Origin of the sequence: Flavobacterium sp. Arc3 (assembly GCF_041431375.1) — a bacterium.
Classification (GTDB): domain Bacteria; phylum Bacteroidota; class Bacteroidia; order Flavobacteriales; family Flavobacteriaceae; genus Flavobacterium.
Genome location: NZ_JASMRI010000011.1, coordinates 1 through 115343, shown reverse-complemented (window position 1 = coordinate 115343; position 115343 = coordinate 1). Strand labels below are relative to the sequence as shown.

Here is a 115343-nt window from a genome sequence, read left to right as displayed (position 1 = left end):
TTAAAATAGAAGTCCCAAGTCTGAAAGAAACGTTTGAAATATAAAACTACAACCGAGAGAATGGCTCCAAGTTGAATTACAATTGTAAAAAGTTTTGTGAAATCATCACTTGCAATCCCAAAAAAGGAAGAAGCAATAATCATATGTCCAGTGGACGAAACAGGTAAAAACTCAGTAATTCCTTCAATAATAGCAAGGATGATCGCTTGTAATGTATTCATTTATGCTTTCTTTGGATTTTTTAATATGGCGTAAACTGTAATTCCAAAACCAATTAAAACAGTTGTTGGAGCGAGACGGATTCTTCTAAAATTAAAAATAGCATCGCTATATACATTAGGGTCATCACTTCCTCCGCCAGACATTAATATAAATCCGAGAGCAATTACTCCAATACCAATAAGTAAAATGGTGTAATTTATTTTTCCAAAAAGAAAATCTTGTTTTGTGTCGTTATCTTTCATTGATACTTTTTTGTTTTTTTAATTCTGAAATTCTGTGGTGCTTTTGCACTTTCGGGCTCGAGTCAAGAGTAGGTAATTAATACAAATCGTCTGTTCTCAAATTCAAGAATTTTTGGGTTGCAAAATGAGTACTTAACCAAGTAATCAAAACACCAATTCCAAAGACAGCCAATAATACGCCTGCGATAGGAGCTTTGTTGTCAAGAATTCCTAGGTCAGGAAAACTAGTTTCAACGTAAATTAATACACCAATCAAAGCAATAATGGCTAGAGCAGCGCCTAGCATACCTAGTTTGATACTACGCATGACAAATGGTTTTCTAATAAATGATTTTGTTGCGCCTACCATTTGCATGGTTTTAATGATAAATCGGTTGGAGTGAATCGAAAGGCGTAAAGAGCTGTTAATCAGTAAAACGGCAATAAAAGTCAGGAATCCGCTGATTATTAAAATCCACATACTCACTTTTTTAATATTGTCATTGACTAAATTGACTAACTGTTTGTCGTAAACAATATCAGAAATCATAGGGTTTAGTCGCAGTTTTTTCTCCACTTTAGCTATAGAATCCTTTTCGACGTAATCTGCTTTTAAGTGAATGTCAAATGAGTTTTGCAATGGATTTTCGCCTAGAAACGTCATAAAATCTTCGCCTATTATATCTGTATGTTGTTTTGCAGCTTGCTCTTTAGTTACATAAACGGTAGATTTTGCGTAGGGTGCAACTTTTGATTCTTTTCCAAAAGCTTTTAAAATACTGTCGTTAGCTTCGTTTTTGAAAAATACTGTCATGGCGATTTTTTCCTTAAAGTCGTCAGCCAGTTTTTTAGAATTTATAATAAAAAGGCCTAATATTCCCAATAGGAATAGTACTAAGAATACACTTAGCACAACCGAAAAATAAGAGGAAATTAACCTGCGTTTTTGAAACCTATCAAATGAAGAACTCATAGTTTACTTTAATTATGGGGTAAAAATAATAAAGAATTTCTTTATTTGAAGTTAATAACGTCCAAAGTTTCAACTTTCGTACAATAAACGTAAATTTGCCACCTTAAAATACACATCGTGATAAACTTTGTCACATTGCAACTTTGCAAGCTGTATATAATGAATTGAGCGCACGAAAGCACGGTTCCATTAAAACATAAAATAGGAACAAGGAATGACTCGAGCTTTTGCGACAGCATGACTCTATTAAAATAAAAATATAAAAAGGGAATGACTTGAGTTTTAGCGACAGCATGACTCCGTTAAAATAAAAATATAAAAAGGGAATGACTTGAGCTTTAGCGACAGCATGACTCCGTTAAAATAAAAATATAAAAAGGGAATGAAATATAATCCGAACGAGATAGAAGCCAAATGGCAAAAATATTGGGCAGAGAATCAAACTTTTGCCGCTGTAAACAATTCTGAAAAACCAAAACATTATGTGTTAGATATGTTTCCTTACCCATCAGGGGCAGGGCTTCATGTTGGGCATCCTCTGGGTTACATTGCTTCAGATGTGTATGCAAGATATAAAAGGCATCAAGGGTTTAATGTTTTGCACCCTATGGGCTATGACAGTTTTGGATTACCGGCTGAACAATATGCCATTCAAACTGGGCAACGTCCGGAAGATACCACTTCAGTAAATATTGATGGTGGTTATGATAAAGAAGGAAATAAAATTGCTGGATATAGAAAGCAATTGGATAAAATTGGGTTTTCATTCGATTGGAGTAGGGAAGTACGTACTTCTAATCCAGATTATTACAAGCATACCCAATGGATTTTTATCCAGTTATTTAATTCTTGGTACAACAAAGACAACGATAAAGCCGAAGATATTTCAACTTTGCTTGCTATTTTTGAAAAAGAAGGAAATGCAAATGTTAATGCCGTTTGTGATGACAAGATTACTCCTTTTACTGCGGTAGAATGGAATGCTTTTGCAAAAGAGCAACGAGAGAGAATTTTGTTGCAATACAGATTGACCTATTTAGCAGAGACGGAAGTCAACTGGTGTCCAGGTTTAGGAACGGTTTTGGCAAATGATGAAATTGTAAATGGAGTTTCGGAACGTGGTGGGTTTACTGTAGTTCGTAAAAAAATGACGCAATGGAGCATGCGTATTTCTGCTTATGCAGAGCGCTTGTTGCAAGGTTTGAATGGTATTGACTGGAGCGAAAGCATTAAAGAAAGTCAGCGAAACTGGATAGGGAAGAGTGTTGGAGCGATGGTTAGTTTTCCAGTTATGTCAGTAGGTATTGAAAGCGAAAATAACAATAGTTTCTCGCTCGAAAAAGCACTAGAACTTAGAGGGGATTCAACGGTGACTGAACAAAAATTATGGCAAAGTTTAAAGTCAAAAGCATTAGATTATAAGTTCAAACACCAATATTTAATAGGTAATTATATCGTTGATTTTGTTTGTCTTTCAAAAAAACTGGTTGTTGTAATTAACGAAGAGACTTTAGATTTTCAAGAAGTTGCAAATGTAGAAAGAGCGAAAGTTATTATTGAAAAAGGGTTTAAAATAATTCGTTTCAATAAAGAAGAAATTCTAAGAAATATTGATGGAGTTTTAGATGCGATCACGCAAGAATTAGATGAAAGTGAAGGTGTAGCTTCTGTTATTAAGAAGATTGAAGTTTTTACCACTCGTCCTGACACCATATTCGGGGTTACATTTATGACTTTAGCTCCAGAGCATCCTTTGGTTCAGGAAATCACAACGCCAGAATACCAAGCTAAAATAAACGAGTATATTTTAGCATCGTCAAAACGTTCTGAAAGAGAACGTATGGCTGATGTAAAAACTATTTCAGGGGTCTTTACTGGAGCTTATGCTGAACATCCTTTTACAAGAGAACCTATTCCAGTTTGGATTGGTGATTATGTATTGGCTGGTTACGGTACAGGGGCTGTTATGGCGGTTCCTTGTGGTGATGAACGTGATTATGCTTTTGCTAATTTCTTTAAAGGACAAAGCGGAATGCCGGCAATCAAAAATATTTTTGATAAAGACATTTCTGAATCGGCTTTTGGAGCCAAAGACGGTTTCAAATTAGTAGATTCTGATTTCTTAAACGGATTAGGATATAAAGAGGGGACGTATAAGGCAATTGAAGCTTTAGAAAAAATAAATCAAGGAAAAGGAAAAACAAATTACCGTTTGCGTGATGCTGTTTTCTCCCGCCAAAGATATTGGGGAGAACCGTTTCCGGTGTATTATGTAAATGGCTTGCCGCAAATGATTGATGTAAAATATTTACCAATTGTACTTCCTGAAGTAGAAAAATATTTACCAACGGAAGATGGACTACCACCTTTAGGAAATGCAGAAGTTTGGGCTTGGGACACAACTAAAAATGAAGTAGTTAATACTGACTTAGTAGATCACAAAACGATTTTTCCTTTAGAATTGAATACGATGCCAGGTTGGGCAGGAAGTTCGTTTTATTGGATGCGTTATATGGATCCAAAGAATGAAAACGAATTTGCTAGCAAAGAAGCTTTGGCATATTGGGAAAGTGTGGATTTATATATTGGTGGAAACGAACATGCAACGGGACATTTATTATATTCTCGTTTTTGGAATAAATTTTTAAAAGACAAAGGTTTTGCACCTACCGAAGAGCCATTCAAAAAACTGATCAATCAGGGAATGATTTTGGGGACTAGTGCTTTTGTTTATAGGTTAGAAGGAACAAATACTTTTGTTTCTAAAAATAAAATTGACGGACAAAATGTTCAACCAATTCATGCAGATGTTTCAATGGTAAATTCATCCGATGAATTGGATATTGAAGCTTTCAAAAAATGGAGAGAAGATTATAAAGATGCTGAATTCATTTGTGATGAAAATGGTAAGTACATTGTGGGTCGTGAAGTAGAAAAAATGTCTAAATCGAAATACAATGTAGTTACTCCAGATGATATTTGTAATGAATACGGAGCAGATACTTTACGTTTGTACGAAATGTTCTTAGGGCCACTAGAGCAAGCAAAACCTTGGAATACGGCAGGGATTTCGGGAGTGTTTGGTTTCTTGAAAAAACTATGTCGTTTGTATTTTGACGAACATAACTTGATTGTTACTGATGAGGTACCAACAAAAGACAACTTGAAGACATTACATAAAACCATTAAAAAAGTGGCAGATGATATTGAGAATTTCTCTTTCAACACTTCGGTTTCACAATTTATGATTTGTGTGAATGAATTGTCAACTCAAGGCTGTCATTCTCGTGCTATTTTAGAACCATTGGCAATTGTGATTTCGCCTTATGCGCCACACATTGCCGAAGAGTTATGGTCGTTATTAGGAAATAAAGGTTCTATTGCGACGGTTCCTTTTCCTGTTTTCGAACCAAAACATTTAATAGAAAGTAGTAAAGAATATCCAGTTTCTTTTAATGGAAAAATGCGTTTCACTATCGAATTGCCTTTGGATTTAACCAAAGATCAAATCGAAGAAATCATTATGAAAGATGAAAGAACGATAAAACAATTAGAAGGAAGAACACCAAATAAAGTGATTATCGTACCTGGTAAGATCATTAATTTGGTTGGCTAAATTTCTTAAAAAATGCAATAGTAAAAAATCCAAATTCCAATTGCTGGGGTTTGGATTTTTTTTGGATAAATAGTGCGGGCTGTAATGTTGAAATTTGGGATTTCTCTATTTTTGGGTTTGATTTCTATAGTGTCAAATTGACATTATTAAAATTTGGTGCAGAATTTGCATTATAATTGGTAAGTGTAAAAAAGAAATAAACAAAAAAACAAATATATGGGAATGAGTTATTTAATTCTTGCTGGTGCAATTATGCTGGCGAGCTGGGCAGTAAGTTCAAGACTGAAGAGTAAATTTGAACATTATTCTAAAATGCAATTGCAAAACGGAATGAGCGGTGCTGAAATTGCCGAGAAGATGCTTGCTGATAATGGGATTCGCGATGTGCGTGTGATTTCGGTAGCGGGGCAATTGACAGATCATTACAATCCGGTTAATAAGACAGTGAATCTAAGTGAGGCAGTGTACAATCAACACAATGCAGCTGCGGCTGCAGTAGCGGCGCACGAGTGTGGGCACGCAGTGCAACATGCCGTGGGTTATCAATGGTTAACTATGCGTTCTAAGCTGGTTCCATTTGTAAACGTGGCATCTTCGTACATGCAATGGATTTTGATAGGTGGAATTTTATTAATGAATAGTTTTCCGCAATTGTTACTTGTCGGAATCGTGCTGTTTGCAGCAACCACTATTTTTTCAATAGTAACTTTGCCGGTGGAATACGATGCCAGCCATCGTGCATTGGCTTGGTTAGAGAATAAAAGAATGCTTACACCGCAAGAACATGATGGAGCTAAGGATGCTTTAAAATGGGCTGCCAGAACTTATGTAGTTGCTGCGTTAGGTTCTATTGCTACTTTGTTGTATTACGTTTCCATTTATATGGGTGGCGGTAGTCGAAGAGATTAAGGTATGTAGCTAATTTGCTTTTATGTATACAAGCCGTCTCATTTTTAGGAATGAGACGGCTTTTTAATTGTCGTGTTTTTTTATAGCTGTATCTGTCTGTCTATTTGTTGGTCTAAAGAGATGAAAGTCTCTGTTCTGGATACGCCTTCAATTGTTTGAATTTTGGTATTCAGTAGATTCATTAAATGTTGATTGTCTCTACAGATGATTTTAATCAAAATAGACCAATTTCCAGTGGTGTAGTGGCACTCTAGTACTTCGGGGATTTTTTTCAGTTCTTTAACCGCTTCGAGGTTTCGAGCTGCTTTGTCAAGATATACTCCAACAAAAGCCATAGTGTTGTAGCCGAGAACTTTATGATTTACTACAAATTTTGACCCTGAGATTACGCCAGATTGTTCTAGCTTTCTCAATCGTTGATGAATTGCAGCTCCTGAAATTCCAATTTTGTTGGCGATTTGAAGGATTGGTTTTCGGGCGTCTTCCATAAGGAATCTTAAAATTTCTTTATCGATTCCGTCTATTTCCACTACCATGGAGTTTATTTTCATAACTTTTATTTGAGAACTAAAATGGATGTATCTAGTTGTAATTGAAAACCAAAATTAAACAAAAACAACTAATAATACAGTGTTTTACCTTATTTAGAAATGTGCTTAAGTTTTTACTGTAACTCTTAAGGAAAACACGACACATCAAAAGGTAGGTTTTAAATGTTTGACAGGATTCTACTTTAGGAGGGAATTGGGCATAAAAAAACCATCTGTTGTCCAGATGGTTTTTTGTAATTTTTATTTGAATTTAAATCGAGAATTATTTTCCTTTATTAGCTTCAATAATATATTTTTCTAAGGCCATTGTCATCGAAGGTGCATTTGGAGAAGGTGCCAAAATATCAATTCGTAAGCCATTGTCTAAAGCTTCTTTTTGAGTAGTACTTCCAAAAACGGCTATTCTAGTATCGTTCTGTTTAAAGTCCGGAAAGTTTTTTAATAATGATTTAATTCCAGTTGGACTAAAGAAAGCTAATACATCGTAATATACATCTGCTAAATCAGATAAATCGCTCATCACTGTTTTGTAAAAAATACCAGGAGTCCAGTCTACTTTTAATCCATTAAGCGTGATTGTTGCGTCAGCATTTAATTGATCTGAGGCTGGTAAGAGAAACTTCTCGTCTTTGTATTTTTTTATTAATGGAGATAAATCTACAAAATCCTTAGGACCTACATAAATTTTACGTTTTCTGTAAACAACGTATTTTTGTAAATAAAAGGCAACTGCTTCTGATTGGCAGAAGTATTTTAAACCTTCGGGAACTTTGAATCGCATTTCATCAGCCACTCTGAAAAAATGATCTACAGCATTTCTACTAGTCAAAATAATTGCAGTATACTGATTGAGGTCGATTTTTTGAAGTCTAATCTCTTTGGCATTAACTCCTTCTATATGAATAAAAGGTCTGAAATCAATTTTAACTTTATGCTTCTGTTGGAGTTCAAAGTAAGGAGAATTCTCTACTTTAGGCTCGGGCTGTGACACCAAAATTGTTTTCACTTTCATATTTTAACGTTTTCTAAGCGCCCCCTTTTTTAAACATAAAAAACATAAAAAAATAGGGGGCTATTTCGAGAGCGCAAAGATATAAAATAAAATAAAACATCTTACTGAATATTAGATTTTGATATCTTTTTATTGAAATAAAATATACTAATATGTTAACTATCAATACAATAGATATTATTATTAGTGGAATATTTCTTGATATTGTATCGTAATAAAACAATATAATGTTGATAGGTAGGATAAATAGGCCTATATAAGTTCTGTAAGTAACCTTTTGAAGGTTAAATTGCTCCATAAACTCCTCAATATTAAATGCTGTAGCAATGATTTTTTCTATTAAATATTTCGATAAAACGAAAAATATCAAAACAGTAATAATCTGAATGTAAAGTATCAGGTCTGTCTTTGAGCCGTACCCAAAAAAGCTTAAGGAAAGCTGAATGAAAAAGGCAAAGGAAATTACTTGCACAAAAAATAGTGAAATGGTAAAAGTGCCTTTCAGATGACTCCCGTCACGATATACTTTTGAGTATTTATCTGAAAATATCAAATTCATAAAATCGGCAAATCGATTTTCATAAATGGATTTAGTAAATGCGATAATAGCAAATGCCAGAACAAATAAAATAGTTGCCCAATCTTTGCTTTCTGTTATTCTTGGATGAAGTAGGTGTTCGATCATAGCGCGACAAAATTACTAATTTTTTAGATCAATCTTTTTATTATAATTTTATTATGAATGAAATGCCATAAAAACGTTACTTTTGCCGTGAAATTACAAGAAATATGAACGACTGTATTGTTATAATTCCTACCTATAACGAAATTGAAAATATCGAAAGCATAATCAGGTCGGTGCTTTCTCAACACAAACCATTTCATATTCTTATTGTTGACGACAATTCTCCGGATCATACCGCAGATAGAGTTAGATTGCTTCAAACGGAATTTGGTGGTCGTTTATTTTTAGAAAATAGAGAAAAGAAGTCTGGATTGGGAACAGCCTATGTTCATGGTTTTAAATGGGCACTAGAGAATAAATATGATTTTATTTTCGAAATGGATGCTGATTTTTCTCACAATCCGAATGACTTGGAGAAATTATACAATGCCTGTCATTTTGGGAATGCTGATTTAGCGATTGGTTCACGATATGTTACAGGGGTTAATGTGGTCAATTGGCCATTAAATAGAGTACTCATGTCTTATTTTGCATCGGTATATGTTCGAATTATTACGGGGATGAAAATTCATGATGCTACAGCAGGTTTCATATGTTATAAAAGAGAAGTGCTTGAAAGTGTCAACCTCAATAAAATAAAATTTGTTGGTTATGCGTTTCAGATTGAAATGAAATACAGAACCTTTTGTAAAAAATTTAGTATTGTTGAAGTGCCAATAATTTTTACAGACAGGACAAAAGGACAATCAAAAATGAGTAATTCAATAATTGTTGAAGCCGTTTTTGGAGTAATTGCTCTACGATTAAAAAAATTAGTTAATAGTTTATAAGAAAAAGTACAATGAATAGTGTTTTAATTAAGAATGCCAAAATAGTAAATGAAGGGGTGATTTTTGAAGGCGATGTTTTAATTGAAAATGACTTAATTGTTGAGGTTTCAGAAAGCATCAGTGCCAAATCATCAAATTGTGTCATCATTGACGCAGAGGGAAATTATTTAATGCCGGGTGCGATTGATGACCAAGTGCATTTTAGAGAGCCGGGTCTTACTTATAAAGGAGATATTGAGTCGGAGTCCAGAGCGGCAGTTGCTGGAGGAATCACCTCGTTTATCGAGCAGCCGAACACGATTCCTAATGCGGTTACCCAAGAAATTTTAGAAGAAAAATACCAGCTTGCTGCTGAGAAATCATTTGCCAATTATTCGTTTATGATGGGGGCAACTAATGATAATTTGGAGGAAGTTCTAAAAACAAATCCGAAAAATGTTGCGGGTATAAAAATATTTTTAGGTTCTTCAACGGGTAATATGCTTGTTGATAATGAAGCTACTTTAGAAAAAATATTTTCTAGTACACCTATGCTTATTGCGGTTCATTGTGAAGATGAAACTACCATAAAAAACAATTTAGAAAAATACAAGGCAGAATATGGCGAGGATGTGCCTGTAACGGTTCATCACCTAATTCGTAGTGAAGAGGCTTGTTACATTTCCTCTTCAAAAGCAGTTGCGCTGGCTAAAAAAACAGGTGCTCGTTTACATATTTTTCACCTTTCGACCGCTAAAGAAATGGATTTGTTTACTAACAAAATTCCATTGGAACAAAAGAAAATTACCGCTGAGGTTTGTATACATCATTTATGGTTTACCAATGAGGATTATGCTACCAAAGGAAATCTTATAAAATGGAATCCAGCAGTAAAAACAGCAAATGACCGAAAGGTGCTTTGGGAAGCCTTATTAGATGGTAGAATAGATGTAATTGCAACAGACCACGCACCACATACATTAGAAGAGAAAAAACTACCTTACTTACAAGCTCCTTCTGGTGGACCTTTAGTTCAACATGCCGTTGTAGCAATGTTTGAAGCTTTTCATCAAGGAAAAATTAGCGTGGAGAAAATTGTTGAAAAAATGTGTCATAATCCAGCCAAAATTTTTAAAATTGAAAAACGTGGTTTTATTAAAGAAGGGTATTATGCTGATTTAGTGATTGTAAATTCAGGTTTGCCGTGGAGTGTAAAGAAAGAGAATATCTTCGCTAAATGCGGATGGTCACCGTTTGAAGGGTTTACATTTAAATCCAGAATTACGCATACTTTTGTAAATGGGCAATTAGTTTATAATGCCTTTAAAGTAAAAAATGTTCGTGCAGGAAAAAGACTCTTGTTTGATCGTTAATTGACAAAATAGATGAAAAAGATACTATTACTTTTGACCGTTTTAGTCGGGTTTATTAGCTGCAAAGAAAAAGTGGTGAGTAAGCCTGACAATCTTATAGCTAGAGATAAGATGATTGATGTAATGTATGATTTGTCGATTTTGGACGCTTTGAAATATCAAAATTTGGCTTCTGTAGATAGTTTTAAAATAAATCCTCCTGATTACATTTATAAAAAGTATAAGATTGATAGTGCACAATTTGCACAAAGCAATATTTATTACGCCTCTACTTATACCGATTACAAAGAGATGTATGACGAGATTATAAAACGAATTGAAGCAAAAAAAACTGTCTTGGATTCAGTGGTAAAAAAGCAAGAGAAAAAGGAAGCAAAGATAAAAGCAGATTCTATAAAAAGAATCAAAGTCGCCCCTATCGCAAATGATTCTTTAGAATTGAAGAAATTTGATATTGCCCGAAGAAAGAAAAAAGATATGTCGCGAATTAAATAGTTTCATATTTTATAAGCTTGAAATTTCCTTGATATACTGATGTACGTCTGTAAAATCAGTTTTTAATGTCATTTTGATTTTTTCATTAGAATAGTCATGTTCAGAATAAGAAGCTTTAGCAGTAGCTCGAGTTAATTTTCTCTTTCTATTGAGAATCTTAGCTAAAATCCAATCTATTCTCCAACCTATTTCCATTAAGTATGGTTTCATGTGACGAGAAGGTCTTTTTACCTTTAATGCGTCAGCAATAGTGTTTAGGATGTCTCTAAAGGATAAGTTCTGTCCAATTAAAACAAAACGTTCGTTTCTAATTTCGCTTTTCATCAATTGAACCGCCATTGTTACTACATCACTAACGGCCACGAATCCAGTTTTTCCAAGCCAATAATACCGTAATCCCTTTGCGACTGCATTAAAAAGCAAACCACTTCCCTGCTCTTGAAAGCCTGGACCAATAATAACTCCCGGATTTACAATTATAACATCTAAGCCTTCTTGCTGGCCTCGCCAAATTTCCATTTCGGCACCATATTTAGAAATAGCATAATCACTATGTGGCTTTTCTGGATTCCATTCTGTTTCTTCTGTAATAATTGTTGCCGTAGTTGTTAAATCGCCTAATGCTGCAGTCGAACTAATGTAGCATAGTTTTTTCACTCCTTTGGCAAGGCAAAAATTCACAATGTTTGCAGTTCCTTCAATATTAGTTTTGCGCAATACGTCTTCGTCTTTTGGATCAAAAGAAATTAAGGCTGCGCTATGGTATACGTAATCAACTCCTATAAAGGCATGTTCTAATGTTGGGACGTCAATAATGTCCCCCTTAACCCATTCTATAGCTTGAAATAAAGCCGATTTGTTGTAAAGCTGAAATAGAGATTCTGTTTTTTTTATTTTTTCTGAATTTCGATAAATTGCCCGTATTTTTCCAGCTCCGATACTTTCGGATTCTATTAAATGCAGCAATAAATGCGCTCCTACTAAACCAGTTCCTCCTGTTACTAAAATCATTTTGTAAAGATAATTAGATTGTTTGATTTTTAGACCGTTTGATTTTCAAATTATCCAATTAAAACTATCTTTGTGAAAATTGATTTTTAGAAAATGAAAAATATTATTTCCGAATTACAGTGGCGCGGATTGGTTCACGACATTATGCCAGGAACCGAAGAACAACTTTTAAAAGAAATGACAACTACTTATATAGGGTTTGATCCTACATCTGATTCTTTACATATTGGGAGTTTAGTTCCTATCGTTCTTTTAGTACACTTAAAAAACTTTGGACATAAGCCTATTGCTTTAGTAGGCGGTGCGACAGGAATGATTGGTGATCCTTCTGGGAAGTCAGATGAAAGAGATCTTCTTGATGAAGAGACTTTAAATCATAACGTAGAAGGAATTAAAGGAGTGTTATCTCGTTTTTTAGATTTTAATTCAAACGAAGTTAATTCACCAGTTTTAGTAAATAATTACGACTGGATGAAAGAGTTATCCTTCATCAACTTTGCACGTGACGTGGGTAAACGTATCACTGTAAATTATATGATGGCTAAGGATTCTGTAAAGAAAAGATTAGCAGGTGAAGGAGAAGGAATGTCTTTTACTGAGTTTACTTACCAATTAATTCAAGGATACGATTTTTACCATTTACATAAAGAATATAACTGTTTGTTACAAATGGGAGGTTCTGATCAGTGGGGAAATATCACTACTGGAACTGAGTTAGTACGCCGCATGAATGTAGGGGAAGAGGCAAAAGCATACGCGATGACTTGTCCGTTGATTACAAAGGCGGATGGTTCTAAATTTGGTAAATCCGAAGGTGGAAATGTTTGGTTAACAGCCGATAAAACTTCAGTATATAAATTTTACCAATTTTGGTTGAATACTACCGATGTTGATGCCGAAAAATATATAAAAATATTTACTTTTTTAGATAAGGATACTATTGAAGCCTTAATTGAAGAACATAAAGTAGCGCCACATTTAAGAGTGTTACAACGTAAATTGGCCGAAGAATTAACGGTTTTTGTTCATTCGAAAGAAGAATTAGAAAAAGCAATCAAAGCGTCTAATATTCTTTTTGGAAATGCTACAGCCGATGATTTGAAAGAACTAGATGAAGCTACTTTCTTAGAAGTTTTTGATGGTGTTCCTCAAGCAGAGATTGCTAGAGCAGAAATGGAGTCTGGAATTGATGTTATTGCTCTTTTGAATGAAAAAACAGCGTTTTTTAAATCGAATGGAGAAGCACGACGTGCTTTGACAGCAAATTCAATTTCGGTTAATAAAGAGAAAGTAAACGAAGATTTTGTTCTTTCAGCTAAAGACTTAATCAACGATCAGTTTGTATTGCTGCAAAGCGGAAAGAAAAACTATTTTGTTGTGAGGATTGTTTAACTGTTTATTCGGTTAACGGATTAAACAAATAACCGAATCAACTTTTACAAAACCATCAAATTACAACCTCGAATATCAGAATTATCAAAACGTCCCAATACCTCGAAAGAGTTGTTGGGATTTTTTTTGCTTTTATTATTCTTAATTGTTAAAATTAATCGGTACTTTATTGGATTGCAACCAGCCTTTTATAATGGTTTTGTCTTCTAAAATTATATTTAAATCTTCGGGCTGTAGTTTTTGGTATATTTCTTCTTTGAATAAATCAATATGTAAGTCAATATAGTGGGTGGTTTTTTCATCAATATAATATTCGTTATCATCATATTGTATGTATCTATTTTTATCCCATTCTAAGTTGATTGTATAACTTTTAATTTCTTGTGGATTTAATTTGATAATATTTTTAATGATATTTTTACTCGTTTGTGTCTTTATTCTTTTTTGTTCAGCATCTAAGTTTTCTTTGAATTTGCTTCTGTTTGACACTACTTCAAGCATCATTTTTTGGTGTAACTTTTCCTTTTTTTTGGTATCAAATATGTTGTCAGTGATAATAGCAACATTTTCTTGGTATAATCTGTAAGAAGGTATTGAAGCTAAAGAATTTGTAGTATTTGATCGTATCGAATTTGGATTTAAAATAAAAGAAATAATATGATTTGTTCTGTTTTCGATTTGATAATGAATGACGAAATTTCTTTGATTTGCATCGGCGTCAATTGAGGATATCGAATCTATTTTTATTTCTAATTCCGTACTTTGTGCTAATAACCCAATTGAAAAAAATAAAAAAAATAAAGTACTGATTCGCATAATTAAAATGGTTTGATTGTTTAATTCGGTTAAACAAATTAATGATTAACTTTTACAAAACCATCAAATTACAACCTCGAATATCAGAATTATCAAAACGTCCCAATACCTCGAAAGAGTTGTTGGGATTTTTTTTACCCAAATCCTGAGTGGCAATAAACGAACAGGAGTTAATGTTGGCCAAATCGATTACGTTAATTCCGCCTGTTTTTCCTTGCGGAATATAGGTCAGTGCATCTTCAGTATCGCGAACGAGAATTTGTATCCAAGAAGGACACTCAAACACTCCTTCACCTAAAGAATAGGCTTGAGAGAGTAATTCAGTCATTCCGTATTCTGAATGAATCGCTGTCACGCCAAAGCCTTCGCAAAGTTGTTGATGCAATTCTTCTCGAATCATTTCTTTTCTTCTGCCTTTCATACCACCCGTTTCCATGATGATAGTGTTTTGCAATTGAAACTGATGCTTTTCGATTAGATCCAATAAGGCAAAAGTAACTCCGATTAGAATTACATTTTGACCGGACTGGTCTAATTCGGTTAATTTTTTTATAAGTTCGTCGTGATTATGCAAATAAAAGCCACTTTCAGAATGATTGGATAGCTGAATCAGATCTTCGACCATATAGATCAGCGATGATCCATCTCTTTCTAAGTAAGAAGGCAGTAAAGCTAAGACTACATAATCTTCTATGTTTCCATAAAACTGAGAAAACCCTTTGCGGTAACTTTCTTCATAAATAGAAATATCTGTTACGAGGTGTTTACTTGTGCTCATTCCTGTCGTTCCGCTACTGGTAAATGTATTTTGAATCGCATTGGTGTTAGAAACCACTGCATGGCTTTTAAAAAACTGAATAGGTAAAAACGGAATCTGTTGAATAGCTTTCACTTTTTGAGGCTCCACTTTCATGAGGTCACAAAATTCCCTGTAGACCAAGTTGTTTTCGTGTTGGTAACGAAATACTTTTAAGGCTATTTTTTCAAATTGCTTTTGGCTCGAAATGGCAAATATATCAGTAGCTGTAATCAAGAATTTTTTTTGCAAAGGTATAAATTTTAATAGCTCTTTTTGATATTAAAAGACATTCCAATTTGAATGAAAGAAAGCCCCAATTAAATTTGGGGCTTTCTAAGTTATTTTTACCTCACTATGAGTTTTCTGGTCGCGGTTGCGTTATCTTCATTAATCTTAATAATGTAAACACCAGGGTTGAGACTTGAGACATTTACTTCTTTTGAGCTAATTGATGTTTGAAGCACTTTTTTACCCAAAAGATCAAAAATCATTATTTCTTTATTGGAATCATTTTTTGTGGAAATATTAACCTTCCCGTTAGTCACTGGGTTAGGATACAAGTTCAAACCTTCAATTACGGAGGATTCTTGTAGTTTTGTTTGTTGCTTTGTCTCTTGAGCACTAAGACTCATAGAAAAGAAAAAAACCAGTAAGATTGTAATATAAAAGTAATTTTTTGCCATTAGCTTGATTTTGTAAAGTAAATATACAAAAAACAAATACTATACCAAAATAAAAAAAACACCCTTCTTTAAAAGGGTGTTTTAATTATTATAAGTGTATTTTAATTATTTAGTCCAATCTGCCCAAGAAGGTAAAGTTGCTCCAGCACCAGCACCAGTTTGAGTTGTAACATAAGCAGCAGTAGTATTGTTTGCAGTCACAAAGTTTAAACCGTTTACTTTAAATTCGCCTAAAGTGATTCTAGCTGTAGCTCCTGTACCTGAATCTAATTTTGCAAAAGTAGCAATACCATCAACAAATAGGTTTGTATAAGTTTGTTTTCCACCACCTTCTTTGAAGTTGATTGCTTTCTCAGAAGCTGTAAATTTTGTAGCTGTTCCTTTTACAATTGATATGTTAGAAATTTTTGCATCTGTCATCGGTAAAGCGATATCGTTTTGTCCGTTGTTTGATCCTTCAACACCACCAAATGAAATACCGTTGATGTAAACGTTTGTGATTGTTCCGATGTATCCATCTGCGAAATCTAATGAATCATCATAAGAGTTGATCAATACAAGGTTAGTTGCATTTACTGCACCTCCAAAAAATTCAACAGCATCATCACCACTTTCAAAAGTATAGATATTTGATACTTCAGTACCACTACCTACTCCAAAGAATGAAACTCCATTATATTCTTTACTATCACTAAATTTAGATCCAGTGTAAGAAATTTTCAGGTAGTTGATTTTTCCAGATGAATCCGCATTGTTGTTACCTCCGTATAATAATCCACCTACTTCAGAAGTTCCATTGTCTCCTGTGTTTACTTTTGCATCACCACAGATAATCAATCCACCCCAGTTTCCTTCAGTAGGAGCCGCTTTACCTGATGTCATAACTACTGGTTTAGCAGCAGTACCGTTCACATAGATTTTAGCACCTCTTTCTACGGCGATGAAAATTGTTTTAGCTATTTCTGTATCAGCTGTTGGATCAGATTTAATTGTTGTTCCAGCAGGAATAATTAAAGAAGCACCAGATCTTACGATTAACCCTCCAGTTAATGTATATGTTTGTGTTGCGTCTAGAGTTACTGTTTCGTTATTTGTAATCTCACCTTTTAAGTCGTTTACTTTTAAATCAAAAGTAATTGAAGGAGTTGTTTCTGGGCTATCGCTAGTACAGCTTGTAAATGCAATAGTCACTACGGTTAAAATTGCTAAAATTGATTTTTTCATTTGTCTTTAATTTTGTTTATGTTTTTTAACACTACAAAGAAACATATTTACTATTTTTTTCACGTTAAGCCACTATTACTTTGATGTTAAGAATTCTTCTAAGGTTTTCAATATAATTAACATTAAATTTACATGTTTTATACATCATCAAAAGAGGTAGCCGTTCATGAACGACTACCTCTTTTGATGATGTATAAAGTTGATACTAGAACTTATAATTCAAAGACAAACTTAAGTTAGATCCTATTTTGTAGGAGCTCGCCAGTACATCAGCAGTTTTAATTACTGGTGCGTTGCTTTGATCAGTGAATCTTTCATAAACTGGATTTAAGATGTTCTTATATGATAATCCTATGTTTAGTTTTTTAGTTAAACTAGATTTTAGAATAAAGTCTAATCTACCAATTGATTTGTCTATTAAGTTTCCTCTTTCTGAAGTTCCTATTACAGCTAATTTATCAGAAACATAGGCATAAGTTACTGTTGCGGTAATGTCTTTGTCGTTTTTAAATTCTTTTGTAAAAGACATATCTGCATTTGCTAAAAAGTCGGCAGCTCCTGATAATTTTGAGTTTTTATAAGTAAAATTAGCGCCGAACCCATTTTCATTTAAAACTTTAGCATTACTTAAATCCATATCTTGATACATGTATGATCCGTTAAACCCGAAAGTTAATTTCTCTTTTAAATTATTCTCATCGCTGATTTCATAAATGTTTTTTCTAAATTCTAACTCAATTCCAGCTACTACTGCGTTATCACCTGTGTTTGCCCAAGTAATGTTTCCAGAAGAGGAATTGGTGTACATTTCATTGATTGGGTTTTGGATTAATTTACCAAAAGCAGTTACCGAAAGAATTTCGTCGTTACTAGGATATAATTCCCAACTTAAATCAGCATTGTAGTTTGTTGAAGCGTAAAGTTTATCGTTACCTTCATAACTTTGTCCTACTTCTTGAAAAAGGATTTTTACTTTCTCTTTAAATTGTGGTAAAGTATAGGTGTTACTCGCTGCAAATTTTAAATTTTGCTTATCATTTAATTTGTATTTAGCGATTATGCTAGGTAAAAACTTCACTGGTGCGTAAGTATTACCAGTTCCGTCTGGTGCATCTAAACTCATGTAGTAAACATATTGCTCTATTTGTTCAAATCTACCTCCTAAAATCACTGATAATCTATCAGTAAAATTGTATTGTGCATTTCCGTAAACGGCATGGATATTTAAATGACCATTATATAGCTGAGAAAGTTTACTAGAACTGTCGCCATTTGCTAAATCAAAGTTGGTGTCATTTAAGTACAAATCAGTATTGTTAAATCCATCTTTTAGAAAAAGCGTTTTATTAGTTTCTGGAAAAAAGGAGTATTGTTGTGAATTGAAATCAACAGTTTTCATTTTACCTGAGTAACCAAGAGTAGCTTTACCTTTAAATTCGTCTTCATTTGTTTTAGCAAAGTTATACGAACCTGAAATATTTGCTGACCATTCTTTTTCAGTTAAACCTTGGTAATAACGGTGATTGTTGATACTTGAGTTTTTGAAAAAAGTATAATCTGTAGATCCATCACTTGAAGGAACAAAAGTATTTTGCATACGATCTGGAATAGTGTTGTCCAATATGCTGTATCCAAGACTCCAATTTGCTGTAATTCTTTCATTGTATTTATGCTTACCTAACAATTGGTTTACAATTAACTGTGTTTTATCGAAAGTTCCGCGTTTTATAAAACCAATTTGGTCTAATCCTGAGAACTCAATATTAAACCCTTCATACTCACTGTAATCTTGTGAAGTAGAGTTTAAAAATAAAGTAGTAAATAAAATAGAGTTGTTTCTATTGATTTTGTAATCTGCGGTACCCATTACGGTAGAATTAGTATTGAATTGATACGATTTTCTAAAGAGATCAGTATTGGCAGCACCTTGAGCAGTAATGGTTGTTCTATAGATTCCTTCGTTGTATTTGTTTTCAGCATCAAATCCAGCAGTTATGAAAGTACTAATACTACTATTTGCACCTACATTGAATTTTTTTCCAGCAGATAAAGAAATATTATTATTTAAAGTGTTTTTTCTTTCTTGTCTGTCCCAGCTATTGCTATAGTTGTATGGTAGTAAAGGATTGCTTGGAGCATTTATTTTATTGAAACCAAAGTAAGAAGGGCCATCTTGCAAGTAGAAATTATCAAGTTTAGCTACGTTTGTGTTCGTACCTACACCTACACCAATTTGAATGAATGGAGAACCCGTCATTTTCTTTGATACAATATCCACGTTTGCTCCTCCAAAATCCGCATAATTTTGTGATTCAAATGTTTTGCTGATCCCTACAGATTCAACAATATCGGTAGAGAAAATATCCAAAAGTATGTTCTTGTTTTTTGGGTTATTTGATGGTAAAGGCAATCCGTTTAAAGTGGTCACATTATAACGGTCTCCTAAGCCTCTTACAAAAACACTTCCTGAACCTTCTTGTTTAGAAACACCACTTACTTTCGTCACTGCAGAAGCAACATCGCTTACGCCTTTTCTTGCTAGCTCCTGTGCACCAATACTTTGTTTTATTTCAACTGCATTCTTTTGTTCTAATAATAAAGCAGTTTCTTTTTGCTTGTTTACATTAGTGGTAATAACTACATCATCTAGTTTATAGCTTGATGACCCTAATGCTTTGCTTAGTGTTATTGTTTCTCCACTTTTTATTGTGACAGGAACCTCTATTGATTCGTAACCAATAAAACTATACTGTACTGTATAGTTTCCTGCTGGAGCACTAAGTGAATACTTACCGTCAATATCTGTTGTGCCATTTATTTGTGTTCCTTTTAATAATACGTTTGCAAAAGGTAGCGTTTCGTTGTTTGAATCCTTATCAGTTAGTACTCCAGAAATAGTACCTTTAGTTTGAGAAAAAGCAAGGGTACTGATAAAAAGCGTTAAAATGAATAATTTAAGTTTCATAGTTTGTTTAATTTTTTGCAAAGTAATGGTGTCTTTGTAAAGTTTGCGTTATTGCGAGGTTACCATTAGGTTTGTTGAATATTACTAAATAGTTACCAAATTAATTTACGGTTAATACTACTTTTTTGCTGTTCATTTATTCTTATATTTACAAAAGCAAACGTAAATTTGCCAAATATGAAAAAGAAACATACCAAGATTTTGTTAGTCGATGACGAACCGGATATTTTAGAAATTGTAGGTTATAATCTCACACAAGAGGGATATCAAATTTTTACGGCGGCTAATGGAAAAGAAGCAGTTGCTAAAGCTAAAAAGGAATTGCCAGATTTGATAATCATGGATGTGATGATGCCTGAAATGGATGGAATGGAAGCGTGTGAAAACATTAGGAAAATTCCGGAGTTGAGTAATGTGATTATTACTTTCTTAACTGCAAGAAGCGAAGATTATTCGCAAGTTGCAGGATTTGACGCCGGAGCTGATGACTATATCACAAAACCAATAAAACCAAAATTATTGGTAAGTAAAGTAAAAGCATTGTTGCGCCGCTTAAAAGAAAGTGAGAAAGATAGTGAAACCTTGAACGTAGGTGGGATAGAAATAAATCGTGAAGAATATAAAATCGTTAAGGATAATATCGAAATTTCATTACCTAGAAAAGAGTTCGAGTTATTTTATTTATTAGCTTCTAAACCAGGAAAAGTATTCAAACGTGATGAAATTCTTGACAAAGTTTGGGGAAATGAGGTAGTTGTAGGTGGGAGAACAATCGATGTTCATATTAGAAAGCTAAGAGAAAAAATAGGAGAAGATCTTTTTAAAACCATTAAAGGGGTTGGTTATAAATTTGAGGTTTAAATAAAATATAATAAAGGTTGTTTATGGGATGTAATGCCATCTTCAAAAGGCTGGATTGCATAAATAACGTACGTACTTAAAAATGAAAATAAGTTTTAAAAAAACCTATAAGTTTGCTGTAAAATCAGCATTATATATCAGTCTTTTTTCAGCGGGATTTGTGATGGTACTGGCATCAAAGATGTTCAAGATGCCTTTCCGGAGTCTGTTCTTATTTGGTTTAATTTTCATGTTAATAATCTATCTTTTTTCATTTATTGTTTTACAATATCGAGTGGAACGTTTTATATACAGACGAGTAAAAAAAATCTATGATGATGTTTCATTATTAGAATCCAGTACATTCATAAATAAACCGATTACTACAGACATGGAAACGCTGACCAGGGAGGTAAAGAAATTTGCAACCGATAAAAAACTGGAAATCGAAATGCTGCAAGTGCGAGAAGAATACCGAAGAGAATTTCTTGGAAATGTTTCGCACGAATTAAAAACACCTTTGTTTACGGTGCAAGGGTACATATCTACTTTGCTAGATGGAGCGATGGAAGATAAAGTGATTCGAAAGAAATATTTAAAACGTGCCGAAAAGGGAGTGGAACGATTGATCTACATTGTTGAAGATTTAGACATGATTACTAAACTTGAAGTAGGGGATTTGAATTTAGATTATTCAGAGTTTGATATTGTGGAATTGATTCAGAATGTCTTTGACCTATTGGAAATGAAGGCGGAAAAAAAGAATATTACCCTTGCATTTGAAAACTACCACATCTTACCTAATTATGTGAGAGCCGATAGGGATAGAATTCAACAAATTATTGAAAATTTAATAGTCAATTCAATTAAATATGGCAAAACTGGCGGGACAACCGAAGTCGCGGTAGTGAATTTAACTAAGAGAAAAGTACTGATTCGCATTAGTGATAATGGCGAAGGAATAGAGAAACAAAATATTTCAAGACTTTTTGAACGTTTTTATCGTGTCAATAAAAGTGGCTCTCGCTCAGAAGGAGGTTCTGGATTAGGATTGGCAATCGTCAAACATATTATAGAAGCACATAAAGAGAAAATATACGTGGAAAGTGAATTTGGTATTGGCTCAGAATTTTCATTCACACTCGAAAAGCAAACAGGAAATAAGCAACAAAAGACTGTTTCTAGTGTTATAGAAACAGCCTTTGAACTTTAGTTGATGTGTAGTTTTTTTAGATGTTCATAGTTACTAAGTACATAAGACTACAGAAAGATAAATTGGCATTCCGAATGTTATATTAAAAGGAAATGTAATGGCTAATGCCATAGGCAGGAAAATTCCAGGATTTGCCTTCGGAACTGCGATTTTCATGGCGGCTGGTACTGCGATATATGACGCGCTTGAAGCTAGGACTGCAAAAATAAATCGGTTACCAATGTCATCTGTTATAAAATGACTAAGGTATGCGACGAGCATTCCGTTTATCAATGGGATTATGATTGCAAAGAAGAAGCTGAACCATCCACTTTTAAAAAAGTCATTTAATTTCCTACCACTTACAATTCCCATATCAAGTAAAAATATGGCTAAAAATCCTTTAAACATATCTGTGGTAAAAGGCTTGATGCCTAAGGCTTGTTGATCACTAGCTAGGAAACCTATAATTAAACTTCCCGTGATTAATAGCACGCTGCCATTGGTAAAAGAGTGTTTGATAAGAGAGCTGATCTTAGTACTGTGTACGGTATTTTTACTAAATAATCGAATTAAAATCACACCAACGATAATGGCAGGAGCTTCCATTAGCGCCATAACAGCAACCATATGACCACTAAAAGTATAGTTTTGCATTTCTAAGAAAGTAATGGCAGTTACAAATGTAACGGCACTAACAGAGCCATAAGCTGCGGCAATAGCACCTGAGTTCTCGATACTAAAATGTTTTTTAAGAATGAAAAAACTATAAAGAGGTATAATGAGTGCGATTAAAACGCCGAAGGCAACTGACCAAATGATTTCAAGTGTAAAATGACTGTGAGCTAATTCTTGTCCGCCCTTAAAACCAATTGAAAAAAGAAGATACAGTGAAATGAATTTAGAGGAGTTTTCGGGGATTTCTAAGTCACTTTTTAGACGAACAGCGATAATACCGAGTAAGAAAAATAGTAAGGCTGGATTTGTGATGTTTTCAAGTAGTAGATCGAAGTTCATAGTTGGATAGTTTGTTTTTTAAGACGGATTTATTTTTTTGTTGCTCGTTCCAATCGGTCATTAATAGTTTGTCCTAATCCATGATCAGGAAATCTTTCGGCGATAATTACATCAAGTTTTAATTGATCTAATTTGTGCAAGGCATTGTATAAACGAGATGCAGCTTCAGCTAAATCTCCTGTTACTGATAAAACTTCATTTGTCACTATGTTTCTATGCTCAAATTTTTTTTGATAGGTTAACAATCCTATTCTTTTTTTGTCAAATAGTTCTAGTTCTTCGGTAACGGTTTCTGTTAGTATGGTTTTGGTTTTTGGCGCATAATGTTTTGAAAGCATACCTGGTGCTGAAGGTGTTTCTTCATTGTGTGTTTTTATTTTTAGAGGGCCAATAACAACTTCAATTTCTTCCATGGTTATGGAACCTAATCGATATAAAACAGCAGACGCTTCCTCAAAACCAATTATCGTAGATTCTATTCCGCTCCTGCATTCGCCGCCTTCTAAAATGGTGAGGGAAGAGGCTGCAAAATAGTTCGCTACATGTTCTGCTTTAGTAGGACTGATGGATCCAAATGGATTTGCACTTGGCGCAGCCAATGGAAAGTCTAGTTGTTCCAAAAGAGCTAATGCTATCGGATGATTAGGAACTCGAACTGCGACAGTACTTTTCCCCCCAGTGACTAAATCTGGAATGGTGTTTTGTCTTTTTAGTACTAAGGTCAAAGGACCGGGCCAAAAAGCATCCGCTAATAACATCGCTTTTTTGGGAATTTCAGTCGCGATCTGATTCAAATCAGCAACCGATTTGATATGAACGATAAGTGGATTGTAAAAGGGTCTTTTTTTTAATTCGAAAATCTTTTTGATCGCTTTTTCACTGAAAGCATTTCCCGCTAGTCCGTAAACCGTTTCTGTGGGAATGGCCACAATTTCACTCTGATTTAAAAGTGCTACGGCATCGCGGGATGAAGTGCTGATTTGAGCCATTTTTTTTAAATTTTAAGCTATGGATTCTAATTTTTTCGCAGGAACTAGGGATATCTGGATAGTCCCTTCTATTTTAAACTCCATGTCGTTGGGAATCGAGTCAGCGATTAAGTCTGTTATGTTTTCTGAAGCATTGGTAAGCAACTCAATTCTGATTTTGGAATGAGCGGTACTCTCGCTAAATCGGATCTCGTTACTGAAATTTTCTAACTGATGAAAGTTGATTTTACTGTTTATTAAACCTAATAGAATTTTTTTTGCCTCTAGTGGTTTGTATTGTCCTTCTACTAATTTGAACTGGTAGTCTTTTTCTTTTTTCATTGTTTTATTTTTTTGCAAATGTAGAACTGCTAATTCATATGTTTTTATTTATATTTGTAATGGAATGCATAAAAATAATTTATGAACTATACTTTGCATCAATTGTATTTTTTTCTTAAAGTAGCTCAAAATAAGAGTATTACTAAAGCTGCTGTATAGTTGCACCTTAGGCAACCTGCAGTTTCTATACAGCTAAAGAATTTTTAAGATCAATTTGAGTTTCCGTTGACGGAGGTTATCGGTAGAAAACTGTAAGTGACTGATTTTGTAGAGGAAATTGCAATCGCTGCCGAAAAAGTTTTAAATGAGGTTGAGGCGATTAACCATAAGACCTTAGCTTACAAAGGAGAATTAAGTGGGCGCTTAAAGATTTCCATTGTGTCTACAGGTAAATACTTGATGCCTTATTTTCTGGCTGATTTTTTAAAACAGAATCCCGGAGTAGATTTGATTTTGGACGTGACCAATAAGAAACAAGTTTTAGAAAGTTCAGAGCATAACGAGGTTGACTTTTTTTTGGTTTTTGTCTTGCCTGATTCCATATAAATTGATGAGAAAGCGGTATTGATATTTTAATAGCAGCTACGGAAAGAATGCATGATGTGAGCGAATTTAGTTCTGGCTCTAATTTTTTATTTATACTCGAAAAAGAATAGGCTTTTTATAAACTTTTCATAAAAAATATAGTGTCCAAAATAGTATCTTGGCTTTATGAAAAATCGTGTGCGATTCTAACAGACTATTTTATACGATATGAAAACATTAAATAAGGAAATGCAGGATGCTATTACACCATCAATGGCAATTACAATTTTAAAAGAGGGAAATAAACGTTTTACAAACAACCTTAAGGCAAATCGTAATCTTTTACAACAGGCTAATGAAACAGTGGAGGGACAACATCCCTTTGCGGTAATTTTAAGTTGCATAGATTCTCGTACTTCGGCAGAATTAATATTTGATCAAGGATTAGGAGATATTTTTAGTGTCCGTATCGCTGGGAATATTATCAATGAAGATATTTTAGGAAGTATGGAGTTTGGTTGTAAGGTAGCTGGGGCCAAAGTTATCGTAGTTCTAGGGCACACTAAATGTGGTGCTGTAAAAGGGGCTTGCGATCATGTTGAAATGGGGAATTTAACCGCATTATTAAGTAAAATACAGCCAGCAGTTTATGATGAAAAAACGGAAAAGGTAAACCGCACTTCTGCTAATGTGGAATTTGTTGAAAAAGTCTCTGTGATTAATGTAAAAAGGTCTGTGAATGCAATTCTAGAGCGTAGTCCTATTTTGAAGGAAATGATTGAAAAAGGTGAAATTGATATAGTAGGTGCTAGTCACGATATTGCTACGGGATTAGTTACTTTTTATGAAGAAGCTATTATCTAGCAATTAATGGGTTGAGAAATAATTAGTAACATAAGAAATGTTTTATAAAGTGAAGCGTACAGTTGATAAGACTGTACGCTTTTTTTGTTTAAAATTGATTTTAACATCAAAAATTGATCAAATTTTTAGTTAAAAAATAAAGCTAAATTAGCAATGTTAATTTATTGTTAACCAATTTTTAAGAGCTTAAGGCCTGTATTTACTGGGGTTGTAAAATTTTTGAGTCTATTTTAATTGTTAGGTGACTTTATTTGTATCTTTAATGTTAAGCTGAGTTCTTATAATGTAACCTTGTGTTAATATTGAAGCGTTTATTTAATGTTAGGTTTGCAAAAAAATAATATAATGTTAATTTATACTTAAAATGAAAAGAATTTTATTTAGTACGGTATTGTTGTTTTCTCTGATGGCATCAGCGCAAGACGATAAAACGGAAACGAAAACAGCCGATAAAAAATTAGATTTAAAGTCTTATTATAATTCAGATAAGAAATTAGGATTTACTGAGCGAGATAGTTTGTTTCAGGTTAACATTGGTTTTAGAGTTCAGAGTAGAGCCGGTTTTCAAAAAACAGAAGGAGAAACTGGAGTTGTTGAGGGAGAAATTAGAAGAATGAGATTGAAGCTGGATGGATTTATTTACAATCCAAAATTTGGTTATAAAGTAGAGTTGGGTTTTTCTGCAGGTGATCTAGGGGTGATTAAAGTAGGGAACAATGAAAATGTAATCCTTGACGGGGTGCTTTTTTATAAGCCTTCAAAAAATTGGACAATTGCTTTTGGGCAAACTAAATTACCAGGAAATAATCAAAGAGTTGTTTCTTCAGGATCCTTGGAATTTACAGATCGAACAATAAATAACTCTGCGTTTAATATTGATCGTGATTTTGGTGTCTTTCTAGATTATTCAGAAGAGAAGGTAAATAGTTTTTCCTATGCTTTAAAAGGTGCTTTAACTAAAGGAGAAGGAAGAAACTGGGTAAAAACAGAGGACAATGGAGTTGCTTTAACGGGTAAAGTGGAGTTATTTCCTTTAGGATCGTTTACTAAACATGGGTCTATTTCTGAGGGTGATTTAGTAAGAGAAAAAACACCAAAGTGGATGATCTCTGGAGCTTTTAGTCAAAATAATAATGCGCGTAGAGCGCAAGGGCAATTGGGTAGTGAATTGTTTGAGAAAAGAACAATGCAATCCTTGTTTTTTGACACTATGTTAAAGTACAACGGATGGTCAGCATCTGCAAGTTATATGTCTAGAATGTCTGATGACCCCATTACGGTTAATCCTTTAGATATTACTAAAACGCAAGCAGTTTTAGTAGGTGAAGGTATTGATACACAATTAAGTTATGTTTTTCCTTCTAATTATCAAATTGCTGGTAGGTTTTCTACGCAGACAGTTGGCAGCGAAATCCATTCTTTTGTGCCAGATAAAGATGAATTCGCGGTGAGTCTTTCTAAATATATATTGGGTCACAAGTTAAAGGTGCAAACAGAATGTTCTTATGAGAACAAAAAGTATTTTTCAGGAGATACTATTGGTAGTTGGTACGTTCGCTTTCAGGTAGAAATTGGAATATAAGAAATGTAATCTTTAAGAGTGATTTGTAGCTTTTAAAAAAGGAATAGTAAATATTGGATAATGTTGTCTTAACACAGAGTTAACATTGGGGCATTACTTTTGTAAAGAATTTAAAGAAAACTAATAAAAATAATAAAATGAATAAAACTAAATTGTTTTTAATGTTACCATTAATTGGTATGTTAAGCTGTGGTAAAGCAAAAACGGATGAAAAAGGAACAGAAGCGAAATCAAATGCTGTATCTGTAACGATAAAAGGTAGCGATACTGTTTTGCCATTGGCACAAAAAGAAGCTGAAGAGTTGATGAAAACAAATTCTGATGTAAGTGTTACTGTTGTAGGGGGTGGATCAGGTGTAGGTATTACTGCAATGATTGACGGTACTACTGATATCGCAATGGCTTCAAGAGATTTGAAGACTGAAGAAAAAATGAAATTTGCTGATAAAAAAGTTGATATCGAAGAAGTTATAATTGCATATGATGCGTTAACAGTAATTGTTAATCCAGCAAACACTGTTTCTAAATTAACACGTGAGCAATTAGAAGGTATCTTTACAGGAGCGATCAAAAACTGGAAAGAAGTAGGTGGTGCTGATGAAAAAATAGTTGCTTATTCAAGAGAATCTTCATCTGGAACTTATGAGTTTTTTAAAGATGAGGTGATGGACAAGAAAAACTATGCGACAGATATTTTAAACTTACCTGCAACTGGTGCAATTGTACAGGCAGTAGGACAAACTAAAGGAGCGATCGGTTACATCGGATTGGCATACGAAACTAAAGAAGTAAAACAATTGGCAGTGTCTTATGACCAAGGAAAAACTTTTGTTGAGCCATCTGTAGCTAGCGCTAAAGATAAATCATACCCTATCTCTAGACCATTGTTTTATATGTTCAACAAGGTAAATGCTGCAAAAGTTAAAACAATTGTTGATTACGCACTTTCTGCTGAAGGACAAAAAATTGTTTCTGAAGTGGGTTACATTCCATTAAATTAATAAAGGTTAATTTTTATAGAAACTGAGAAAGGTTGCCTGATTATGGGCAACCTTTTTTATTTAAAAATTTGTTGTAATTTTAGATTTCTAATATTGTCTTAACATTAAGTTAACCTAAGGTTAACGGTGTGAACACATTCAACACCCTGAGCTGACGTAATTTTGCTAAAAATAAAAAACACTCTTTTGAAAACAAATTTTAAACAGATTAAAGAGAAGGTAATTGAATTTATATTAATGCTAAGTAGTGCTGCTACTAGTATTACAGTAATTTTGATTGTCTTTTTTCTATTTATTGAAGGTGCTGGGGTTTTTACCAAAAAACCAATAGATAAGGGGTTTTTATTGGCGGTAAACGAGTCAAATCCAGTAGGTAAATTAGAACCGTCGCAAATCAAGGACATTTTTGATCAAAAAATCACCAACTGGAGTGAGCTTGGGGGGAAAGATCAAGCAATCGTTTTGTTTAGAACCGGGGACATAACCGATTACTATACGGAAGAAGAGCTTGGAGAGAATTTTGTTAATTTTCCTGATAAAATAAATGACCTTATTGCTAAAACGCCTGGTATTATCGCGTTTTTTTCTGATAAGTATGTAAATAAAGAATTTAAAGGAAAAGAAGTAGACATAAATAAAATTACTGTTTATAGTTTCTTATCTGGTGAAGAATGGTTTCCTACTGCAGAACCTGTTGCCCAAATGGGTGTTAAACCGTTAATATATGGTACGTTATGGGTTAGTTTTGGGGCTATCCTGTTGGCTTTGCCTATTGCTTTGGCAGCAGCTATCTATTTGAGTGAAATCGCAAAGAAAAGAACTCGTAATTTATTAAAACCGCTTATTGAACTTTTGGCGGGGATTCCTTCTGTTGTTTATGGTTTTTTTGGCCTGGTAGTTATTGTTCCTTTAATTCAAAGTGTTTTTAACTTGCCTGTAGGTGAAACTGCTTTAGCGGGAAGTGTTGTGCTAGCAATTATGGCTTTGCCTACGATCATCACCATTTCAGAAGATGCAATGCGAAATACACCACGTGCTATGAAAGAAGCTAGTTTGGCTTTAGGGGCATCCCATTGGCAAACGATTTACAAAGTGGTTATTCCGTATTCTGCATCTGGGATTACAGCTGGTGCTATTTTAGGTATAGGTCGTGCTATTGGTGAAACCATGGCCGTGTTAATGGTAACTGGAAATGCTGCGGTGATACCTCATTCTTTTTTAGCGCCTATTCGAACAATACCGGCTACTATTGCGGCAGAGTTAGGTGAAGCTCCAAACGGAGGTTTGCATTATGAAGCCTTATTCGCATTGGGTTGTATTCTATTCATAATTACTTTTGGAATTAATATGTTAGTAGAATTAGTGACCAATAGAAACTCCCATAAAAAACACTAAGATGAGTACTGAAAATAATTTAGCAAAGAAAAAAAGAAGAAGTCAAAAAATTGCCTTTGGGATTTTTACAGGGACAAGCTATGCTATTGTAGCGCTGCTGTTTGTAATATTAGCTTTTATCGTAATAAAAGGGATTGGAGTTATTAGCTGGGAATTTATCAGCGCTATGCCAAAGAACGGAATGACTGAAGGTGGGATTTTTCCAGCTATTGTTGGAACACTGTGTTTGGTTTTAGCTAGTATGATATTTGCGTTTCCTGTAGGTGTGCTAGCAGCAATTTACATGAATGAATATGTGAAAGATGGCTGGCCTAAAAAAATAATTAAGCAAATGACAAATAACCTTGCAGGAGTTCCATCCATCGTATTTGGACTTTTTGGGATGTCATTATTTGTAAATAAGTTGGAATTTGGAGATTCTATTTTAGCAGGTGGATTAACATTAGGTTTATTAGTGCTTCCAGTTATCATTAGAACAACAGAGGAATCATTGAAAGCGGTAGACGACACCTTTAGGCAAGCAAGTTTTGGGTTAGGAGCAAGTAAGTGGGAAACGACAAGTAAAATTGTGTTTCCAATTGCATTTCCTAATATCATTACAGGATTAATATTATCTATAGGAAGGGTTTCTGGAGAAACGGCACCTATTTTATTTACCGTTGCTGCTTATTTTTTACCTAAATTGCCTACATCTATTTTTGATCAGGCGATGGCATTGCCTTATCATTTATATGTAATCGCAACCAGCGGTACAGATATTGAAAAATCAAGAGCAATGGCTTATGGTACGGCACTTATATTAATTATTATTGTATTGATTTCTAATTTATTGGCGAATGCGCTTCGTAAATATTATGGAAAAAAAGTAAAAATGAATTAATACCGTTAGCTAATTCATTATAGTCCAATTTAAAAGTTGACGAAATGAATTATACTGCGGCATTACACCAGAATAATGGTTTAAAAATAAAAAAACAAAGGGTATAACATGCATAAAATACAATCAAACAACGTAAATTTTTACTACGGAGAAAATCATGCTTTGCGTGACATTTCTTTATCAATGAAAGAAAATACGGTTACGGCATTAATTGGACCATCAGGATGTGGTAAATCAACTTATTTGCGTTTGTTGAATAGAATGAATGACCTTATAGATGGTACTAAAATGACCGGAAGTATTGTTATTGATGGAGCTGATATTTACGAAAAAAACACGAATGTGGATAATTTGCGTAAAAATGTAGGAATGGTTTTTCAAAAGCCAAATCCTTTTCCAAAGACTATTTTCGAAAATGTAGCTTATGGATTGCGAGTGAATGGAATTACTGATAAAAATGAAATTGAAGAGCGTGTTGTAACTACTATCGAACAAGTAGCGCTTTGGGATGAGGTAAAAGACAAACTAAAGAAATCAGCTTTTGAGCTTTCTGGGGGGCAACAACAAAGATTGTGCATCGCTCGTGCTCTAGCCATAAAGCCTTCTATATTATTGATGGATGAGCCAACATCAGCTTTGGATCCAATTTCAACTTCAAAAATTGAAGAGCTTATTTATGAGTTAAAAAACAAGTATACCATTGTTATTGTTACGCATAATATGCAGCAAGCGGGTCGTGTGAGCGATACTACTGCTTTTTTCTATATGGGCGAGTTGATCGAATACGATAAAACAAAAACAATTTTCACAAAACCCGCAATCAAACAAACAGAAGATTATATAACAGGAAGATTTGGATAAGAATACAGAATCTACTAACTTTAAATCTTCAAATCTTTAGAAAAAAATGGCATCACACTTAGAAACAGAACTTGGTAAGCTTAGGGGTATAATTATAAAAATAGGAGGTCTGGCTGAAAGTCAGGTTGCTGAAGCTGTTAAGGCAGTGCTATCAGAACCCGCTTTAGAAAGTAAAGAAGTAAAGAAAACAGAAAATAAAATTGATAAACTTGATGTAAAAATTGACGATATCTGTCAAAGTGTTTTTGCTTTGCAACAACCAGTGGCTTCTGATTTACGTTTTATCATATCGGCAATGCAAATTAGCAGGGAGATAGAAAGAATTGGTGACTTGTCAATGAGCATCATCAAACTGACTAAAAGCATTAAGGAAAAGCATGAGTTAATATCAAAATTTAGTATTGCTGATATTGTGCGAGGTGCAGAAGATATTACAGCAAAAACAAATGAGTGCTTCCTAAATATGGATGAATCCACTATTGAAGAAATTTTTACGTTAAACAATGATATAAAAGGTAAAAGCAGCGATGCAATTGATAATATCATTGGAGAAATGAAAAATAATTCTAAGACGGTTGTTTCTGGTACCAATTTAATTATTGCGTTGAAACACTTTGAAAGAATTGCAGATCACAGTACAAACGTTGCAGAATCTGTTTATTTTATGATTAATGCAAAGACTCTCAAGCACGAGAAATTTTCAGATAAGAAATAATTTAATTCACCATTGAATTAAATTTTAAAGCTGATTTTTATATCAAACAAGGATATAAAAATGAGCTTTTTTAATGAGATACTGTTTTTAAATTTCGAAGATACTAAATAACTTTTTCCAATCAGGAGTGTTGTCAAAGCACTGTAAGCCACTATATTTTTTTACCTCTGGTAGGTTATCTATTTTAAAACTATCTTGTTCTGCATAAGGAACAATACCATCTTCTTTTAATTTTTTAGCTAAGTACAACTGCTCGTATTGACCAGGAGTAGGGATGAAGAAAGCTTTTTTACCTAGTTTTACCAGGTCCATAATTGTAGTATAACCAGAACGTGCCAGAATAAGATCACTTTCATTAAAAGTTTGCTCTAGTTGACGACTTGTCATAAAGTTAAAGTAGGTGATGTTTTTTAGTTGTTCTTTCTTTTGTTCCTTTTCTACAATTCCTTTTATGAATACTACATTGCCTCGATAGCGTTTTAGCTCGATTTTAAGTATAGATTCTAATAATCCTCGTTGAGGTTCAGGGCCAGAGAGAATAACCATCAGGTCGTATTGTTTAGGGGTTTCTTTTTTATGCATGCGGCTTAATGGGCCGATGTATTTAGGAATAAAAGGCAAATTGTTTGAATGACTCAGTTCTCCTGCCAGATTCGGTTGGCCTTCAACATCAGGAACCCAACATTCTGTATATTTTTTAATAATATTTTGATGTAGTTTACTCGATAACCAAGTTGTATTTCCAGTCATCACATTGAGTTGATGTGTTATAAATACACACGGAACATTTTTATTAAAAACACCTAGTCTATTGTCTGAAATGATTCCGTCGATGTCGTGTTTTTTAATCCATGAAGCAACCAGTTTTTTTTCATTCCAAATGGCTTTTAGCATTTTTGGAGCATTTTGTAACAACTTCCATTTGAAATTCGTGCCGTTTTTAGCATACTCTATTTGGTAGGAAGGCAGTTCGAGTGTTTGTAAATAAGGGAACTCTTTGCGTAACATGGCAAGGGCTATTCCGTCTGAAGCGATTATAGGGATGTGATTGTTTTCTTGCAATGCCTTTATTACAGGAATGCAGCGCGTAGCATGTCCCAAGCCCCAGTTTAATGGTGCAACCAAAATAGTTTTCGGGACATTATTGATTTCCTCTTGTGTTGACATTTCTGCTTTTTTAGGGAAAGGTACACAAACAAAGGTTTAAGAAAGAGACACTTTGTATTACCAAACCTTTAAATTATTAATTTGTATTTGAATTAAAAATAAGCCCTTAATTGAACATTACCTGTGTGGATGGCTTGGCTTGATTCACTTTTTCTTCCCTGATAATTGAAATTAATATCAAGGAATTGGGTGATGTTCTTTTGCAATAGCAATCTCCAAGTAATGTTTTGACCCGTTTGTAAACCTTCGAGCATTTGAAAGCCGACAGAAGAAAATTCATTACCGTTAAACTTATTCTGATAAAAGGAAACCTCACCATTCATTGTGATTTTTTTATCATTGGCATAAGAGAAAGAGGTTCCAAAACGGTTTTGTACCAAAGACTCAAAATTGCCAATCTGGTTTTCTTTGTTTTGTAACTCGTAAAAAACATCTAAACTAGTATTTTTTGAAAATAGGTAACTGATTTTTGGAGCTAATTGATAGCCCTTTATGGTATAATTTTTTTCAGTATAATTTTCCGAAACTATATCGGTTTGTATCGTTTTGAAAAAGGTTCCAAATAACCAACTTTTTCTATATAAATGAGAATATTGTAATTGATGGGAACTGTTGTTAGACTCCTGTGATCCTGTAGAAAGTAAATTTTTGGTTTGATTTTCTATGTAAGAGTAGGTGACGGAGTGTTTCTGTTTTCCTCTATTGTAAAATAAGCTGTTTCTAAAACTGGAACTGAGGCCTAATACATTTTCTTGTGAGGAATTAAAGGGGTTAAGTTCAAAATTGCCTCCTTCGTTTTTTGTTTTTCGATCAATAATGAAAGAAGTCTGATTGTAAAAAAAAGAGCTGAATTTTTTAAATCCAGTTTCATTTTGCCATTGAGTAGGATTTAAAATAATAGATTGCGAGAATTTAGTCTGATGCGTTTTTATATACACACGATTGGGTAAATAGACTCTAATGTATTTTGCCTGATCGATATATGGAGCCACTTCAAATTCTTGTAATTCCTGAATTCCGTTTGCATTATAATCATTCCAAGCATAAACACCTTGTCCCGTGGCGACTTCAAGATAGGTGAATTCCTGTTGGGGTAATGTACCCGAATTCGTTTCATAAGCACTTGTTCCCTGAATCAATTGATTGAAAAAAAGATCATTGTATAGGATTCTAGAATTTAGCGAAGGCTCTTTTCTCTTAGAAGGATCCACAAAATCTAATACCCGATAATTAACATTAACAGATAAGTCACTTTTTGCTGTTTGAATTAATTTTGACTTCAAATAGTATGTTTGTGAATTATTTACCCTTTGTAATATGCCATTTTCTATACTGTCATTGGTTCTTTTTAATAACCCCAATTCGACAAATACCTTTGTACTGTCCCCTCGACCCGCAAATACTCCATATTCAGAAAAGCGCTGACTTAAGTTCGAAAATTGATTGGTTGATTTGGTTTTCTCCTCATTGTCCTCAAAACGTTGGCTAGAGCCAATCCAGTTTTTGTCAAAGTGATACCGAATTTGAGATTGGTTTCTAATGAAAGTCGAAGTGGTGAGTGCTGCGTCACTTTTTAAATAACTTCCGTGATTTTGAAAGCTCCAGTTTTTCAGATTGAAATATCCGTTTAGACTATGTCTGTTCCCAGAAAAACTTTCAGAGAAATCTAGCTTTTCAAATTGGTATTTTACCACCCCATTAGAATGTAATTTGGAGGAAGGCTTTAAGTTAAACTCCAAACCAGATACTAGTAAACTTTGATTCCCAACTGCTGTCGTACCCAAATTCCAATCCCTATCAAATTCTATAGTGTATAGTCTTTCGATGGTTCTAAATTCCTTTTGGGTAAATTGATAATTGGCGTACCCATCGACAATCCACTTCTTTGAAAATAACCGTTGCCTGGCATTTATTTTTCCGCTTATTCCTTGATTGTTAGAATCATCGCTATTTGAGAAAAGATTAGCGTCATTGTTGCTGACTCCTATTTCTAAATCAACAGCTGTTTTCTGGGATGGAGAGTACTTCCCTAAAAAAGTAGCCACTTGAATTTTTGTAGGGGCCACCAGCTGGATAGTTGGGGCATAATTCCCTTGCGGAATTGCGTTTATTGGTACAATATATTCGTAAATACTACTGATGCTGGCGGCATTTTTCAATACGTAATTTCCTTTATTAGATCCCACTAAAGTAAATCGTACATTAAATAACTCTTCTTGAGGGTCATTTGAATATTCGAATACTTCTGCCGTATTTATCATCGTTTTTCTGTACAGTACTTTGTTGTCAGAATAAGAGTCTGGATAGGCAGAGGGTGCAATCATTGATTCTTGATTGTCGCCAGCGTTAACTAAAATTTGGGCTTGTTCTTTGGTGAGGTTTTGCTGTAAGGGTTGGTTTTTAATGTCATTTTCAGAATAGAGGTAACTTCCAAAACTCCATATTTTATTTTGATGTGTGACCCCGGCATAAGTCACAAATCGAGTGTAATTCCTATCTGAGAATTGATATTCAATCGCAATACGCATTTCAGAGGTTATGGTAAACAACGGAGTAAATGTTATTTCACCTGCGTTGTAATCAATAGTATAATCCTTATTCTCTCCTCTTTCTAAAAGTAAACCATTTACGTAGACTCGCTCTGATCCTGATATTACGAGTACATATAATTCTCCGTTTTGACCTTTTAATTTATAGGGTCCTTGGCTGCCTTCGACACCTGTGAAATTACTTTTGGCATATTGACCTTTTACCAAGGCTACAGATGCGAAAACATTCGTTTTGTTTTTAGGGGTGCCAAAATCAAAATTGGCTGAAAGACCTTGAACCTTTTTATTAAAGTTTAAAAATTGCGATGCGTGATTTTCAAGAAAGAGATCACCTGCCCGTATGTTCCATTTATCGCTAAATAGCTCCATGAAAATGTTGTCGAACTGGTCTAGCTTTTGCGAATAGCCGCCATCTTGTAACGGAATATTACTGTCTTGCAACGAGGCTCGTAAACTAACTTTTTCAGATAGCTTTCCCATGATTTGCAAATCCAGATTAGAATTTAGAACCGTGTTTTGGTTGTTTCCTATTGTTACCCCACGGGTAATGCTTCCCGAAGTTGTCAAGCCGTCAAAAGGGATGTTTTTTTCAGCAGCTTTGGTGTTTATTTGATATAATTTATCTTCATTAATATCATTACTCACCACTCGACTGGGGTCGTAAATACGGTACTCCCTAGTTAGAAAGTCAGGGAATTTTAGGTACTGCACCGTGATAGAATCGGATTTAGTGAGAAGGTTATTTTTCAATAATAGAGTTCCTTTTAGAAAATCAATTTTATAAAAAGTACTGTCAATAGGAATGCTATTGGCGTCAAGCAATTTAAAAAAAGACGCATTTAGGCTTTCGTTTTCAAGATGTATGGTATCACGGGAAAATGGAACTTTTTTGGTTTTATATAATGAATTGTTTTCCTGGGCATGTAGTCCAGAAAAACATATAATCATTACCAAAAGCACTATTTTTTTTACCATAAAGAGAATAACGTCTATTAGCCAAAAGTAGTGTATTCTGTATAATTATGATTACAACTAAGGAAACAATGGTGCCGCTTGTCTTGCATCTATTGGAAACGATTATAAGTCTAATCTGTTTTTAGTTGGCATTCGCCAATATGCAAATTTCTCTATTCAAATGCTTATTTATAACGAGAGTTCCTTTTTTAAGAGAGGTTGGTTATGGTAAATGAATGCCAATAGACCCGGCCTTTCTTACGAAAAACCGGGTCTATTGTCGTTCATGTTATAGTGAAAAAAATGTGATCCGATTAATTTATAGTCAAACCTTCTTCAGCGGTAGAAGAAATACAACCATTAAAATTAGTTTACTCGCTAGTTACAATTTGCATTGTTTCAGTACTAATCTGTTTTAAAACAACTTTTTTACCTTGTTCTACTGTTTCTGCAGCAGAATCGTTAAAGTGTCTAATGGTATATAAAGTCACATTTTGGCTAAAGTCCACTTTGAATTTTTTTGATAAAATAGCATTTAATTCGTTGAAGTTGTCAAATTTATCTTCTACGCATACGGAGAAGCTAATCGCGGTATTTTGAATTAGATTTACTTTCAATTTAAACTCATGGAATAAAGAAAATATCTCACTGATATTCTCTTCCATAATAAAGGAAAAATCTATAGAGGATAGCGAAATCAACAATTGGTTTCTTTTAACGATAAAGCACGGTAAGTACGGCTCTAAATTCACACCTTTTGAAACACTTGTCCCTTTTAATAATGGATTGATAAAGGATTTTACATACAAAGGGATTTCCTTTTTTTGTAAAGGTTGTAATGTTTTTGGGTGGATTACTGTTGCGCCATAAAAAGCTAATTCAATAGCTTCACGATACGAAATCTGATTTAGCAAACTTGCATTTTCAAAATAACGTGGATCTGCATTCATAACTCCAGGGACATCTTTCCAGATAGTTACGCTTTCGGCATTTAAACAATAGGCAAAAATCGCTGCTGTATAATCAGAACCTTCACGTCCTAATGTTGTTGTGAAATTGTTTTCATCAGAACCCAGGAATCCTTGGGTAATGTTCAACATTTTTCTTTTTACATTTTTTGAAATATTCTTTTGCGTAAGATCCCAGTCTACTGTGGCATCTCTATAGTTAGAGTCAGTCTTGATGAAGTTTCTAACATCAATCCACTCTGTTTTTATACCCATATGATTCATGAAGTGGGTAAGAATAGTAGTCGATATCAACTCACCATAACTTACTACTTGATCGTAAACGAAATTATAGTTTGGAGATTTGTTGTGTGCTAAAAAATATTCCAAATCAGAAAATTGCGCTTTTACAGCAGTAAAAACTGCATTCTTATCATCTTCAAACAAATCTAATAAGATTTGATTGTGGTATTTTTTTACTTCTTGTACGGATGATTGAAGAGCTGATGACTTATCAAAATAGTCTTTTATAACTACTTCAAGAGCATTAGTGGTTTTTCCCATTGCAGAAACTACCAATAAAACATCTTCATACCCTACTTTTTGTAAAACGTCATAAACATTTTTAATTCCCTCGGCATCTTTCACGGACGCACCTCCAAATTTGAATACTCTCATAATAATAAAAATTCCAATATTTTAAACTCTAAATTCCAATGTCTAAATGGAACTTTATTTTTTTAATTTATTCTCTACGAATTGGTTGACTCCTTCTTCGTCCATTTGCACTACATACCAATCTTTAAGTACCTTGGCACCTGATTTTTCATAAAAATCAATTGCAGGAGTATTCCAGTCTAAAACATTCCATTCGACTCTGCGTACTTGATCTTTTTTGCCTTGTTTTATAATTTCTGAATACAAAGCATAGCCAGCTCCAGTGCCGCGCATTTTTTCTTTAACTACTAGATCTTCTAAATGTATAGTTTTACCTTTCCAAGTAGAGTAGCGATAATAATACAAAGCAATTCCCACAATCTCCGATTCAACTTCAGCTACAAAAACATGGAATAGAGGAGTAGGACCAAATCCATCGCGGATTAAATCGTCAACATTGATCAAAACGGCATCTGGCTCCTTTTCAAAATCAGCTAATTCTTGAATTAATGCGAGAACAGCGGTCATATCTTCGGGTTTTCCTTTTCTGATAATCATAAATTCTTGTTTTAGAGGGTAAAAAATTAAAATATAGTTTTTTCAACCCGTAAATTAGGTGTTATATCAGCAAATATACAATAGTGATAAACTAAGTAAATTTTATTCAATTCATTTTCACAAAAAAGTCGATATTTGTGACTTCAATTTAACTACAACGATGTCGTAATGGAAGAACGCAATAAAACCTTAGGGGAATTTATCATTGAGAACCAAAATGCCTTTCAATATTCGTCTGGCGAATTATCTCGTATTATCAACTCTATTCGATTGGCCGCTAAGGTGGTCAACTATAAAGTGAATAAAGCGGGGCTTGTGGACATAACAGGGGCTGCCGGAGCACAAAACATTCAGGGCGAAGATCAACAGAAACTTGATGTTTATGCTAATGAAGTTTTTATTCAAACATTAATTAATCGTGAAATTGTTTGCGGAATTGCTTCTGAAGAAAATGACGATTTTATTACTGTTGAAGGAAGTGATAATAGCCATAACAATAAATATGTCGTATTAATGGACCCACTAGATGGATCTTCAAATATAGATGTAAACGTTTCTGTGGGGACTATTTTTTCTGTTTATAGAAGAGTAACTCCAATAGGATCTCCAGTAACCTTAGAAGATTTTTTACAACCTGGAACGAGTCAAGTTGCTGCAGGATATGTGATTTATGGAACGTCAACTATGATTGTTTACACAACAGGACATGGTGTGAATGGATTTACATTAAATCCAGCTATTGGAACATTTTACTTGTCACATCCTAATATGCAGTTTTCTGAAGACGGACATATTTATTCTATCAATGAAGGTAATTATGTGCATTTTCCACAAGGGGTTAAAGATTATATTAAATATTGCCAATCAGAAGAAGAGGATAGACCATACACTTCTCGTTATATAGGAAGTTTGGTATCTGATATTCACAGAAACATGATTAAAGGCGGGATTTACATTTATCCAACTAGTTCTAAAGCTCCAAAAGGAAAATTACGTTTGCTGTATGAATGTAACCCAATGGCTTTTATTGTAGAGCAGGCAGGAGGAAAAGCATCAGATGGTTGTGGTAGAATAATGGAAATTCAACCAACTGAATTACACGAAAGAGTACCGTTTTTCTGCGGTAGTTATAATATGGTTGAAAAGGCAGAAGAGTTTATGCATAAAGCCAAACTAAGTAAATACTAAAATAATAAAAAAGGGCCCTAAAATTTTTAGGGCCCTTTATATTTTATAAATGTTTTTCCATTTCTAAAAGGAAATCATCGATATCGGTTTTTTTGTCTACTAATATAAGTGCATTAGCTACAACCAGGTTTACGTTTTCTGGCGTAAAACCAATTCCCAAGCAAAGTTTTTTCAACATAATTTCTTGCTGATCTCCCAAAACATGGTCAACATGGACTATTCTGGCTAAATCGTATAAACGCTCCAATCTCATTGAATTTAAGTATGGAGGGTTGATTGGATACTTTGAAGGGTTTTCTAAAATCTCTACATATTCTGCAGGAGAAATCTCTAGCCTAGTGGCTAATTTGTCTAAAAACTCTTTTTCTTCAGGGGCAAAAACCCCGTCTGCTAGTGCTAATCTCACAATAGAAGAAAAGTGACCTTTATTTCTTTGTTTGAATTCGCTATCAAATAAATCTGAAAATGACATAATTAAGTGTATTTTTTTATGGTGCAAATATAAATCAATTTTTAAACTATTAATTTATTTTAATTTTTATTTTATAATAATAGGTGATCTTTATTAAAATATAAATGGAGGATTTAAGTTTTCAATTCTAGCATTTTCAAAATAAATCGTAAGTTTACAATCCCTTTATCAACAATAATTATATTACCTATGTCAGAATTTTTGATTTATTTTCAAATAGGATTGAAACACGTTTTAGATATTCACGCCTACGATCACGTTTTGTTTTTAATAGCACTGGCTGTACCGTTTTCTTTTAAAGATTGGAAACGAATTGTACTTTTAATAACGCTCTTTACGATAGGTCATACCATGGCTTTATTGCTTTCTGTTTTCGGTATTATTGCTATTAAAGTAAATGTGGTGGAATTGTTAATCCCAATTACCATATTAATTACTGCTTTCTTCAATCTGTTTACCGCCGGTAAATCAAATAAAAAAGAAAGTATAAACCTAATATTTTTCGTCACTCTTTTCTTTGGTATTATACATGGATTAGGATTTTCTAATTATTTTAAGGCTATTCTTGGCGGAAACGCCACCTCAAAATTACTGCCTTTGGCTGAATTTGCGTTAGGAATTGAAGCAGCGCAAATTGTTGTGGTTTTTGTAGTATTGATTCTGTCTTATATTGTACAAACGGTCTTTAGGTTCTCAAAAAGGGATTGGACCTTGGTGATGTCGGCTTTTATAATAGGGGTGGTTTTACCAATGATAATTGAAAATGAAATATGGACGAGATAAAAATGGAAGCAAAAAAATTAAATAAATACGATAAGGCTTATCTAAGAATTGCTACTGAATGGGGTAGTTTGTCTTATTGTAAGCGCAAACAAGTGGGAGCAATCATCGTTCGCGACCGAATGATAATTTCAGACGGTTATAATGGAACGCCCACTGGATTTGAAAATTGCTGTGAGGACAATGAAGGGTTAACCCGATGGGATGTCCTACATGCGGAAGCAAATGCTATTCTAAAAGTAGCGAGATCGACACAGTCCTGTGAAGGGTCTACTTTATACATTACACTGTCGCCCTGCAAAGAGTGCAGTAAGCTAATACATCAATCCGGAATAAAACGAGTGGTATATCATAAAGGATACCGTGATGATTCCGGAATTCAGTTTTTAATAAAAGCTGGTGTGATTGTTGAGCATATATCGATATTAGAAGAATAGATGAAAACTGAAGTTAAATACCTGCCAATACTTATAGGCGCAACTCTTGCGCTCGGAATTGTTATTGGTGGATGCTTAAATAGTTTTGGTGTAGATCATTTTTTGGTCGAAAACAGTTCTAAAACTAAAATCAATAAACTGATTGATTTTATCGACAATGAATACGTAGATAATGTAAATACAGATTCTATCGTCAATATTACGGTCGACAATATTCTAAGTCAACTAGACCCGCATTCTGTTTATATTTCCCCAAGTGAGCAAACCCTTGTTGCTGAAAACATGAAAGGTGATTTTGTGGGGATTGGGGTTAATTTCTATATGTATAAAGATTCTGTGGCAATAATCAGACCTATCGAGAATGGTCCTTCGGCTAAAGCAGGGCTAAAGGCGGGAGATAGAATTTTATACGCAGATAAAACAAAATTATTTGGACGTAAATTGCCTAGTGATAGTCTTTTCTCTAAACTAAAAGGAGAACAAGGTTCAGTGGTGGAACTTACTATTTACAGAAAATCCATCGATAAGAAAATAAAAATTAAAATAGAACGTGGTGTTATTCCTTTAAAAAGTGTCGATGCGGCAATACTTTTAAACGGGACGACTGGATATATAAAAATCAATCGTTTTGCAGAAACGACCTTTGAAGAATTTAAAAAAGGTTTAGCCAAATTAAAAAAAGAAGGAGCAACAGAACTTGTAATAGATCTTCGCGATAATGGAGGTGGTTATATGGAAGAGGCGATTGATATTGCAGATGAATTATTAAAGGACAAGCAATTAATCGTTTTTACTAAAAATAAAAAAGGCAGAATACAAAAAACATACGCGACTAAAAAAGGTGATTTTGAAACGGGGAAGGTGTTTGTATTGCAAAATGAAAATAGTGCTTCGGCGAGTGAAATTCTGGCGGGAGCGATTCAGGATAATGACAGAGGAACTATCGTAGGGCGTCGTTCTTTTGGGAAAGGATTGGTGCAACGTGAAATGGATTTTGCTGATGGTTCGGCGGTTCGATTGACAGTGGCGAGATATTACACGCCTACAGGAAGGTCGATACAAAGACCATACAGTAAAGGGAATGATGAATATTTTAAAGAGTCAGAATCTCGTTTTGAGAATGGCGAATTATATGAAAAAGACAGTATAAAAGTAGCTGACAGCTTGAAGTTTAAAACACCGAAAGGTAAAATTGTTTATGGCGGTGGCGGAATTGTTCCGGATATTTTTGTTCCTCTCGAGGTAGAACATGGTAATGAAAACACAGTGTATTTAATGAAATCCGGAATCGTAGGAAACTTTGTTTTTGAGCAATTGGATAAAAGTAGAATGGCCTTTAAAGGGCTTTCTTTTGATGAGTTTAAGGGTAAAATGGATAAGACTGATTTATATTTTATTGCTTTTCAAAAATACCTTTTAAAAAGTGGGTTAGATATTGATTTGTTGAAAAGTAAAGCTATTGTAAAGCGCTATCTCGCGGCTGAATTTGCCCGACAATTGTATGGAGAAAGTAGTTACTACGAGATTATATTAAAAGAAGACGCCATGGTTAAGGCGGTTTTAAAATAGGGTTTTTAATCAATCGCAAAAATCAATCGCAATTTGAAATAAATATGCGGTCTTATGTTTAATGTAAGCTTACTTCAAACCTCTGTCTTATTTTTTGTTATTCCAATCTTTTCTATATCGAATAAGTTCCTTATCTATTATCTCTTTAGAAGTTTTTAATAAATATTCTGGGTCTTCAGAATATAGTGGCGGGAAATAAGTGATTTTTATTTCGGTGGTGAGTTTTCCAAAACATTTTAAAAAGTGAGGAATAAAGGTGTCGTCATTTACGAAAGCATCTGACTTTACTTTATAATCGATCGCAACAGGTAATATTGCTGCTTTTATTTGGGCGGCAGTTTTAAACGATCCGTAATTAAAGTCTACCGTTGTAGGTAAAACATGAGTTGTGCCTTCTGGAAAATTAATGACTGAATTGCCATTGTTGATGACTTCTTTTATGTTTTCGCATGTTTTTTGTCGGCTGTCCTGACATTCTCTTTCAACAAAAATCACTCCCGATATTTTACAGATATAACCAATGAGCGGCCAAGATTCTACTTCTTTTTTGCCAACGGGGTATGCGTGAATATGTCCTACAATAACTATTGGATCAAAATAAGAACGATGATTAGCTACGATTAATCCTGGAATTGTTGGTAATTCACCGTACACGGTTGTGCGGATTCCTAAAATAAAATTGGTTATTTTAATTATAAAATCACGTAAAAAAAGTGCGTTTCGTTTTGTAGTTTTTTCACTCCAAAAGAAACTTAGTAAATAAAAGCACAAAGAAAAAAATGAAACGTAAATAATGAAGACCAGAAGTCTCGCAAGGCTTAGAAGAAATGAAAGCATAGATTAGATTTGTAGAAAAGGTAAATCTAACATTAATTTTTTAATATACTAATTTGTGCTTATCTAATACTGTCGTGAACATGCGTTTGAATGCCGTTGTTCCAAAGCGTAAGGATATCTGTGGCTACTGAGGCTCCGCTTCCGGCCGCAATGGCAAGTTGGCTTCTCCATCCTGAAAGGGTTCCTGACACATAAATACCTTCGGCGACTTTATGATCAGTGTTGCGCAATTGTATTCGTTGTTTTTCGGCTACTGATTTTTGATGTGGCTCGATAAATTGCATCAGCCCCTCAATTGAAAAAGTATTTGCTGCGCCAATAGCAACTACAATCGCTTTTGTTTTATAAGTATTTTTGTTTGTTGTGACAGTAAAGTTAGGGGATTGTCCTTCAATTTTTAAAACCTTTTCGTTTGGTAATTGAGTAATATGAGTATAAAGTTTTGATAACTGTTGTGTACTTTGCCCTAGCAAATCCGAGCCTAGTGTTCCTTCAGGAATTCCATAGGCATTATTAAAAACAGCTTCTTGGAGTGATGATGTTCTTTGATGGGTAAAAATTGCAATCTTTTTTTCGGCTGCAAACTTTTTATTCTTTGCAGAGCCTAATACAAGAGCACAAGACATACCAGAAACACCGCCGCCAATAATTAAAACGTCAAACATGATTAAAGGTTGTCGTTCATTTTTTCTTCAATTTTTTTAGACATTCTAAAAATTAAAAGAATTAACACCGCACAGAATGAAGCTCCTATTCCAACGGACGCAACCATACTGTCTCCTTGAAACGGGTGGTTAAAATCTAACAATGTAATATTGAAGATTATAAGCGCCAATGCTAGAAACACTAATATGTTAGTAAAAATTTTCATAAGATGGTTTTTTGCCTGAATTGTAAAACAAAGATTAAAAGAGTATTTTAAGTTAAAAACATATCCTCAAAAAATCAGATTATATTTACAGGCTACATTAGGGGGTAAATTTATAAAAAAAAATATTAGACAAACAAACCTTTAACATTAGCAGCGAATAATTTAACAGCAATTGCGAGTAATATCACCCCAAAAATCTTGCGAATCACTCCTAAACCAGATTTTCCAAGCATTCCTTCTATTTTTGAAGATGCTTTCAAAACAAGATATACTAAAATCATATTTAGTAAGATGGCGATAATTATGTTGATAGTATGGTATTGAGATTTTAACGACAATAAAGTAGTCATCGTTCCTGCTCCTGCAATTAACGGGAAGGCAATTGGGACGATAGAAGCGGTTTTAGATTCTTCTTCATCTTTGTATAAGCGGATACCTAAAATCATTTCTAAGGCAAGGAAAAACAGAACAAAAGCACCTGCTACTGCAAAAGAATTTACATCAATTCCAATTATGTTTAACAATTCTTCTCCGACAAAAAGAAACATAATCATTATGATCATGGCTACAACAGTGGCTTTTTCAGACTGAATGTGTCCTACTTTAGTACGTAGGTCAACAATAATAGGAATGCTTCCTAAAATATCAATTACGGCAAAAAGTACCATTCCAACTGTAGCAATCTCTCTTAAGTCAACGTCCATTATCATTTTTTAATTTTTTGCAAAGGTATTAGATTTGATGGTTTTTTGAGGTGATCAGCCCTTTATTAAGCATTCCAATTGAAGGTTTTGCCACATTCTTTTTTTTAAACCGACTCAGTTGCGTTTTGTATTGGTGTTGTGTTAAAAGCATTATTTAATCAAGAAGCTATGTCTTAGTTTAGCTATCTTTGCACTTTATAATCTCAGTACCCCATAATAATGTTTCAACTAGGAAAAACCATCGTCTCAGAAGATATTTTAAGTAAAGATTTTGTTTGTAATCTAACAGCCTGTAAAGGCGCTTGTTGTGTTAACGGCGATGCCGGAGCGCCACTAAGTCAGGAGGAAACAAAAATTTTAGAAGAAATATATCCAAAGGTAAAACCATTTCTTCGTAAGGAAGGAATTGCAGCTATTGAGGCTCAGGGGACTTCGACGGTAGGTACAGATGGTGATCTGGAAACACCGCTGATTGACGACAAAGATTGCGCTTATGTAATTTATGATGGTAAAACAGCACTATGTGGGATTGAGCAAGCGTATAATCAAGGGATGGTAGACTGGAAAAAACCTGTTTCCTGTCATTTATATCCTATTCGTGTAAAAGATTTCACTGAATTTGCTGCTGTCAATTATGATAGATGGGATATTTGTGACCCAGCCTGTTCTTTAGGTCAGGAACTTGAGGTTCCAATCTATAAATTCGTCAAAGAAGCCTTGGTAAGAAGGTTTGGCGAAGACTGGTACTCGGAGCTTGAAAAAGTGGCTGAAGAGCTGAAAAAATAATTCTAAAAAAACGCCATTTTTTTATCGCAGTCTGTTTTTAAATTACTATATTTTACAGTGCTTTAGCGGATATCTTAAAATTTAAATCACTTATTATTAGGTATTTATGGTTTACGGAAAAACGGTGTGTTTTTTCGTCTTTGTTAAAAACTATGACCGATTGTGGATAAGTTTGGCTTTTAATTATCGCAATATTTTACAACCTTTGTAAACGGCGAAAGACTTAAAAATAAGTTAAAATCTCAAAAAAAACAACTACAACAATGTCACAAATTGAACCAATTTTACAAGAAAATAAAAATCGTTTCGTAATTTTTCCAATCAAACATCATGATATATGGGAGTTTTATAAGTCAATGGAAGCTAGCTTTTGGACTGCTGAAGAAATTGATTTATCTCAAGATTTGAATGACTGGAATAATAAATTGAATGACGACGAAAGGTATTTTGTGAAACATATTCTTGCTTTTTTTGCTGCTTCAGACGGAATTGTAAATGAAAATCTTGCTGAAAATTTTGTGAATGAAGTGCAATATGCAGAAGCAAAGTTCTTTTATGGTTTTCAAATTATGATGGAGAATATTCATAGTGAAACGTATTCGCTATTGATTGATACTTACGTAAAGGACGAAGATGAAAAGGATGACTTGTTTAATGCTTTAGAAGTTTTTCCGGCTATTAAGAAAAAAGCAGACTGGGCTTTACAGTGGATTGAATCAGATTCATTTGCTGAAAGATTGATTGCTTTTGCAGCTGTTGAAGGGATTTTCTTCTCAGGAGCATTTTGTTCTATTTATTGGTTGAAAAAACGTGGGTTAATGCCAGGATTGACTTTTTCAAATGAGTTGATTTCTCGTGACGAAGGAGTTCATTGTGACTTTGCAGTGCATTTACACAATCATCACTTAGTGAATAAAGTGCCAAAAGAAAGAATTAGAGGTATTATTGTAGATGCTTTAAACATAGAAAGAGAATTTATTACGGAATCACTTCCGGTAAGTTTAATAGGAATGAATGCTGTCTTGATGACTCAATATTTAGAATTTGTTGCTGATAGATTATTAGTGGAATTAGGTTGTGAAAGAGAATACAATACTACAAACCCTTTTGACTTTATGGATATGATTTCATTGCAAGGAAAAACAAATTTCTTTGAAAAGAAAGTGGCTGAATACCAAAAATCAGGTGTTATGAACTCTGATGGTGATTCGCAAAAAATCTCATTTGACGCTGACTTTTAATTAGTAGAAGCAAAAAAATCTAAGCTGCAAAGTAAATTGAAAGCTTAGTTTTAGCAGAGAAATTTTAATAAAGAGAACTTCGAATCTCCGTGTCTTTAAGGCTGGCTGAGATAAATTACTAAAGCATAAATACATTGTGCCTTAGTGCCCTAGTGGCAAAAATTAAATTACAAATAACAAGAAACAGCGAAGGGATTTTCTGTTTTAAAAACAAAAAAAAGTATGTACGTAGTAAAAAGGGATGGCCACAAAGAACCAGTAATGTTCGACAAAATCACAGATAGAATTAAAAAGCTGTGTTATGGTTTGAATGATTTAGTGGATGCTGTGAAAGTGGCAATGAGAGTAATTGAAGGACTTTATGATGGAGTTTCTACGTCAGAATTAGATAATTTAGCGGCAGAAACTGCGGCTTCGATGACTATTGCGCATCCAGATTATGCACAATTGGCAGCGAGAATTGCGATTTCAAATTTGCATTCGAATACAACAAAATCATTTTCGGAAACAATGACCGAAATGTTTGAATATGTGAATCCAAGAAATGGACAATATGCTCCATTAATTGCTGATGATGTATACAAAGTGATTCAAGAAAATGCTGAGTTTTTAGACTCACATATCATTTATAATAGAGATTTTAACTACGATTATTTCGGATTCAAAACATTAGAACGTTCTTATTTGCTTAAGATAAACGGGAAAATTGTTGAGAGACCACAACATATGTTAATGCGTGTTTCTGTAGGGATTCACTTAGATGATTTAGAGTCGGTTTTAGAAACCTATGACTTGATGTCTAAAAAATTCTTTACGCATGCAACGCCTACATTATTCAACTCTGGAACTCCAAAACCTCAAATGTCTTCTTGTTTCCTTTTGGCAATGCAAGATGATAGTATTGACGGAATTTACGATACGCTGAAACAAACGGCAAAAATTTCCCAATCAGCAGGTGGAGTAGGACTTTCTATTCACAATGTTCGTGCGACAGGTTCTTACATTCGTGGAACTAATGGAACTTCAAATGGGATTGTTCCTATGTTGAGAGTATTTAACGATACAGCTCGTTATGTAGATCAAGGTGGTGGAAAGCGTAAAGGAAGTTTTGCTATTTATATCGAAACTTGGCATGCAGATATCTTTGATTTCTTAGACTTGAAGAAAAATACAGGAAAAGAAGAAATGCGTGCGAGAGATTTATTCTTTGCGATGTGGACATCAGATTTATTCATGAAACGCGTTCAAGAAGACGGAAATTGGACTTTGATGTGTCCTAATGAATGTCCTGGATTGTATGACGTTTACGGTGAAGAATTTGAAAAAATGTACACCGATTATGAGAAAGCAGGAAAAGGAAGGAAAACAATTAAAGCACATGAATTGTGGGAGAAAATTCTAGAATCTCAAATTGAGACTGGAACGCCTTACATGCTTTACAAAGATGCTGCTAATCGCAAATCAAATCAAAAGAATTTAGGAACGATACGTTCTTCAAACTTGTGTACTGAAATCATGGAGTACACTTCTCCTGATGAAGTAGCGGTTTGTAATCTAGCGTCACTTTCATTACCAATGTTTGTGGAGAACGGTAAATTTGACCACGAGGCATTTTATAATGTAACAAAACGTGTAACGAAAAACTTGAATAAAGTTATCGATAGAAATTACTATCCTGTAAAAGAAGCTGAAAATTCAAATATGCGCCACAGACCAATTGGTCTTGGAGTGCAAGGATTAGCAGATGCATTTATTATGTTGCGTTTGCCTTTTACAAGTGACGAGGCTAAAAAGCTAAATCAAGAAATTTTTGAAACCTTATACTTTGCTGCTGTAACCTCTTCGATGGAAATGGCAAAAATAGAAGGACCTTATTCAACATTCGAAGGTTCGCCAATCTCTCAGGGAGAATTCCAACACAATCTTTGGAATATTAAAGATGAGGAATTATCAGGACGTTGGGACTGGGGTCCATTGAGAAAAGAAGTAATGGAGCATGGAGTACGTAACTCGTTATTAGTTGCGCCAATGCCTACTGCTTCAACTTCTCAGATTCTTGGAAACAACGAAGCATTCGAACCTTATACTTCTAACATTTACACGCGTCGTGTATTGTCTGGAGAGTTCATTGTGGTAAACAAACATTTATTGCATGATTTAGTAGATCGTGGTTTGTGGAATGAAACCTTGAAACAAGAATTGATGCGTAATAACGGATCAGTTCAAGATTTAAATATCCCGCAAGATTTGAAAGAATTGTATAAAACAGTTTGGGAAATGTCTATGAAAGATATCATCGATATGTCACGTCAACGTGGTTATTTTGTAGATCAATCTCAATCATTGAACTTGTTCATGCAAAATGCCAACTATTCTAAATTGACTTCGATGCACTTTTATGCGTGGCAGTCTGGATTGAAAACGGGAATGTATTACTTGAGAACAAAAGCGGCTGTTGATGCGATTAAATTCACGTTGAACAACGATAAAAAAGCAGAGCCAATCGAAGTGATGTCTAAACCTGCTCCGGCAGCAGCTCCAGTAGCAGTTGAAACGGCAGTAGAAATGACGGCTGATGAATACAGAGCAATGATTGAACTGGCTAAAAATGCTGGTCCAGATGATTGTGAAATGTGTGGTTCTTAATAAGAAAATAGAATAAAGAGAAACAGCTATCAATTTTGGTAGCTGTTTTTTTTAGGAGCTGTTTACTTCGTCAGTTCGCTTCGCTCGTGTCCCGCTTTCCATTGCGATCTTTTTATTTTTAAAGAAAAAATAAAAAGTATTTCCACTACAATCGGAGCTAGAAAATGAGCATACCATTTACTATAAAGTCATCGAAGAAACTGTTACTGACACTTGTATGTGTTTTCCAACAATCTCATAACACTATCTCAAAATACTATAAAACTCAACTGTCTCATGCAGAGTATATTTGTAATATCAAATGACACTGTTATGAAAGCAATTCAACATACTAAGAAAATAATCAAAAATAGTATACATTTATTTTACTCCATTTGTACAAATGACTTAATTGTATATTCAAAACAAGCGAGTAATATTGAGATATTTGTACTTGCATTTTTTATAGAGTGCAACCGTCTTTTTATTGCCGACAGTGTTTTTATGAATGCAGTACAAAAACACCTTTTGGTAAAAATCAGAACATTTTTAGCGAGCAATAACAACATTCAAAGCTCGATTTTGGTCGAAATAAAGAATGCTACATTTGAGATGTTTAATGGAAGCAAACTAATTGATAGCTTTCATATAAAAGAAAACATTGCAAATCAGCAATAAAGTATCGTTTACTTATAAAAATTATTTTAAAAGCAGCTACCTATTTTGGTGGCTCTTTTTTTGGAGAAATTAGAGATTTTAGCGCTTGTTACAATCTAAGTGTCTAAAAGGACTCTGAACATGATAGTTGCTTGTTAGCAATCAAAAAAAAGATTTATTGTTTTCTAAATCAATCCTTAATTGTGAATATTCTGATTAATATTTTAAGAATAATTGCTTATATTTGAGTAGGTTAATGTGGAGTTTATTCTTTTTTGGTATCTAAAAAAAAACTGATAATATGAAAAATATAACGTTTACAATTACGGATGATTTACTTGCTACTCGTGGACAGCGATTTCTTAATTTTTGTATTGATTTAGTATTCCTGTATATTATCATTCTCAGTATTGGGACTAGTATTATCCTAATTGCTGAAGCAACAAGTAAGTTTGCAGTTTCTACTTGGGTCGAAACTATGTCAAAAGGAGAAATTGTGCTTTATAGCATACTAATTATGCTACTCTATTATAGCCTTACGGAGATCTATTTCTCTAGAACCATCGCGCAATTAATTACTAAAACTGTTGTGGTTAAAAAGGACGGTACAAAGCCAGATATTAAAACTTTTGTGATACGCACGTTATGCCGATTTATTCCATTTGAACCTTTTTCTTTTCTGGGAGCATCTCCTCGAGGTTGGCACGATACTTTTTCAGATACTTACGTGGTCAAAAAAAAGAGGTTGGCAAAAGGTATTCAGCTTTTTAATACCCCAGAATAATTTGAAAAACGGAATAATATAGAACCGTATACTATTACCTGTGTTTATGATTTTATTCTAAAAATAGTAATAATTGATATGATAGGCTATCAGGATTCTTTAAGAAATAAGTAGTCTACGATTAAAAATATCGGGAATGCGCAAGTTATTTAGTTATGGGCAAAATTAAACACAGTACCGCATTGAATTTCTAGATTGAATTTATCTAACGCATAAAAAAAGGAAACAATATAGGCTTCCTTTTTAAACTAGTACTATTTTACAAAACTTATAAATCAGTAAAAGGATCAACTCCGTTATTGATTTCTTCAATTGATTGTGCGATTTTGACGTTTTCTAATTTTAGATCGAGTAAGCCTTTATGGTTTGTTGCTATTTTTAGATCGTTTGGAAACGTTTTCCAATCTTCCCAACTCGTTTCGAGACCGCCCACGGGAATAATACTTACCCACATCCTCCATGCTTTTGGCATATAATTTTCATCGACTAACCAGACATAAGAATCACCTGGTGTGCTTCCGCCAGATGCGTAGGTAATCATAAGTGCTTCTTGACTATCTTGCATCACAATACTTCTGGTAGTTCCAGCATCACGTAATTTGAACGGTGCAATAAGCCAGAAAGAATCATTATTAAAGTAATCATTCGCTGTTTTTATAGCCGCTGATTTTTGGGAATCGGTTAGTTTTTTATTGTTTTTATAAGCTACACCTTCTAAAGTTTGATTGTTATAAAGTACTTTTTTATCATCCCATTGCACTTGAACCAAATTGTGTTTTTTGTCCCAGAGATAATGATGATCTCCTCTAAAGCTGAAAGAAACTGCAACGGTAGAATCCCAAGCTTTTTGATTGATTGCTTCCTGGATTTTATCCGTAAGTGCTTCGGCTTTTATTCCTTGTTGTCCTGCCGGCAATGGCTCGCTGGAAAAATAGAGGACCCCCAAGATCGTGCTGGCAAGGATCAGGAGAACAAAAGCTGTTATTTTGAGAATTTTTTTCATGATTTTAAAAATTGATTTGTTTTAAAAAAGTGTTTTCAAATGTAACAAAATAAGGTGATGTTATAGTAGGGTGAATGTAGTTTTGTTTGGATACGACAAAGGGTTTCGCTGTTGAAAGCGAAACCCTTTGTGGCCAAATTTGCGGTGGTGTTAAACCAAAACTTCTTCAGTAAGTGTGTAATTGCCACCGCATTTTTAATATTCCACTCACCTTGAATCATGCTGTGAACGGAGCAGGAGTATACTTATTTTCGTAATTCGCTTTTTTTCTCATCGCTTAAGTCACTCAAAATTGTACGTGTGCTGTTTGTAATTATGGATTGACAGCCCGTAGGTAAGTTTTTAGCATTTATATTCTTTGCCGTTTTTATCATTTTTTGAATTTATCAATTTCATTTACAATCTCTTTTGTGGTAAATACATGACTCGCAATCATTTGAAAGTTGACTAAAGCTGCTTCGTAACCATTTAATCCTGGCAAAATAGCGGCAGCTGTTGCATCTTTTACTACTGCGACCTTAAAACCGGATTCCACTAAGTCCCTCATATGAGATTCTGTACATAAATTGGCAGACATACCTGCTAATATTACGTTATCGAAACCATGTTTCCTTAGCTGTAAAGCCAGATCGTTTGATTCTGGGCCATATATTTTATGAGGACTAGTCACGATTACGTTTGATTCTCCAATGTATTTTTTGTACTGTTCTAGCCAATCGGCACCAGAGTTTTCAAACCCCACGGTTGTTAGTACACCTGTTCTATCAAACATATTGACTTTATGCATTAAGGCTTCCAGGGAACCTTCAATTTGCCAATTGTGATCGTGTTTAAAGTAGTAGTGAGGCGATACAAAAACAGTGATGTTTTTTTCTTTAGCAGTTTTAAAAAGTTGTGCTAAGTTTTCTACTGTGTTGTTCCTCATTACACTCTCTCCTACGATGCCCCAGGTTGCTCCTTCTGGGCTAAGGAAATCATTTTGAGGGTCAGTAATAACAATTGCGGTTCTTGCATCTACTTCGAAACCAGGGTCTGGTAACTGTGCAAATATTTGATTAGCGAATAATAATACTATCGATGCTAATTTTAATTTTTTCATAATTTTAATTTTTTATAATACTTGTTAAATGAGTAGTCATCTCTGATTTACTTTCTACTCCGTTTTGAGTACTTATAATTTCTCCGTTATTAAAATAGAATAAGGCAGGAATACTTCTCTCTTTAAACTGTGCCGCCAGCTCTGGGTTTTAATTAATTCAAAGGATTTTAGTTTCAATCCGTCACACTGTTATTAATTACAATTCAACAGCTAAAGGGAAATCAATAGGAACTTCGGTCACATTGTGAAGAAGATTGGTAACTGTAATAATTCCAATCGCTATAATTAAATCAACAAGATTTTCTTTAGTGTAACCCGCAGCATGAAAAGCGCTCAAAGAATCGGCTCCTATTTGTCCGTTGGTGGCAGCAATGCGTTGTGCAGTTTGTGCTAAAACATTGGTTTTGTTATCCCAGCTTGCTTCTCCTTTTCTAAGTTCAATAATCTGATCGTCCGTAAAACCGTTCATTTTACCCGTCGCAGTATGTGCTGCTTGGCAATATCTACATCCGTTTATCTGACTAACGGCTAAGTTAACCACTTCTTTTTCTTTGTTATTTAAAGAGGTTGCAGCTCCTAAAAATTTCATATAGCTGCCCAAAGCATTTTTAGAATGTCCCATTGCGGCATAAATGTTAGGAACAAATCCAATACTTTTTTCCAGGTTATCAAAAATAGCTTGATCGTTTTTAGAAACTTCGTCTCTTGTTGGTACGTTGAAATTTGACATGATTTTATTTTTTTGTGTGTATTAATAATTATATAAATAAGTTGCTCTAGTCACAATAATAATTTGTAGTTGACACTGCCGTTAAAAAACTTTGTCGCGTTACTGCAATTAATTTGGGTAATCCTTTTGGAGTATTACGACCTGATAAATCTTTCGATAATCATATATTTAATTCTATTAAATATCTTATTATCAATGAATTGAATCAAAGGTACAAAAAACACTTTTGAGTTAGGTCACATTTTCCGGATAGTTGTCCGTTCTTCCTTTGACGCATTTTTTAGGATAAAGAAGGTTTGTTTTTCTATTTTTTTAAAGTAGGTAGTTTTTGATGCTTTCAACGATATTGGTCTCGCTGCTCACTCTGTCTCTTGTGTTAGCTTTCGCTAGCAGAAGAGATACTGGTGAGAATCAAATTCGCGGATATTAACTTTTTATAATACTTTCTAAATGACTTGTCATTACTGATTTACTTTGTACTCCGTTTTGAGTGCCTACAACTTCTCCATTCTTAAAATAGAACAAGGCAGGAATGCTTCTTACTTTAAATTGAGCGGCTAGCTCTGGGTTTTTGTCTACGTTTATTTTTGAAATCACCGCTACGCCATCAAAGTCTGTAGCTAATTCTTCCAGTGCAGGATGTAAAGCTTTGCAAGGGCCACACCAGTCAGCAAAGAAATCTACTAGTACTACGTCGTTCGTATTTATGGTCGCGTCAAAATTGGATTTGTCTAAATGTTGTATCATTTTTTCTAGATTTTAATGAATGCCAAGGATTTTAAATTAAACCCTCGGCTGAGATTATTAATTACAATTCAACGGCTATTGGGAAATCAATAGGTACTTCGGTTACATTGTGAAAAAGATTGGTAATAGTAATTATTCCGATCGTCATAATTAAATCAACTAGATTTTCTTTGGTATAGCCTGCGGTATAAAAAGAATCCAGAGCTTCAGCTCCTACTTGTCCTTTTGTAGCGGCAATGCGTTGTGCTGTTTGTGCTAAAATATTGATTTTGTTATCCCAGCTTGCACCTCCTTTTCTAAGTTCAATAATTTGATCGTCTGTAAAACCGTTCATCTTAGCGGTAGCGGTGTGCGCTGATTGGCAATATCTACATCCGTTTAATTGACTAACGGCTAAATCAACTACTTCTTTTTCTTTTTTAGTTAATGAGCTAGCGGCTCCTGAGAATTGTAAATAACTTCCCAATGCATTTTTAGAATGTCCCATTCCGGCATAAATATTAGGAACAAATCCTACGGCTTTTTGTAGGTTATCAAAAATGGCTTGATTGTTTTCAGAAACTTCTTCTCTTGTTGGTACGTTGAAATTTGACATGATTTTATTTTTTGTTTGAGTTAATAATTATATAAATAAGTTGCTTTCGTCACAGTAGTAATCAGTGATTGCCAGATTTTGACAAAAATTTTCCTGTGTTACTGCAATTAATTGTGGCGTTTCAGTTGGAGTGTTAAGACCTAAAATGTTTTTAAAGCCTCCAATAATTGTATGTATTGTTTTCATAATTCCTGTTGTTTCAGTTTGATGGTACAAAGGTGCGACGAAAGGAGGCCTTGAAGTTAGGTCGCATTTCCCGTAGAGTTGTTCATTCTTCCCTTAACGCCTTTTTTAGGGTAAAAAAGCGTATTTTTTTAGTTCTAGGAGCAGAAAACGGAGTGGTTTTAAGAAGATTCGTCCCGCTTTACATTGCAATCTTTTTATTTTTAAAGGAAAAATAAAAAGGATTTCCACTTCAATCAGGGCTAGGTGAGATCGTTTCGTTTTTTAAAGACGAGAAGAGAGGATAGATCAAAGAGAAGAGGAAACAGAGAATAGAACAAAGAGGAAAGAACATATCTTTGGGAACCCTTTTAATCTGTACCCTTAAGTATAAGGAGTAAATATAAATTGCTAATTATTAAGTTATCTATTGTGAAAATAGGAGGTGGTATCTTGATGGCAATAGCACCGTTTCTTAGCCCAGATAGCCAATTGCTCTCGCAATTACCTTTTATGCTGGGGTTCAGCGTAAAAGATATAGCAGATAGCTGGATTAGCTGCTAAAAAGGAATTAAACTATCTTTTTAAAATCAGATGGAGAAACGCCTTCTATTTTTTTAAAAAACCGACTGAAAGACTGAATGTCTTCATAACCTATTTCGTAAGCGATCTCTTTGATGCTTTTATCAGAATAACGCAATAGTCGGCGCGCTTCAAGAATGGTGCGGTTTTGAATAACCTGCAAAGGTGATTTTTCGTTGTATTTTTTGAATAAATTCGATAGCGTCTTCGGGCTTTTATTCAGCATCTCGGCATAATCAGCCACTTGATGTTTGGTTTTAAAATTGCTTTCTACCAAATAATTGTATTCTCTCACAATGTCCAATTGCTTTTTATCAAATGTGGTCAACTCGGTTTGTTCTTTGTATACTCGAGTACATAAAATTAGCAAACGTTTCAGCATCATTTGTAGCATGTCGTTTTGCAAATCGTCTTTAGAAACCATTTCGATAGCAAACATTTTCCACAGAATTTCAAATTTCTCTAGTTCTTCCTCAGGAATAGAAATCTTAGGAAATTGAGATGCACCAAAAAACAAAATTCCCTTGCAGCCTACCTCGCTGTCGTGATCTGCAATGCAGTAAAATGCCCTGTTAAACCGAATCAAACGCGCTTTTTTCAGTTTTAGAACTTCCACTTTATGGTACTCGGTTAAAAATAAAACCGAATTTTCTGGAAAAATATGCTCGGTTCCGTCAACATTAATTTTTAATTCGTCCAGCGACCAAATCACACTTAAGCCATCAGTGATTGTTTCTTTAAGCAAATCACAATTGCTAGCGTCAATTTCGGCTAGTCGGATGAATTCATTAAGTTGACCTGTATAGAGCATAGTTGTATTTTGATTTAAAATATTCGTTTGAAACTTTTGTCTCTTTTTCTTTTGTAGAAATGGTTTCGTGATAAGACGGATAATGTAGCAATTCCTGACCAAAATTAGTCTCTAATTGTATTTTTAGTTTTTTGTAACCACTGCTTTTGAGGATATATCTCCATTCTGGGACTGATAGAAGTATGAAGTATAAATTTATCTAATGTGGTATTCGGTTGATCATAAAATTCAGTTATTAGGGCGCACATTGCTAAATTCACATGAATATCATTAAACTAAGTCGTACCCCTTTCTACTTGAGCGGTATTAGAATAAATAGTATGAAGTCGGCCACAAATACGGTTTCTAGCTTCAATAATTTCGATATAAAGACCTTTATTTTGTAAACGGAAAGCGGTTAATAGTCCGCTTAACCCAGCTCCTAAGAGGGGGAATCTTTTTATTCATCTAAATATTATTATAAAACAAAACGGATAGTGTAAAAGCACTATCCGTTTTGTTTTAAATAAGAATTGTTCTAATAAATTAATTTCTTCCAGCCATAACACCACCATCAACATCTATGATAGCGCCAGTTGTCCAGCTTGATTTGTCTGATAATAAGAATACAATGGCGTTGGCTACTTCATCAGCAGATCCAAATTTACCTATTGGATGAAAGTCGTTAAATCCTTGAAGTGCTTTTTCGGCTTCTTCTTTTCCGCCAAAAACGCCGTGATACAAAGTAGTATTTACTACTGCAGGAGAAACGGCATTCACACGAATATTGTAATCAGCTAATTCCATAGCTAAGTGCTGAGTGAAAGAATGTAAACCTGCTTTTTGCATCGAATAAGCTGATGAAGGGGTCGCTTTGACAGCTTGTTTTGCCCACATCGATCCAACGTTTACAATGCTTCCGCCACCATTTAGTTTCATTTTTCTTGCTACCGCTTGCGTGATAAAAAAGAAACCACGGTTTAAATCTAGGTAAGAATCGTAATCTTCAAGAGTATGATCTAAAAATGGTTTTGGGCCAAAAATACCAGAGGCATTTACCAAATAGTCAATTTTTGCTATTGAATCTAGCGCTGTGATAAAAGCGTTTACTTCGGCAGTGTTACTGATGTTTACTTGATGTGCAGTTACTTTACCTACTTTTTCGATTTCGGTTTTTGCTTCATTTAGCTTGTTTTCGGTTACACCTACAATATGTACTTCAATACCTTGTTCTGCTAATTGCAGTGCAGTTGCTTTTCCTATACCACTATTTCCTCCTATAATTAATGCTGTTTTCATGATCGTAATTTTTAAAATTTATAGTTACGAAGGTATAATAATATTATTTTATAAAATGGTAATCCAGAGAGGGATAATGGTAAATTAGGGAATGATAGCTTGGAATTGTTTGGGAGTAACTCCAGTTGCTTTTTTGAAATACTTCGTGAAATAAGTAGGTTGATCAAAACCTAAATCAAATGCTATAGTCTGAATAGAGAGTTGTTTTTGAGCAAGCTTGCGTTTTGCTTCTAATATTTTTACGTTTTGTATAATTTGCGCTGGCGTTCCTTTTAAATATTGCTTAGTGACAGTAGTAAGCTTTTTAGTATTAGTGTGAAGTTTCTGTGTATAATGTTCTAATGAAGGAAAGCTATCACGATTGTTGTAGACTTCTTTTTTAAAGGAATAGGCCAGTTCAAAGTCGGTGTTTTTAAAGAGCACATTTATTTCATTTTTATTTTTGATGCGTTCAATACTGAGTAAAAGACTGCTCAACAAGAAAAAAAGTTGCTCTTTTTGTGAAGTATCTGTATGTTGGTTTTCTTCTTGAATAAATTGTAGAAGGGTGTTGATGCGGCTGACCTCAGTGTTTTGTGCCGAAATATAAGGTTGACCAATTTCGTTAAAAATGGAAAGGGAAAATCGTTGTGCTAGTTCTTGATTGAATTGATTGATAAAAAAATCATTAAAATGAAGCAATATACCTTCATTCTTTGATTCAGGACAAAAATAATGAATCTGGTTAGTGTTGATGAACACCAAACTATTTTTTGGATGGTCAATGGCTTCGTAGTCAATGTAATGAATTCCTGCCGAGGTGAACCAGATTAGTTGATAGAACCCGTGGATATGTGCCTTGGAGGCTTGCGTATGATTACGGTCAAAATAGGATTTGAGGTCCTGTACTTCAAAATGAAGCTTGGAGAAATCATCTTTGTGCAAGTAGTATTTTTGTATTTGTTCTGGATTTTTCAAGGTGTGCTTTTGCGAAATACAATTTATGTGTAGTTATAAATAGCGGAAGCAAGTTACATCATTTTGAGTACATAATGAAGATGAGGTGCATTTTCTAAAAAAGACTCGTGCAATTTATGGATGTAAAAACTATCAAGGTAAAAGCGCTTTTTAGTTATCGCTATTTCTCTATCTTTGAAAAATAATCCAATTATTCAAATTCGAAAAATACAGTATGAACTGGGAACAACTTTTATCACTAAAACGTCAAGGCGACACAAGCAAAAGATTACGTATTGAACAGGACGACACCCGATTGGGTTTTGAAGTAGATTACGATCGTATTATTTTTTCGGCTGCTTTTAGAAGTTTACAAGATAAAACACAAGTGATTCCTTTGTCAAAAACTGATTTTGTACACACGCGTTTGACACATAGTTTAGAAGTTTCGGTTGTAGGGCGTTCCTTAGGAAGATTGGTAGGGAAAAAAATTATAGAAAAATACCCATATTTAAAAGAAGTGCATGGTTTTCACATGAATGATTTTGGAGCGATCGTCGCTGCGGCTTCACTAGCGCACGATATCGGGAATCCTCCTTTTGGACATTCTGGTGAGAAAGCAATTGGAGAGTATTTTTCTATTGGAAACGGTAAACAGTACAAAGACCAATTGTCAAAGAAAGAATGGCAGGACCTGATTGATTTTGAAGGAAATGCAAATGGATTTGCAGTACTTACTGCTAGTCGACCAGGTATTGAAGGCGGACTACGAATTTCTTATGCGACTTTAGGAGCTTTTATGAAGTATCCAAAAGAAAGTTTGCCTAAGAAACCGACCAAAAATATAGCAGATAAAAAATACGGTTTCTTTCAAACCGACAAAAAGTTCTTTGAAGAAGCGGCAAAAGATATGGGGCTAATCCCAAATAAAACAGCTAATGATATAGGTTTTGAAAGACATCCACTTGCTTATTTAGTGGAAGCTGCAGATGACATTTGTTATACCATTATTGACTTTGAAGACGGAATCAATCTTGGATTAGTTTCTGAAGATTTTGCATTGGAATACTTAATTAAATTAGTCAAAGACAGCATTGATACCTCTAAATACAAAACACTTACTACTAAGGAAGACCGCATTAGTTATTTGCGTGCTTTGGCTATTGGTAGTTTGATCAATGATGCTGTAAAAGTTTTTATCGATAACGAAGAAGCAATTTTAAACGGAAAATTCCCTTTTGCTTTAACAGATAAAAGCAAATATAAAGCACAGATGGATGATATCATTAGTATTAGTGTGAACAACATTTATCAGAGTAGGGAAGTTATCGAGAAAGAGATTGTAGGTTACCAAATCATACAAACTTTGTTGGATAAATTCATTACAGCATACGATAATAAGTTCAATGGAAATGCATCCAATTATGATGCGCTAATTTTAAAATTACTGCCAGAGAAACACCATTACGAAAAAGCAGACTTGTATGAAAGGTTACTTCATATCTGTCATTTTGTTTCTTTACTTACGGACGGAAATGCTTTAGAGTTATTTGAAACGATCAATGGAAAGAAAAAGGATTAACTAGAAATCATAAACGATTCCCACTCCTAAAATCTGTTTTAATTGTGTTTTTGGTCCTACTGTAACTTGTGTTCCGTTGATTTCTTCTTTGGCCTTTATATCATCATCATAGATAATGTGTGCGCCAATATTTGTTTTTACATGATTATTTACAACAAGTTCTATTTGTAAATCATAATCGATATCAACGTTACCAAATTTATTTATGTAGTCTGAATACAAACTCAGTCTGTTTTCAATAGTAATATTTTTGACTATTTCTTTTTTATAAAAACCAGTTAACAGAAAACCAAGTTCAACTTTGGATCGCTCGCCTTCAGTAACTAAATTTCCATCTAAATCATACAGCGCTTTTTTAACACCAAAAGAACCTTGGTTAGCCAATCGCTGGTCCATTACCATTGTTATTTTGGAAGTGAAAGGAGATAAATAAAGTAATTTGTGCTTGTCTTTTGTAGCGTATTCTGCTCCGAGTCCAAGGAAAATATATGCAGGTGCAAATGGTCTGGAGACGGATATTTCTTTATTTGGATAAGAATATCCATCTGTGAACTGGGTAGCAAAATTAAATTTGGCGGTATGATACCAGTTCGATAGTGTGTCTTGACGGTAACCTAGCGCAGAATTGAACTGTAGCACATCTTCTGTTTTTCGCAGTTCAATTCCATCTTGTTTGTTTAAACCATAACGTACAATCAATTCGTTTGTCCAGTTGTAATTGTTTTTAGTGTATATACGATTGAACTTTCCTTTTAACAATCCTGAAATAGAGCTGGTTCCACCGGCATTCCAATTTAAAAATGCGATTTCAGAGATGTCAAACCCTATTCTGTTTTTTTTAACCCAATGAGAAATAGTGTCTGGATCGACTTTTTTAGGGACATCTATTGTCGTAATGATTTTCTGGGAGAACATATTTGCTGAAAGCAGTAAGACAAAAAACAGGAGGGGCGAAGACAGTAATTTCATTTATAGCTCAATGTGTTTAGTGGGCGCAAAATAATTATTTTCACTCAATTGAAAAAACTATTTCTAAACTTTTAACGTCAATGTTGCAATATTGTTGTAATTCTTCAACGGTGCCCTGTTCTATGAACTCATCAGGAATGCCCATTAATTGTATTTGTGATGTGTACTTATTTTTGATTGCAAACTCTAGAATAGCACTTCCAAAACCGCCTTTTATAACGCCATCTTCGATTGTTATAATCTTTTTAAAGGTTTTAAAAATAGTATGTAATTCTTTTTCATCTAAGGGTTTGACGAATGCAAAATCATAATGCGCAATTGTTTCTGGATTGTTTAAATTGGCTAATGCCAAAGTAACGTTCTTACCTATTGGACCATTCGATAAAACAGCTATTTCAGTACCTTTCTTTAGATAATTTGCAGTCCCAATTTCAATTTTTTCATAGTTCCCGAAGTTTTTAGATTGCCAATCCGAGATTACTCCTCTGCCTCGAGGATAGCGGATGGCGATAGGATGATCTAAACCTAGTTGGGCTGTATAAAGTATGTTTTGCAGTCCAATTTCATTTAGTGGAGAGTAGATAATCATATTGGGAATACAACGCAAATAAGCCAAATCAAAAACACCATGATGGGTTGCTCCGTCTTCTCCCACAAGTCCTGCTCTGTCTAGGCAGAAAATAACGGGTAAGTTTTGCAAAGCGACATCATGAATAACTTGGTCATAGGCCCTTTGTAAAAAAGTGGAGTAGATGTTGCAAAATACTACCATTCCCTGTGTCGCCATTCCGGCAGAAAGGGTGACGGCATGCTGTTCAGCAATTCCCACGTCAAATGCCCGCTCTGGTAATGCTTCCATCATGAACTTCAAGGAACTTCCTGAGGGCATAGCGGGTGTAATTCCGATTATTTTTTTGTTTTTTTGAGCTAAATCCAATACCGTTAAACCAAAAACATCCTGATATTTAGGAGGAAGGTTTTCTTCTGATTTTAAATGAATTTCTCCAGATTTAGCATCAAATTTTCCTGGAGCATGGTATTTTACCTGATCTTCCTCGGCTTGTTTTAATCCTTTACCTTTTGTTGTTATCACGTGAAGGAATTTAGGACCTTTTATTTTTTGTAAACGTTTCAGTTCTTTAATTACGGCAAATATATCATGTCCGTCAATAGGTCCAGAATAATCAATGTTCAAAGATTTGATCATGTTATTCTGTCTTGGGTTTTTTCCGTTTTTTACTGCAGTTAGGTAATTTTTTAAGGCACCTACACTAGGATCAATTCCGATAGCGTTGTCATTTAAGATCACCAATAAATTTGCATCAGTAACTCCAGCATGGTTTAATCCTTCAAAGGCCATTCCCGAAGCTATAGAAGCATCTCCTATCACTGCAATATGCTGTTTGTCGAAGTCTCCTTTCAAGTTAGAGGCAATTGCCATTCCTAACGCAGCAGAAATAGAAGTGGAGGAGTGGCCTACGCCAAAGGCATCATAGCTGCTTTCGCTTCTTTTTGGGAAACCAGAAATACCTCCAAGTTGCCTGTTGGTATGAAAATTTTCTCTTCTTCCAGTCAGTATTTTATGTCCATATGCTTGGTGGCCTACATCCCAAATTAATAAATCATCGGGTGTGTTAAAAACATAGTGCAAGGCAATGGTAAGTTCAACTACTCCAAGACTTGCTCCAAGATGCCCTTCTTTTATGGAGACAATATCGATTATGAAATCACGTAATTCTTTGGCTACTTGAGGAAGTTGAGCTTCGTCTAGGTGGCGTAAATCCGTTGGGTAATTAATGCTTGAAAGTAAATTATCTGACATAAAGCAAATTTACAGTATTATAGTGGAAATTTAGTTCATTCAAATAGCTTATTGTTTAATAATTATAGAGTCAATTCTTTGATTATATCTATTCTTTAAAAACGATTTTTTTAAAGTGTCCGTTTTTATAATTAGTGTTATGGAGTATAAATTACGTACCATTTTTCCATTTTGAGTTCTTGGAATCCATTTTTCAGATTTTTCCAAAAGTCGTATCAGGTCTTTTCCCGTTCCGTCACCAATATCTTTAAGCAATTTGATATTGCTTATGCTGCCGTCTCTTTCAGTTACGAAAGAGGCTTGTATTTCTCCATTTAAGTTGTTTGTTTTTTCAGGAAATACATAATTACTCTGAATGTAATCTTTGAATTTATCCATACCGCCGTTGTATTCAGGATCGGTGTAAATCGCTCCACCCATATATATTATTTCTTCCTCAATAGTAACTTTCTGAATATTATCTACTTCTTGTTTTTTAGGTGTTACTTCTACACATGTAATTGTTATGGGTTTGGTAAAGTTAATATGAGTTGCTCTTGGCGGAGGTGGTGGCGGAATATTATTTTGTAAACTATTATTTGGGTCGTGTTTTGGAGGTAATCGCATTCCAATAACTGTGTTTTTCATTTCTATAGAATCAGCAACTATTTCAACTTTGTCGATTTTTTGTTTGTTGCCGTTTTTATCTGCGCAGCTAAATAACGTGGTTCCCATTGCTATAAATAAGGCCATTAAAAACATCTTGTGGTATTGAGTTTGTGAATATACAACCCGACTTGGAATTTGGATTGTCAAATAATCCAATTGTGACTTTCTGAATAGGCCACAAATATTATTGTGCTGCTGAAAATAGAGTTGAATTTCATCAGGTATCATATTGGTGAAATCAACCACAGTTTTAGAACAACTACCGCAAAACCTACCTTTATCGGTTGGTGTCATTTTGTTCCAATCCTTATTACAAGGTTCTGGTATGTTTATTTTATAATTTGATTCCATAAAATTAAATAGCAAGAATTAAAAGTACAGTATAATAATATCAAAACAGTATTTTTGTTTTATGGAAAACATCTTCACTGACGAATATTTTATGAAAAAGGCTTTGAATGAAGCCGAAATGGCTTTTGAAAAAGGTGAAATCCCCGTGGGTGCTATTGTAGTAGTCAATGATACTATAATCGCGAGGAGTCATAATTTGACGGAATTACTTAATGATGTGACCGCTCATGCCGAAATGCAAACTATAACTGCTGCGGCTAATTATCTTGGAGGTAAGTATTTAACGGGCTGTACGCTTTATGTAACGCTCGAACCTTGCCAGATGTGTGCTGGTGCTTTATACTGGAGTCAAATTTCTAAGGTCGTTTTTGGAGCTCGTGATGAAAAAAGGGGTTTTGAGAAAATGGGAACCCAGCTGCATCCTAAAACGGTTGTAAAACGCGGCGTTATGGCAGAAGAAGCTTCAGACTTGATGAAGCGTTTTTTTGTTGCGAAAAGGAAATAATTTTTCATCGAACTTTGTTGGGTACATCCTGAATAAAATTCAGTCAAACGTTTCAATAGGGTTCGCTTGTGTTTATTTCATGATTGTAACTTCCGCAATTAAGGTCAGCCCACTCCCGTCCATCATCTTTAATGAGTGACAACAATAACCTGCGTCTGGTTTTTAGTTTTGCATATTCTAAATCTACTTTTTCACCAGATATAACTTTTATTCCCTTATTTTCAAGTGCCGTAAGAATTAGTACGGGAGGCGTCTTTTTGCCTGGAGTTATAAAAGTGGCTGGTAGCGTTACGAGATAGCTGGAAATAGCTTTCCGGAGTCTGATAAGTACATTGAATGAAGGTCCTTGTTCTGCTGGGATGTTATGTAACAGTACAGTCAGGACCTCGTCAAGGTTTGTGAGATTAAGAACGAAGGCTTCTTTCCTATCTGATGAATGGAAAAAATGTAACACGGAGTATGCTTTATGGTTTTGGGCATGTAAAATGATAGAATCGATAAGGCTTATAAAAGGTTGTTCCAGCTCCTTGAAATCTTTTCCATTCCAATAATTCAATAGGATTTCTTCTACCGAGCCGCCAAGAGTATTGATGTGAACACTTATTTTTCTTTTCATTATTTCGGCTGAAACGACTGGTATTAAGTAAGTTATGGAAATGGAAATCAGAATCAGTCCAGTAAATGAAAGTATGGCGGTAAGTATATCCCAAAAATTACCTTCTGGTTCTATGTCTCCCAATCCCAATGTTGATAGCGTATAGCCAGTATAAAATATCTTGTTTATTACTGTCGTAGGAGAGTTGGTCTCTACATTGATCAGCGAGTCGGGACAGCTTATGAACAACAGGCTGGCAGAAATCCATATAAGCAGCAACCAGTTAATAAGAATAGAAACTAAAATGATAGCGCCGCCTAGGTCTAGGATTTTTCGGCGCCCTGTTTTTTTAGTAAGTATCAACAGTATATTCCAGATGGACTTAGATAACCGTTTCGAAATAAAACCTGCCCCACGTCCAGACAAGGAGGTGTTTATTAAATCAGCAGCGGTAGCAAGTAGAAGAATGACTCCTACAAGAAATACAAAATAGTTCATGGCATTGATTTTAATCTGTTGAAACGAACCTGTTTTAGTATTAGCGGCGCTATAGGCAGTTGTGCTAAAGTTTTTCGTGCATCAGGCGGCTAATATAGTATATATATTGATATGTAAAATGATGATTATGTCAGGCTTTAAATTTTTAAAACTAGATTTTGTGATTGCTTAATTTCCTCGGTATAGAAAATTTTATACTTTGCCCTAGGATTGCTGTTTTCTCACCACCTGGCTAATTGCAATTTAATGGCTATGTAGTATTCTGCTATTCTTAAAAATGCGAATACGATAAAGGCAATAAGCAATTTTATTAAGAACTTTGCTTTTGATTGTTCAGGTTTAGCATTATTGATCAATAATTTTAAACTTTGAATAAGTCTTTCGTTAGCCATAAAATAATTAATATCAAAAACTGATATAATATAGCGGCTTTTAATGCTCGTATGTGTACGTTGAGATAGATATCCTATAGAATAATATTAACAAGTAGTGTCGATAAAAATAAACAACCGATAACCCTGGTTCTCTTTGTCAAAAGCAGAATTCTACCCGATATTTCATAATACCTAAAATCAAAGCATAGGTCTTGGAATATCCGTAAAAGGCCCACATCAATTGCATTCCAGTCATTCAAGAAACAGCTTTTCCAATTTGAACAACTTTTCCTGTTCCGTAAACAAACATTACAATGCAAGTTATGGCAATTTCAACTATTTCAATTTTGTCTTTTGTACTGAAATACATTTGCTTTATAGAATCTGATTTGGTGTGGCTTTTTTGAGGAGCGAGCGAGGTGTTGATTTTGGCACAAGCAAAGAATCTTCAAAATAATGAAGCTGTTTATTGTAAAGGCGGTAAAATAAAAAAAATAATAATCTACGTTAAAAGAATTAAAAAAAATATAATTACAAACTGTTTTTATAATTCTCTTAATTCACGCTATTCCATCCTGCTAAGAATTCTCCTAGGGCAAAACGAACAAAAAATAGAAGAATAAGAACTGAAATAATAATTCCAATTGTTTTCAAAGTTTTTTGATTATTCTTTTTCATAGTTTATAGTTAATGTTTTTTTGAAGGCAAATACAGCGTTTTGCACTGTGCTAATATATACTATTTTTTTATAAAGTTTACATTTACTGTTGTTGCAATCAGGGTTCTTATCTAAAATTATTTTAGCCCGGATGGCATTGTGATTTTTTATCTTATTTTTTTTGGAATGGAATATTGTAGCGCATAGCTGGATTAGCTCCTGAAATATATAATTCTTTACTTAAAAAAAGGCAAAAAAAAACTCCTCAATTTCATGAGGAGTTTCTGATTTATTCTTTTATAACATTTCCCGTTTTGTCGTAGAAATGATATTCTAAATACGTGTAAGCGTCACGAGGTATAATTTTCACCCACTTTTTATGCTCAAAAAACCATTTTGAACGTAATGATGGAAAACCTTTTGTAAGGTATGCTTCAACAAAGGGGTGTACGTTAAGTACAACGTCTTTGTTAGTTTTTAATATTCCTTCTAAATCAGAATTGATTCTGTCGATAATTAAGATTGGCGCTTCAATTTCACCATTCACATCGTTAGGATCTTCTTCTCTAGTTTTAATGTTTACTTCAGGTCTTACTCTTTGTCTTGTAATTTGGACTAATCCAAATTTACTAGGAGGCAAGATCTTGTGTTTTGCTTTATCATCGCTCATTTCTTCTCTCAAGAAGTCGAACAATGTTTTACGATTTTCTGGATTAGACAAGTCGATAAAATCAATTACGATAATACCACCCATATCACGTAGACGCAATTGTCTGGCGATTTCAGCAGCGGCAATCATATTGACTTCCATTGCAGTATCTTCCTGGTTAGATGCTTTATTAGAACGGTTTCCGCTGTTTACGTCAATGACGTGTAAGGCTTCAGTATGTTCGATAATAAGATAAGCACCTTTACTCATGGATACTGTTTTCCCGAATGAAGTCTTGATTTGTCTCTCTATGTTGTATTTCTCAAAAATGGGCGTGTCATTTGATTGATAAAACTTAACAATTGATTGTTTTGAAGGTGCAATTTCTTGCAAATAGTCCTTCGTTTGGTTGTACAACTCTTCATCATCAATTTGTATACTAGTAAAAGTATCATTAAAGACGTCTCTTAAGATAGAAGAAGCTCTGTTGAGTTCCCCTAAAATTTTTGACGGATGATGAGCGGTCGGTAATTTTTTACACATTGCATCCCATCTGCTAAGCAGGTTCTGCATGTCTTTTTCTAATTCGGCTGTATTTTTGCCTTCTGCTACTGTGCGAACAATAACACCAAATCCTTTTGGTTTGATGGATTGTACAAGTTTTTTTAGTCTGTCTTTTTCTTTCTTGTCTTCTATTTTTTGAGAAATAGATACACGGTCAGAAAACGGAACTAAAACAATAAATCTTCCGGCAAGAGAAAGCTCAGCGCTTATTCTTGGACCCTTGGTAGATATTGGTTCTTTTACAACTTGTACTAAGATCGATTGATTAGCATTAATTACATCAGTAATAATACCGTCTTTGTCTATCTCTTTGTCAAACTGAAAGTTTTTTAGGGAGAAATCTTTTATTTTACCTGCGCTTACAAGTTTTATGAATTTCAGTTGGGAAACTAAATTAGGACCTAAGTCATGATAGTGTAAAAAAGCATCTTTTTCGAAGCCTACATTTACAAAAGCAGCATTAAGACCAGCAACTGGTTTTCGTATTTTGGCAATAAAAATATCACCTACTTGAAAATTGCTTTTTTCTTCTTCCTTGTGTAATTCAATTAGTTTTCCATCTTTTAATAAGGCAAAATCTACAAAATCAGAACTAGATCGAATGATTAATTCTTTATTCACGTTGTAAATTTTTATCCAAACTTTTAATAAAGAGAAAAGAATATGGAATAAAGAATAGGGAGAAGCGAATAGAGACTTTAAAAACTAGAGTTAGAATTTATGTTTTCTTTTCTCTCTTTTCTAAAATCTTTTTTTTGTCTTCTATTTTCTAAAATCTATTTTCTAACCTCACACTTAAAGCTAGGATGGATTAAACAATAATTTTAACAGGTATTGAACCCGGGGAAAACTAGCTAGCAGTCCTCAGATTTAAGGAATCAGTATACTGAATGCTTACATCTGAGGACTGAGGACTAATTTTCGATTTCAATGAACTTTTAAAAAGGAAAAAGTAGTTAAAAACTACTTTTTCTTTTTGTGACGGTTAGCTCTCGCTCTTTTTTTACGTTTGTGAGTTGCTACCTTATGTCTCTTTCTTTTTTTACCACTTGGCATATCTTGTCGATTTTATGATTAATTAATATTTTTATTTTGCTTCGTTATTGATCTTTACTCCTTCAACAAAAACTTTTGCTGGTTTGAATGCAGGTATGTTATGTGCAGGAATTTTTATTGTTGTATTTTTGGAAATATTTCTTCCAGTTTTTTCAGCTCTAGTTTTCACGATAAAACTTCCGAAACCTCTTAAATAAACATTGTCTCCAGTTTCTAATGAATTTTTAACTTCATTCATAAAAGTCTCTACTGTTGCTTGCACATCACCTTTTTCAAGACCTAATTTTTCTGAAATTTTTGCTACGATATCTGCTTTCGTCATTTTCTTTCCTTATTTATTATATTGTAATCATTTTTTTGAGTGTGCAAATATATGAATTTAAAAAACAAATATTCAAGCTAATTCATTAAAATTTAATCACATAAACTTTTACTTTTGCTAACAAATATTTAATAATGAAATTTTCTAACTTGCTTATAAAGTGGTATTTACATAATAAGCGTGATTTGCCTTGGCGAAAAACCAGTGATCCGTACCGCATTTGGCTCTCTGAAATTATGTTACAGCAGACTCGTGTCGCTCAGGGGACGCCTTATTTTTTGTCTTTCGTAGAGGCTTTTCCTACCGTTTTTGACCTGGCTAAAACCGATGAAGAACAGGTCTTGAAACTGTGGCAAGGACTGGGGTATTATTCACGTGCCCGAAACCTGCATAAGACTGCTCAGTATATAGCTGCTGAACTCGATGGGGTTTTCCCAGACAATTATAGTGAGCTGTTAGGACTTAAGGGCGTGGGAGAATACACGGCCGCCGCCATCGCCTCTTTTTCGTACGGGGAACCCGTTGCCGTTGTCGACGGAAATGTGTTTCGCGTTTTGTCTCGTTATTTTGATATAGAAACGGACATTGCTTTGGCTTCCGCCAAAAAAGAATTTGCCGCCCTAGCTTTCGAATTAATGCCAAAAGACAATCCCGCGACTTTTAATCAAGCCATAATGGAGTTTGGGGCTTTACAGTGCGTTCCAAAAAGTCCTGACTGCAGTGTTTGTGTTTTTAACGAAAGTTGTTTGGCATTGCAAAAAAAGAAGGTTGACCAGTTGCCGGTGAAATCTAAGAAGGTGAAAGTTAGAAACCGTTTCTTTAATTACTTGGTTGTTGAGGACGATAATGAAAATACTGTGATTCAAAAGAGAACAGCAAAAGGGATTTGGCACAATTTATATGAGTTTCCGTTGATAGAGACTGATGGTGAGGAAAATTTCAATCAGATAAGCAATAGAATAGAAAATGCTTTTTTTGAAGCTACTAGTATAAGTAGCGTTTCTGAATATAACGAACAAAGTATTATGCATAAGTTGTCTCATCAACATTTGCATATCAAATTTTGGAAAGTTAATCTAATCGGAAGTGTTGAGAATGGAGTAGATAAAGGAACTTTAAAAATACTCCCTTTTCCAATTGTGATCCATAATTTTATTGAAAAGGAGTTGAAGACATAGTAATAACGGATGTTTCTTATTTATTTTGAGTATTCTTCTGATATGTAGAAAGTTAAATTTTCAATTTAATTTAAAATTTTTAAGAAAAAACTTGCTTAAATAGTTTTTTTTTATTGATTTGTTAGTGCAAATCAGGGGGAAGCAAAAACGTTAGTTTCTGATCTAGCGAAAAGTATTAGTACCAAAGAAGCTATTTTGTCTGAGGATGAGGAAGCTTTGGAAATTCTGGAAGAATTCTGCATTACTCGTAGAAACTATTGGTATCGTGATTCTTTTATAGGATTGGATGGAGAGGTATATGATAGATATGATGTTGAAACAACAATTACTTGTTACTAAGCATCAATAATAAAACCTACTGTTTTGTATAAAAACGGTAGGTTTTAAACAAATGAAAAATATAGATTGAATACAATGTTAAAATAAATTACTTAATAATAAATTTACTTATAAATATGAAAAACTTTTTTTTATTAGGTTTATTAATGTTTGCTTTTATTGCTAGGTCGCAAACGGTGACTGTGAATTATTCTGAGAAAAGAATTATAAGTAAAGAAAAGCTTGAGGCTATGCCTGAATTTGCCAGAAAACAAGCTTTGGAGTCACATAGCTATATTTTACAAAATAGTAATGGTGTTACACTATATAAAAATAGTTCAGGAGTTAAAAATATTGAAAGTGTTGAGAATAACAAATCAGATGATCAGTTAGGTGGAAATACTACGAATAAAAGTGAGACGTCATATAAGGTTTCTAATAAATTTATTGAAAAATGGTATTATAAAGACTTTAACAAGAATGAATTATTATTTAATATATACAGTGGTAGAGAATTTTATGGTAAGGATTACTTGTTAGATTGGAATTGGCAAATTACCAATGAAACTAAAGAAATTAATGGATTTAAGTGTAGAAAAGCTACTTCTGATGCTTTTGGTTATTTTTTTACAGCTTGGTTTACAGAAGATATTTCCATAAACGCTGGTCCTGAAAAGTTTGATGGTCTCCCGGGATTAATTTTGTATGTAGGGACGGCTTACTATGAGTATTTTGCAACGTCAGTAAAAATTGAAAAATCCCTGATTTCAATTGGAATTCCTCAGATGCCAAATGAAACGGTGACCATGGCTGAAGTGGATAGCTATGTAAAAGAAGGAATGAGTAAAATGAAATCGAGTTCAACTACTACCGTAAATGGTAATACAACGACCACAAGAACTACGACTATTATTAGATAGGCAACAATATTTATGCGGATCGTATTATTTTTTTTCATTTTTTCATTTCTCCAAATTAATAGTCAAACGAGTATAAAAGGGACAATAAGGGATTCATTACAAAATCCTGTGTCACTTGTCAATGTACGATTGTACAATAAACTGGATGATAAACTTATAGATTTTAAACAATCTAATAACTTGGGACAATTTGAATTAGTTTGTCCTGATACTGAACCTAAAAATTTTCTATTTAAGGCAAGCTTTTTGGGATATAAACCTTTTGTTTTTGAATTTAGTACAGATGTCAATAGTTCAGTTATAACAAAAAACATCATTTTAAAAAATGAAGTTATAGCAATGAAAGAAGTCATTATTAAAGCTGATTTTCGGGATGTTACTGAAAAGAACGATACGATTTTTTTTAATTTGAAAAGATTGCTAAACGGATCCGAACAGAAACTAAAAGATGTTCTGAAAAAACTCCCCGGAATTAGTATTGATGATAATGGTAAGATAAAGTACAATGGAAAAAAAATTGATGATTTCTTAATAGAAGGGGATGAATTCTATGGTAACCAGCATCAGTTAGCTACCGAAAATATAAAATCTGAAATGATTGAAAAGATAGAATTTTTCAAAAATTTTCAAAATTTATCTTCTATAGTAGGATTTAATAATACAGGCAGAACGGCCCTAAATGTTTCTATAAAAGAGCAATACAAAAACACGATTAAAGGAGATGTTGAAGCCGAATATGGCTATAAAAAACGCTATAGGCAACACAATAACATATATAATTTTGCTAGTAAAGTTAAAGTTAATTTTATTTCAGATATTAATAATACCAACAATCTGGTTTTTACTGTCAATGATTATTTAGAATTAAAAAAAGGAGTTCAAAGTGAAATAGTAAACGAAACGGCTTCTAATTCAATGACTGTAGAAGATAATTTACCTTCGTTTTTGTTTTCTACGGATAATGTAAATAAAAAAGATATTCAATTTTATTCAGTTAATTTCAGCGACAAAATTTCAAAAACAAGTAAAATCCAAGGGTTTTCAATGTTGAATTATGTCAGACAGAGTGAGTTTCTAAAGTCGAAACAAACTTTTTTTGCTGGAAATGATATAGTTATAGATAAAAATTCGAATATTGAAGGAGCGTTATTGTTTAATACAAATAAAATTCAGTTTGAATCAAAGCCTAATGTAAGAAATTATTATAATTACATCTTGACTGTAAATTATAATAAGGACAATCAAGGTAGTCTTATTGATAATCAATCAACCATAAATCGAACTAACTTTGATGAAAACAAAAGAAGCTCCAGTACTAATATTGGTCAGTTTTTCACGCACAAAATAAAATTAAACAGCAACTATCTACTTGAATATAATTTATTTAATGATTTTACAAGCTATCAAAATAATATTAATTTAGAATCAAATGATTCTTTTTTGAACTTAAACTTCAATAAGGATTTTACGGTTTTCCAAAAAACGGATGGCTATGCAAATTCTCTTGGGATTAATTCAAAACTCACAATTAAAAGTGAACTAGGGACTTTTACTCTAAATGCAGGTTCGTGTAACAACAATGAATCGTTAAACATATTTGTAAATGAAACTAATCCGGAATTTAATTCAGAATTAAATTTATTAAACACCAAGAACTATATAGGAACAAGTTTTAGCCAAAAAAAGGTCTATAAATTTAATTATTCTTTGGGTTTTAGGTTTGTTCAAGCACAGTTTCAATATAATTTTAAAAAAGAAAACAACCTGACTTTTCTGCCCTTTGCTAATTTTTCTTATGAGATTTCTAAGAAAGCGAATGTTAGTTTGAATTACAAAAGGGACTTTTCAAATGTTTCAATAGCTAAAGTTATGCCCGGCTTGTTTATTGAAGATTATAGAACTATTGTAAAAAACGGCAACATTTTTTATGATGCGATGCTGCCCAAAAATACAATAAGTTTAAACGGTTCTTATTCGAATTTGCAAACTAATTTCATTTCTTTTTTTGGTCTGGTTTACACTAATAAATTAAAAGAAATAGGATTTAATTCCGTAAACACCAATAACCTTTCGCTTAGACAATATGATTTTATAGGTTTAGATGATTCTTCGTATTTATTTTTTACCCTTGAAAAAAAAATGAAGAGTATTCCGTGGTCAGCAAAACTTGAAACACTGCAATCTTACTCTAGTCGGGAATCCTTCATTAACAATTTGAGTAATACCTTTAAAACTGTTCAAAGTAAAGCAGAAATTAGTTTCTTGTCTTACTTCAAATCGAATGACTTCAATATAAATTTTGGTGTGGAGTATCTTGTAAATAATTCAATCAATAATTCTAATAGTGTAAAAAACAATTTAGGTAAAACAACAGCTTTTATAAAACTAAATGGTTTAGTATTTAAGGAGAAATTAAATTGGGAATTAGACTCTAAATACATTTCTTTCTCTTCTAATACTACACTGCAAAAATACATTTTAGAAATAAATCCTAGTTTCCAATATAAATTTAAAAATTGGAATTTTACACTAAGAGGTGTCAATGTTCTAAATATGAGGGATAATAATATTAGGTTAAAAGTTGAAAATCAAAGTTCTTATTTTGAGCAAACCCAGTTTAGTTCTTTGGCAGGCTTTATAAATCTGGGTGCCTCTTTTTCCTTTTAATCTAATTCGAAATACTCCCATTGTGATTCATAATTTTATCGAAAAGGAATAAAGAGAACATTTAAAAAAATGTATCTTTGATAGAAATACCATAAAAACAAAATGAACGGAACGTTAAATAAAGTGATGCTGATTGGGCATCTAGGCGATGAAATAAAAATGCATTATTTTGATGGGGGAAATTGTATCGGTAGATTTCAACTGGCAACAAATGAAGTCTATATTAATAAGACAACGAACGAAAAAATCACTTCTACGGAGTGGCATAATTTAGTGGTGCGAAATAAAGCAGCCGAAATTTGTGAAAAACATTTGTCAAAAGGAGACAAAATTTATATAGAGGGACGTATTAAATCACGCCAATGGCTGACAGAGGACGGGACGACAAAACACACCACTGAAATTCAAGTTACGGAGTTTACTTTTTTGTCAACCAAGAAATCTGCTGAAAACAACAAACAAATTGACGGCCCGGAATCCGTAAAAAACACTAACTTTGACCCACAAAATAATGGCTTGCCTATCAATGATTTGCCATTTTGATTGTTTAACTAATCTTTTTTAATTTGGACCCAGAGCCCAGTTTAAATTTCGCATATACATTAGATACAGATCTAGTGTTTGGTTTTGCCGGAATATTTGTATTGCTTCTTTGCTCTGCATTAGTTTCTGGTGCTGAAGTAGCCTTGTTTTCTTTGTCTCAAACAGACATTGACGAGACAATGCAAGGGAATGATTCTAAAGGAAGAATTCTTGCGGATCTTATAGACAGGCCCAAAAAACTTTTGGCGACACTTCTTGTGGCTAATAATTTTATCAATATCGGAGTGGTAATTTTATTCTCGTTTATTGGGAGAAACTTATTTTCTGCGATTAGTTCTCCAGCTTTAAAATTCACCGTCGAAGTTATTGTAGTCACCTTTTTACTTTTGTTGTTTGGAGAAGTATTACCTAAAGTATATGCTAGCCGAAATAATATCAAGTTTGCAAAAATGATAGCGTACCCAATTTCGATATTAGATAAATTGCTTTCGCCTATTAGTGTTCCTATGCGTGAAACGACCATTTATTTGCACAATAAATTAGGAAAGCAAAAAACAAATTTTTCAGTTGATCAGTTGTCTCAAGCTTTAGAGCTTACTTCTTCGGATGAAACTTCTTTAGAGGAGCAGAAGATATTGATGGGGATTGTAACTTTTGGTAATACAGATACGAAGCAGGTTATGAGTCCGAGGATTGATATTTTTGCTTTAGAAATAACAGAACCATTTTCTGAGATCTATTCTAAAATTATCGAAAAAGGATATTCGCGAATTCCTGTTTATAGAGACAATATTGATCAGATAGAAGGTGTTTTGTTTGTTAAGGATTTATTGCGTCATCTCGATGAGAAAGATTTTGAGTGGAACACCTTAATAAGAGAACCCTTTTTTATTCCTGAGAATAAGAAACTGGATAATTTGCTAAAAGATTTTCAGAGAATGAAAAGTCATCTTGCTATTGTGGTGGATGAATACGGGGGGACCTCTGGTTTGGTTTCTCTAGAAGATGTAATTGAGGAAATTGTTGGAGACATCAGTGATGAGTTTGATGATGACAATGTCAATTTTACTAAAATTGATGAAAAAAACTATCTTTTTGAGGGTAAAATAAACCTGAAAGACTTCTATAGAATTATAGATGTTAACGAGGACGTTTTTGAGATAAAAAAAGGGGAAGCCGAAACCTTGGCTGGATTTATTCTTGAAATATCAGGAAATTTCCCAATGAAAGGGCAAAAAATCTCTTACGAAAATTGCCTGTTCACAATTGAGACAGTAGATAAGAAACGTATAAAACAGATAAAAGTAACGGTTGATGTTTAATTTGCAGCGGGATAACAAAAAATATTTTTCTAGTATAGTACTTGCACTAGTGTTTATGGGATTGTTCCTGTTTTCTGGTTGTAAAGAGGATGTTTTTCCAAAACCTGCCAGTTATTTGCGCTTAGATTATCCGGTTGCAAATTATGCTCATTTTGAAAATGAATGTCCGTTTACTTTCGAAATGAATTCAGAAGCGGTTATAAAAGGAGAAAAGGATTGTGGATTCACAATTACGTATCCAAAAATGAAAGCGACCATATATTTGACTTACAAACCCGTAAATAACAATATCAATGTCTTGTTGCGGGACGCTCAAAAGTTAACCTACGAACACGTTATAAAAGCCGATGATATCCTAGAACAGCCTTATTTAAACCCTTCAAAAAAGGTATATGGTATGTTTTATCAGGTAGACGGGAATGCGGCAACTAATTCGCAATTCTATGCAACTGACAGTACCAAGCATTTTGTTACTGGTTCGGTTTATTTTTATGCTAAACCTAATTTTGATTCTATTATGCCGGCGGCCAGTTATATCAAAAATGACATGCAACGCTTGATGGAGACTTTAAAATGGAAGTAAGTTTTAATTACAGCTATATGAAAAAAAAGACAATATTTTTTTTGATTTTAAGCGTATTATTAATCTACCTTTATTTTAGTGACTTCTTTTTTACAGTAAATATTGGAGACGCCTATTATTTGATTAATTATTTCTTTGTAGTAGCTTCAATTCTTTTTTTTACTATTATGTTCTTTCTTTTGAAAATGGCAATCAAAAAGACGAGGTCCTAATAAAATCAAATTCATATTGTATAGAAAAAAAGCATCCACATGGATGCTTTTTTTATACAATAAAGAGGTGTACTTACGACTTCATATTTGAAACGGTGTAGGTTTTTCCATCTCCAGTTGCTTGAACTACTTTAGTTAAGCTTTCAGGAGTTTGTACTGTTTTATCAAAAGTTACCGTTGCTAATTTTGTATCAAAATCTACCGTAGCTGTTTGTACTCCGTCAAGCTCGGTTAGTTCTTCTTGAATTGTTTTAGCACAACCTACTGCGCATACCATTCCTTCTACAGAGAAGTTTGCAGTTTGTACGTTTTCGGCAGCGATTTCTTTTTTTACTTTTGGAGCTTCCGTTTCTGTTTTTGCAGTTTCTTTTGGCGCTTCTTCAGTGTTTTTTTTGCAGCTAACAAACAAAAGTCCCGCTAATGCTATAACAGCAATTGATTTTTTAATGTTCATTATGATTTGATGTTAAGGGTTTTAACTATTTTTTTAACCGAAAACAAAATTACTTAAAAAAGTAGAGCTAATTCATAAAAATAATACAATTTTGGGGTAAAATTAGAATCATGGAATCGAAACAGTTAAAATGGGGTTATTTATTAGTGCTTTCTTTAGTCTGGGGAAGTTCATTTATTTTAATAAAAAAAGGATTAATTGGCTTGACCGCAATTCAAGTGGGCTCGCTTCGAATAATTTTTGCTGCTGTTTTCTTATTATTGATTGGTTTTAAGAGTTTATCGAAAATCCCGAAAGAAAAATGGAAATATATTGCCTTAACGTCTGTTTTTGGGACTTTTGTGCCTGCATTTCTTTTTGCTATTGCCGAAACAGAATTAGATAGTGCAGTTACGGCAATACTTAATTCTTTAACACCTTTAAGTACATTGATATTAGGAGCGGTAGTATTTGGTATAAGTTTCCAAAAAAGACAAGTTTGGGGTGTTCTTATTGGTTTGGTTGGTAGTTTGCTTCTGGTTTTTAATGGTGCTATGAATCATCCCAATCAAAATTATTATTATGCGATTTTAGTAGTAATTGCGTCTATTTGCTATGCTATAAATGTCAATTTAATTAAACGCTTCCTTTCTGATTTGACACCGCTAAGTATTACAACAGGGAATTTCTTGATTTTGATATTTCCAGCTTTGGCTATTTTGTATGCTACAGGCTTCTATGATGTAATGGCAGTGGAAAAAGTGCAGCACTCGGTACTGTTTATTATGATTTTGGGAGTAGTAGGTACTGGAATTGCAAATATATTATTCTTTAAACTAATTCAGATTTCTTCGCCAGTTTTTGCAACTTCGGTAACGTATCTAATTCCGGTCGTGGCTTTTTTCTGGGGGTTGTTAGATAATGAAATGCTAACGTCAGTTCAGTTTTTAGGAGCTTTTATAATATTAATAGGAGTGTATTTATCTGCTAAAAAGTAATATTCTTAAACTAGATATTTATAAAATAATAAAGGCTATCGATTAAGATAGCCTTTATTTGTTAATGAGGGATTTGATTATTTAAAATCTGCATCTGTAACTCCCTCGTTGATTTTTACATCGGACATTTTGATATCCAATTCAAAACCTACGTTTTGGATAATGTTAAAAGGGACTTTCACTCCTTTAACTTCTCTATAATCCCCAAAATTAGTTACTTGAGTAATAGATTTACCGCCTTGATCCATTGTTTTTGAATCTGCTAGTTTTAAACCAGTAGCTACATCATAATAAAGGGTAGTTTTACCGTCTTTGATGGCATAAGAATCCTTACCATTAATAGTCTCGATACCATCAAGTGCTACTCCTTCTTTTTTAGCCAACTGTAATTCGTCGAATAGGACTGCGCTATTTTTCATTTCAGTCAATTCAGCTCCTTCAAAGTCTTTGCGTTGTCCTTGTTGCAACACATAAGCATTAGTTTCAGTAACTACTTGCTTCATTATGCTCATCGTTCCCATTGCTAATTCTACACTTAATTTTCCTTTTGCATCCGCTTTTGAAGTAAAAGTTAAAGGTGATGGTGCTTGAGGTATTACTGTTGAGCCTACCATAGAGATTGTTTTTACAGCTTTTACGGCTTTTTCTCCACCTATGGCGGTAATGTATTTATCTAATACGCTTTTGATGGTTACGCCTGCTGGTATGTCTTTTTTGAAAACTGGTTTTTCTATTGAATTTCCATATTTATCAAAATAAAACATAGGGATTTTTAGTTTTTCCAAGGCAGGAGCTACTTCTGATCCTTTACCCACAACTACTATTCTGATGTTGTCAGCTAAGAAAAATCGGTTAGCTACGCTTTTAATATCTTCTACTGTTACTGCATTTATATTTTTAATATAATTTTCGTAAAAATCAGCAGGTAGATTTTGTGTTTCAGTGTTTAATGCATAACGTGCTACTGTCGTTGGTTTTTGAATTTGCATTACAAAGTTACCTATGTATTTTGCTTTTGCATTTTTTAAATCGTCAGCAGAAACTAATTCTGTTCTGATTTTTTTCAACTCGCTTAATATTTCAACTACTGAACTGTCTGTTACAGCATTTCTTACTGATGTTGAAGAACGAAATTTTTCTACGTATTTACCAAATCCTATATTAGAATAAGCTCCGTAAGTCCAGCCATGTTTTTCACGCAAGTTTAAAAATAATCTTCCTTCTCCACCGCCACCAAGAATCTGGTTTGCTAAAATTGCAGCAAAATATTGTTTGTCGGTAATTTTTAAATTAACTGTATTAACCACTGCGATTTCAGATTGAACTGCATTTGGCATATCAACAAAATCAATTTGTGATTTTTGTACATTTTTAGGATCAGGATATGTAAGTTGCGGAGCACTTGCTTTAGCCCAAGAGCTAAAAAGTTTTTCAACCATTTTTTTAACTTCTTTCGTATTAACATCTCCTACAACAACTAGGTAGGCATTTCCAGGTACAAAATTAGTTTTGTAGTTTGCAACGGCATCTTGTAGGTTGACTTTATTAATGCTTTCGGCACTTAAAAATTCACCTGAAGGATGATTTACTCCAAAGGTCAAAACGTCTTCAACGCGTCCAGCAACTGCGGTCACACTTTTTTCTTGTGTTTTTATTCCTTCTAAAAGCTTTGCTTTTATCTTGTCAAATTCTTCTTGTTTAAATACAGTGTTCAATGCGCCATCAGCCATTAATTCCAGTATTCTACCAGAATATTTAGACAATCCGCTGGCTGAAGCGCCATTTGAATTAAAATTTATTTCTGCACCTAAGAAATCAACTTCTTCATTAAAGGCATCTTTTGGTGTTTTTGTAGTTCCACTTCCGATAAGCATACCGGTAATATCTGCTACTCCTTTTTTGTCTCCTTCGGCATAAGGCATGTTGTCTAAGCTAAGTCTGTAGGCAACTCTTGGTAATTTATGGTTTTCTACTACCATTACCTTCAGTCCGTTCTTTAGCTCAAAATTATTGGATTTACCAATCTTAATTGTAGGAGGAGCGGTAGGCTCTGGTTGCGGAATTACTTGTGCCTGTAAGGCTAAAGTCAAAAACAGGCTTGAAATTATATATATTGTTTTTTTCATGATGGTTCTGTATTATTTTTTGGCTTTGTCTGATGATGGAACATAATCTAATACTAATCTTTGGTTAGGATTTAGATATTTTTTTGCAACAGCTCTAATCTCTTCTGGAGTAATGGTGCGGTACATTTCAATTTCTGTATTGATTAAGTTTACATCCTTGTAAAGCATGTAGTAGGTTGCAAGATTATCTGCTATTCCTTCAATAGAGGCATTGCTGTTTACATATTGATTCTCATATTTGTTCTGAAGTTTTTGTAACTCTCTGTCAGAAATTAATTCTGTTTGTAGTTTTAGGATTTCAGAATCAATTTCGGTAAGAATGTCTTCAGATGTGCTTGGTGCTTGAGGTAAGCCATAAAGGATATATGTTCCATAATCTTCTTGACTGTAACTGAACGCACCAATTTGCAAGGCCATTTTTTTATCGTCAACTATCTTTTTGTATAGTCTAGAGCTTTTACCATCACTTAATATTGTTGAGATAAAATCCAAAACTCTAGCGTCACGAGTTTTCATAGATGGAGTTCTGTATGCCGCAACAACCATTGGGATTTGGATGTTTGTGTCCTCAAATCTTGCTTTGATGGTTTCAGTAATTGGTTTCTCTACGAAAGTTTCTCTTTCAATAGCAGCTCCTTTTTTTATGGCGCCAAAGTATTTTTGGATCCATTCTTTCGTTTGAGCAGCGTTAAAGTCTCCCGCTACTACAAGAACTGCGTTGTTTGGGATATAAAATTTCTTATTGAAGGCTTGAAACTCTTCTAATTTAGCAGCGTCTAAATGATCCATTGAACCAATAGTCGTCCAGCGATAAGGATGATTTGTGAACATTTTTTTCTTTACCTCTGGAATCATTTGTCCATAAGGGCTGTTGTCATAACGCAATCTTTTTTCCTCTTTTACAACCTCATTTTGGGTGTCAACCCCAATTTGGTTGATAACAGGATGTAACATTCTCTCAGATTCCATCCATAAACCTAACTCAAGATTGTTAGAAGGAAATACTTCGTAGTAGTACGTGCGGTCTTCGGTTGTATTAGCATTATTTGTTCCTCCGTTACCGGTCACAATTTTAAACCACTCACCTCGTTTGATATTCTCAGTACCTTCAAACAATAAATGTTCAAAAAAGTGAGCAAAACCAGTTCTTTCTGGGTTTTCATTTTTGGCTCCTACGTGATACATCACTGATGTTATCACAACTGGGGCCGAAGGGTCGTTTTGTAAAATAACATGTAGACCATTGTCTAAATTGTATTCTTCGAAGGCTACTTTTTGTGCAGAAACGGCTCCGCCAAGCAAAAGTGTGGCGCTTAACGCCATTATTGATTTTTTCATAGGTATTAATAGGTTGATTATTGTATATGTCGTGTTTTTGATTGTATTGTTACATCAAAAATAATTTTTTATAAGAATTTACATCTTTTTCAGGTATTAAATAACTTTATTGTATAATTATCGGGTCTTTTTATGAGGTAAAAAAAATAAAAAAAGACTCTCCATCAGTGAATTTGAGGGGAGTCTTTGTAAATTTATAGTCTGGAATAGCTGTCTTTTATTTTATTGTAGGTTTTGCTATTGGCTGACCAAATTTGTCGAAATAAAACAACGGAATATTAAGTTTTTCTAATCCCGGAATAACATCTGCAGCTTTTCCTGCAACTATAATCCGGGTATTGTTGATAAGGAAATATTTGTTGGCTGCTTTTAGAACATCGTCTGCTGTTACTGCGTTTATGGTTTTGATGTAGTTTTCATAAAAGTCAGGAGATAAATCTTCAGTTTCAACATTTAATGCATATCGTGCAATGGTCGATGGTTTTTCTACCTGCATTACAAAACGCCCAATATATCCCGCTTTCACATCCTTCAGTACTTCTTCAGATACTTTTTCGGTTCTTATTCTTTTAATTTCTTTTATAAATTCTATCACCGCGCTATCAGTTGCTGTATTTCTTATTGAGGCCGTCGATTTTAATTTTGAAACATATTTTCCTGCTCCTATAATGGTATTGGCGCCATACGTCCAGCCGTGTTCTTCTCTTAAGTTCATGTTTAAGTAGCTGTTAAAGTCTCCTCCGAGTATGAAGGTCGCGATTACTGCGGGAAAAAAATCTTTGTCGGCCATTTTTAAATCAATGGTGTTGACTAATGAGATTTCTGACTGAACAGCATTAGGGACGTCAATAAAATTAATTTGGGTAAAAGGAACATTTTGTGGATTGGTATACGTTATGACGGGTGTGTTAGCCCTTTTCCACGATCCGAAAAGGTTTTCAACAATAGGTTTTACCTCTTTGTATTTGATGTCTCCTATAATTACCAAATAGGCATTTTCTGGTGCGAAATGCGCCCCATAATTTGTCTTTACATCGTCTAAGGTAACATTGTTAAGTGTTTCTTCGGTGGTATATTCTCCCGCTGGATGATTCTTGCCAAAGGCCAAAGCGTTAACAGCTCTATTCGCAATTGCGGGAACATTTTTTTCCTGCGCTTTTATGCCTTCGAGTAACTTTGCTTTTTCTTTGTCAAACTCTTCCTGAGTAAAATTAGGATACAACGCGCCATAAGTTAATAGTTGAAGTACTCGACCAGAATGTTTAGAAAGGGCGCTTGCATAAGCTCCATGTGAGTTAAAACCAATGTTTGCTCCCAGAAAATCTACTTCTTCATTAAAATCATTTTTTGTGATTTTTATGTTGCCGTTTCCTATTAAGTTACTGCAAAGTTCATCTACTCCCTTTTTGCCGTATTCTGCAAAAGGAGGGTTGTCAATAGTCAGGTTAAAAGTGACTCGGGGTAATTTATGATTTTCCACAATCAATACTTTTAATCCATTGGCTAAAAAAAAGGTCTGTGGTTTTTTAAGATTTACAACTGGAGGTTTTCCAGGTTTGGGTTGGTTGCGATTTTCTGCTTGCATAATTCCTGTTACAAATAATAGGATGAATAGAATACTTGTTTTTCGTAGTTACGGAGTCGTTAATTTAGATCTGCTTCTATAGTAGGGATGTAGTCTAAGACTAATCTTTGATTCGGATTTAGATACTTTTTTGCCACTTCCCTAATTTCTTCTCTAGTGATAGAGTGATAAAGATTAATTTCGGTATTGATCAAATTGACGTCTCCATAAAGCAAATAATACTTTGCCAGATTTTCAGCAATTCCTTCCACAGTGGAGTTGTTACTCACATATTGGTTTTCAAACTGGTTTTGTAATTTTTGATAATCTTTTTCAGAGATTAAATCCGTTTGGATTTTTACGATTTCTTCGTCAATCTCATTTAGTAAATCTTGGGCGGTATGTGTCCCCATCGGTAAGCCATATAGAATATACATTCCGTAATCTTCCTGACTAAAACCTACAGCGCCTATTTGAAGGGCTATCTTTTTTTCGTCTACAATTTTCTTGTATAGTTTCGAACTCTTACCGTCGCTTAAATAAGATGATATAAAGTCGAGAACGCGAGCGTCTCTCGTTTTCATAGAAGGGGTTCTATACGAAGCAACCACCATCGGAATTTGAATGTTAGGGTCTGTATAAGTAGCTTTAATCGTGTGCGTTATTGGTTCTTCGACAAACATTTGTCTTTTAAAGACTTCGCCTTTTTCGATTGGACCAAAATATTTCTCAATCCATTCTTTTGTTTGATTTTTTTCGAAATCTCCAGCAACTATTAAAACTGCGTTGTTGGGTGTGTAAAACTTTTTGTGAAACGCTTTAAAATCTTCTAAAGTTGCGGTGTCTAAATGTTCCATGGATCCAATAGTAGACCAACGGTACGGATGATTTTTAAACATGTTTTCCTTAACAATAGGTAAAATTTTACCGTAAGGCTGGTTGTCGTAACGGGAGTTTTTTTCTTCTTTAATAACTCCGTTTTGGGTGTCGACCCCAATTTGATTGATAACCGGGTGCATTAGTCTTTCTGATTCCATCCAAAGAGCCAGTTCTAAGTTATTGGAAGGGAATACCTCGTAGTAATAGGTGCGATCATCAGAAGTATTGGCATTGTTAACTCCGCCATTAGAGCTTACAATTTTAAACCATTCACCTCTTTTGATGTTTTTAGTTCCTTCAAATAATAGGTGTTCAAAAAAGTGGGCAAAACCAGTTTTTTCTGGACTTTCGTCTTTGGATCCTACATGATACATCACTGAAGTTATTACAACAGGTGCCGAAGGGTCATGGTGCAGAATAACATGCATGCCATTATCGAGATTGTATTCTTCAAAAGCTATTTTTTGAGCAGTAGCGACTCCGCCAAGGAGAAGGGCATTATTTAATCCCATTATTGTTTTTTATTAAGATTAATAAACATGCATTTACAATAGATAAAAACATAAATTATTGTTAGTTCAAAAATACCTTTTTTTAATGATGTATGTCTAGTATTCCGTTTTTTTACTGGGAGGTATTAAATTTAGTACTTGTAAGCCCCCGAAAATAGGCAGGAAAGCAAAGAATTTGTATTTTTACTTTTAAGGGATTGCACAATAAAAATTAAATTGTATATTTGCAACCTTAAAAATCAATAAATCAATTTGGTATGTATGCAATCGTAGAGATAGCAGGGCAACAATTCAAAGTAAGCAAAGACCTAAAGGTTTACGTTCACCGTTTGGCAAATGAAGAAGGAACTACAGTTTCTTTCGACAAAGTTTATTTGTTAGACGACAATGGCGTAATCACGATAGGCGCCCCCGCTATAGAAGGTGCTTCAGTAGAAGCTAAAGTGTTACAACACTTAAAAGGTGATAAAGTTATCATTTTCAAAAAGAAAAGAAGAAAAGGGTACAAAAAGAGAAACGGTCACAGACAGTATCTTACTCAGATTCTAATCGAAGGTATTTCTGCATCAGGTGCTAAAAAAGCGGCTCCAAAAGCGGCAAAAGTTGCTGAAGCTAAAGCTCCTAAAGCATCTAAAAAAGCTGATGATTTAAAAATTGTTGAAGGTGTTGGTCCTAAAGCTGCTGAAGCTTTAGTTGCTGCTGGTATAGATACATTTGCTAAATTAGCGAAAGCAAAAGCTGCTGCTGTAAAAGAAATTTTAGAAGCATCAGAATCTAAATTATCTCATTTAGATCCAACTACTTGGGCTCAACAAGCACAATTAGCTGCAGATGGTAAAATGGATGAATTAAAAAAATTACAAGATGAATTAAACGGCGGTAAAGCAGTTTAATTAATTTATTAACAATACAAAACTAATACGTCATGGCTCACAAGAAAGGTGTCGGTAGTTCCAAGAATGGTAGAGAATCAGAATCAAAACGTTTAGGCGTTAAGATTTTTGGTGGACAAGCTGCTATCGCAGGGAACATCATCGTAAGACAAAGAGGTTCAAAACACAATCCAGGTGCAAATGTTTACATCAGTAAAGATCACACCCTACACGCAAGAGTAGATGGAGTTGTACACTTCCAAAAGAAAAGAGATAACAAATCTTACGTTTCTATACTTCCATTTGAAGTTGAAGCATAATTGATTTTATCAATGATTTTAAAACCCGTTTCGAAAGAAACGGGTTTTTTTATGTTCTTTTTCCAACGGTCATTGTAAGCTCCGAAGCGGCTCGCAGTGGAATTGTTGGTTTTTCACACCTTTTCACCTAAAAAAAAGCTGCCAGTCTTTTAAAGGCTAGCAGCTTTGGTACTCTATATCGCTTACGATCGGGAGACTCTGAATGGCATTTTTTTGTTTTAGGTTGTGATAAGAATGGGCAGCTAGTCGTCCTTTCAAAGAATTTCAAATCATCGACGAAGAAGATGAAAAGCTTCAGATGGGTTTACGCTACTGTTTCATATAAAATAAATGCGTTTAATAAAAAGTAAAAAAAGGCGGGTAAAGAAACCAATAAAGAATCTTTCATCTTTATTCTTACCCCCGTGCCAAGAAGCATCAATAAAGCCAACCCTGCTGAAGACAGAACTAAAACGGTATGGTTTTGCAAGCCTATAAATAAACCTGTGGCCCCAGCCAGTTCTAAAAGAGCGGTTAAAGGGCCAAATTTTTCAAGACCAAAGCGTTTAAATTCATTTTTCATGTTCGAGGAGACAAAATAAGCTATCCCGTATACGAGAAAGGAGGTTGCCGAAAAGAAAATAAGTGCATTTAAGAAATCCATATTTTTATTATTAAGAAGCCGATAGGGCCACAAAGAGAGATAATGCTAAAAGAAATAAAGAAGGCAGGTGTTTCAGCCATGGGTTTTTTGCTTTGAAATGAAAAAACTGTGCGCACACCATTAAAAAAGCCATTACGAGTGCCGGTATAAACACTAATGTTGGAAACCATATTCCAGTTATTAATAACGTTGCCAATGCTATTTTTGAAGCGCCCACGATATTTCTCGTCAAATCAGACAGGCCATATTGTTTGAATTCTTTCACGATGTTGTCAAATCTAAAAATCCAGACGTAACCCACGGATATCGCGATTACAAGTTGGCCGATGATGGTGTAAGTATTCATAATTTTATTTTTAAAGTTTTTTACTTGATTTTTACAAATAGAGCTTATCAGTGAATTTATTTCTCTAAAGTAATCAAATATACCATAAACTTAGACTAATACAGGGCTGTAGTGTTGATTTATAATAATTATGTATTTCGTAGCGATATGCGGTAGTGGAGACAGACTGTAGCGTCTCTATTTGTAATTACTGTAGATTATAAGGTAGTTGTATTTCTTAGTGTCGATTTTAGACTTGTGTGGTCAGTCCTTACTGCAGTTTAAAATAGTAAAAAACTAGATTGCCACAAACTAATTGAGTATAATTATCTCCTATTTTTTCTCCAATATAAAATGCTGTTAATTCACCTGAATCTTTGTTAATATTGTAATCCCAGACTTCGTTATTTGAATATAAAATATCTGCAAAAGAATAGGACTCGGGATTTTCGGAAAAATTAATTTTTTCAGTTTTTGCTAATTCCCACTTTTTTGAATTACGATACAATCCAAAAAACAGAATTTCATCGGCGGTAATTGTTATCATTTTTGCAACTAAGCCATCACCTGGCATCGCCCAATTTGCATCTTTAGAAATCCATTTCCAATTCCCTATTAAACTATTAATTTTATCCTTCCTCAAAATAGTTTTTATAGAATCTGCTTTTTTTAAAGCAATTTGGGCAGTTTCTGAATTTGGGTTTATCTTATGTGCTATTGTAAATCCTCTGATCGCGACCAGATAATCGTGATTTTCAAGTAAATTTTGCGCCAACTTAAATTCTTGTTGCTGATATTCGTTTCGATTATTGTCTTGGGCCCAAAGTGCAGTGGTTAATAATAATAGTAAAGGGAGTATATAGTTTTTCATAGGATTAAAAACTGGTTTTTTTGATTGTAATCCTATCAAATATACTATAATTAAGAATCAGTTTTATATAATTAATGTAGTGTGTTACTATTCGAAAGTTTGTGTTAATTAACGAAAACAATATTGTTTAAAATGGGTAGCATGAAGGATGGAAGCGTAAATCCTTTATGTTTTTTCTTTAAAAACATAAAGATTGCAGCGCACAGCCTGACCCGCTGTAACGTTAGTGGAAGTGGGACATGCCCAAAAACAAAAACCAGCCTTTAAGGCTGGTTTCATTTTTTAGTCAATTTTTGCTTTTTCAAGCGTTCTGTTATACGCTTCTTTAGTGTCTTGACCCGCCTCTTTCATCGCAGCTTTCGTGCTTTCCCATGCTGATTTAGCTTTTGCTGAGGCTTCACGTGCCGTTTTTTCAGCGGTCGCATCTCCTCGTTTCACAGCGTCTGCAACGTCATTTTCTGCTTGACGGTACTCTCTTTCAGAATTGTCCAAATCTAGGACATAGTCAACTTCAGTGTCTAGTTCTGTTGTAACTGTTCCATCTGAATGAACTACTGTTTCCTTTTCTGTCGTAACCTCTTTTTTACAAGATGTGGTAAAAATTAAACCGCAAATTGCTAATGCTAATGTGATTTTTTTCATGATTTTTATTTTAGATTAGATATAAATTTAATAATAATTTTAATCACTAGTTTGCGAAATAGTTGATTTTTACCATTTTTTCAGAAATGTTATAAATTTAAATATTACAAACAAACCTAGCACAATACAATAAATTTTTTAAAATTACATAAAAAAAACCCTCACATTCAAACTGAATTTAGTTCAGTTTCCTGCAAGGGTTTCTATAAATCTGAAATCATAAATCGCCATTCAGCGATCTACAATCATTTAGTATCTGTAATATTCTGGTTTGAATGGACCGTCAACTGGAACTCCAATGTAAGCAGCTTGATCATCACGTAAAGTTTCCAATTCAACTCCTAATTTAGCCAAGTGAAGCATTGCTACTTTCTCGTCTAAGTGTTTTGGTAACATGTATACGTCATTATCGTAATTTGCGCTGTTTTTCCACAATTCGATTTGAGCTAGAGTTTGGTTTGTAAATGAGTTACTCATTACAAAACTTGGGTGACCTGTAGCGCAACCAAGGTTCACTAAGCGACCTTCAGCCAAAAGGATGATGTCTTTACCGTCAATAGTATATTTATCAACCTGAGGTTTGATTTCAACTTTAGAAGCTCCGTGGTTAGTGTTTAACCAAGCAACTGCAATTTCATTATCAAAGTGACCGATGTTACAAACGATAGTTTTATCTTTCATTTGCTCAAAGTGAGAACCAAGAACGATATCTTTATTTCCAGTAGTTGTGATGATGATATCAGCATTACCTACAACAGTGTTTAATTTTTTAACTTCAAAACCGTCCATTGCAGCTTGTAAAGCACAAATAGGATCGATTTCAGTAACTGTAACGATAGATCCAGCACCTCTAAAAGAAGCAGCAGTACCTTTTCCTACGTCACCGTATCCACATACAACAACTCTTTTACCAGCAAGCATAATATCAGTTGCACGACGAACTGCATCAACTGCAGATTCTTTACAACCGTATTTGTTGTCAAATTTCGATTTAGTAACCGAGTCATTAACATTGATTGCAGGCATTGGTAAAGTTCCCGCTTTTACTCTTTCGTAAAGTCTGTGAACACCAGTTGTAGTCTCTTCAGATAAACCTTTGATTCCAGCAACTAATTCTGGGTAACGGTCGATAACCATGTTAGTCAAATCTCCACCATCATCAAGAATCATGTTCAATGGTTTTCTGTCTTCACCAAAGAAAAGAGTTTGCTCGATACACCAGTCAAAATCAACTTCATTAAGACCTTTCCAAGCGTAAACTTGAATTCCAGCAGCAGCCATAGCAGCAGCAGCTTGATCTTGAGTAGAGAAAATGTTACAAGAAGACCAAGTAACTTCAGCACCAAGAGCGATTAAAGTCTCGATTAAAACTGCAGTTTGGATTGTCATGTGTAAACATCCAGCAATACGAGAACCAGCAAGTGGTTGTTCGTCTTTATATTCAGAGCGAAGTGCCATTAAACCAGGCATTTCAGCTTCAGCTAATTCAATTTCTTTTCTTCCCCAGGCTGCTAGAGAAATGTCTTTTACTTTGAAAGCCACAAAAGGCATAGTTGTAGTACTCATTTATAGTATATTTGTAATTATAAATTTTTTTGCAAAATTACGCAATAACTTATGATTATAAAAACATTCCTTCCTATTTATGAATTGTTTAGGAGTGTAATCTTTTATAAATCAATAAAATAAATTGTAAATTAACCTAGATTTTATTTTTAGGAGCTAATCCCGCTGTCCACTATATCTTTTTATCCTGAAGAAAATTCAGGATAAAAAGGATGCCGTTTCCATCGGGGCTATAAAATCAAGTACGTAACATGCCATTATTCAAAACGATACACTTTAATTCTGCAACACAAATTTTCGTTTGGAAAATCACTGAATCATTTGAGCAATTAAACAACGAAGTTCAGCTAAACGATAAAAACTGCATTCGCCTTGAAGGAATGAAATCTGAATTGCATCAGCGGGGTTTTCTCAGTGTTCGCAAACTATTGCAAACTGCCGGTTATACTGATTTTGATTTGTATTATGATGAATTTGGGAAACCACATCTCAATGACGAAAAGTACATTTCTATAACGCATTCCCATAATTTTTCGGCCATTATAGTGAGCAACGAAACCGTAGGAATCGACATCGAATTGCAGCGCCCAAAAATCACCCGTATTGCGCACAAGTTTGTTGATGAGGAATATAGCTATTTGGATGAAAATGATTTAGAAGCCTATGTCAAAAAGCTTACCGTGATTTGGGGAGCAAAAGAAGCTATTTTTAAAATCCGAAATGAAAAAGGGATCAGTTTTAAAGACCATATTAAGGTTGCAGCATTTCAATTAGATGATCTAAAAGGAAAAGCAGAGCTTCATTTTGAGGGTATAGTTGTGGATTACGAATTGTTTTATGAAGAAATTGAAGGTTTCGGACTTGTTTATGCTTTAGAGGAAAAGAATAGAAGTTAGAAAATAGACTTTAGAGGTTAGAAAAAAGAGAATATAGCTACGCTTTTCAAAATTCTAATTTCCATAAAACTTATATGAGCTTATATTTCTTAAATGTTTAAATTATTTTAAACATCAATAAAGTAGCAAAGCCACGTAAAGCTACTAAACTTATATGGCTTATATGTTAAATAAAAATTACCCTAACTTCTACTATTAAACATACCCATATAGATAAAGGTCCCCATTTTTCGGGCTCTACGTTTTAGGATTTCAACGTTTTCGCCTTCAAAAAGTTCGTCTAGCGTTTGTGTCCAATAATTCAACCAGATCCCAAATTCGTTAGGTCCTATTTTACCACCAAAATGGGCATCAACTTTAACATGAGCTTTTAAAGGATCCCCTTTGTACATTTTACCACCAAAGAGATTCATCTCCCAAAAATTAGTTAGTTTCTCTAGATGTTCGTCCCAATCTTCAATCATTTCATTAAAGAAAAAATTAATCTCCTCGTCTGCTCTTATTTTATCGTAAAAAGTATTCACTAAAAGCGCAAGGTCTTCTCGGCTAGTAATGTCTTTAGGAGCAATATTCATATTAGTTTATTTAGTGACAAATGCCAAACTTGTAATTTATTTTTACAAAGATAGTTTTATAAAAAACCGTGTTTTATGATTTTGGTCAGGTATTGAAGAAATAACTTTGACTACAATGTCTTGTAAAATGTGTTTAAACATTCAAATAAAAACCGCTATTTTTACAGTCTGATGCAAAATAACAACAAGATATATCAAGAAATACTAAACTGTAGGACTAATAAAAAGAAACTATTAGCGATTCTGCTAGACCCAGACAAGGTTGTTTGGGAAAATTTAGACAATTTAATAAATAAAATTAATCAATCGCCAGCGACTCATGTTTTCATTGGGGGAAGCTTGGTAGAATCTAATAGGATAGATGAATTGATTCTTGAAATTAGGCAAAATTGTATTTTGCCCATGGTACTTTTTCCAGGCAATCCATCCCAAATATCTAAAGAAGCCGATGCGATTTTATTCCTGTCTCTTATCTCAGGAAGGAATTCAGATTATTTAATAGGGCATCATGTAAAAGCGGCACCCATTTTAAAACAAACCCAACTTGAGATAATTCCCACGGGCTATATTTTAATAGATGGCGGAAATGAAACTGCAGTAGAACGAATAAGTAAAACAAAACCCTTGGATAGAGATAATCTTGATTTGGTGCTGGCGACGGCCCAGGCAGGCGAAATGTTAGGTAATAAATTGATCTATCTTGAAGCAGGCAGTGGTGCAAAACAGGCAGTTCCCGTAAAAATGATTGATTTAATTTCTAAAAACACTGAAATACCTTTAATTGTTGGTGGTGGAATTGTAGATTTACTCGGAATTCAAAACGCCTATGATTCTGGAGCTGATTTAGTAGTCATAGGAACTGCCTTTGAAAGAAATGTCGATTTCTTTGAAGTGGCTGAACAACACCAAATTGAAAGTAAATAATGATAGATTTTTTTTTAAATGCATACAAAGATGTTTCTTTAACCCATATTATACTGGAGTTTATCGCCTTTGTATTTGGAATTTTAAGCGTGTGGTTTGCCAGACAAGAAAATATTTTAGTTTATCCTACGGGTCTAATTGCAACGATAATTTCCGTATATCTTCTTTTTATAGCGGGCTATCTTGGGGATATGATGATTAACGGGTATTTTACAATTATGAGCATTTATGGGTGGTATAAATGGTCGAGAAAAGTAAAAGACGGTGACAATCTACCGATTACAAGAACAAATAAGAAAGAAAAAATAATTGGATTAGGGCTGTTTTTTATTACAATTTTTGTAGTTTTCGGTATTTATAAAGTTTTCGATTATAAAATAAACACAGATAATTATATTGACATTATAGCCTCCGGAATATTTTTTACAGGAATGTGGTATATGGCCAATAAAAAAATAGAAAACTGGACCCTCTGGATTATTGGGGATATAATAGTAACACCTTTATACGCCTACCGCGGACTAGGGATGTTATCGTTACAATATTTAATTTTTACAATTTTAGCTATTTCAGCCTATTTAGAATGGAGAAAAATCTTAAACAAGAGCAATCTGCAATTATAAAAATTGCAATGTTTGGACCGGAAAGCACAGGAAAAACAACTTTAGCGATACAACTTGCCAATCACTATAAAACGGCTTGGGTTCCTGAATTTGCACGGAACTATTTGCAAGAAAAATGGAATGAAAAGCAGCAGATTTGTGATGTAGATGATATGCTACCCATTGCTTATGGCCAAACTAAATTAGAAAATGAAGGCCAGTCAGTTGCTAATAAGTATTTGTTTTGCGATACAAATTTGATGGTGACTAAGGTTTTTTCAGAAGTATATTACAACTACTGTGACCCATTGTTAGACAAGGCTGCTCAGGAACATGAGTATGATTTGTTTTTTCTTACAGATATTGATGTGCCGTGGGAGAAAGATGATTTAAGAGATAGGGCTGAGGGGCGAGATATTGTTTTTGGGTTGTTTAAAAAATCACTGATCGAAAACAACAAACCATTTATAACACTTTCTGGAGATAAGGACCTCCGACTGCAAAAAGCAATCTCAATTATTGATGATTTGGCAAAGGCCAAAGAAATGGGTTTGTCTTCGCTCGATTTTGTTCAAATTTATGAGTATGGAATTCCAATTGAAAACATAAAACGTCAGTTAGCGATTTTTAAGAACGGTATCCCTAAAATGAAACTGCTGTCGGCAGCAACATTTGATAACGGAATTGTGAAATTTACTGAGAAAGAATTTGCAGAAAAGGGCGCTTTTTTCGATGAAGAGAAATCAAAATATAAGTTGCTAAAATTTGTTCCTGCCTCAGGAGCTGCTAGTAGAATGTTTAAGTTTTTACTAGTCTTTTTGTCTGAGTTTAAATTAGGAGAAGAGACCATAAACGCCTATGTCAACAGAAAAAAAGATACAGATTTGGCGGTGTTTATTGTGGGTATGGATAAATTTGCTTTTTTTGATAGAGTTCATGAAAAATTAAGAACGGTGTACCCCAATTTTAATATTCTAGAGAGAGATTATAAAAACTATTATTTTATAAAAATGCTTCTAGATCCTGAGTATTTTGATTTCGCTAATAAGCCAAAGGGAATCTTACCTTTTCATAAATATTACGCCAATAACGCGTCTCCGATAGAAGAACATTTGTATGAATGCGGTTACTACGCTAGTTCAAACGGAAAATCTAATCTTCATTTTACAGTTTCAAAGGAGCATCAGTCTCACTTTCAAAAAATCATTAAAAGCACTTTAGAAAGGGTAGAACTAGAGACAAAAAACAGTGTTGATATTGAGTATTCTTATCAGAAAAAAAGTACTGATACTATTGCGGTAGAGGAAAACAACGCTATTTTTAGAAACGATAAAGGGAATTTAGTTTTTAGACCAGGAGGACACGGTGCTTTAATTGAAAATCTAAATTCGCTAGACGCAGATGTTATTTTTATAAAGAATATTGATAATGTAATCTTGCATAATAATGATGAAATTGCCTTGTATAAAAAAGGCTTGGCAGGGGTTTTATTAGAGATGCAAAATCAAGTTTTTGAATACCTTAATGCAATTGACTCTGGTACAATTGATGCTAATAAAGTAGATGAAATAGTTGCTTTTCTAAATGATAAGCTAAATGTGAAATTGCCTGAAAATTTTGATTCTGTTACATTCGAAAATAAGATTGCTGCTATTACAATGGCTTTAGATAGGCCAATGCGCGTATGCGGAATGGTTAAAAACGAAGGAGAAGCTGGCGGAGGACCGTTCTGGATAGAGGATGAGAATAATAATGTTTCATTGCAAATAGTAGAAACCTCGCAGATAGATTTAAACGATAGTAAACAAAATAGTATTTTGAATAGTGCGACTCATTTTAATCCAGTTGATTTAGTATGCGGAACCAAGAATTATAAGAACGAAAAGTTTGATTTGACGCTATATATTGACCATAATAGTGGGTTTTTAGTCAAGAAAACTAGTTCTGGAATAAATATTAGAGGCTATGAATTGCCAGGACTATGGAATGGTGCTATGGCTAATTGGTTAAGTATTTTTATAGAAGTTCCTTTGCTAACTTTTAATCCAGTAAAAACGGTAAATGATTTGCTGAAAAATGCACACCAAGAATAATTTGCATTAAATTAAATCCAAATGGATATTCAGAAAACTTTAAGCGAAGTTAATTATAAAGCAGTTCGCAGCAGCGGTGCTGGAGGACAAAACGTAAACAAAGTATCTTCTAAAGTTGTTTTGACTTTTGATGTGGAACATTCGCAAGGATTAAACGAGGAAGAAAAAGAATTGCTGAAAGTGAATTTGTCTTCGAGATTAACAACTGATTTTGTTTTAATTTTAAATTGCGACGAAGACCGGAGCCAGTTTAGGAACAAAGAAATAGTCACTAAACGTTTTTTGGAAGTCATTAAAAAAGGCTTGGAGGTTCCTAAAATTAGAAAAGCGACTAGAATTCCTAAATCAGCGATACGCAAAAGGATTAAAAATAAAAAGAACGTATCTCAAGTAAAGCAAAATCGTAGGAAACCAAATATTGATTAATAATGGTAGAAAGCATCAAGTCAAAAAATGTTTGAATAATTAAGATTAAAGTAGAAATATAAAAAAAGAAACAGTACAAATTTTTTCTTTTTCAAAATGCAATTAAGAATTTATAGTTGAACAGGTTAATTGCATTCCTAGCATATAAAATATAGAAATGAAAAGAAAATTGAAGGAAGTATTAAGTAAGTTATTAAGCATTAAGAGCCTAAAAAAATCGATTTTCATTCCTTTTTTCTTGTTTGCCTTTGTATTTATTGGTGTTTCGCTTTTTAGTATTTATGTATTGCATAAAAAAGTAATACAAAAAGAAGTTTCGTTTGAATATGAAAATATTGACACGATGCTGAAAGATAAAGTTCAGTCTGACGCACTAAGTCTGCGTTTGTATATTGGTCGTTTGAGTACAAATGATTCTTTGATTGAAGCTTTTAAAATGAATGACCTTGATTTATTTCAAAAAGTCTCAAAGTCGTATTATAATAATGCAAATTTAGATTTAAAGCCTGATTTATTAAATTTTATTTCTGATGATGGAATTGTTAGATTTAGAAGTCATCGCCCGGATGAATATGGACAAAAAGTAACGCAACAATCTATATATCAAAAAGCGGTTGCAACTAGAACGAGTTTCTATCATATCGGTTCAGGAACTTATTCAAATGTGAGTTTAAAAGTAATTGTGCCTGTACGTGATACGGCTCAAAAGGTAGTGGGTTATATCGTTGTGGGTAAAGATTTTTATAGAATATTACAAGAGACTGCTAAGCAAACTCACATGGATTTTCTTTTTTTTGCTAAAGTAAATGCATCCAACTTAAAATCAAATAAAGATAAAATTAAAAAGTTTGGCCTTTTTAAAAAGGGAAAAAACAATTTGTTTTTAGAGTGGTCAACACTTCCTAAAAACACTAAAATCAATAAGGATATTATCGAAACAAAGATTGTATCAGATTCAGTAACTTCTATAAACTTGAATGGTATTGACTATTTGTCAAAATCAATACCACTGATCGATTTTGATGAAACAGAGTTTGGTCATGTATTTGTTCTACATGACAATTCAATTCATTTTAATGATTTGAAGAAAAGCATTAGCTCTTTGATTATAATTTCAATTTTGATGATTATAATTCTTTCATTAATATTTAATAAGATTCTAGATCGAGCTGGTAAAAACTTATTTGAAAAGAATCAAAAACTATCGCTAGAATTGAAAAAAAGGAGAATAGCTGATGAAAAGCTAATTGAAAATAATAATGAACTAAAACAAGTTACTTTGATTGCGTCTCATGATCTCAGGAGTCCTTTAACTAATTTAGAGGGATTGTTGGACCTTTTGAAACAAGAGGACAAAGATCCTGAGTTGACTTCTTTATTAATTGACAACGCAAGTACTAGTGTCGAATTGATGAAAAACACCATAGATAGTTTGACGACTATTGTCAAACAAAAAGAAAGTTTTTCAAAGCAAAGAGTCAAAGAACAAGATATTAAAGAGGTATTCGATAATGTGATTTTACAACTTAAATTTCTTATCGATGAAAAGAAAATAGAGATAAAATCAGATTTCTCTGAATGTCCAACTTTTTTAATTTCAAAAGTCCATTTAAAAAGTATGCTATTAAATGTAGTAAGTAATGCAATTAAGTATGCGTCAGAGGATGGAGAGATAGTACCTTTTATTGAGGTTAGTAGTCAAATGAATAATGGAGTTAGTTCGATTATCATAAAAGATAATGGGATAGGATTTGACTCTAATTTTCAAAAAGGCAAACTTTTTAAACCATTTAAGCGTTTCCATCATGAGAAGACGGGAAGCGGAATTGGATTGTATCTAACAAAGCTAATTGTTGAGAATTATAATGGGAAAATACAAATTGAAAGCGAAGTTGGTAAAGGAACTATCGTGAAAATAGATTTTTAACTATGGAAAAACCAAATTTTATATTGATCGACGACGATAAAATCATGTTGTTTTTAATTGAGTTTGAAATTAAAAAGCATTTTGATTCCTCTTCAATTGTGAGTTATGATAGATCAGACGTGGCTTTTAATTTTATCCATCATAATGTAAGGGATTTAGAAAATACGGTTATTTTATTAGATCTAAACATGCCAGTTATGGATGGGTTCCAATTTTTAGAAAATTTAAATTCATTTTCTCATAATTTAAAAGTTATTATTGTTACCAGTTCCATTTCTGATGAAGACAAGGAAAAAACTATGATTTATCCGTTTGTTAAAGAATATATTAATAAACCACTAAAAGGACTTGACTTAAAAAGAATAATTGCAAATAGCTAAAATGAGATTCCAAATTTAAATCAATTTTTAACATTTAAAGAGGATATTATTAATTTTTAATTTGTTGTTTGATTTTTATTCTTTTTCGGGTTACCTTTGCCCCGTCTCAAAGGGGTGCTCTAAATAACGAGCTGAGATCATACCCAACGAACCTGAGCGAGTAATGTTGCTAAGGGAAAAAACGACACAATTATAGAGTGCACGCTATTATTTTGCCGTAGGAAACAATCATTTATTAATTAAAAAAAAGAATAATTCCCCCTTTTATTTGTAATCTTATTTACAGATGAATACAATTATTGGTTACAAAGTTGCAAAGTCTCAAAGTTGCAAAGTCTCAAAGTTGCAAAAAAATGCAAATCGCAAGACATTTTTATTTACTCTTTTCTCCATCTTCTTTTCTCTATTTTCTTATTCACAAGTTAAAGATACTACCTCCGTTAATCAACTAGATGAGGTGCTGGTTTCGGCAGTGCGTGTTACTACAAAAACGCCGGTTAGTTTTAGTAATTTGGACAAAAAGGATATTAAATCTCGAAATTTAGGACAAGACATTCCTATTTTAATGAATTATTTGCCGTCAGTGGTCACTACATCCGATGCTGGAAATGGTGTTGGTTATACCGGAATTCGTGTGCGTGGTAGCGACGCTACGCGTGTTAATGTTACCATCAACGGGATTCCTTATAACGACTCAGAAAGTCATGGAACGTATTGGGTAAACATGCCCGACTTTGCTTCCTCTGTTGAGAGTCTGCAACTGCAACGCGGTGTAGGAACATCAACGAATGGATCTGGTGCTTTTGGCGCAAGCCTAAACATGCTTACGGATAGTTATGCTAAAGAAAGTAATGGAGAAATATCAAATTCTTTTGGAAGTTTTAATACGCGGAAGCATACCGTAAAGTTCAGTACGGGTTTAATTGATGATCATTTTGAATTAGCAGGGCGTCTTTCTGCTTTGAAGTCTGATGGATACATTGATCGCGCTAGTTCCGACTTGAAATCGTATTTTTTACAAGGAACATATGTAGGTAAAACGACTTTGATTAAAGCACTGGCTTTTGGAGGTACAGAAAAAACGTATCAATCATGGAATGGTTTAGAAGATTTAGATGTGCTCAAAAATGACCGAACTTTTAATACTGCTGGAATGTATACAGATGAGTTTGGTGAAACTCGTTTTTATGATAACGAAACTGATAACTACCAGCAAGATCATTATCAATTGCACTGGAGTGAAAAGGTGTCAACAAATTGGAATACTAATTTAGCTTTTCATTATACCAAAGGGAATGGTTATTATGAAAATTATAAAGAGAACGCAAAATTCTCAGCTTATGGATTTACTCCTATTGTGATTGACGGAACTACAATTAACAGAACAGATTTAGTTCGTCAAAAATGGTTGGATAATGATTTTTACGGAACGACTTTCTCTGCTAATTATAAAAGCGAAAAATTAGATGTGATTGTTGGCGGAGGTTATAATAAATATGAAGGAACTCATTTTGGTAAAGTAATTTGGGCTAGATATGCCTCAACATCTGAATTAGGAGACCGTTATTATGGTGATGCAGCGACAAAGACTGACGGAAATGTTTTTGCAAAAGCAAACTATCAAATAGCAGATAAGCTAAGTCTTTTTGGCGATTTGCAGTTGAGAAACGTACACTATAAAGCTAATGGAGCCGAAACCGGAATTGTCAATGATAACTTTAACTTTTTTAATCCTAAGGCAGGCTTGAATTTTGAAATCAATACTAACAATGCCTTGTATTTTTCTTATGCTCGTGCCAATCGCGAACCAAATAGAACTGATTATGAAAACGGAAGTCCAAAGCCTGAAAAACTAAATGATTTTGAATTGGGATTGCGTCATGCTACTGAGAAAGTAAAATTTAACGCTAATGTGTATTATATGGCATACAAAGATCAATTGATTCTTACAGGAGCGTTAGATGATGTAGGCGCGCCTGTACGTAAAAATAGCGGAGATAGTTACCGTTTGGGTCTTGAGCTGGATGCTACAATTGCAGTGCTAGACAATTTGTTGATTAGACCTAATATGACTTTAAGTACCAATAAGAATAAAGATTTCTTTTTTACAAGAGACGGAGTTTTAACTGCATTAGGAAATACAAATATTGCCTATTCTCCAGATGTTATTGTTGGGAATGCTATTACTTTTTTACCGGTAAAAGATTTTCAAATAACGTTTTTCTCTAAGTTTGTTGGTGAGCAATACATGGGAAATATAGATTCTGATGGATCTAAACTGAAATCTTATTTTGTAAACGATTTGAATGTGTCTTATGAGTTCAAACCTAAGTCGGTTTTTAAATCTATTTTGATAACAGGATTAGTAAATAATATTTTTGATTACAAATACATTTCAAACGGGTATTTTTATACGTATGATGATGATTATTCTAATCCTCCGGCAGTTACTACTATTGAAGGAGCTGGGTATTATCCTCAAGCAGGAATTAATTTCCTTGTAGGATTGACATTGAAGTTTTAGATTAAAAATCTCTACTATATTAAAAGGCCCGAAAGTTTTTGCTTTCGGGCCTTTGTGTTAATTATAAATCCTCAATACGTTTCCGTTGACTTCAACACGATATTGCTTTAAAGGATACTGCAATCCAGCTTGACTTAAACCGGTAAATAAACTGTATTCTGTATTATCGCAGGGACAGACTAGGTTAATGCCTTTTAAGGTCATAGTAGAACAAGATGTTAAAGTTTGATTAGGGCAGGCAGCATCAAATGCATTGTACCCACTTCCAGTATTGAAAATATAGATGCCCCTGATTCCTACTCCAGAATAATAGACTGCATTACTAGGGTATTGAAGATTTGAATAGGCAGGCAAATTCATGTTGATATCTATAGTAAATGTATAGTTAGGCAAATAAGGGTTTTTATTGTTAAAACCACTGTCGCTACAGCCAAAAAAGAAGGGTAATAATACAAGTAAAAGAAGGTGTTTTTTCATTATCTAAAATAAATTGAAAGTATTAGCGAAACAAATTTAATTTATTTAACTTTGAATTAAATATGATTAACATATAATTATAGACTACAAAAAATAAAAGTATCTTTGTGGAAAGAAATCCCGTCCTGATGGGATTTTTTCTATTTACATAAACGATGAAACTATGAGCGCAATATCTTACTATACGGCAGAAGGATTAAAAAAATTGAGAGAAGAATTAGATTATTTAAAAAGTGTGATGCGTCCAAAAGCATCTGCAGATATAGCTGAAGCTAGGGATAAAGGTGATTTATCTGAAAATGCAGAGTACGATGCCGCAAAAGAAGCACAGGGAATGCTGGAGATGAGAATCGCTAAGCTGGAAGAAGTACATTCTAATGCACGACTAATTGACGAGACACATCTTGATGTTTCTAAGGTGTTAGTTTTATCTAACGTAAAAATCAAAAACCAATCTAACGGAATGGAATTGAAATATAGACTTGTTGCTGAAAGTGAAGCCGATTTGAAAACCGGAAAAATATCAGTTACTTCCCCTATTGGGAAAGGACTTCTTGGTAAAAAAGTAGGCGATGTTGCTGAAATTACAGTGCCAAATGGGGTGCTTCAATTTGAAATAATGGAGATTTCTCGTGACTAGCTAAGTTTTAGTATTTGTTCATAGAATAACAGTTATAATAATCAAAATCTTAAAAAATGAGTTCAATATTCACTAAAATTGTAAACGGAGAAATTCCTTGTTATAAAATAGCGGAAGACGATAATTATTTGGCTTTTTTGGATGTAAATCCAAATGCGAAAGGGCATACGCTTTGTATCCCGAAGTTTGAAGTCGATAAGATTTTTGATATGGACGAAGCCCATTATCTAGGATTAATGCATTTTGCAAGAAAAGTGGCTATTGCATTAGAAAAAACAGTTCCGTGCAAAAGGGTGGGGATGGCAGTTGTAGGACTGGAAGTTCCTCATGCACATGTTCATTTGATTCCATTGAATGAGATGGATGAAATGCGTTTTCAAAACAAAGTCTCCCTAACTAAGGACGAATTTGAAGAATTAGCCAAGAGCATTCACAATAACTTATAATTTAAGTACACGGATTTCACAAAGTAATACCAATTTTATAATAGGTGTACGGTAGTGAAATCCGTATTTTTTAATGGAACAATTCAAATGAAAAATCTTATTTAGTTTTGTCTGTTTTTTTTCTCCATTGGAAGTAGAATAATGGTGAACAATTTTAAAGAGCGAGATTGATTATTTTAGTTTATAAGAAATTTGCATTGTTGTTCCTTTTCCTATTTCAGAACGGGAAACTTTAATTGATCCTTTATGGTATTCTTCCACAATCCTCTTTGTTAAAGATAATCCTAATCCCCATCCTCTTTTTTTAGTGGTAAAGCCTGGTTCAAAGACTCTTTTGAATTGACTTTTCTGAATCCCATTCCCGCTATCAGTCACACTTATTTTTACGGAGTCATGGTCTTGTTCTATTTTTAGAGAGAGTTTGCCTCTTCCTTTCATAGCGTCAATAGCATTTTTAACTAGGTTTTCAATGGTCCAACTGTGCAAGGTTGGGTTAATCATAACAAAAATGGGTGATTTCGGACCTTCGAAAGTGAATTCAATTTGTTTCGAAAATCGGGATTGAAGGTAGTTATAGGATTGAAAAGTCTCGTCTACAATATCTTTCTTTTCTAAGATGGGTTCTGAACCAATTTTTGAGAATCGATCCGTAATAGTTTGTAATCGGTCGATGTCTTTTTCGATTTCCATCGTTGTTGATTCGTCAATGTTTTCAGATTTTAAGATTTCGACCCAGCCTATTAAAGAAGAAAGTGGTGTGCCTATTTGATGGGCCGTTTCTTTTGCCATTCCCGCCCAAAGTTTGTTTTGAGTTGCTATTTTCGTACTTCGATAAAAATAATAAACTAAGGCTGTAAACAATACGATAATTAGTAGTAATGCTATAGGATAGTATTTTAGTTTATTGAGTAATGCTGAATTTCCATAATACAACTTTTGAAATTTTCCAGGGTCGTATTCAATTACAATAGGGTCATTTTCGTTTTTTAAATCTGATAAAAATGCGACAGCTCTGGTATTGTTTTCTATAATTGCATCATCAATGTTAACAGTGTTTATAATGCTGTCATGCTCTGTAAGGATAATAGGTATAGAAGTGTTGTTACTAAAGATTTGAAGAGGGAGTTCAACATCAGTGTTTTCACCTGCGTTAATCAGTGTTTTTTGAGCTTTTGCCCAAAGGTTCATTTTTAATCGTTCTTCATTTTTGAATATTTGAAAAAAGGTATAGGTGTTCCAAAGAATCAATGAAATGATCAAAAAGGAAGCGAATATAATTACCCAACGGGTCGTGTTTCTTCTTTCGGAAAACTGCATAAAGGAGGTTTTGTGGGATAAATATAACGAAATATAAACAGTATTATTTTAGTTCTCAATACAAAGGAAAAAAAATATTGTGTGGGACTGTTCTTGAGGATTAAATAAAGGCGCGCTCTCTTTTTAAACTTAAACCATTTACTTACTTTTGTAAATCGAGGAACTAATGTAGTGAAAATAAAAAAGTATGATTAGTATTGATCCAAAAAGTATAGAAACAGCAAAGTTACAAGGGTATCTTCAAGGTTCTGTTGGTCCTAGACCAATAGCTTTTGCAAGCACCGTAGACGAAAATGGAAACCCAAATTTGTCTCCGTTCAGCTTTTTTAATGTTTTTAGTGCGAATCCCCCTATTCTGGTATTTTCACCGGCTAGAAGAGTACGTGATAATTCAATTAAACACACTTTAATTAATTGTGAAGCAACGGGAGAAGTGGTTATTAATGTCGTGAATTTTGACATGGTACAGCAAACTTCTCTTGCAAGCACAGAATATGCCGATGGTGTAAATGAGTTTTTAAAATCAGGATTAACGCAAGTGGAGTCTGATATTGTAAAGCCATACCGGGTAAAAGAGTCACCTGTACAATTTGAATGTAAAGTGACTCAAATAATTCCATTAGGAAGTGAGGGTGGTGCCGGAAATTTAATCCTCTGTGAAGTTGTACGAATTCATATTAACGAAGCTGTTTTAGATGCTAATGGAGCAATAGATCAGTATAAAATTGATCTAGTTTCCAGACTAGGAGGTAATTGGTATTCGAGATCAAATCAAGGTTTATTTGAAGTGCCTAAGCCTTTATCAACGCTTGGGATTGGAGTAGATGTCATTCCGCATCGTGTTAAGGAAAGCCATATTTTTGATGGAAATGATTTAGGTAAATTAGGAAACATAGAAGCCTTGCCTACCCCAGAAGAAGTTAGTATCTTTGTAAAACAGAATTTTTCTGTGAAGGGAGTTTTAAGCTCTGACGACCAGGATAAGCTGCATTTAGAGGCTAAAAAGTATCTAAATGAAGACGATGTTCTTACCGCATGGAAAGTACTTTTGGCCAAAAAACAAGAGTAAATAACAATTAAAATAACGAAGATGGAAGTTACAGGAAAAATTAAAGTTGTTAATCCAGAACAACAAATTAGTGCCGCATTTAAAAAGAGAGAGTTAGTTGTTACAACAGAAGAACAATATCCTCAACATATTATGATTGAGTTTACTCAAGACAAATGTGACTTGTTAAACAATTACGCAGTTGGTGAGCCAGTTAAGGTTTCTATCAATTTAAGAGGTAGAGAATGGGTTAATCCACAAGGAGAAACTAAATATTTCAATAGTATCCAAGGATGGAGAATTGAGAAAGCAGGAGTTGAGCCTCAAGCGCCTTCAGCACCTATGCCTACTGCTCAAACTTTTGCTCCAGCAACAAACTTAAATGAAGACGAACCAGACGATTTGCCTTTTTAATATAAAATAAAGTTTAAAAAGCCTTGAATTTCAAGGCTTTTTTTATGCTTAAAAATTAGCGTTTATGATTGCGCCAAGTCCTATTTGGTTTCCTACTTGCGGATAAATAAAAGCAGTAGTTTTTGATTTTTTAGAAACTCTAATAGATTTTAGCGGACTAAGATGCGAGAATATAATGCCAGAAGCTAGACCTATTCCGGCTCCAGCAATCACGTCAGAAGCAAAGTGTTTGTTGTTTGCAATTCTAAAAGCTGCAGTTGCTCCCGCAAATAGAAAGCCACTACTAGCGTACCAAAAATTAGAATCTTTATATTCGTAATATAAAAGCGTTGCGTTTGTAAAAGCAATAGCTGAATGTCCAGATGGGAAACTTAAATCATTAGACTTGTCCGGACGTTCTCTTTTGGCTAAGCTTTTAGTTATTTCAACGATAACCAAAGTCGCTGTATTAGCAAGTACGATGTTTACAGTTTGATTTTTAAAGTCAGTTTTGGGTTTAAATCCTAGATATTTACCTAAATAGATTTGTCCAATAGGAACTAGGGGGAATATATTATCTGCTTGTGATCTAAATCCAGAACCAAAAATATTATTTGTTTTTGTTTGAATATCATTATTTAATTCGGAGTTCAATAAAATAACACCAGTAGTAATAAATGCAGCGGGTACAATAAAAGACTTATAAGTTAGTTTTTTTGATACCGTTAAACTATCCGCATTTTGTCCATACATTTGTGTAATCATTAGGATAAAAAGGAGTAGTAATGTTGTTTTTTTCATTTTGGTAATTTATTAAAAAAAGGGCTGGGCTGTTATAAATTAAGTAGTTTTATCAAAAATAAGCCTTTACATTGTAATTATAATGCCAAATTTATGTATTATTTATCTCAAGATTTATTTTTTCCAGATGTTACTTTAACGCATTCTTCCGGAATTATTGCGCTAGGTGGTGATTTATCACCACAACGGTTGCAATTAGCGTATAGTAGCGGAATTTTTCCCTGGTTTGAAGATGGAGAGCCCATTACTTGGTGGTCGCCTGATCTACGAATGGTTTTGTTTCTAGATGAATTTGTAGTTTCAAAAAGTATGCGAAATGTCCTTAATCGAAAGACTTTTACAGTAACATTTAATCAAAATTTTAGAGATGTAATAGCTAATTGTCAACAAATAGAACGCGACGGGCAAAACGGAACTTGGATTACAAATGACATGATTGAGGCGTATTGTAAACTTAACGAATTAGGAATAGCAAAGTCAGTAGAGGTTTGGCAGAATAATGAATTAGTCGGCGGTTTATACGGCATCGATCTAGGTCATGTTTTTTGCGGTGAAAGTATGTTTTCAAAAGTTTCAAATGCGTCCAAAGTAGCCTTTATTGCCTTGGTAAAACACTTGCGGCAAAATGACTACAAACTATTAGACTGTCAAGTGTATAATTCACATTTAGAGAGTTTAGGTTGCCGCGAAATTGAGAGAGACGATTTTATTAAATTTTTGAAAAAAGACCAATTCTGAAAAGTGCCTATATTGGAAAAGTTCAGTTTAAAAATGTAAAACCCTGCGGTAGATGAATTATGGTAAATAATAATCCAAAAACAGGGGTGGTTACAAAAGAACCTTTACGGACATTAAATACCTATAGAGAAGTTAATAACTCCATTTTATTTGATGTAAATATAGTATGTCAAAATTTAGGAATCATATCCGTTGAAGATGTTTTAGAATTTTAGTTTAGTAAAACTCCAATCTAAAGTTTTAAATAAAACCAGTTCATTTCTTAAATTCGGCAACCCGATGATTAATTTCAATGTTTCATGCGCCATCATCGTGCCAATCATTCCCGGTAAGGTCCCTAGCACGCCATTAAAACTACAATTAGGAGCGTCTTTAGGATTTGGCGGTTCCGGAAATAAATCACGTAAATTTTTACTTCCTTGATGATTGAAAACAGCAAGCTGCCCTTCAAAACCCAGGATACTTCCATATACTAAAGTTTTGCCCAAAGCCACACAAGTATCATTGACCAAATACCGTGTGCTAAAATTATCGGAACCATCAATCACAATGTCAAATTGACTGATGATTCGTGAAGCATTATTCAAAGTAAGTTTCTCATCAAAGGCTATAACTTCAATTAACGGATTTAGTTTCTCAACCATAGCTTTTGCCGTAGTAGTCTTTGGTAATCCTACTTGGTCTTCATTGTATAAAATTTGACGATGTAGGTTGTGAATTTCGATTATATCAAAGTCAACTATTCCAATAGTCCCCACGCCAGCCGTGGCAATATATTGCAAAATGGGACAGCCTAGTCCGCCAGCACCAATCACTAAAACTCTCGCTTTCTTAAGCTTTCCTTGTCCCTCGTCACCAATTTCGGGTAACATCGTTTGGCGGTTGTATCGTAAAAAATCTTGTATTATGCTCATGTTTAGGTCTTAGTAAATAGTTGGTTATTCCTTAGTAAAAAAGTCCATAAGTGTATAGTTCTTAGTGAATGGACTTAAGTAGTTAGTGTGTTTTTTAGTTTTCTTATCATGGTTTTCTTGAATCATATTTCACTACGACCGCTGTCACAAACAATCTGCAATCAAAATTCGTTAATTAAAAATCTACAATCATTTGTAGCTTCGGTCCCAATCTTTCCAAACCGGTTCGTACCCACTTTGCGTTATCATTTGTGCAATTTCAGCTACTGAGCGTTCGTCGCTAATCTCAAACTGTTCTAGTGATTGCGGATCGACTACATATCCACCAGGATTAGTTTTTGAACCCGCACTCATACTCGTCGTTCCAATGGGAATAATGTTGTTTCTGAATTTCTCATTTTCCCGAGTCGAAATCGAAATCTCCAAATCTTCATTCCATAAGCGGTAAGCGCATATCAGCTGGGTTAAGTCTTTATCATCCATAATAAAGTTGGGCGGAACAGTTCCTTCCGCGGGACGTAGGCGTGGAAATGAAACAGAGTATTTCGTTTGCCAATATGTTTTTTGTAAATAGTCTAAATGCAAGGCATTAAAAAAACTATCAGTACGCCAGTCTTCAAGTCCAAGTAAAACACCCAAACCTATTTTATGAATACCAGCTTTACCAATTCTGTCTGGCGTGTCTAAACGGAAATCAAAATTGGATTTCTTACCTTTGGTATGGTACTTTTTATACACTTCCTGATGATAGGTTTCTTGATACACCAATACTGAATACACACCTGCTTCATGTAATCGCTCGTATTCATCTTGTGAAAGTGGTTGCACTTCAACAGATATTGTCGAAAAATCATTTTTAATAACTTCAATCGCATTTAAGAAATAATTGATATTCACCGTATAATTAGCTTCTCCAGCGACTAATAAAACATGGTCAAAACCAAGGTTTTTCAAAGCGTCTACTTCTTGCTTGATCTCAGAATCCATTAATGTTTTTCGCTTGATTTTGTTATCTAAACTAAAACCACAATAAGTGCAAATGTTTTGGCATTCATTGCTTAAATACAAAGGCGCATACATTTGGATGGTTTTCCCAAAACGCTTCTTGGTTAGTTCATGACATTCTTGCGCCATTTGTTCTAGATAAGGTTGAGCAGCGGGAGAGATCAAAGCTAAAAAGTCATCTAAGTTCCGTCTGGTTTTAGCGAGTGACTGTTCTACTTCTCTGGCGTTCGTCTGGTAGATTTTTGTTTGGATTGTTTCCCAATCGTATTGTTTAAAGACTGATTTAAATGTGTTCATAGGCTTAAGCGCAAAGCGCGCAAGATTTTGTTGTTTTTAACCGCAAGGTTCGCAAAGCGTTGTGGACTTTGCGGTTAATTTTTATTAGTGTAAAAAAGCGGTCAACGGACTCGAAGCTATCGCATGTTTATATTGCTGTCCTAGCTTTGCTTCATATGCTTTTCTACCAGCAATCACCGCTTCTCTAAATGCTTCAGCCATTAAACGGGGGTTTCCAGCAACTGCAATAGCTGTATTTACTAAAACAGCATCTGCTCCCAGTTCCATAGCTTTTGCAGCGTCTGATGGGGCTCCAATTCCGGCATCGATAATTACAGGGACTTTACTTTGTTCGATTATAATTTCGAGAAAATCAATCGTTTTCAAGCCTTTGTTACTACCTATTGGCGAACCCAAAGGCATCACGGCGGCTGTTCCTGCATCTTCTAAACGTTTACATAAAACAGGATCAGCATGAATGTACGGTAAAACAATGAAGCCAAGTTTAGTCAACTCTTCTGTTGCTTTTAAGGTTTCAATAGCATCTGGCATCAAGTATTTTGGATCGGGATGAATTTCAAGTTTCAACCAGTTGGTTTCTAATGCTTCTCTAGCTAATTGAGCAGCAAAAACAGCTTCTTTGGCATTTCTTGCTCCCGAAGTATTGGGTAATAAATTGATGTTTGGATGCTGTAAACAAGATAAGATGGCATCAGTGTCCGTTTCAAGGTCAATTCTTTTAAGAGCAACCGTAACTAATTCGCTTCCTGAAGCTAAAATCGCCTCTTCCATTTGTAGATTAGAACCAAACTTTCCCGTTCCTAAAAACAAACGAGATCGTAATATCTTATCACCTATTTTAAACAATGATGCTTCCATGTAAGTCGTTTTTTAGTTGTTTGATTATTTTTTTCTGGTTAGTTGAATGGGTTATTAATCCTGAAACAGCAATCCCGTAAATGCCAGTTTGCATTAACAGCTCAACGTCGTCTAATGTGATTCCGCCTATTGCATAAACAGGCGTTGTTAATCCGTTTTCTTGTGTTTTTGCCATAATGTTGTGATAGCCATCAAGACCTAAAATCGGACTCAGTTTTTCCTTGGTTGTGGTGAATTTAAAAGGGCCTAAACCAATATAATCACAGCCATTTTGAACATGATTTTGAATGTCTTCGAATGTATTAGCAGTGGCTCCAATAATTTTTGTGTCTCCAAGAATGCTGCGCGCGTCTTTTATTGACATGTCGGTTAATCCTAGATGTACACCATCGGCGGCGATTTGTTGTGCGAGATATACATTATCATTAATAATGAAATTGGCTAAGTATTCTTCGCATAAAATTTTTGCGGCTTCCGCTAATGCAAAAGCATCGTCAGAAAAATGATTTTTAAACCGAATTTGCACCCAGGTGCATCCATTGTCTAAAGCTTGATGTATGTTCTTAACCTGTTCTTCGACGGTTCTGCCCTGCGAGATGTATTGTAGTTTGTTAAGCATAATGATATCCTAATTTTGAATTGTTAGATAATAAGTAGTTTTCAATATATATTTTGGCGTTTTTACATGCATTTAATAGGCTTTGGTCCTTGGCGAGATTAGCTGTAATCGATGCTGACAGCACACAACCAGAGCCATGTTTTTCATATATTTTGTTATGATGCCGTTCGAGTCTGAAAAAACGGTCTTTGATGTATAAATAATCAACTCCCTGCTCAGTGGGATTATGGCCACCTTTTAATAATACATTACAATGTTCTGATAGGTTTTTTGCTATTTTTTCGGCAGTTGTTGGTTCGTTAGATAACTGTATTATTTCAGTATAATTGGGTGTAATTAGATCGATTTGAGTCAAAATGTTTTTTAGGATTTCTTGGTTTTCAATGACTAAAAAATCAAATGCAGTCGAAGATTTCAGAACGGTGTCCCAAACGATTTTTGTTGTTGGCGAAAGTTTTTTTATATGCATTACAACCGAATTTAAATACGGTAGCGAAGGTGTAATTCCAATTTTCACCGCTTTTATTTTATATGTATCAAACAGCTTGTCTAAGGATGTTATAATAAAATCTAGCGAAGTCCACTGAATTTCAAAAAATTCGTTTTCAGTTTGTATGGTGTTTGCTGTGGTAACAGCAAGGCCATAAACCTGATGTTGCTCAAAAGTTTTGCAGTCAGCCAAAACTCCTGCACCTCCTGAAGGATCAAAACCTGCGATACTTAATACAAATGGGCGATTTTCTGGCATAATTTAAAATTTTGTATGGGTTGGTTCGTATTCCAAATTATTCCTAAAAGCGCCACATCATCAAAGCCGGATTGATAGGTGTTTTCTATATTTTTATGAGAGATTCCGCCCAAGGCAAAGAGTTTGGTATTAAAATTAGTACGATCTTTAATGGCTTTTTCTATATCAAAATTCGATTGGTAGTCTGGTTTAGAGATACTTTGATATATCGGACTCAGAAAGGCGTATTCAAAACAATCATCTAATTGATTAAAATCAGAAATAACATGAGTCGATGTCGATTTGATAAATTGATCTCGCTTTTTTTCTGTATCCAATTTCCATGTTGCTCTTGTACTTTCGGTTAAATGGATTCGGTTAATTCCGAAGTCTAATGCTAATTGATGGTGCTGATGCAAAACCAAACGAGAGTTATAATCCTTTGTAACCTTCGACAAAAAGACCTTCATTTCCTCTTCGGAAAAATAGGGTTTCCGTACATGAAGCAACTCCAATCCACACTCAAAAAGAGCGTGAATGGTGTTGGTTTCATTTTGTGTTGAAATAGGGTTTGTGATTACAATCATAATCTGGTCTCTTTGATCTTTATTCTATTCTCTTTTTTGCTTAGCTATAAATTTCCTTCCCTTGCTCGATAAACTCTTCTGATTTTTCCTTCATGCCTTTTTCGGCTTCGGCTACATCACGTATTTCTTGAGATATTTTCATAGAGCAGAATTTTGGTCCGCACATAGAACAAAAATGGGCAACTTTGGCACCTTCAGCAGGAAGCGTTTCATCATGGAATTCTCTCGCGGTATCGGGGTCTAATGATAAATTAAACTGGTCTTCCCAACGGAACTCAAAACGCGCTTTACTCAAAGCGTTGTCACGATATTGAGAACCAGGATGACCTTTAGCTAAATCGGCAGCATGAGCGGCAATTTTATAGGTGATTACACCGTCTTTTACATCTTTTTTATTAGGTAGGCCAAGGTGTTCTTTTGGGGTAACATAACACAGCATCGCGCAACCGTACCAACCAATCATTGCAGCGCCAATTGCCGAAGTAATGTGGTCGTAACCAGGAGCGATATCAGTAGTTAATGGTCCAAGAGTGTAAAAAGGTGCTTCGTTGCAATGTTCTAATTGTTTCTCCATGTTTTCTTTTATCATGTGCATGGGTACATGTCCGGGACCTTCAATGAAAACTTGTACGTCGTGTTTCCACGCAATCTTTGCTAATTCACCTAAAGTTTCTAGTTCAGCGAATTGTGCAGCATCATTTGCATCAGCTATCGAACCTGGACGTAAACCATCTCCAAGGGAAAAAGCCACGTCGTACTGTTTCATTATTTCGCAAATGTCTTCAAAGTGAGTGTAAAGAAAATTTTCCTTGTGGTGAAATAAACACCATTTGGCCATGATAGAACCACCACGAGATACGATTCCGGTTACGCGTTCTGCAGTTAAATGAATGTAACGTAACAGCACTCCTGCGTGAATGGTGAAATAAGAGACGCCTTGTTCTGCTTGTTCGATTAAAGTATCACGAAAAACTTCCCAAGTTAAATCCTCGGCAATTCCATTTACTTTTTCTAGTGCTTGGTATATAGGGACGGTTCCAATAGGCACTGGCGAATTGCGGATAATCCATTCCCTAGTTTCGTGAATGTTTTTACCTGTTGATAAATCCATGATAGTGTCGGCGCCCCAACGGCAAGCCCAAACCGATTTTTCTACTTCTTCTTCAATGGTTGAGGTTACGGCGCTGTTCCCGATGTTAGCATTTATTTTGACCAAAAAGTTGCGTCCTACAATCATTGGCTCGCTTTCAGGATGATTGATGTTGTTCGGGATTATGGCGCGGCCAATGGCTACTTCGTTACGAACAAACTCGGCTGTGATTTTGCTTTTAGGTGTGTTTGCTCCCCAGCTGTGCCCTTGGTGCTGGCATTGCATCGCTTTTGTTTGACTGTCTAATTGCTCAATGCGCTGGTTTTCGCGAATTGCGATGTATTCCATTTCAGGAGTTATGATGCCTTGTTTTGCGTAATATAATTGCGAAACATTTGCACCTTTTTTGGCGCGCATGGGTTTGTGTAAATATTCAAATCGCAATTCGTCTAGTTTTTTGTTATTCAGGCGCTCTTTTCCGTAATCAGAGCTGATTTCTGTCAATTCTTCTACATCATTACGGTCTAGTATCCATTGTTCGCGGATGCGAGGCAATCCTTTTCGAATATCGATTTCGATATCAGGATCTGTAAACGGACCAGATGTGTCGTAGATTGTTACTGGCGGGTTTTTCTCTATGCGACCATTAGACATTTTTGTGTCGGCAAGTGAGATTTCGCGCATGGCTACTTTTATCGGATGGATTGTACCATCGATATATACTTTTATAGAATTGGGGAATGGGGTTCTAGATATTTTTTCTTCGTTTGTCATTTTATGAGTCTTAAAGTTATAAAGTCGAATGTCTTAAAGTTTATTTTTGATTTTGTTGTTACTTGTGTTTAATGGAACGCGGATGAAACGGATTCGCAAAAGCGAAAACACGAATTTGCACGGATTCTCTAGTTTGCAGAGTTTGTGATTTTCTCTGTTTTCTTGCTTCTTTGCTCTTTATTCTATGTTCTATCTTCTTTCTCCTGCTAGGGATAGCAATGGAAAGCCCGTAAAGTGATAAACTGATAGAAACAAGGAGCAAGAAAGCGACCGTAGGAAGCTCTTGTTGCGACTGTTTTTTTACAGTTTATAACTGCGGACTTGAAACGAATAGCCCGCCCGAGCAGTCTAATTAGCCTCCTTGGGTTGCTGAAATAATTAAGATTTCGTCAGATTGGGATAAGGGGTGGTCGTTCCAGTTGGATTTTGGAATAACGGTATTGTTGATTGCGACGGCAATGCCGGATTGTTTTAGGGGAAATTCAATATCGAGCAGGTTTTGAATGCTTAGGGCATCTGCTTGAAATTGTTTGATTTGGTTGTTGATTTTTAGCTCCATTCCTGTTGAATTTAGTATATAGTTATACTTTAGGAATGGCTACAAAGTGCCCAAAATGGGACCACGGAAGTCATCTTACTTTTCCCTACGCTAGTATGAACTAGATCAGGTTCAGAGGGTAATTCTCAGCCTACAATGTTGTAGACACCCCTAAAGTTAGAGACAAATGTAATGTTTTTTTTACTAATCAGTCGCTGTTTTTAATTTTTATTATTTTAAAGCTATGCTTATCGCATCAAAAAGTGAGATAGTGGTAGTGATGTATTTTAGTCTTTTTGGCGAGTTTCTTTTTTCAATTGTAAGTAGCCAAATGTATTTTGAAAAGTTTCCAAATTATTCTTGGGTTTTGATGAAGAAAAGTGCGTTTGTAACGGCAGAATATACTTTTAGTTTATTGTAAATGATTCCTGCATATAAAGTAGTTGCTGAATTTTTCCCTCAGAATTGTTAGTGGCTATTTTACAATCAAAGTGATCAAATGCCGTTCTAAATTTTTTTGGTTTGTTGAGGATATTTATCCAATTTAGTGCTGCATAAAAAGGATCAAGCTCAAAAGTTGGGGAGGAATTAAATATTCCCGAGATTTACAGAAAAAAATAAGACTTGGAAAATTATAT

113 protein-coding genes, 1 pseudogene and 1 riboswitch (1 of these 115 running past the window's edge) are annotated in these 115343 nt (G+C 34.1%); of the genes and pseudogenes, 51 read left to right on the top strand and 63 right to left on the bottom strand.

Annotation, left to right across the window (positions count from 1 at the left end):
- The 3 genes from QO200_RS10095 to QO200_RS10085 form a co-directional block, all read right to left on the bottom strand.
- Positions 1–221 carry the start of an undecaprenyl-diphosphate phosphatase gene (locus QO200_RS10095; protein ID WP_371539383.1) on the bottom strand. It extends 565 nt beyond the left edge of the window, so the window shows 221 of its 786 coding nt (coding positions 1–221); the start codon lies at positions 219–221; the stop codon falls past the left edge of the window.
- Positions 222–464 carry a DUF3098 domain-containing protein gene (locus tag QO200_RS10090; protein WP_371539380.1) on the bottom strand — a complete coding sequence of 81 codons (243 nt, stop codon included), beginning with the start codon at positions 462–464 and terminating at the stop codon, positions 222–224.
- Between the two features lie 76 nt (positions 465–540).
- The gene (locus QO200_RS10085) at positions 541–1416 is read right to left on the bottom strand and encodes a cell division protein FtsX (RefSeq protein WP_371539377.1); all 876 of its coding nucleotides are present in this window, start codon (positions 1414–1416) and stop codon (positions 541–543) included.
- A 382-nt stretch (positions 1417–1798) separates the two neighbouring features.
- Between QO200_RS10085 and QO200_RS10080 the strand changes: the two genes are divergently transcribed.
- Positions 1799–5032, top strand: coding sequence for a leucine--tRNA ligase (locus QO200_RS10080; protein ID WP_371539374.1), 3234 nt, complete (start codon positions 1799–1801; stop codon positions 5030–5032).
- Between the two features lie 216 nt (positions 5033–5248).
- Complete coding sequence (locus tag QO200_RS10075) at positions 5249–5941, top strand: zinc metallopeptidase (protein WP_371539371.1); 693 nt, start codon at positions 5249–5251, stop codon at positions 5939–5941.
- 80 nt (positions 5942–6021) lie between these two features.
- Here the strand turns inward: QO200_RS10075 and QO200_RS10070 are convergent, their stop codons facing one another.
- The 3 genes from QO200_RS10070 to QO200_RS10060 all read right to left on the bottom strand — a co-directional run bounded on the left by QO200_RS10070 (position 6022) and on the right by QO200_RS10060 (position 8189).
- Positions 6022–6492 (bottom strand): Lrp/AsnC family transcriptional regulator, encoded by a 471-nt coding sequence (locus QO200_RS10070; protein WP_091090810.1) that lies wholly within the window; start codon positions 6490–6492, stop codon positions 6022–6024.
- 262 nt (positions 6493–6754) lie between these two features.
- Complete coding sequence (locus QO200_RS10065) at positions 6755–7504, bottom strand: uroporphyrinogen-III synthase (protein ID WP_371539368.1); 750 nt, start codon at positions 7502–7504, stop codon at positions 6755–6757.
- 13 nt (positions 7505–7517) lie between these two features.
- Complete coding sequence (locus tag QO200_RS10060) at positions 7518–8189, bottom strand: DUF4271 domain-containing protein (protein WP_371539365.1); 672 nt, start codon at positions 8187–8189, stop codon at positions 7518–7520.
- A gap of 104 nt (positions 8190–8293) precedes the next feature.
- Between QO200_RS10060 and QO200_RS10055 the strand changes: the two genes are divergently transcribed.
- Genes QO200_RS10055 through QO200_RS10045 form a run of 3 tightly spaced genes read left to right on the top strand, consistent with a single transcriptional unit; the run spans position 8294 to position 10866 of the window.
- Positions 8294–9019: a polyprenol monophosphomannose synthase gene (locus QO200_RS10055; RefSeq protein ID WP_371539362.1), complete on the top strand. Its 726-nt coding sequence runs from the start codon at positions 8294–8296 to the stop codon at positions 9017–9019.
- 11 nt (positions 9020–9030) lie between these two features.
- Positions 9031–10371, top strand: coding sequence for a dihydroorotase (locus QO200_RS10050; protein WP_371539360.1), 1341 nt, complete (start codon positions 9031–9033; stop codon positions 10369–10371).
- A 12-nt stretch (positions 10372–10383) separates the two neighbouring features.
- Complete coding sequence (locus QO200_RS10045) at positions 10384–10866, top strand: DUF4296 domain-containing protein (RefSeq protein WP_371539358.1); 483 nt, start codon at positions 10384–10386, stop codon at positions 10864–10866.
- A 9-nt stretch (positions 10867–10875) separates the two neighbouring features.
- Here QO200_RS10045 and QO200_RS10040 read toward each other — a convergent pair whose 3' ends face one another.
- Positions 10876–11877 carry an NAD-dependent epimerase/dehydratase family protein gene (locus tag QO200_RS10040; RefSeq protein WP_371539356.1) on the bottom strand — a complete coding sequence of 334 codons (1002 nt, stop codon included), beginning with the start codon at positions 11875–11877 and terminating at the stop codon, positions 10876–10878.
- Between the two features lie 93 nt (positions 11878–11970).
- On the opposite strand from QO200_RS10040, the gene tyrS reads away from it, so the two are divergent.
- Positions 11971–13269, top strand: coding sequence for a tyrosine--tRNA ligase (gene tyrS / locus QO200_RS10035; protein WP_371539354.1), 1299 nt, complete (start codon positions 11971–11973; stop codon positions 13267–13269).
- 141 nt (positions 13270–13410) lie between these two features.
- On the opposite strand, the gene QO200_RS10030 is transcribed toward tyrS, so the two are convergent.
- From QO200_RS10030 to QO200_RS10010, 5 genes are all read right to left on the bottom strand, one after another.
- Positions 13411–14085, bottom strand: a complete 675-nt coding sequence (locus QO200_RS10030) for a hypothetical protein (protein ID WP_371539353.1) — start codon at positions 14083–14085, stop codon at positions 13411–13413.
- 52 nt (positions 14086–14137) lie between these two features.
- Entirely contained in the window at positions 14138–15118 is a 981-nt protein-coding gene (locus QO200_RS10025; RefSeq protein ID WP_371539498.1) for an acyl transferase, read from the bottom strand.
- A gap of 110 nt (positions 15119–15228) precedes the next feature.
- Entirely contained in the window at positions 15229–15567 is a 339-nt protein-coding gene (locus tag QO200_RS10020) for a T9SS type A sorting domain-containing protein (RefSeq protein WP_371539350.1), read from the bottom strand.
- A 105-nt stretch (positions 15568–15672) separates the two neighbouring features.
- Positions 15673–16791, bottom strand: coding sequence for a hypothetical protein (locus tag QO200_RS10015; RefSeq protein WP_371539348.1), 1119 nt, complete (start codon positions 16789–16791; stop codon positions 15673–15675).
- A 205-nt stretch (positions 16792–16996) separates the two neighbouring features.
- Positions 16997–19756 carry a TonB-dependent receptor domain-containing protein gene (locus QO200_RS10010; RefSeq protein ID WP_371539346.1) on the bottom strand — a complete coding sequence of 920 codons (2760 nt, stop codon included), beginning with the start codon at positions 19754–19756 and terminating at the stop codon, positions 16997–16999.
- Between the two features lie 177 nt (positions 19757–19933).
- On the opposite strand from QO200_RS10010, the gene QO200_RS10005 reads away from it, so the two are divergent.
- Together QO200_RS10005 and QO200_RS10000 are read left to right on the top strand one after the other, a co-directional pair.
- Positions 19934–20617, top strand: a complete 684-nt coding sequence (locus tag QO200_RS10005; RefSeq protein WP_371539343.1) for a response regulator transcription factor — start codon at positions 19934–19936, stop codon at positions 20615–20617.
- Positions 20618–20699: 82 nt separating this feature from the next.
- Complete coding sequence (locus QO200_RS10000) at positions 20700–21809, top strand: sensor histidine kinase (protein ID WP_371539340.1); 1110 nt, start codon at positions 20700–20702, stop codon at positions 21807–21809.
- 33 nt (positions 21810–21842) lie between these two features.
- On the opposite strand, the gene QO200_RS09995 is transcribed toward QO200_RS10000, so the two are convergent.
- The 3 genes from QO200_RS09995 to QO200_RS09985 are packed head-to-tail and all read right to left on the bottom strand — an operon-like array spanning position 21843 to position 24115.
- Positions 21843–22805: a sodium-dependent bicarbonate transport family permease gene (locus QO200_RS09995; protein ID WP_371539337.1), complete on the bottom strand. Its 963-nt coding sequence runs from the start codon at positions 22803–22805 to the stop codon at positions 21843–21845.
- 29 nt (positions 22806–22834) lie between these two features.
- Entirely contained in the window at positions 22835–23794 is a 960-nt protein-coding gene (locus QO200_RS09990) for an L-threonylcarbamoyladenylate synthase (RefSeq protein ID WP_371539335.1), read from the bottom strand.
- Between the two features lie 12 nt (positions 23795–23806).
- Positions 23807–24115 carry a hypothetical protein gene (locus QO200_RS09985; RefSeq protein WP_371539332.1) on the bottom strand — a complete coding sequence of 103 codons (309 nt, stop codon included), beginning with the start codon at positions 24113–24115 and terminating at the stop codon, positions 23807–23809.
- A gap of 81 nt (positions 24116–24196) precedes the next feature.
- On the opposite strand from QO200_RS09985, the pseudogene QO200_RS09980 reads away from it, so the two are divergent.
- The 8 genes and pseudogenes from QO200_RS09980 to phoU all read left to right on the top strand — a co-directional run.
- Positions 24197–24658 (top strand): annotated as a pseudogene (locus QO200_RS09980) (LysR family transcriptional regulator); the annotation flags it as partial.
- Between the two features lie 210 nt (positions 24659–24868).
- On the top strand, positions 24869–25504 hold the full coding sequence (locus QO200_RS09975; RefSeq protein WP_371539329.1) for a carbonic anhydrase family protein: 636 nt from the start codon (positions 24869–24871) through the stop codon (positions 25502–25504).
- Between the two features lie 364 nt (positions 25505–25868).
- Entirely contained in the window at positions 25869–27086 is a 1218-nt protein-coding gene (locus QO200_RS09970; protein WP_371539326.1) for a porin, read from the top strand.
- A gap of 137 nt (positions 27087–27223) precedes the next feature.
- Complete coding sequence (locus tag QO200_RS09965) at positions 27224–28087, top strand: PstS family phosphate ABC transporter substrate-binding protein (RefSeq protein ID WP_371539324.1); 864 nt, start codon at positions 27224–27226, stop codon at positions 28085–28087.
- A gap of 186 nt (positions 28088–28273) precedes the next feature.
- Entirely contained in the window at positions 28274–29482 is a 1209-nt protein-coding gene (pstC, locus tag QO200_RS09960) for a phosphate ABC transporter permease subunit PstC (protein ID WP_371539322.1), read from the top strand.
- Position 29483: 1 nt separating this feature from the next.
- On the top strand, positions 29484–30362 hold the full coding sequence (gene pstA / locus QO200_RS09955) for a phosphate ABC transporter permease PstA (RefSeq protein ID WP_371539319.1): 879 nt from the start codon (positions 29484–29486) through the stop codon (positions 30360–30362).
- A 108-nt stretch (positions 30363–30470) separates the two neighbouring features.
- Entirely contained in the window at positions 30471–31223 is a 753-nt protein-coding gene (gene pstB / locus QO200_RS09950; RefSeq protein WP_371539317.1) for a phosphate ABC transporter ATP-binding protein PstB, read from the top strand.
- Between the two features lie 46 nt (positions 31224–31269).
- Positions 31270–31938 carry a phosphate signaling complex protein PhoU gene (gene phoU, locus QO200_RS09945; RefSeq protein ID WP_371539314.1) on the top strand — a complete coding sequence of 223 codons (669 nt, stop codon included), beginning with the start codon at positions 31270–31272 and terminating at the stop codon, positions 31936–31938.
- 87 nt (positions 31939–32025) lie between these two features.
- Here phoU and QO200_RS09940 read toward each other — a convergent pair whose 3' ends face one another.
- The 4 genes from QO200_RS09940 to QO200_RS09925 all read right to left on the bottom strand — a co-directional run bounded on the left by QO200_RS09940 (position 32026) and on the right by QO200_RS09925 (position 38770).
- On the bottom strand, positions 32026–33105 hold the full coding sequence (locus QO200_RS09940) for a glycosyltransferase (protein ID WP_371539311.1): 1080 nt from the start codon (positions 33103–33105) through the stop codon (positions 32026–32028).
- A 92-nt stretch (positions 33106–33197) separates the two neighbouring features.
- Positions 33198–36629, bottom strand: coding sequence for a hypothetical protein (locus QO200_RS09935; protein ID WP_371539308.1), 3432 nt, complete (start codon positions 36627–36629; stop codon positions 33198–33200).
- Positions 36630–36979: 350 nt separating this feature from the next.
- Positions 36980–38233 carry an aspartate kinase gene (locus QO200_RS09930; protein WP_371539306.1) on the bottom strand — a complete coding sequence of 418 codons (1254 nt, stop codon included), beginning with the start codon at positions 38231–38233 and terminating at the stop codon, positions 36980–36982.
- A gap of 54 nt (positions 38234–38287) precedes the next feature.
- Positions 38288–38770, bottom strand: coding sequence for an N-acetyltransferase family protein (locus QO200_RS09925; RefSeq protein WP_371539303.1), 483 nt, complete (start codon positions 38768–38770; stop codon positions 38288–38290).
- Between the two features lie 168 nt (positions 38771–38938).
- On the opposite strand from QO200_RS09925, the gene fbp reads away from it, so the two are divergent.
- Entirely contained in the window at positions 38939–39958 is a 1020-nt protein-coding gene (fbp, locus tag QO200_RS09920) for a class 1 fructose-bisphosphatase (protein WP_371539301.1), read from the top strand.
- A 43-nt stretch (positions 39959–40001) separates the two neighbouring features.
- On the opposite strand, the gene QO200_RS09915 is transcribed toward fbp, so the two are convergent.
- Positions 40002–40430: a TerB family tellurite resistance protein gene (locus tag QO200_RS09915; protein WP_371539299.1), complete on the bottom strand. Its 429-nt coding sequence runs from the start codon at positions 40428–40430 to the stop codon at positions 40002–40004.
- Between the two features lie 189 nt (positions 40431–40619).
- Here QO200_RS09915 and QO200_RS09910 point away from each other — a divergent pair, with 189 nt between their 5' ends.
- From QO200_RS09910 to QO200_RS09900, 3 genes are read left to right on the top strand one after another with little or no spacing between them, the layout of a single operon-like run.
- Positions 40620–41213 carry a HupE/UreJ family protein gene (locus QO200_RS09910; protein WP_371539298.1) on the top strand — a complete coding sequence of 198 codons (594 nt, stop codon included), beginning with the start codon at positions 40620–40622 and terminating at the stop codon, positions 41211–41213.
- A 2-nt stretch (positions 41214–41215) separates the two neighbouring features.
- The gene (locus QO200_RS09905) at positions 41216–41647 is read left to right on the top strand and encodes a cytidine/deoxycytidylate deaminase family protein (RefSeq protein ID WP_371539296.1); all 432 of its coding nucleotides are present in this window, start codon (positions 41216–41218) and stop codon (positions 41645–41647) included.
- On the top strand, positions 41648–43216 hold the full coding sequence (locus QO200_RS09900; protein ID WP_371539293.1) for a S41 family peptidase: 1569 nt from the start codon (positions 41648–41650) through the stop codon (positions 43214–43216).
- A gap of 87 nt (positions 43217–43303) precedes the next feature.
- Here the strand turns inward: QO200_RS09900 and QO200_RS09895 are convergent, their stop codons facing one another.
- From QO200_RS09895 to QO200_RS09880, 4 genes are all read right to left on the bottom strand, one after another.
- On the bottom strand, positions 43304–43870 hold the full coding sequence (locus QO200_RS09895) for a lysophospholipid acyltransferase family protein (protein WP_371539290.1): 567 nt from the start codon (positions 43868–43870) through the stop codon (positions 43304–43306).
- Positions 43871–44112: 242 nt separating this feature from the next.
- Positions 44113–44718, bottom strand: coding sequence for an FAD-dependent oxidoreductase (locus QO200_RS09890; RefSeq protein WP_371539287.1), 606 nt, complete (start codon positions 44716–44718; stop codon positions 44113–44115).
- 2 nt (positions 44719–44720) lie between these two features.
- Positions 44721–44924, bottom strand: coding sequence for a hypothetical protein (locus QO200_RS09885; RefSeq protein ID WP_074721984.1), 204 nt, complete (start codon positions 44922–44924; stop codon positions 44721–44723).
- A gap of 125 nt (positions 44925–45049) precedes the next feature.
- Positions 45050–45628, bottom strand: a complete 579-nt coding sequence (locus QO200_RS09880) for a MarC family protein (RefSeq protein WP_371539285.1) — start codon at positions 45626–45628, stop codon at positions 45050–45052.
- Positions 45629–45847: 219 nt separating this feature from the next.
- Here QO200_RS09880 and QO200_RS09875 point away from each other — a divergent pair, with 219 nt between their 5' ends.
- From QO200_RS09875 to QO200_RS09855, 5 genes are all read left to right on the top strand, one after another.
- Entirely contained in the window at positions 45848–46414 is a 567-nt protein-coding gene (locus QO200_RS09875; protein WP_371539282.1) for a DUF3109 family protein, read from the top strand.
- A gap of 263 nt (positions 46415–46677) precedes the next feature.
- On the top strand, positions 46678–47655 hold the full coding sequence (locus QO200_RS09870) for a ribonucleotide-diphosphate reductase subunit beta (protein WP_371539279.1): 978 nt from the start codon (positions 46678–46680) through the stop codon (positions 47653–47655).
- A gap of 222 nt (positions 47656–47877) precedes the next feature.
- Positions 47878–50301: a ribonucleoside-diphosphate reductase subunit alpha gene (locus tag QO200_RS09865; protein WP_371539276.1), complete on the top strand. Its 2424-nt coding sequence runs from the start codon at positions 47878–47880 to the stop codon at positions 50299–50301.
- Positions 50302–50613: 312 nt separating this feature from the next.
- Entirely contained in the window at positions 50614–50958 is a 345-nt protein-coding gene (locus QO200_RS09860; protein ID WP_371539273.1) for a hypothetical protein, read from the top strand.
- A gap of 280 nt (positions 50959–51238) precedes the next feature.
- Positions 51239–51721 (top strand): RDD family protein, encoded by a 483-nt coding sequence (locus QO200_RS09855; RefSeq protein WP_371539271.1) that lies wholly within the window; start codon positions 51239–51241, stop codon positions 51719–51721.
- A gap of 268 nt (positions 51722–51989) precedes the next feature.
- Here QO200_RS09855 and QO200_RS09850 read toward each other — a convergent pair whose 3' ends face one another.
- The 10 genes from QO200_RS09850 to QO200_RS09805 form a co-directional block, all read right to left on the bottom strand.
- Complete coding sequence (locus QO200_RS09850; protein ID WP_371539268.1) at positions 51990–52724, bottom strand: hypothetical protein; 735 nt, start codon at positions 52722–52724, stop codon at positions 51990–51992.
- Between the two features lie 370 nt (positions 52725–53094).
- Positions 53095–53823, bottom strand: coding sequence for a cysteine hydrolase (locus QO200_RS09845; protein WP_371539266.1), 729 nt, complete (start codon positions 53821–53823; stop codon positions 53095–53097).
- A gap of 196 nt (positions 53824–54019) precedes the next feature.
- The gene (locus QO200_RS09840; RefSeq protein ID WP_371539263.1) at positions 54020–54553 is read right to left on the bottom strand and encodes a carboxymuconolactone decarboxylase family protein; all 534 of its coding nucleotides are present in this window, start codon (positions 54551–54553) and stop codon (positions 54020–54022) included.
- Between the two features lie 426 nt (positions 54554–54979).
- Entirely contained in the window at positions 54980–55300 is a 321-nt protein-coding gene (gene trxA / locus QO200_RS09835; protein WP_371539260.1) for a thioredoxin, read from the bottom strand.
- A gap of 61 nt (positions 55301–55361) precedes the next feature.
- Positions 55362–55895: a carboxymuconolactone decarboxylase family protein gene (locus tag QO200_RS09830; RefSeq protein WP_371539257.1), complete on the bottom strand. Its 534-nt coding sequence runs from the start codon at positions 55893–55895 to the stop codon at positions 55362–55364.
- A 27-nt stretch (positions 55896–55922) separates the two neighbouring features.
- Positions 55923–56081, bottom strand: a complete 159-nt coding sequence (locus tag QO200_RS09825) for a hypothetical protein (protein ID WP_371539254.1) — start codon at positions 56079–56081, stop codon at positions 55923–55925.
- A gap of 547 nt (positions 56082–56628) precedes the next feature.
- Complete coding sequence (locus tag QO200_RS09820) at positions 56629–57450, bottom strand: helix-turn-helix domain-containing protein (RefSeq protein ID WP_371539251.1); 822 nt, start codon at positions 57448–57450, stop codon at positions 56629–56631.
- A 275-nt stretch (positions 57451–57725) separates the two neighbouring features.
- Positions 57726–57893 (bottom strand): NAD(P)-binding protein, encoded by a 168-nt coding sequence (locus tag QO200_RS09815; RefSeq protein ID WP_371539495.1) that lies wholly within the window; start codon positions 57891–57893, stop codon positions 57726–57728.
- Positions 57894–57975: 82 nt separating this feature from the next.
- A complete protein-coding gene (locus QO200_RS09810) occupies positions 57976–58728 on the bottom strand; it encodes an SDR family NAD(P)-dependent oxidoreductase (protein ID WP_371539248.1) in 753 nt (250 codons plus the stop codon).
- 84 nt (positions 58729–58812) lie between these two features.
- Positions 58813–59685, bottom strand: a complete 873-nt coding sequence (locus QO200_RS09805) for an AraC family transcriptional regulator (RefSeq protein WP_371539245.1) — start codon at positions 59683–59685, stop codon at positions 58813–58815.
- A 214-nt stretch (positions 59686–59899) separates the two neighbouring features.
- Here QO200_RS09805 and QO200_RS09800 point away from each other — a divergent pair, with 214 nt between their 5' ends.
- Entirely contained in the window at positions 59900–61246 is a 1347-nt protein-coding gene (locus QO200_RS09800) for a deoxyguanosinetriphosphate triphosphohydrolase (RefSeq protein ID WP_371539243.1), read from the top strand.
- Here QO200_RS09800 and QO200_RS09795 read toward each other — a convergent pair whose 3' ends face one another.
- From QO200_RS09795 to QO200_RS09785, 3 genes are read right to left on the bottom strand one after another with little or no spacing between them, the layout of a single operon-like run.
- Positions 61247–62215 (bottom strand): DUF3078 domain-containing protein, encoded by a 969-nt coding sequence (locus tag QO200_RS09795; RefSeq protein ID WP_371539239.1) that lies wholly within the window; start codon positions 62213–62215, stop codon positions 61247–61249.
- 40 nt (positions 62216–62255) lie between these two features.
- Positions 62256–64037, bottom strand: coding sequence for a 1-deoxy-D-xylulose-5-phosphate synthase (locus tag QO200_RS09790; protein ID WP_371539236.1), 1782 nt, complete (start codon positions 64035–64037; stop codon positions 62256–62258).
- A gap of 48 nt (positions 64038–64085) precedes the next feature.
- On the bottom strand, positions 64086–65036 hold the full coding sequence (locus tag QO200_RS09785) for an energy transducer TonB (RefSeq protein ID WP_371539233.1): 951 nt from the start codon (positions 65034–65036) through the stop codon (positions 64086–64088).
- A gap of 61 nt (positions 65037–65097) precedes the next feature.
- On the opposite strand from QO200_RS09785, the gene QO200_RS09780 reads away from it, so the two are divergent.
- The gene (locus QO200_RS09780; protein ID WP_371539230.1) at positions 65098–65541 is read left to right on the top strand and encodes a nucleoside deaminase; all 444 of its coding nucleotides are present in this window, start codon (positions 65098–65100) and stop codon (positions 65539–65541) included.
- Positions 65542–65593: 52 nt separating this feature from the next.
- On the opposite strand, the gene QO200_RS09775 is transcribed toward QO200_RS09780, so the two are convergent.
- The 3 genes from QO200_RS09775 to QO200_RS09765 all read right to left on the bottom strand — a co-directional run bounded on the left by QO200_RS09775 (position 65594) and on the right by QO200_RS09765 (position 70257).
- Positions 65594–66634, bottom strand: a complete 1041-nt coding sequence (locus tag QO200_RS09775) for a potassium channel family protein (RefSeq protein WP_371539228.1) — start codon at positions 66632–66634, stop codon at positions 65594–65596.
- 1321 nt (positions 66635–67955) lie between these two features.
- Complete coding sequence (locus QO200_RS09770) at positions 67956–69500, bottom strand: Rne/Rng family ribonuclease (protein ID WP_371539225.1); 1545 nt, start codon at positions 69498–69500, stop codon at positions 67956–67958.
- 466 nt (positions 69501–69966) lie between these two features.
- Positions 69967–70257 carry an HU family DNA-binding protein gene (locus QO200_RS09765; RefSeq protein ID WP_016989051.1) on the bottom strand — a complete coding sequence of 97 codons (291 nt, stop codon included), beginning with the start codon at positions 70255–70257 and terminating at the stop codon, positions 69967–69969.
- A 134-nt stretch (positions 70258–70391) separates the two neighbouring features.
- Between QO200_RS09765 and mutY the strand changes: the two genes are divergently transcribed.
- The 7 genes from mutY to gldD all read left to right on the top strand — a co-directional run bounded on the left by mutY (position 70392) and on the right by gldD (position 77788).
- Positions 70392–71435, top strand: coding sequence for an A/G-specific adenine glycosylase (gene mutY, locus QO200_RS09760; protein ID WP_371539222.1), 1044 nt, complete (start codon positions 70392–70394; stop codon positions 71433–71435).
- A gap of 195 nt (positions 71436–71630) precedes the next feature.
- A complete protein-coding gene (locus tag QO200_RS09755; protein WP_371539219.1) occupies positions 71631–71774 on the top strand; it encodes a hypothetical protein in 144 nt (47 codons plus the stop codon).
- Between the two features lie 116 nt (positions 71775–71890).
- Positions 71891–72673, top strand: coding sequence for a GLPGLI family protein (locus tag QO200_RS09750; RefSeq protein WP_371539216.1), 783 nt, complete (start codon positions 71891–71893; stop codon positions 72671–72673).
- 108 nt (positions 72674–72781) lie between these two features.
- Positions 72782–75340, top strand: a complete 2559-nt coding sequence (locus tag QO200_RS09745; RefSeq protein WP_371539214.1) for a hypothetical protein — start codon at positions 72782–72784, stop codon at positions 75338–75340.
- 102 nt (positions 75341–75442) lie between these two features.
- The gene (locus tag QO200_RS09740; RefSeq protein ID WP_371539211.1) at positions 75443–75883 is read left to right on the top strand and encodes a single-stranded DNA-binding protein; all 441 of its coding nucleotides are present in this window, start codon (positions 75443–75445) and stop codon (positions 75881–75883) included.
- 23 nt (positions 75884–75906) lie between these two features.
- Entirely contained in the window at positions 75907–77205 is a 1299-nt protein-coding gene (locus QO200_RS09735; RefSeq protein WP_371539209.1) for a gliding motility-associated protein GldE, read from the top strand.
- Entirely contained in the window at positions 77198–77788 is a 591-nt protein-coding gene (gldD, locus tag QO200_RS09730) for a gliding motility lipoprotein GldD (RefSeq protein WP_371539207.1), read from the top strand. The genes QO200_RS09735 and gldD overlap by 8 nt, the downstream gene beginning before the upstream one ends.
- A 285-nt stretch (positions 77789–78073) precedes the next feature.
- Here gldD and QO200_RS09725 read toward each other — a convergent pair whose 3' ends face one another.
- Complete coding sequence (locus QO200_RS09725; protein ID WP_371539205.1) at positions 78074–78454, bottom strand: heavy-metal-associated domain-containing protein; 381 nt, start codon at positions 78452–78454, stop codon at positions 78074–78076.
- 110 nt (positions 78455–78564) lie between these two features.
- Here QO200_RS09725 and QO200_RS09720 point away from each other — a divergent pair, with 110 nt between their 5' ends.
- Positions 78565–79431 carry a DMT family transporter gene (locus QO200_RS09720; RefSeq protein WP_371539204.1) on the top strand — a complete coding sequence of 289 codons (867 nt, stop codon included), beginning with the start codon at positions 78565–78567 and terminating at the stop codon, positions 79429–79431.
- Between the two features lie 77 nt (positions 79432–79508).
- Here the strand turns inward: QO200_RS09720 and QO200_RS09715 are convergent, their stop codons facing one another.
- The 4 genes from QO200_RS09715 to QO200_RS09700 form a co-directional block, all read right to left on the bottom strand.
- Positions 79509–81557, bottom strand: coding sequence for a M16 family metallopeptidase (locus QO200_RS09715; RefSeq protein ID WP_371539200.1), 2049 nt, complete (start codon positions 81555–81557; stop codon positions 79509–79511).
- Between the two features lie 12 nt (positions 81558–81569).
- Positions 81570–82895 (bottom strand): M16 family metallopeptidase, encoded by a 1326-nt coding sequence (locus tag QO200_RS09710; RefSeq protein WP_371539197.1) that lies wholly within the window; start codon positions 82893–82895, stop codon positions 81570–81572.
- Positions 82896–83112: 217 nt separating this feature from the next.
- On the bottom strand, positions 83113–84480 hold the full coding sequence (locus tag QO200_RS09705; protein ID WP_371539194.1) for a M16 family metallopeptidase: 1368 nt from the start codon (positions 84478–84480) through the stop codon (positions 83113–83115).
- Positions 84481–84539: 59 nt separating this feature from the next.
- A complete protein-coding gene (locus tag QO200_RS09700; protein ID WP_371539191.1) occupies positions 84540–85850 on the bottom strand; it encodes a M16 family metallopeptidase in 1311 nt (436 codons plus the stop codon).
- A 257-nt stretch (positions 85851–86107) separates the two neighbouring features.
- Here QO200_RS09700 and rplU point away from each other — a divergent pair, with 257 nt between their 5' ends.
- Both rplU and rpmA read left to right on the top strand, forming a co-directional pair.
- A complete protein-coding gene (gene rplU / locus QO200_RS09695; protein ID WP_371539189.1) occupies positions 86108–86743 on the top strand; it encodes a 50S ribosomal protein L21 in 636 nt (211 codons plus the stop codon).
- 32 nt (positions 86744–86775) lie between these two features.
- Positions 86776–87042: a 50S ribosomal protein L27 gene (rpmA, locus tag QO200_RS09690; RefSeq protein ID WP_091082981.1), complete on the top strand. Its 267-nt coding sequence runs from the start codon at positions 86776–86778 to the stop codon at positions 87040–87042.
- Positions 87043–87346: 304 nt separating this feature from the next.
- Here rpmA and QO200_RS09685 read toward each other — a convergent pair whose 3' ends face one another.
- The 5 genes from QO200_RS09685 to ahcY all read right to left on the bottom strand — a co-directional run bounded on the left by QO200_RS09685 (position 87347) and on the right by ahcY (position 91089).
- Complete coding sequence (locus tag QO200_RS09685; RefSeq protein WP_371539186.1) at positions 87347–87685, bottom strand: DoxX family protein; 339 nt, start codon at positions 87683–87685, stop codon at positions 87347–87349.
- 10 nt (positions 87686–87695) lie between these two features.
- Positions 87696–88031 carry a DoxX family protein gene (locus QO200_RS09680; protein ID WP_371539184.1) on the bottom strand — a complete coding sequence of 112 codons (336 nt, stop codon included), beginning with the start codon at positions 88029–88031 and terminating at the stop codon, positions 87696–87698.
- A gap of 250 nt (positions 88032–88281) precedes the next feature.
- A complete protein-coding gene (locus QO200_RS09675; RefSeq protein WP_371539182.1) occupies positions 88282–88881 on the bottom strand; it encodes a hypothetical protein in 600 nt (199 codons plus the stop codon).
- Positions 88882–89163: 282 nt separating this feature from the next.
- On the bottom strand, positions 89164–89523 hold the full coding sequence (locus QO200_RS09670; protein WP_371539180.1) for a hypothetical protein: 360 nt from the start codon (positions 89521–89523) through the stop codon (positions 89164–89166).
- A gap of 249 nt (positions 89524–89772) precedes the next feature.
- Entirely contained in the window at positions 89773–91089 is a 1317-nt protein-coding gene (ahcY, locus tag QO200_RS09665; RefSeq protein WP_091082992.1) for an adenosylhomocysteinase, read from the bottom strand.
- A 251-nt stretch (positions 91090–91340) separates the two neighbouring features.
- Here ahcY and QO200_RS09660 point away from each other — a divergent pair, with 251 nt between their 5' ends.
- Positions 91341–91985 (top strand): 4'-phosphopantetheinyl transferase superfamily protein, encoded by a 645-nt coding sequence (locus QO200_RS09660; protein WP_371539178.1) that lies wholly within the window; start codon positions 91341–91343, stop codon positions 91983–91985.
- 182 nt (positions 91986–92167) lie between these two features.
- On the opposite strand, the gene QO200_RS09655 is transcribed toward QO200_RS09660, so the two are convergent.
- Positions 92168–92560: a group III truncated hemoglobin gene (locus tag QO200_RS09655; RefSeq protein WP_371539176.1), complete on the bottom strand. Its 393-nt coding sequence runs from the start codon at positions 92558–92560 to the stop codon at positions 92168–92170.
- 171 nt (positions 92561–92731) lie between these two features.
- Here QO200_RS09655 and QO200_RS09650 point away from each other — a divergent pair, with 171 nt between their 5' ends.
- The 7 genes from QO200_RS09650 to QO200_RS09620 all read left to right on the top strand — a co-directional run bounded on the left by QO200_RS09650 (position 92732) and on the right by QO200_RS09620 (position 101436).
- A complete protein-coding gene (locus QO200_RS09650) occupies positions 92732–93484 on the top strand; it encodes a geranylgeranylglyceryl/heptaprenylglyceryl phosphate synthase (RefSeq protein WP_371539492.1) in 753 nt (250 codons plus the stop codon).
- A complete protein-coding gene (gene pnuC, locus QO200_RS09645) occupies positions 93484–94107 on the top strand; it encodes a nicotinamide riboside transporter PnuC (protein WP_371539173.1) in 624 nt (207 codons plus the stop codon). Before QO200_RS09650 ends, pnuC begins: the two co-directional genes overlap by 1 nt.
- Positions 94068–96179, top strand: coding sequence for a DUF4301 family protein (locus tag QO200_RS09640; protein WP_371539170.1), 2112 nt, complete (start codon positions 94068–94070; stop codon positions 96177–96179). The genes pnuC and QO200_RS09640 overlap by 40 nt, the downstream gene beginning before the upstream one ends.
- 21 nt (positions 96180–96200) lie before the next feature.
- Positions 96201–96605: an alternative ribosome rescue aminoacyl-tRNA hydrolase ArfB gene (gene arfB / locus QO200_RS09635; protein WP_371539167.1), complete on the top strand. Its 405-nt coding sequence runs from the start codon at positions 96201–96203 to the stop codon at positions 96603–96605.
- Positions 96606–96762: 157 nt separating this feature from the next.
- Entirely contained in the window at positions 96763–98532 is a 1770-nt protein-coding gene (locus QO200_RS09630) for an ATP-binding protein (protein WP_371539165.1), read from the top strand.
- 2 nt (positions 98533–98534) lie between these two features.
- Positions 98535–98912 (top strand): response regulator, encoded by a 378-nt coding sequence (locus QO200_RS09625; protein ID WP_371539163.1) that lies wholly within the window; start codon positions 98535–98537, stop codon positions 98910–98912.
- A gap of 286 nt (positions 98913–99198) precedes the next feature.
- Positions 99199–101436: a TonB-dependent receptor gene (locus QO200_RS09620; RefSeq protein WP_371539160.1), complete on the top strand. Its 2238-nt coding sequence runs from the start codon at positions 99199–99201 to the stop codon at positions 101434–101436.
- 57 nt (positions 101437–101493) lie between these two features.
- On the opposite strand, the gene QO200_RS09615 is transcribed toward QO200_RS09620, so the two are convergent.
- On the bottom strand, positions 101494–101913 hold the full coding sequence (locus QO200_RS09615; protein ID WP_371539158.1) for a Rieske (2Fe-2S) protein: 420 nt from the start codon (positions 101911–101913) through the stop codon (positions 101494–101496).
- 163 nt (positions 101914–102076) lie between these two features.
- Here QO200_RS09615 and greA point away from each other — a divergent pair, with 163 nt between their 5' ends.
- Both greA and QO200_RS09605 read left to right on the top strand, forming a co-directional pair.
- The gene (greA, locus tag QO200_RS09610; RefSeq protein WP_371539155.1) at positions 102077–102553 is read left to right on the top strand and encodes a transcription elongation factor GreA; all 477 of its coding nucleotides are present in this window, start codon (positions 102077–102079) and stop codon (positions 102551–102553) included.
- 56 nt (positions 102554–102609) lie between these two features.
- The gene (locus QO200_RS09605) at positions 102610–102999 is read left to right on the top strand and encodes an HIT family protein (protein WP_371539153.1); all 390 of its coding nucleotides are present in this window, start codon (positions 102610–102612) and stop codon (positions 102997–102999) included.
- Positions 103000–103170: 171 nt separating this feature from the next.
- On the opposite strand, the gene QO200_RS09600 is transcribed toward QO200_RS09605, so the two are convergent.
- A complete protein-coding gene (locus tag QO200_RS09600) occupies positions 103171–104316 on the bottom strand; it encodes a PAS domain-containing sensor histidine kinase (protein ID WP_371539150.1) in 1146 nt (381 codons plus the stop codon).
- A 187-nt stretch (positions 104317–104503) separates the two neighbouring features.
- On the opposite strand from QO200_RS09600, the gene QO200_RS09595 reads away from it, so the two are divergent.
- Together QO200_RS09595 and QO200_RS09590 are read left to right on the top strand one after the other, a co-directional pair.
- Entirely contained in the window at positions 104504–105385 is an 882-nt protein-coding gene (locus QO200_RS09595; RefSeq protein WP_371539149.1) for a flavin reductase family protein, read from the top strand.
- 21 nt (positions 105386–105406) lie between these two features.
- On the top strand, positions 105407–105778 hold the full coding sequence (locus QO200_RS09590; protein ID WP_091083051.1) for a DUF3127 domain-containing protein: 372 nt from the start codon (positions 105407–105409) through the stop codon (positions 105776–105778).
- A 48-nt stretch (positions 105779–105826) separates the two neighbouring features.
- Here QO200_RS09590 and QO200_RS09585 read toward each other — a convergent pair whose 3' ends face one another.
- The gene (locus QO200_RS09585) at positions 105827–106558 is read right to left on the bottom strand and encodes a phosphatase PAP2 family protein (RefSeq protein WP_371539146.1); all 732 of its coding nucleotides are present in this window, start codon (positions 106556–106558) and stop codon (positions 105827–105829) included.
- 93 nt (positions 106559–106651) lie between these two features.
- On the opposite strand from QO200_RS09585, the gene aat reads away from it, so the two are divergent.
- Entirely contained in the window at positions 106652–107296 is a 645-nt protein-coding gene (gene aat, locus QO200_RS09580) for a leucyl/phenylalanyl-tRNA--protein transferase (protein ID WP_371539143.1), read from the top strand.
- A 203-nt stretch (positions 107297–107499) separates the two neighbouring features.
- Here aat and QO200_RS09575 read toward each other — a convergent pair whose 3' ends face one another.
- From QO200_RS09575 to thiS, 8 genes are all read right to left on the bottom strand, one after another.
- Positions 107500–108210 (bottom strand): ThiF family adenylyltransferase, encoded by a 711-nt coding sequence (locus QO200_RS09575; protein WP_371539141.1) that lies wholly within the window; start codon positions 108208–108210, stop codon positions 107500–107502.
- Between the two features lie 189 nt (positions 108211–108399).
- A complete protein-coding gene (gene thiH / locus QO200_RS09570) occupies positions 108400–109512 on the bottom strand; it encodes a 2-iminoacetate synthase ThiH (protein ID WP_371539139.1) in 1113 nt (370 codons plus the stop codon).
- Positions 109513–109596: 84 nt separating this feature from the next.
- Positions 109597–110370 (bottom strand): thiazole synthase, encoded by a 774-nt coding sequence (locus tag QO200_RS09565; protein ID WP_371539136.1) that lies wholly within the window; start codon positions 110368–110370, stop codon positions 109597–109599.
- Complete coding sequence (locus tag QO200_RS09560; RefSeq protein ID WP_371539134.1) at positions 110351–110989, bottom strand: thiamine phosphate synthase; 639 nt, start codon at positions 110987–110989, stop codon at positions 110351–110353. Before QO200_RS09560 ends, QO200_RS09565 begins: the two co-directional genes overlap by 20 nt.
- On the bottom strand, positions 110982–111737 hold the full coding sequence (locus QO200_RS09555) for a hydroxymethylpyrimidine/phosphomethylpyrimidine kinase (RefSeq protein ID WP_371539132.1): 756 nt from the start codon (positions 111735–111737) through the stop codon (positions 110982–110984). Before QO200_RS09555 ends, QO200_RS09560 begins: the two co-directional genes overlap by 8 nt.
- Positions 111710–112303 carry a thiamine phosphate synthase gene (locus QO200_RS09550; RefSeq protein WP_371539130.1) on the bottom strand — a complete coding sequence of 198 codons (594 nt, stop codon included), beginning with the start codon at positions 112301–112303 and terminating at the stop codon, positions 111710–111712. Before QO200_RS09550 ends, QO200_RS09555 begins: the two co-directional genes overlap by 28 nt.
- A gap of 40 nt (positions 112304–112343) precedes the next feature.
- Positions 112344–114167: a phosphomethylpyrimidine synthase ThiC gene (gene thiC / locus QO200_RS09545; protein WP_371539128.1), complete on the bottom strand. Its 1824-nt coding sequence runs from the start codon at positions 114165–114167 to the stop codon at positions 112344–112346.
- Between the two features lie 352 nt (positions 114168–114519).
- On the bottom strand, positions 114520–114726 hold the full coding sequence (gene thiS, locus QO200_RS09540; RefSeq protein ID WP_371539125.1) for a sulfur carrier protein ThiS: 207 nt from the start codon (positions 114724–114726) through the stop codon (positions 114520–114522).
- 65 nt (positions 114727–114791) lie between these two features.
- Positions 114792–114888: riboswitch (TPP riboswitch) on the bottom strand.
- Positions 114889–114949: 61 nt separating this feature from the next.
- Between thiS and QO200_RS09535 the strand changes: the two genes are divergently transcribed.
- Complete coding sequence (locus QO200_RS09535; protein WP_371539122.1) at positions 114950–115126, top strand: hypothetical protein; 177 nt, start codon at positions 114950–114952, stop codon at positions 115124–115126.
- Here the strand turns inward: QO200_RS09535 and QO200_RS09530 are convergent.
- A complete protein-coding gene (locus tag QO200_RS09530; protein WP_371539489.1) occupies positions 115113–115301 on the bottom strand; it encodes a DNA-3-methyladenine glycosylase I in 189 nt (62 codons plus the stop codon). The genes QO200_RS09535 and QO200_RS09530 overlap by 14 nt on opposite strands.
- Between the last annotated feature and the right edge of the window lie 42 nt (positions 115302–115343).

Bases quoted from the DNA above. Each gene is read 5' to 3' on its own strand.
- QO200_RS09995 (WP_371539337.1), bottom strand. From the start codon at position 22,805: ATGAACTTCGATCTACTACTTGAAAACATCACAAATCCAGCCTTACTA.
- QO200_RS09650 (WP_371539492.1), top strand. From the start codon at position 92,732: ATGCAAAATAACAACAAGATATATCAAGAAATACTAAACTGTAGGACT.
- QO200_RS09600 (WP_371539150.1), bottom strand. From the start codon at position 104,316: ATGCAGTTTTCCGAAAGAAGAAACACGACCCGTTGGGTAATTATATTC.
- QO200_RS09620 (WP_371539160.1), top strand. From the start codon at position 99,199: ATGAATACAATTATTGGTTACAAAGTTGCAAAGTCTCAAAGTTGCAAA.
- QO200_RS09930 (WP_371539306.1), bottom strand. From the start codon at position 38,233: ATGAGAGTATTCAAATTTGGAGGTGCGTCCGTGAAAGATGCCGAGGGA.
- QO200_RS09740 (WP_371539211.1), top strand. From the start codon at position 75,443: ATGAACGGAACGTTAAATAAAGTGATGCTGATTGGGCATCTAGGCGAT.
- QO200_RS10065 (WP_371539368.1), bottom strand. From the start codon at position 7,504: ATGAAAGTGAAAACAATTTTGGTGTCACAGCCCGAGCCTAAAGTAGAG.
- QO200_RS10030 (WP_371539353.1), bottom strand. From the start codon at position 14,085: ATGCGAATCAGTACTTTATTTTTTTTATTTTTTTCAATTGGGTTATTA.
- QO200_RS09935 (WP_371539308.1), bottom strand. From the start codon at position 36,629: ATGGTAAAAAAAATAGTGCTTTTGGTAATGATTATATGTTTTTCTGGA.
- tyrS (WP_371539354.1), top strand. From the start codon at position 11,971: ATGAAAAATATTATTTCCGAATTACAGTGGCGCGGATTGGTTCACGAC.
- QO200_RS10010 (WP_371539346.1), bottom strand. From the start codon at position 19,756: ATGAAACTTAAATTATTCATTTTAACGCTTTTTATCAGTACCCTTGCT.
- QO200_RS10060 (WP_371539365.1), bottom strand. From the start codon at position 8,189: ATGATCGAACACCTACTTCATCCAAGAATAACAGAAAGCAAAGATTGG.
- QO200_RS09660 (WP_371539178.1), top strand. From the start codon at position 91,341: ATGCCATTATTCAAAACGATACACTTTAATTCTGCAACACAAATTTTC.
- thiC (WP_371539128.1), bottom strand. From the start codon at position 114,167: ATGACAAACGAAGAAAAAATATCTAGAACCCCATTCCCCAATTCTATA.
- QO200_RS09900 (WP_371539293.1), top strand. From the start codon at position 41,648: ATGAAAACTGAAGTTAAATACCTGCCAATACTTATAGGCGCAACTCTT.
- QO200_RS09940 (WP_371539311.1), bottom strand. From the start codon at position 33,105: ATGTCAACACAAGAGGAAATCAATAATGTCCCGAAAACTATTTTGGTT.
- QO200_RS09585 (WP_371539146.1), bottom strand. From the start codon at position 106,558: ATGAAAAAAACAACATTACTACTCCTTTTTATCCTAATGATTACACAA.
- QO200_RS09720 (WP_371539204.1), top strand. From the start codon at position 78,565: ATGGAATCGAAACAGTTAAAATGGGGTTATTTATTAGTGCTTTCTTTA.
- QO200_RS09855 (WP_371539271.1), top strand. From the start codon at position 51,239: ATGAAAAATATAACGTTTACAATTACGGATGATTTACTTGCTACTCGT.
- QO200_RS09625 (WP_371539163.1), top strand. From the start codon at position 98,535: ATGGAAAAACCAAATTTTATATTGATCGACGACGATAAAATCATGTTG.
- QO200_RS09825 (WP_371539254.1), bottom strand. From the start codon at position 56,081: ATGAAAACAATACATACAATTATTGGAGGCTTTAAAAACATTTTAGGT.
- QO200_RS10090 (WP_371539380.1), bottom strand. From the start codon at position 464: ATGAAAGATAACGACACAAAACAAGATTTTCTTTTTGGAAAAATAAAT.
- QO200_RS09535 (WP_371539122.1), top strand. From the start codon at position 114,950: ATGCTTATCGCATCAAAAAGTGAGATAGTGGTAGTGATGTATTTTAGT.
- QO200_RS09850 (WP_371539268.1), bottom strand. From the start codon at position 52,724: ATGAAAAAAATTCTCAAAATAACAGCTTTTGTTCTCCTGATCCTTGCC.
- QO200_RS09685 (WP_371539186.1), bottom strand. From the start codon at position 87,685: ATGGATTTCTTAAATGCACTTATTTTCTTTTCGGCAACCTCCTTTCTC.
- QO200_RS09675 (WP_371539182.1), bottom strand. From the start codon at position 88,881: ATGAAAAACTATATACTCCCTTTACTATTATTATTAACCACTGCACTT.
- QO200_RS10070 (WP_091090810.1), bottom strand. From the start codon at position 6,492: ATGAAAATAAACTCCATGGTAGTGGAAATAGACGGAATCGATAAAGAA.
- QO200_RS09810 (WP_371539248.1), bottom strand. From the start codon at position 58,728: ATGAAAACAGCATTAATTATAGGAGGAAATAGTGGTATAGGAAAAGCA.
- mutY (WP_371539222.1), top strand. From the start codon at position 70,392: ATGAAATTTTCTAACTTGCTTATAAAGTGGTATTTACATAATAAGCGT.
- QO200_RS10085 (WP_371539377.1), bottom strand. From the start codon at position 1,416: ATGAGTTCTTCATTTGATAGGTTTCAAAAACGCAGGTTAATTTCCTCT.
- aat (WP_371539143.1), top strand. From the start codon at position 106,652: ATGTATTATTTATCTCAAGATTTATTTTTTCCAGATGTTACTTTAACG.
- fbp (WP_371539301.1), top strand. From the start codon at position 38,939: ATGGAAGAACGCAATAAAACCTTAGGGGAATTTATCATTGAGAACCAA.
- pstB (WP_371539317.1), top strand. From the start codon at position 30,471: ATGCATAAAATACAATCAAACAACGTAAATTTTTACTACGGAGAAAAT.
- QO200_RS09550 (WP_371539130.1), bottom strand. From the start codon at position 112,303: ATGATTGTAATCACAAACCCTATTTCAACACAAAATGAAACCAACACC.
- QO200_RS09970 (WP_371539326.1), top strand. From the start codon at position 25,869: ATGAAAAGAATTTTATTTAGTACGGTATTGTTGTTTTCTCTGATGGCA.
- QO200_RS09705 (WP_371539194.1), bottom strand. From the start codon at position 84,480: ATGCAAGCAGAAAATCGCAACCAACCCAAACCTGGAAAACCTCCAGTT.
- QO200_RS10075 (WP_371539371.1), top strand. From the start codon at position 5,249: ATGGGAATGAGTTATTTAATTCTTGCTGGTGCAATTATGCTGGCGAGC.
- QO200_RS09925 (WP_371539303.1), bottom strand. From the start codon at position 38,770: ATGATTATCAGAAAAGGAAAACCCGAAGATATGACCGCTGTTCTCGCA.
- QO200_RS10040 (WP_371539356.1), bottom strand. From the start codon at position 11,877: ATGATTTTAGTAACAGGAGGAACTGGTTTAGTAGGAGCGCATTTATTG.
- QO200_RS09875 (WP_371539282.1), top strand. From the start codon at position 45,848: ATGTTTCAACTAGGAAAAACCATCGTCTCAGAAGATATTTTAAGTAAA.
- QO200_RS09670 (WP_371539180.1), bottom strand. From the start codon at position 89,523: ATGAAAAAAATCACATTAGCATTAGCAATTTGCGGTTTAATTTTTACC.
- QO200_RS10055 (WP_371539362.1), top strand. From the start codon at position 8,294: ATGAACGACTGTATTGTTATAATTCCTACCTATAACGAAATTGAAAAT.
- QO200_RS09985 (WP_371539332.1), bottom strand. From the start codon at position 24,115: ATGAAAAAAGAAAAAGACTACCAGTTCAAATTAGTAGAAGGACAATAC.
- QO200_RS09890 (WP_371539287.1), bottom strand. From the start codon at position 44,718: ATGTTTGACGTTTTAATTATTGGCGGCGGTGTTTCTGGTATGTCTTGT.
- QO200_RS09865 (WP_371539276.1), top strand. From the start codon at position 47,878: ATGTACGTAGTAAAAAGGGATGGCCACAAAGAACCAGTAATGTTCGAC.
- QO200_RS09790 (WP_371539236.1), bottom strand. From the start codon at position 64,037: ATGTCAGATAATTTACTTTCAAGCATTAATTACCCAACGGATTTACGC.
- QO200_RS09700 (WP_371539191.1), bottom strand. From the start codon at position 85,850: ATGGGATTAAATAATGCCCTTCTCCTTGGCGGAGTCGCTACTGCTCAA.
- trxA (WP_371539260.1), bottom strand. From the start codon at position 55,300: ATGATACAACATTTAGACAAATCCAATTTTGACGCGACCATAAATACG.
- QO200_RS10050 (WP_371539360.1), top strand. From the start codon at position 9,031: ATGAATAGTGTTTTAATTAAGAATGCCAAAATAGTAAATGAAGGGGTG.
- QO200_RS09795 (WP_371539239.1), bottom strand. From the start codon at position 62,215: ATGAAATTACTGTCTTCGCCCCTCCTGTTTTTTGTCTTACTGCTTTCA.
- QO200_RS09840 (WP_371539263.1), bottom strand. From the start codon at position 54,553: ATGTCAAATTTCAACGTACCAACAAGAGACGAAGTTTCTAAAAACGAT.
- QO200_RS09915 (WP_371539299.1), bottom strand. From the start codon at position 40,430: ATGTCATTTTCAGATTTATTTGATAGCGAATTCAAACAAAGAAATAAA.
- QO200_RS09905 (WP_371539296.1), top strand. From the start codon at position 41,216: ATGGAAGCAAAAAAATTAAATAAATACGATAAGGCTTATCTAAGAATT.
- gldD (WP_371539207.1), top strand. From the start codon at position 77,198: ATGTTTAATTTGCAGCGGGATAACAAAAAATATTTTTCTAGTATAGTA.
- QO200_RS09715 (WP_371539200.1), bottom strand. From the start codon at position 81,557: ATGAAAAAAACAATATATATAATTTCAAGCCTGTTTTTGACTTTAGCC.
- QO200_RS09750 (WP_371539216.1), top strand. From the start codon at position 71,891: ATGAAAAACTTTTTTTTATTAGGTTTATTAATGTTTGCTTTTATTGCT.
- QO200_RS10020 (WP_371539350.1), bottom strand. From the start codon at position 15,567: ATGGCAAAAAATTACTTTTATATTACAATCTTACTGGTTTTTTTCTTT.
- QO200_RS09785 (WP_371539233.1), bottom strand. From the start codon at position 65,036: ATGGAATCAAATTATAAAATAAACATACCAGAACCTTGTAATAAGGAT.
- pnuC (WP_371539173.1), top strand. From the start codon at position 93,484: ATGATAGATTTTTTTTTAAATGCATACAAAGATGTTTCTTTAACCCAT.
- QO200_RS09615 (WP_371539158.1), bottom strand. From the start codon at position 101,913: ATGAAAAAACACCTTCTTTTACTTGTATTATTACCCTTCTTTTTTGGC.
- QO200_RS09640 (WP_371539170.1), top strand. From the start codon at position 94,068: ATGGAGAAAAATCTTAAACAAGAGCAATCTGCAATTATAAAAATTGCA.
- QO200_RS09605 (WP_371539153.1), top strand. From the start codon at position 102,610: ATGAGTTCAATATTCACTAAAATTGTAAACGGAGAAATTCCTTGTTAT.
- QO200_RS09830 (WP_371539257.1), bottom strand. From the start codon at position 55,895: ATGTCAAATTTCAACGTACCAACAAGAGAAGAAGTTTCTGAAAACAAT.
- QO200_RS09820 (WP_371539251.1), bottom strand. From the start codon at position 57,450: ATGCTCTATACAGGTCAACTTAATGAATTCATCCGACTAGCCGAAATT.
- QO200_RS09885 (WP_074721984.1), bottom strand. From the start codon at position 44,924: ATGAAAATTTTTACTAACATATTAGTGTTTCTAGCATTGGCGCTTATA.
- QO200_RS09555 (WP_371539132.1), bottom strand. From the start codon at position 111,737: ATGCCAGAAAATCGCCCATTTGTATTAAGTATCGCAGGTTTTGATCCT.
- QO200_RS09965 (WP_371539324.1), top strand. From the start codon at position 27,224: ATGAATAAAACTAAATTGTTTTTAATGTTACCATTAATTGGTATGTTA.
- QO200_RS09880 (WP_371539285.1), bottom strand. From the start codon at position 45,628: ATGGACGTTGACTTAAGAGAGATTGCTACAGTTGGAATGGTACTTTTT.
- rplU (WP_371539189.1), top strand. From the start codon at position 86,108: ATGTATGCAATCGTAGAGATAGCAGGGCAACAATTCAAAGTAAGCAAA.
- QO200_RS10005 (WP_371539343.1), top strand. From the start codon at position 19,934: ATGAAAAAGAAACATACCAAGATTTTGTTAGTCGATGACGAACCGGAT.
- QO200_RS10045 (WP_371539358.1), top strand. From the start codon at position 10,384: ATGAAAAAGATACTATTACTTTTGACCGTTTTAGTCGGGTTTATTAGC.
- QO200_RS09655 (WP_371539176.1), bottom strand. From the start codon at position 92,560: ATGAATATTGCTCCTAAAGACATTACTAGCCGAGAAGACCTTGCGCTT.
- QO200_RS09800 (WP_371539243.1), top strand. From the start codon at position 59,900: ATGAACTGGGAACAACTTTTATCACTAAAACGTCAAGGCGACACAAGC.
- QO200_RS09725 (WP_371539205.1), bottom strand. From the start codon at position 78,454: ATGAACATTAAAAAATCAATTGCTGTTATAGCATTAGCGGGACTTTTG.
- thiH (WP_371539139.1), bottom strand. From the start codon at position 109,512: ATGAACACATTTAAATCAGTCTTTAAACAATACGATTGGGAAACAATC.
- thiS (WP_371539125.1), bottom strand. From the start codon at position 114,726: ATGGAGCTAAAAATCAACAACCAAATCAAACAATTTCAAGCAGATGCC.
- QO200_RS09990 (WP_371539335.1), bottom strand. From the start codon at position 23,794: ATGGCTCAAATCAGCACTTCATCCCGCGATGCCGTAGCACTTTTAAAT.
- rpmA (WP_091082981.1), top strand. From the start codon at position 86,776: ATGGCTCACAAGAAAGGTGTCGGTAGTTCCAAGAATGGTAGAGAATCA.
- phoU (WP_371539314.1), top strand. From the start codon at position 31,270: ATGGCATCACACTTAGAAACAGAACTTGGTAAGCTTAGGGGTATAATT.
- QO200_RS09845 (WP_371539266.1), bottom strand. From the start codon at position 53,823: ATGAAAAAATTAAAATTAGCATCGATAGTATTATTATTCGCTAATCAA.
- QO200_RS09560 (WP_371539134.1), bottom strand. From the start codon at position 110,989: ATGCTTAACAAACTACAATACATCTCGCAGGGCAGAACCGTCGAAGAA.
- QO200_RS09595 (WP_371539149.1), top strand. From the start codon at position 104,504: ATGATTAGTATTGATCCAAAAAGTATAGAAACAGCAAAGTTACAAGGG.
- QO200_RS10015 (WP_371539348.1), bottom strand. From the start codon at position 16,791: ATGAAAAAATCAATTTTAGCAATTTTAACCGTAGTGACTATTGCATTT.
- ahcY (WP_091082992.1), bottom strand. From the start codon at position 91,089: ATGAGTACTACAACTATGCCTTTTGTGGCTTTCAAAGTAAAAGACATT.
- QO200_RS09630 (WP_371539165.1), top strand. From the start codon at position 96,763: ATGAAAAGAAAATTGAAGGAAGTATTAAGTAAGTTATTAAGCATTAAG.
- QO200_RS09860 (WP_371539273.1), top strand. From the start codon at position 50,614: ATGAAAGCAATTCAACATACTAAGAAAATAATCAAAAATAGTATACAT.
- QO200_RS09680 (WP_371539184.1), bottom strand. From the start codon at position 88,031: ATGAATACTTACACCATCATCGGCCAACTTGTAATCGCGATATCCGTG.
- QO200_RS09575 (WP_371539141.1), bottom strand. From the start codon at position 108,210: ATGAGCATAATACAAGATTTTTTACGATACAACCGCCAAACGATGTTA.
- QO200_RS09565 (WP_371539136.1), bottom strand. From the start codon at position 110,370: ATGGAAGCATCATTGTTTAAAATAGGTGATAAGATATTACGATCTCGT.
- greA (WP_371539155.1), top strand. From the start codon at position 102,077: ATGAGCGCAATATCTTACTATACGGCAGAAGGATTAAAAAAATTGAGA.
- QO200_RS09910 (WP_371539298.1), top strand. From the start codon at position 40,620: ATGTCAGAATTTTTGATTTATTTTCAAATAGGATTGAAACACGTTTTA.
- QO200_RS09775 (WP_371539228.1), bottom strand. From the start codon at position 66,634: ATGAACTATTTTGTATTTCTTGTAGGAGTCATTCTTCTACTTGCTACC.
- QO200_RS09975 (WP_371539329.1), top strand. From the start codon at position 24,869: ATGAAAACATTAAATAAGGAAATGCAGGATGCTATTACACCATCAATG.
- QO200_RS10080 (WP_371539374.1), top strand. From the start codon at position 1,799: ATGAAATATAATCCGAACGAGATAGAAGCCAAATGGCAAAAATATTGG.
- QO200_RS09780 (WP_371539230.1), top strand. From the start codon at position 65,098: ATGGAAAACATCTTCACTGACGAATATTTTATGAAAAAGGCTTTGAAT.
- QO200_RS09870 (WP_371539279.1), top strand. From the start codon at position 46,678: ATGTCACAAATTGAACCAATTTTACAAGAAAATAAAAATCGTTTCGTA.
- QO200_RS09590 (WP_091083051.1), top strand. From the start codon at position 105,407: ATGGAAGTTACAGGAAAAATTAAAGTTGTTAATCCAGAACAACAAATT.
- arfB (WP_371539167.1), top strand. From the start codon at position 96,201: ATGGATATTCAGAAAACTTTAAGCGAAGTTAATTATAAAGCAGTTCGC.
- QO200_RS09765 (WP_016989051.1), bottom strand. From the start codon at position 70,257: ATGACGAAAGCAGATATCGTAGCAAAAATTTCAGAAAAATTAGGTCTT.
- pstA (WP_371539319.1), top strand. From the start codon at position 29,484: ATGAGTACTGAAAATAATTTAGCAAAGAAAAAAAGAAGAAGTCAAAAA.
- QO200_RS09710 (WP_371539197.1), bottom strand. From the start codon at position 82,895: ATGAAAAAATCAATAATGGCGTTAAGCGCCACACTTTTGCTTGGCGGA.
- QO200_RS10000 (WP_371539340.1), top strand. From the start codon at position 20,700: ATGAAAATAAGTTTTAAAAAAACCTATAAGTTTGCTGTAAAATCAGCA.